Origin of the sequence: Microbacterium oxydans (assembly GCF_900095745.1) — a bacterium.
GTDB lineage: Bacteria > Actinomycetota > Actinomycetes > Actinomycetales > Microbacteriaceae > Microbacterium > Microbacterium oxydans_B.
Window position 1 is genome coordinate 1 of the sequence record NZ_FMIR01000008.1, and the last position, 112217, is coordinate 112217.

Annotated in this window: 112 protein-coding genes, 5 tRNA genes and 1 other RNA gene (1 of these 118 running past the window's edge); 71 read left to right on the forward strand and 47 right to left on the reverse strand. The window is 68.8% G+C overall.

What is annotated here, in order from left to right; all coding sequences use genetic code 11:
- Positions 1–31 precede the first annotated feature (31 nt).
- Genes mpaM through BQ2383_RS02255 form a run of 7 tightly spaced genes read left to right on the forward strand, consistent with a single transcriptional unit; the run spans position 32 to position 6514 of the window.
- On the forward strand, positions 32–820 hold the full coding sequence (mpaM, locus tag BQ2383_RS02225) for a daptide-type RiPP biosynthesis methyltransferase (protein ID WP_091028733.1): 789 nt from the start codon (positions 32–34) through the stop codon (positions 818–820).
- Positions 817–2517 carry a daptide biosynthesis intramembrane metalloprotease gene (mpaP, locus tag BQ2383_RS02230; protein ID WP_091028735.1) on the forward strand — a complete coding sequence of 567 codons (1701 nt, stop codon included), beginning with the start codon at positions 817–819 and terminating at the stop codon, positions 2515–2517. The genes mpaM and mpaP overlap by 4 nt, the downstream gene beginning before the upstream one ends.
- Entirely contained in the window at positions 2514–3392 is an 879-nt protein-coding gene (locus BQ2383_RS02235) for a phosphotransferase (protein ID WP_091028739.1), read from the forward strand. Before mpaP ends, BQ2383_RS02235 begins: the two co-directional genes overlap by 4 nt.
- Complete coding sequence (locus BQ2383_RS02240) at positions 3389–4117, forward strand: ABC transporter ATP-binding protein (RefSeq protein WP_091028743.1); 729 nt, start codon at positions 3389–3391, stop codon at positions 4115–4117. Before BQ2383_RS02235 ends, BQ2383_RS02240 begins: the two co-directional genes overlap by 4 nt.
- On the forward strand, positions 4110–4835 hold the full coding sequence (locus BQ2383_RS02245; protein WP_091028746.1) for a hypothetical protein: 726 nt from the start codon (positions 4110–4112) through the stop codon (positions 4833–4835). Before BQ2383_RS02240 ends, BQ2383_RS02245 begins: the two co-directional genes overlap by 8 nt.
- A complete protein-coding gene (locus tag BQ2383_RS02250) occupies positions 4832–5581 on the forward strand; it encodes a hypothetical protein (protein WP_091028751.1) in 750 nt (249 codons plus the stop codon). The genes BQ2383_RS02245 and BQ2383_RS02250 overlap by 4 nt, the downstream gene beginning before the upstream one ends.
- 42 nt (positions 5582–5623) lie before the next feature.
- Positions 5624–6514 carry a rhodanese-related sulfurtransferase gene (locus tag BQ2383_RS02255; RefSeq protein WP_091028754.1) on the forward strand — a complete coding sequence of 297 codons (891 nt, stop codon included), beginning with the start codon at positions 5624–5626 and terminating at the stop codon, positions 6512–6514.
- Between the two features lie 54 nt (positions 6515–6568).
- Here the strand turns inward: BQ2383_RS02255 and BQ2383_RS02260 are convergent, their stop codons facing one another.
- The 3 genes from BQ2383_RS02260 to BQ2383_RS02270 are packed head-to-tail and all read right to left on the reverse strand — an operon-like array spanning position 6569 to position 11014.
- A complete protein-coding gene (locus BQ2383_RS02260; RefSeq protein WP_244175865.1) occupies positions 6569–8866 on the reverse strand; it encodes a transglutaminaseTgpA domain-containing protein in 2298 nt (765 codons plus the stop codon).
- Positions 8823–10013, reverse strand: a complete 1191-nt coding sequence (locus tag BQ2383_RS02265; RefSeq protein ID WP_091028761.1) for a DUF58 domain-containing protein — start codon at positions 10011–10013, stop codon at positions 8823–8825. The genes BQ2383_RS02260 and BQ2383_RS02265 overlap by 44 nt, the downstream gene beginning before the upstream one ends.
- Before the next feature lie 11 nt (positions 10014–10024).
- Complete coding sequence (locus BQ2383_RS02270) at positions 10025–11014, reverse strand: AAA family ATPase (protein WP_091028764.1); 990 nt, start codon at positions 11012–11014, stop codon at positions 10025–10027.
- A 143-nt stretch (positions 11015–11157) separates the two neighbouring features.
- Between BQ2383_RS02270 and ffs the strand changes: the two genes are divergently transcribed.
- The 16 genes from ffs to BQ2383_RS02350 all read left to right on the forward strand — a co-directional run bounded on the left by ffs (position 11158) and on the right by BQ2383_RS02350 (position 30183).
- An RNA gene (gene ffs / locus BQ2383_RS02275) (signal recognition particle sRNA small type) lies at positions 11158–11254 on the forward strand.
- 64 nt (positions 11255–11318) lie between these two features.
- The gene (locus BQ2383_RS02280) at positions 11319–11930 is read left to right on the forward strand and encodes a rhomboid family intramembrane serine protease (protein ID WP_091028766.1); all 612 of its coding nucleotides are present in this window, start codon (positions 11319–11321) and stop codon (positions 11928–11930) included.
- Complete coding sequence (locus BQ2383_RS02285) at positions 11927–12625, forward strand: hypothetical protein (protein WP_167381519.1); 699 nt, start codon at positions 11927–11929, stop codon at positions 12623–12625. The genes BQ2383_RS02280 and BQ2383_RS02285 overlap by 4 nt, the downstream gene beginning before the upstream one ends.
- Before the next feature lie 65 nt (positions 12626–12690).
- Positions 12691–14808, forward strand: coding sequence for a phosphate acetyltransferase (gene pta, locus BQ2383_RS02290; RefSeq protein ID WP_091028770.1), 2118 nt, complete (start codon positions 12691–12693; stop codon positions 14806–14808).
- A complete protein-coding gene (locus BQ2383_RS02295; protein WP_091028773.1) occupies positions 14805–16025 on the forward strand; it encodes an acetate/propionate family kinase in 1221 nt (406 codons plus the stop codon). Before pta ends, BQ2383_RS02295 begins: the two co-directional genes overlap by 4 nt.
- Positions 16026–16125: 100 nt before the next feature.
- Positions 16126–16884, forward strand: a complete 759-nt coding sequence (locus BQ2383_RS02300; RefSeq protein WP_091028777.1) for an HAD family hydrolase — start codon at positions 16126–16128, stop codon at positions 16882–16884.
- On the forward strand, positions 16881–19388 hold the full coding sequence (locus tag BQ2383_RS02305) for a glycoside hydrolase family 65 protein (RefSeq protein ID WP_091028781.1): 2508 nt from the start codon (positions 16881–16883) through the stop codon (positions 19386–19388). The genes BQ2383_RS02300 and BQ2383_RS02305 overlap by 4 nt, the downstream gene beginning before the upstream one ends.
- Before the next feature lie 64 nt (positions 19389–19452).
- Positions 19453–21735 carry a DNA polymerase III subunit gamma and tau gene (locus tag BQ2383_RS02310; RefSeq protein WP_091028785.1) on the forward strand — a complete coding sequence of 761 codons (2283 nt, stop codon included), beginning with the start codon at positions 19453–19455 and terminating at the stop codon, positions 21733–21735.
- The gene (recR, locus tag BQ2383_RS02315; RefSeq protein WP_091028788.1) at positions 21735–22328 is read left to right on the forward strand and encodes a recombination mediator RecR; all 594 of its coding nucleotides are present in this window, start codon (positions 21735–21737) and stop codon (positions 22326–22328) included. The genes BQ2383_RS02310 and recR overlap by 1 nt, the downstream gene beginning before the upstream one ends.
- Positions 22325–23242, forward strand: a complete 918-nt coding sequence (locus BQ2383_RS02320) for a DMT family transporter (RefSeq protein WP_091028791.1) — start codon at positions 22325–22327, stop codon at positions 23240–23242. Before recR ends, BQ2383_RS02320 begins: the two co-directional genes overlap by 4 nt.
- A gap of 94 nt (positions 23243–23336) precedes the next feature.
- On the forward strand, positions 23337–24617 hold the full coding sequence (locus BQ2383_RS02325; protein ID WP_091029204.1) for an aspartate kinase: 1281 nt from the start codon (positions 23337–23339) through the stop codon (positions 24615–24617).
- A gap of 180 nt (positions 24618–24797) precedes the next feature.
- Positions 24798–25865: an aspartate-semialdehyde dehydrogenase gene (locus tag BQ2383_RS02330; protein WP_091028795.1), complete on the forward strand. Its 1068-nt coding sequence runs from the start codon at positions 24798–24800 to the stop codon at positions 25863–25865.
- 82 nt (positions 25866–25947) lie between these two features.
- Complete coding sequence (locus BQ2383_RS02335; RefSeq protein WP_091028798.1) at positions 25948–27420, forward strand: malate:quinone oxidoreductase; 1473 nt, start codon at positions 25948–25950, stop codon at positions 27418–27420.
- 9 nt (positions 27421–27429) lie between these two features.
- Complete coding sequence (locus BQ2383_RS02340) at positions 27430–28083, forward strand: thymidine kinase (RefSeq protein ID WP_091028802.1); 654 nt, start codon at positions 27430–27432, stop codon at positions 28081–28083.
- A 107-nt stretch (positions 28084–28190) separates the two neighbouring features.
- Positions 28191–28913 carry a FadR/GntR family transcriptional regulator gene (locus BQ2383_RS02345; RefSeq protein WP_091028805.1) on the forward strand — a complete coding sequence of 241 codons (723 nt, stop codon included), beginning with the start codon at positions 28191–28193 and terminating at the stop codon, positions 28911–28913.
- A gap of 10 nt (positions 28914–28923) precedes the next feature.
- Complete coding sequence (locus tag BQ2383_RS02350) at positions 28924–30183, forward strand: alpha-hydroxy acid oxidase (RefSeq protein ID WP_091028809.1); 1260 nt, start codon at positions 28924–28926, stop codon at positions 30181–30183.
- A gap of 30 nt (positions 30184–30213) precedes the next feature.
- On the opposite strand, the gene BQ2383_RS02355 is transcribed toward BQ2383_RS02350, so the two are convergent.
- The 6 genes from BQ2383_RS02355 to BQ2383_RS02380 form a co-directional block, all read right to left on the reverse strand.
- Positions 30214–31056, reverse strand: coding sequence for a DUF1295 domain-containing protein (locus BQ2383_RS02355; protein WP_091028814.1), 843 nt, complete (start codon positions 31054–31056; stop codon positions 30214–30216).
- Positions 31057–31108: 52 nt separating this feature from the next.
- The gene (locus tag BQ2383_RS02360; protein ID WP_029261046.1) at positions 31109–31864 is read right to left on the reverse strand and encodes an HAD-IIB family hydrolase; all 756 of its coding nucleotides are present in this window, start codon (positions 31862–31864) and stop codon (positions 31109–31111) included.
- Positions 31861–32337, reverse strand: a complete 477-nt coding sequence (locus BQ2383_RS02365) for a VanZ family protein (protein WP_091028818.1) — start codon at positions 32335–32337, stop codon at positions 31861–31863. The genes BQ2383_RS02360 and BQ2383_RS02365 overlap by 4 nt, the downstream gene beginning before the upstream one ends.
- A 74-nt stretch (positions 32338–32411) precedes the next feature.
- Positions 32412–32488: transfer RNA gene (locus BQ2383_RS02370), tRNA-Pro, on the reverse strand.
- A gap of 56 nt (positions 32489–32544) precedes the next feature.
- Positions 32545–33486 carry a metallophosphoesterase gene (locus tag BQ2383_RS02375; protein WP_091028822.1) on the reverse strand — a complete coding sequence of 314 codons (942 nt, stop codon included), beginning with the start codon at positions 33484–33486 and terminating at the stop codon, positions 32545–32547.
- On the reverse strand, positions 33477–36038 hold the full coding sequence (locus BQ2383_RS02380) for a penicillin-binding protein (RefSeq protein WP_091028826.1): 2562 nt from the start codon (positions 36036–36038) through the stop codon (positions 33477–33479). Before BQ2383_RS02380 ends, BQ2383_RS02375 begins: the two co-directional genes overlap by 10 nt.
- Before the next feature lie 88 nt (positions 36039–36126).
- Here BQ2383_RS02380 and BQ2383_RS02385 point away from each other — a divergent pair, with 88 nt between their 5' ends.
- Together BQ2383_RS02385 and BQ2383_RS02390 are read left to right on the forward strand one after the other, a co-directional pair.
- Positions 36127–36351: a hypothetical protein gene (locus BQ2383_RS02385; protein ID WP_029261050.1), complete on the forward strand. Its 225-nt coding sequence runs from the start codon at positions 36127–36129 to the stop codon at positions 36349–36351.
- Complete coding sequence (locus tag BQ2383_RS02390; protein WP_091028829.1) at positions 36348–36806, forward strand: RidA family protein; 459 nt, start codon at positions 36348–36350, stop codon at positions 36804–36806. Before BQ2383_RS02385 ends, BQ2383_RS02390 begins: the two co-directional genes overlap by 4 nt.
- An 83-nt stretch (positions 36807–36889) precedes the next feature.
- Here the strand turns inward: BQ2383_RS02390 and acs are convergent, their stop codons facing one another.
- Positions 36890–38857: an acetate--CoA ligase gene (acs, locus tag BQ2383_RS02395; protein WP_091028833.1), complete on the reverse strand. Its 1968-nt coding sequence runs from the start codon at positions 38855–38857 to the stop codon at positions 36890–36892.
- Positions 38858–39256: 399 nt separating this feature from the next.
- Between acs and BQ2383_RS02400 the strand changes: the two genes are divergently transcribed.
- The 13 genes from BQ2383_RS02400 to BQ2383_RS02460 all read left to right on the forward strand — a co-directional run bounded on the left by BQ2383_RS02400 (position 39257) and on the right by BQ2383_RS02460 (position 50414).
- The gene (locus BQ2383_RS02400; protein WP_091029208.1) at positions 39257–40264 is read left to right on the forward strand and encodes a TadA family conjugal transfer-associated ATPase; all 1008 of its coding nucleotides are present in this window, start codon (positions 39257–39259) and stop codon (positions 40262–40264) included.
- Positions 40258–41160, forward strand: coding sequence for a type II secretion system F family protein (locus BQ2383_RS02405; protein WP_208617604.1), 903 nt, complete (start codon positions 40258–40260; stop codon positions 41158–41160). Before BQ2383_RS02400 ends, BQ2383_RS02405 begins: the two co-directional genes overlap by 7 nt.
- Before the next feature lie 68 nt (positions 41161–41228).
- The gene (locus BQ2383_RS02410) at positions 41229–41426 is read left to right on the forward strand and encodes a DUF4244 domain-containing protein (protein WP_091028836.1); all 198 of its coding nucleotides are present in this window, start codon (positions 41229–41231) and stop codon (positions 41424–41426) included.
- On the forward strand, positions 41426–41791 hold the full coding sequence (locus BQ2383_RS02415) for a TadE family type IV pilus minor pilin (protein WP_091028839.1): 366 nt from the start codon (positions 41426–41428) through the stop codon (positions 41789–41791). The genes BQ2383_RS02410 and BQ2383_RS02415 overlap by 1 nt, the downstream gene beginning before the upstream one ends.
- Entirely contained in the window at positions 41791–42117 is a 327-nt protein-coding gene (locus BQ2383_RS02420; RefSeq protein ID WP_091028842.1) for a helicase, read from the forward strand. The genes BQ2383_RS02415 and BQ2383_RS02420 overlap by 1 nt, the downstream gene beginning before the upstream one ends.
- An 81-nt stretch (positions 42118–42198) precedes the next feature.
- Positions 42199–45072, forward strand: a complete 2874-nt coding sequence (gene topA / locus BQ2383_RS02425; RefSeq protein ID WP_091028846.1) for a type I DNA topoisomerase — start codon at positions 42199–42201, stop codon at positions 45070–45072.
- Positions 45069–45698, forward strand: a complete 630-nt coding sequence (tmk, locus tag BQ2383_RS02430; protein ID WP_091028849.1) for a dTMP kinase — start codon at positions 45069–45071, stop codon at positions 45696–45698. Before topA ends, tmk begins: the two co-directional genes overlap by 4 nt.
- A 56-nt stretch (positions 45699–45754) precedes the next feature.
- A complete protein-coding gene (locus BQ2383_RS02435) occupies positions 45755–46912 on the forward strand; it encodes a DNA polymerase III subunit delta' (protein WP_091028852.1) in 1158 nt (385 codons plus the stop codon).
- The gene (locus BQ2383_RS02440) at positions 46909–48465 is read left to right on the forward strand and encodes an alpha/beta hydrolase (RefSeq protein ID WP_091028856.1); all 1557 of its coding nucleotides are present in this window, start codon (positions 46909–46911) and stop codon (positions 48463–48465) included. Before BQ2383_RS02435 ends, BQ2383_RS02440 begins: the two co-directional genes overlap by 4 nt.
- Positions 48466–48534: 69 nt before the next feature.
- Positions 48535–48607 (forward strand) — tRNA-Thr (locus tag BQ2383_RS02445).
- A 66-nt stretch (positions 48608–48673) separates the two neighbouring features.
- Positions 48674–49255, forward strand: a complete 582-nt coding sequence (locus BQ2383_RS02450) for an isochorismatase family protein (protein ID WP_091028858.1) — start codon at positions 48674–48676, stop codon at positions 49253–49255.
- Complete coding sequence (locus BQ2383_RS02455; protein WP_091028862.1) at positions 49252–49785, forward strand: DUF1697 domain-containing protein; 534 nt, start codon at positions 49252–49254, stop codon at positions 49783–49785. Before BQ2383_RS02450 ends, BQ2383_RS02455 begins: the two co-directional genes overlap by 4 nt.
- Positions 49782–50414: a M23 family metallopeptidase gene (locus tag BQ2383_RS02460; protein ID WP_091028865.1), complete on the forward strand. Its 633-nt coding sequence runs from the start codon at positions 49782–49784 to the stop codon at positions 50412–50414. The genes BQ2383_RS02455 and BQ2383_RS02460 overlap by 4 nt, the downstream gene beginning before the upstream one ends.
- Before the next feature lie 3 nt (positions 50415–50417).
- Here the strand turns inward: BQ2383_RS02460 and BQ2383_RS02465 are convergent, their stop codons facing one another.
- Positions 50418–50633 carry a hypothetical protein gene (locus BQ2383_RS02465; RefSeq protein ID WP_091028868.1) on the reverse strand — a complete coding sequence of 72 codons (216 nt, stop codon included), beginning with the start codon at positions 50631–50633 and terminating at the stop codon, positions 50418–50420.
- Positions 50634–50658: 25 nt separating this feature from the next.
- Between BQ2383_RS02465 and BQ2383_RS02470 the strand changes: the two genes are divergently transcribed.
- Positions 50659–51174 carry a CGNR zinc finger domain-containing protein gene (locus BQ2383_RS02470; RefSeq protein WP_091028871.1) on the forward strand — a complete coding sequence of 172 codons (516 nt, stop codon included), beginning with the start codon at positions 50659–50661 and terminating at the stop codon, positions 51172–51174.
- 9 nt (positions 51175–51183) lie between these two features.
- On the opposite strand, the gene BQ2383_RS02475 is transcribed toward BQ2383_RS02470, so the two are convergent.
- Positions 51184–51729 carry a type 1 glutamine amidotransferase domain-containing protein gene (locus BQ2383_RS02475; protein ID WP_091028875.1) on the reverse strand — a complete coding sequence of 182 codons (546 nt, stop codon included), beginning with the start codon at positions 51727–51729 and terminating at the stop codon, positions 51184–51186.
- Between the two features lie 175 nt (positions 51730–51904).
- Between BQ2383_RS02475 and BQ2383_RS02480 the strand changes: the two genes are divergently transcribed.
- The gene (locus tag BQ2383_RS02480) at positions 51905–52369 is read left to right on the forward strand and encodes a hypothetical protein (RefSeq protein ID WP_091028878.1); all 465 of its coding nucleotides are present in this window, start codon (positions 51905–51907) and stop codon (positions 52367–52369) included.
- A gap of 28 nt (positions 52370–52397) precedes the next feature.
- On the opposite strand, the gene BQ2383_RS02485 is transcribed toward BQ2383_RS02480, so the two are convergent.
- Both BQ2383_RS02485 and BQ2383_RS02490 read right to left on the reverse strand, forming a co-directional pair.
- A tRNA-Lys gene (locus BQ2383_RS02485) sits at positions 52398–52470 on the reverse strand.
- 134 nt (positions 52471–52604) lie between these two features.
- Complete coding sequence (locus BQ2383_RS02490; protein ID WP_091029214.1) at positions 52605–53264, reverse strand: fasciclin domain-containing protein; 660 nt, start codon at positions 53262–53264, stop codon at positions 52605–52607.
- A 165-nt stretch (positions 53265–53429) separates the two neighbouring features.
- Between BQ2383_RS02490 and BQ2383_RS02495 the strand changes: the two genes are divergently transcribed.
- The 5 genes from BQ2383_RS02495 to BQ2383_RS02515 all read left to right on the forward strand — a co-directional run bounded on the left by BQ2383_RS02495 (position 53430) and on the right by BQ2383_RS02515 (position 58280).
- A complete protein-coding gene (locus BQ2383_RS02495; protein ID WP_091028881.1) occupies positions 53430–55142 on the forward strand; it encodes a cytochrome c biogenesis protein DipZ in 1713 nt (570 codons plus the stop codon).
- Positions 55143–55173: 31 nt separating this feature from the next.
- Positions 55174–55773, forward strand: coding sequence for an ECF RNA polymerase sigma factor SigK (gene sigK, locus BQ2383_RS02500; protein WP_205829315.1), 600 nt, complete (start codon positions 55174–55176; stop codon positions 55771–55773).
- Positions 55770–56549 carry an anti-sigma factor gene (locus BQ2383_RS02505; RefSeq protein WP_091028883.1) on the forward strand — a complete coding sequence of 260 codons (780 nt, stop codon included), beginning with the start codon at positions 55770–55772 and terminating at the stop codon, positions 56547–56549. The genes sigK and BQ2383_RS02505 overlap by 4 nt, the downstream gene beginning before the upstream one ends.
- Positions 56550–56578: 29 nt before the next feature.
- Complete coding sequence (locus BQ2383_RS02510; RefSeq protein ID WP_091028887.1) at positions 56579–57208, forward strand: DNA-directed RNA polymerase subunit beta; 630 nt, start codon at positions 56579–56581, stop codon at positions 57206–57208.
- A 187-nt stretch (positions 57209–57395) separates the two neighbouring features.
- Complete coding sequence (locus BQ2383_RS02515) at positions 57396–58280, forward strand: aminodeoxychorismate lyase (RefSeq protein ID WP_091028891.1); 885 nt, start codon at positions 57396–57398, stop codon at positions 58278–58280.
- A gap of 71 nt (positions 58281–58351) precedes the next feature.
- Here the strand turns inward: BQ2383_RS02515 and pstB are convergent, their stop codons facing one another.
- The 7 genes from pstB to BQ2383_RS02550 all read right to left on the reverse strand — a co-directional run bounded on the left by pstB (position 58352) and on the right by BQ2383_RS02550 (position 66473).
- Entirely contained in the window at positions 58352–59131 is a 780-nt protein-coding gene (gene pstB, locus BQ2383_RS02520; protein WP_091028894.1) for a phosphate ABC transporter ATP-binding protein PstB, read from the reverse strand.
- A 29-nt stretch (positions 59132–59160) separates the two neighbouring features.
- Entirely contained in the window at positions 59161–60264 is a 1104-nt protein-coding gene (pstA, locus tag BQ2383_RS02525) for a phosphate ABC transporter permease PstA (protein WP_091028898.1), read from the reverse strand.
- A gap of 1 nt (position 60265) precedes the next feature.
- Positions 60266–61216 carry a phosphate ABC transporter permease subunit PstC gene (pstC, locus tag BQ2383_RS02530; RefSeq protein WP_091028903.1) on the reverse strand — a complete coding sequence of 317 codons (951 nt, stop codon included), beginning with the start codon at positions 61214–61216 and terminating at the stop codon, positions 60266–60268.
- Between the two features lie 92 nt (positions 61217–61308).
- A complete protein-coding gene (gene pstS / locus BQ2383_RS02535) occupies positions 61309–62415 on the reverse strand; it encodes a phosphate ABC transporter substrate-binding protein PstS (RefSeq protein WP_091028908.1) in 1107 nt (368 codons plus the stop codon).
- Between the two features lie 171 nt (positions 62416–62586).
- Positions 62587–63576 (reverse strand): NUDIX hydrolase, encoded by a 990-nt coding sequence (locus BQ2383_RS02540; RefSeq protein ID WP_244175866.1) that lies wholly within the window; start codon positions 63574–63576, stop codon positions 62587–62589.
- On the reverse strand, positions 63573–65738 hold the full coding sequence (locus BQ2383_RS02545; RefSeq protein WP_091029225.1) for an RNA degradosome polyphosphate kinase: 2166 nt from the start codon (positions 65736–65738) through the stop codon (positions 63573–63575). Before BQ2383_RS02545 ends, BQ2383_RS02540 begins: the two co-directional genes overlap by 4 nt.
- Positions 65739–65789: 51 nt before the next feature.
- Positions 65790–66473 (reverse strand): winged helix-turn-helix transcriptional regulator, encoded by a 684-nt coding sequence (locus BQ2383_RS02550; RefSeq protein ID WP_091028911.1) that lies wholly within the window; start codon positions 66471–66473, stop codon positions 65790–65792.
- Positions 66474–66546: 73 nt separating this feature from the next.
- Between BQ2383_RS02550 and BQ2383_RS02555 the strand changes: the two genes are divergently transcribed.
- The 3 genes from BQ2383_RS02555 to BQ2383_RS02565 all read left to right on the forward strand — a co-directional run bounded on the left by BQ2383_RS02555 (position 66547) and on the right by BQ2383_RS02565 (position 68722).
- Positions 66547–66837: a hypothetical protein gene (locus BQ2383_RS02555; RefSeq protein WP_091029229.1), complete on the forward strand. Its 291-nt coding sequence runs from the start codon at positions 66547–66549 to the stop codon at positions 66835–66837.
- Positions 66838–66987: 150 nt separating this feature from the next.
- Positions 66988–67590 (forward strand): FABP family protein, encoded by a 603-nt coding sequence (locus BQ2383_RS02560; protein WP_091028915.1) that lies wholly within the window; start codon positions 66988–66990, stop codon positions 67588–67590.
- Between the two features lies 1 nt (position 67591).
- Positions 67592–68722 (forward strand): YgfZ/GcvT domain-containing protein, encoded by a 1131-nt coding sequence (locus tag BQ2383_RS02565; RefSeq protein ID WP_091028918.1) that lies wholly within the window; start codon positions 67592–67594, stop codon positions 68720–68722.
- A gap of 2 nt (positions 68723–68724) precedes the next feature.
- Here the strand turns inward: BQ2383_RS02565 and BQ2383_RS02570 are convergent, their stop codons facing one another.
- The gene (locus BQ2383_RS02570; protein WP_091028922.1) at positions 68725–69552 is read right to left on the reverse strand and encodes a class I SAM-dependent methyltransferase; all 828 of its coding nucleotides are present in this window, start codon (positions 69550–69552) and stop codon (positions 68725–68727) included.
- A 59-nt stretch (positions 69553–69611) separates the two neighbouring features.
- On the opposite strand from BQ2383_RS02570, the gene BQ2383_RS02575 reads away from it, so the two are divergent.
- A complete protein-coding gene (locus BQ2383_RS02575; protein ID WP_091028925.1) occupies positions 69612–70361 on the forward strand; it encodes a phosphoglyceromutase in 750 nt (249 codons plus the stop codon).
- Between the two features lie 93 nt (positions 70362–70454).
- On the opposite strand, the gene phoU is transcribed toward BQ2383_RS02575, so the two are convergent.
- Positions 70455–71165 carry a phosphate signaling complex protein PhoU gene (gene phoU, locus BQ2383_RS02580; RefSeq protein ID WP_091028928.1) on the reverse strand — a complete coding sequence of 237 codons (711 nt, stop codon included), beginning with the start codon at positions 71163–71165 and terminating at the stop codon, positions 70455–70457.
- Between the two features lie 216 nt (positions 71166–71381).
- Between phoU and BQ2383_RS02585 the strand changes: the two genes are divergently transcribed.
- Together BQ2383_RS02585 and BQ2383_RS02590 are read left to right on the forward strand one after the other, a co-directional pair.
- A complete protein-coding gene (locus tag BQ2383_RS02585) occupies positions 71382–72605 on the forward strand; it encodes a sensor histidine kinase (RefSeq protein ID WP_091029234.1) in 1224 nt (407 codons plus the stop codon).
- Entirely contained in the window at positions 72602–73285 is a 684-nt protein-coding gene (locus BQ2383_RS02590) for a response regulator transcription factor (RefSeq protein WP_029262768.1), read from the forward strand. The genes BQ2383_RS02585 and BQ2383_RS02590 overlap by 4 nt, the downstream gene beginning before the upstream one ends.
- Positions 73286–73344: 59 nt before the next feature.
- Here BQ2383_RS02590 and BQ2383_RS02595 read toward each other — a convergent pair whose 3' ends face one another.
- A complete protein-coding gene (locus BQ2383_RS02595) occupies positions 73345–73872 on the reverse strand; it encodes a DNA modification methylase (protein ID WP_091028931.1) in 528 nt (175 codons plus the stop codon).
- A 135-nt stretch (positions 73873–74007) separates the two neighbouring features.
- On the opposite strand from BQ2383_RS02595, the gene BQ2383_RS02600 reads away from it, so the two are divergent.
- From BQ2383_RS02600 to BQ2383_RS02620, 5 genes are all read left to right on the forward strand, one after another.
- Complete coding sequence (locus BQ2383_RS02600; RefSeq protein WP_017201416.1) at positions 74008–74490, forward strand: CarD family transcriptional regulator; 483 nt, start codon at positions 74008–74010, stop codon at positions 74488–74490.
- A 71-nt stretch (positions 74491–74561) separates the two neighbouring features.
- The gene (gene ispD / locus BQ2383_RS02605) at positions 74562–75785 is read left to right on the forward strand and encodes a 2-C-methyl-D-erythritol 4-phosphate cytidylyltransferase (RefSeq protein WP_091028936.1); all 1224 of its coding nucleotides are present in this window, start codon (positions 74562–74564) and stop codon (positions 75783–75785) included.
- A gap of 104 nt (positions 75786–75889) precedes the next feature.
- Positions 75890–77290 carry a cysteine--tRNA ligase gene (cysS, locus tag BQ2383_RS02610; RefSeq protein WP_091028939.1) on the forward strand — a complete coding sequence of 467 codons (1401 nt, stop codon included), beginning with the start codon at positions 75890–75892 and terminating at the stop codon, positions 77288–77290.
- The gene (gene rlmB, locus BQ2383_RS02615) at positions 77283–78290 is read left to right on the forward strand and encodes a 23S rRNA (guanosine(2251)-2'-O)-methyltransferase RlmB (RefSeq protein WP_091028941.1); all 1008 of its coding nucleotides are present in this window, start codon (positions 77283–77285) and stop codon (positions 78288–78290) included. The genes cysS and rlmB overlap by 8 nt, the downstream gene beginning before the upstream one ends.
- A 22-nt stretch (positions 78291–78312) precedes the next feature.
- Positions 78313–78954 (forward strand): NAD(P)-dependent oxidoreductase, encoded by a 642-nt coding sequence (locus BQ2383_RS02620; RefSeq protein ID WP_091028944.1) that lies wholly within the window; start codon positions 78313–78315, stop codon positions 78952–78954.
- 29 nt (positions 78955–78983) lie between these two features.
- On the opposite strand, the gene BQ2383_RS02625 is transcribed toward BQ2383_RS02620, so the two are convergent.
- The gene (locus tag BQ2383_RS02625) at positions 78984–80288 is read right to left on the reverse strand and encodes a DUF4032 domain-containing protein (RefSeq protein WP_091028949.1); all 1305 of its coding nucleotides are present in this window, start codon (positions 80286–80288) and stop codon (positions 78984–78986) included.
- Between the two features lie 82 nt (positions 80289–80370).
- Positions 80371–81474 carry an ABC transporter ATP-binding protein gene (locus tag BQ2383_RS02630; RefSeq protein ID WP_091028951.1) on the reverse strand — a complete coding sequence of 368 codons (1104 nt, stop codon included), beginning with the start codon at positions 81472–81474 and terminating at the stop codon, positions 80371–80373.
- A gap of 231 nt (positions 81475–81705) precedes the next feature.
- Here BQ2383_RS02630 and BQ2383_RS02635 point away from each other — a divergent pair, with 231 nt between their 5' ends.
- Together BQ2383_RS02635 and BQ2383_RS02640 are read left to right on the forward strand one after the other, a co-directional pair.
- Positions 81706–82638 carry a DsbA family protein gene (locus BQ2383_RS02635; RefSeq protein ID WP_091029019.1) on the forward strand — a complete coding sequence of 311 codons (933 nt, stop codon included), beginning with the start codon at positions 81706–81708 and terminating at the stop codon, positions 82636–82638.
- 41 nt (positions 82639–82679) lie between these two features.
- Positions 82680–82752, forward strand: a tRNA-Thr gene (locus BQ2383_RS02640).
- Between the two features lie 33 nt (positions 82753–82785).
- Here the strand turns inward: BQ2383_RS02640 and BQ2383_RS02645 are convergent.
- Complete coding sequence (locus BQ2383_RS02645; protein ID WP_091029024.1) at positions 82786–83109, reverse strand: hypothetical protein; 324 nt, start codon at positions 83107–83109, stop codon at positions 82786–82788.
- A 250-nt stretch (positions 83110–83359) separates the two neighbouring features.
- Here BQ2383_RS02645 and ppk2 point away from each other — a divergent pair, with 250 nt between their 5' ends.
- Positions 83360–84220 (forward strand): polyphosphate kinase 2, encoded by an 861-nt coding sequence (gene ppk2, locus BQ2383_RS02650; protein ID WP_205829317.1) that lies wholly within the window; start codon positions 83360–83362, stop codon positions 84218–84220.
- Between the two features lie 45 nt (positions 84221–84265).
- Positions 84266–85219, forward strand: a complete 954-nt coding sequence (locus tag BQ2383_RS02655) for an aldo/keto reductase (RefSeq protein WP_091029237.1) — start codon at positions 84266–84268, stop codon at positions 85217–85219.
- A gap of 4 nt (positions 85220–85223) precedes the next feature.
- Here BQ2383_RS02655 and BQ2383_RS02660 read toward each other — a convergent pair whose 3' ends face one another.
- The 5 genes from BQ2383_RS02660 to BQ2383_RS02680 all read right to left on the reverse strand — a co-directional run bounded on the left by BQ2383_RS02660 (position 85224) and on the right by BQ2383_RS02680 (position 89632).
- Complete coding sequence (locus tag BQ2383_RS02660; RefSeq protein WP_091029068.1) at positions 85224–85907, reverse strand: response regulator; 684 nt, start codon at positions 85905–85907, stop codon at positions 85224–85226.
- Entirely contained in the window at positions 85904–87178 is a 1275-nt protein-coding gene (locus tag BQ2383_RS02665) for a sensor histidine kinase (protein ID WP_091029072.1), read from the reverse strand. The genes BQ2383_RS02660 and BQ2383_RS02665 overlap by 4 nt, the downstream gene beginning before the upstream one ends.
- Positions 87179–87188: 10 nt before the next feature.
- A complete protein-coding gene (locus tag BQ2383_RS02670; protein WP_091029075.1) occupies positions 87189–88004 on the reverse strand; it encodes an ABC transporter permease in 816 nt (271 codons plus the stop codon).
- Positions 88001–88912, reverse strand: a complete 912-nt coding sequence (locus BQ2383_RS02675; RefSeq protein ID WP_091029079.1) for an ABC transporter ATP-binding protein — start codon at positions 88910–88912, stop codon at positions 88001–88003. Before BQ2383_RS02675 ends, BQ2383_RS02670 begins: the two co-directional genes overlap by 4 nt.
- Before the next feature lie 93 nt (positions 88913–89005).
- Positions 89006–89632, reverse strand: a complete 627-nt coding sequence (locus BQ2383_RS02680; protein ID WP_091029243.1) for an SOS response-associated peptidase family protein — start codon at positions 89630–89632, stop codon at positions 89006–89008.
- A 101-nt stretch (positions 89633–89733) separates the two neighbouring features.
- On the opposite strand from BQ2383_RS02680, the gene BQ2383_RS02685 reads away from it, so the two are divergent.
- Positions 89734–90645, forward strand: a complete 912-nt coding sequence (locus BQ2383_RS02685) for a DMT family transporter (protein ID WP_091029247.1) — start codon at positions 89734–89736, stop codon at positions 90643–90645.
- Between the two features lie 4 nt (positions 90646–90649).
- Here the strand turns inward: BQ2383_RS02685 and BQ2383_RS02690 are convergent, their stop codons facing one another.
- Positions 90650–91213, reverse strand: coding sequence for a nitroreductase family protein (locus BQ2383_RS02690; protein WP_091029082.1), 564 nt, complete (start codon positions 91211–91213; stop codon positions 90650–90652).
- Positions 91210–91614: a peptide-methionine (R)-S-oxide reductase MsrB gene (gene msrB, locus BQ2383_RS02695; RefSeq protein WP_029262749.1), complete on the reverse strand. Its 405-nt coding sequence runs from the start codon at positions 91612–91614 to the stop codon at positions 91210–91212. Before msrB ends, BQ2383_RS02690 begins: the two co-directional genes overlap by 4 nt.
- 71 nt (positions 91615–91685) lie before the next feature.
- On the opposite strand from msrB, the gene BQ2383_RS02700 reads away from it, so the two are divergent.
- From BQ2383_RS02700 to groL, 4 genes are all read left to right on the forward strand, one after another.
- Positions 91686–92678, forward strand: coding sequence for a DUF2332 domain-containing protein (locus BQ2383_RS02700; protein WP_091029085.1), 993 nt, complete (start codon positions 91686–91688; stop codon positions 92676–92678).
- A gap of 9 nt (positions 92679–92687) precedes the next feature.
- Positions 92688–92945: a DUF3263 domain-containing protein gene (locus tag BQ2383_RS02705; protein ID WP_091029088.1), complete on the forward strand. Its 258-nt coding sequence runs from the start codon at positions 92688–92690 to the stop codon at positions 92943–92945.
- Positions 92946–93031: 86 nt separating this feature from the next.
- Positions 93032–93610, forward strand: a complete 579-nt coding sequence (locus tag BQ2383_RS02710; protein ID WP_308162128.1) for a LytR C-terminal domain-containing protein — start codon at positions 93032–93034, stop codon at positions 93608–93610.
- Positions 93611–93734: 124 nt separating this feature from the next.
- On the forward strand, positions 93735–95354 hold the full coding sequence (gene groL, locus BQ2383_RS02715; protein ID WP_091029093.1) for a chaperonin GroEL: 1620 nt from the start codon (positions 93735–93737) through the stop codon (positions 95352–95354).
- A 68-nt stretch (positions 95355–95422) separates the two neighbouring features.
- Here groL and BQ2383_RS02720 read toward each other — a convergent pair whose 3' ends face one another.
- The 3 genes from BQ2383_RS02720 to BQ2383_RS02730 all read right to left on the reverse strand — a co-directional run bounded on the left by BQ2383_RS02720 (position 95423) and on the right by BQ2383_RS02730 (position 98284).
- Entirely contained in the window at positions 95423–95710 is a 288-nt protein-coding gene (locus tag BQ2383_RS02720; RefSeq protein ID WP_091029097.1) for a WXG100 family type VII secretion target, read from the reverse strand.
- A gap of 120 nt (positions 95711–95830) precedes the next feature.
- The gene (locus tag BQ2383_RS02725; protein ID WP_091029101.1) at positions 95831–97531 is read right to left on the reverse strand and encodes a sensor histidine kinase; all 1701 of its coding nucleotides are present in this window, start codon (positions 97529–97531) and stop codon (positions 95831–95833) included.
- 60 nt (positions 97532–97591) lie between these two features.
- A complete protein-coding gene (locus tag BQ2383_RS02730; protein WP_029262742.1) occupies positions 97592–98284 on the reverse strand; it encodes a response regulator transcription factor in 693 nt (230 codons plus the stop codon).
- Between the two features lie 94 nt (positions 98285–98378).
- Here BQ2383_RS02730 and BQ2383_RS02735 point away from each other — a divergent pair, with 94 nt between their 5' ends.
- Positions 98379–99395 (forward strand): CPBP family intramembrane glutamic endopeptidase, encoded by a 1017-nt coding sequence (locus BQ2383_RS02735; protein ID WP_091029104.1) that lies wholly within the window; start codon positions 98379–98381, stop codon positions 99393–99395.
- 24 nt (positions 99396–99419) lie between these two features.
- On the opposite strand, the gene BQ2383_RS02740 is transcribed toward BQ2383_RS02735, so the two are convergent.
- From BQ2383_RS02740 to BQ2383_RS02750, 3 genes are read right to left on the reverse strand one after another with little or no spacing between them, the layout of a single operon-like run.
- The gene (locus BQ2383_RS02740) at positions 99420–101060 is read right to left on the reverse strand and encodes a DNA repair helicase XPB (RefSeq protein ID WP_091029109.1); all 1641 of its coding nucleotides are present in this window, start codon (positions 101058–101060) and stop codon (positions 99420–99422) included.
- 36 nt (positions 101061–101096) lie between these two features.
- Positions 101097–102809 carry a helicase-associated domain-containing protein gene (locus BQ2383_RS02745; protein ID WP_091029113.1) on the reverse strand — a complete coding sequence of 571 codons (1713 nt, stop codon included), beginning with the start codon at positions 102807–102809 and terminating at the stop codon, positions 101097–101099.
- A 10-nt stretch (positions 102810–102819) separates the two neighbouring features.
- On the reverse strand, positions 102820–103095 hold the full coding sequence (locus tag BQ2383_RS02750) for a multidrug ABC transporter ATPase (RefSeq protein ID WP_091029117.1): 276 nt from the start codon (positions 103093–103095) through the stop codon (positions 102820–102822).
- 118 nt (positions 103096–103213) lie between these two features.
- Here BQ2383_RS02750 and BQ2383_RS02755 point away from each other — a divergent pair, with 118 nt between their 5' ends.
- Positions 103214–103594, forward strand: coding sequence for a cold-shock protein (locus BQ2383_RS02755; RefSeq protein WP_029262737.1), 381 nt, complete (start codon positions 103214–103216; stop codon positions 103592–103594).
- Positions 103578–104150, forward strand: coding sequence for a DUF3027 domain-containing protein (locus tag BQ2383_RS02760; protein WP_091029121.1), 573 nt, complete (start codon positions 103578–103580; stop codon positions 104148–104150). The genes BQ2383_RS02755 and BQ2383_RS02760 overlap by 17 nt, the downstream gene beginning before the upstream one ends.
- A gap of 10 nt (positions 104151–104160) precedes the next feature.
- Here BQ2383_RS02760 and serC read toward each other — a convergent pair whose 3' ends face one another.
- Entirely contained in the window at positions 104161–105273 is a 1113-nt protein-coding gene (gene serC, locus BQ2383_RS02765) for a phosphoserine transaminase (protein ID WP_091029124.1), read from the reverse strand.
- Positions 105274–105374: 101 nt separating this feature from the next.
- Between serC and BQ2383_RS02770 the strand changes: the two genes are divergently transcribed.
- The 3 genes from BQ2383_RS02770 (at position 105375) to BQ2383_RS02780 (ending at position 107992) form a co-directional block, all read left to right on the forward strand.
- Positions 105375–106076 carry a metal-dependent transcriptional regulator gene (locus tag BQ2383_RS02770; RefSeq protein ID WP_029262734.1) on the forward strand — a complete coding sequence of 234 codons (702 nt, stop codon included), beginning with the start codon at positions 105375–105377 and terminating at the stop codon, positions 106074–106076.
- Between the two features lie 284 nt (positions 106077–106360).
- Positions 106361–107185 carry a M23 family metallopeptidase gene (locus BQ2383_RS02775; protein WP_091029127.1) on the forward strand — a complete coding sequence of 275 codons (825 nt, stop codon included), beginning with the start codon at positions 106361–106363 and terminating at the stop codon, positions 107183–107185.
- Between the two features lie 309 nt (positions 107186–107494).
- Positions 107495–107992 (forward strand): HNH endonuclease, encoded by a 498-nt coding sequence (locus BQ2383_RS02780; protein WP_029262732.1) that lies wholly within the window; start codon positions 107495–107497, stop codon positions 107990–107992.
- A 166-nt stretch (positions 107993–108158) separates the two neighbouring features.
- On the opposite strand, the gene BQ2383_RS02785 is transcribed toward BQ2383_RS02780, so the two are convergent.
- From BQ2383_RS02785 to crtI, 6 genes are all read right to left on the reverse strand, one after another.
- Positions 108159–108231: transfer RNA gene (locus BQ2383_RS02785), tRNA-Arg, on the reverse strand.
- Positions 108232–108273: 42 nt separating this feature from the next.
- A complete protein-coding gene (locus BQ2383_RS02790) occupies positions 108274–110460 on the reverse strand; it encodes an MMPL family transporter (RefSeq protein ID WP_091029129.1) in 2187 nt (728 codons plus the stop codon).
- Positions 110461–110499: 39 nt separating this feature from the next.
- Positions 110500–111393: a prenyltransferase gene (locus BQ2383_RS02795; RefSeq protein ID WP_091029132.1), complete on the reverse strand. Its 894-nt coding sequence runs from the start codon at positions 111391–111393 to the stop codon at positions 110500–110502.
- Complete coding sequence (locus BQ2383_RS02800; RefSeq protein ID WP_091029136.1) at positions 111390–111734, reverse strand: lycopene cyclase domain-containing protein; 345 nt, start codon at positions 111732–111734, stop codon at positions 111390–111392. The genes BQ2383_RS02795 and BQ2383_RS02800 overlap by 4 nt, the downstream gene beginning before the upstream one ends.
- Positions 111731–112078, reverse strand: a complete 348-nt coding sequence (locus BQ2383_RS02805) for a lycopene cyclase domain-containing protein (RefSeq protein WP_091029138.1) — start codon at positions 112076–112078, stop codon at positions 111731–111733. The genes BQ2383_RS02800 and BQ2383_RS02805 overlap by 4 nt, the downstream gene beginning before the upstream one ends.
- Positions 112078–112217: the 3' portion of a phytoene desaturase family protein gene (gene crtI, locus BQ2383_RS02810; protein ID WP_091029141.1), read on the reverse strand. The gene runs 1462 nt beyond the window's last position; the window shows 140 of its 1602 coding nt (coding positions 1463–1602); its start codon lies beyond the right edge, outside the window; the stop codon is at positions 112078–112080. The genes BQ2383_RS02805 and crtI overlap by 1 nt, the downstream gene beginning before the upstream one ends.

Sequence of the window (112217 nt, forward strand, 5' to 3'; positions counted from 1 at the left end):
GCCCGCCTGCCCGCCCAGACAAGGAGTCCGCATGACCGATTCTCGCCTGACCTCGTCGATGGCGCGGCTGCTCGCCGTCCTCGAACCGCACGCCGTCGTCACCGACCTCTACAGCGAGCGAGGTTCGGAGGTGTACGACGCGATGACCCGTGGTGACGACAGCGAGGTGCGCGAGATACTCCGTATCGGCCGGCGCACCGAGGGGAGGATCCTCGAACTCGCGTGCGGCAGCGGTCGACTCACTGTCGCGCTCGGTCGCCTGGGACGTGAGACGGTCGCGCTCGACAGTTCGCCACGCATGCTCGAGCTGCTCGAGGGACGCGCCCAGCGCGCGGGTGGGAAGGTTCTTCCCGTGCTCGGAGACATGAGCGCGTTCGACGTCGATGGGTCGTTCGGACTCATCGTGCTGGCGGCGACCTCGATCACGTTGCTGCCTCCACCCCGGCGTCGGACGATGCTCGAGGCTGTGCGCGCGCACCTGGCGCCCGATGGTGTCTTCCTCGTCTCGGTCCACTCGACCGGCGCCTATACGGGCGGTGCCGAGACGCGGCTCGTGCCGCTGAACGCGGACCCTGCCGAGGTCGTGATCCTGGATGAGCAGGTCGACTCGACGGCCGGTCACCGAGATGTGAGTGTGCTGCACCTGCGTCGGCAGGCGGGCGTGCGCACGACGGAAGCGTTCGCCTCGCGGGTGAACCTTCTCGACGAGAAGCAGCTGCGTGCAGAACTGAGCACCGCGGGGTTGCGCGTGCGCGATGCCTTGCCGGTCCGTCTTGCAGACGGGTCGCAGAGCCTGTCCATGCTCGAGTGCGTCCGATGACGAGCGAGCTTCCGATGACGGTGTTCCCGGCTTCGGCTCGACCGGAGCTCGGGGTGCGCGTCTCCGTCGATGCGCCGGCAGACGCGGAGGGCGCCTGGATCATCGCGCGTGACCGAGTGCCCAAGGCCCGGATCTCCGAGTCGGTTGCCACCGTCGCACGGCACTTCACCGGGGTGCGGACGGTGTCGCAGATCGCTCAGGAGCTCGGCGAACCGTGGACGTCTGACGATGTCGGGGGAGTTGCGCGTCGCCTCGCCGACGCCGGTCTCCTGTGCACAGACGCGCAGCGGGGAGACCGCGACCGTCGGCTCGACCGAGGTTCCCGTTGGCGGTTCCAGCCCCCGCTCACCGTGCAGTTCAGCATCGGAGACCCGGCCCGTCTCTTCGCCGCGCTCCGCCCGATCACCCGAGTCGCCGTGGAGGCTCCTGGCGCGGTCGTGTTCCTGGCCATCGTGCTCGCAGGGTTCGTCGTCGGTCTCCTCAGCACCGATGACATCGTCGGGGTTCTCGATCATCCCGTGCCGCTGCCCGTCGTGATCGGGCTGAGCGTGGCGATCGTCCTCACCACGGTCGTGCACGAGCTCGGGCACGGTGCCGTCCTCAGCCATTTCGGCGGGTCGCCCCGGCGCATCGGAGCCATGCTGTTCTACCTCGCCCCCGCCTTCTTCTGCGACGTCACCGACGGCTGGCGGTTGGGACGGCGCGGACGGCGTGTGGCCGTCGCGCTCGCCGGGCCCGCGGTGCACCTGCTCTGCGCAGCGGCGAGCATCGTCCTCGCGCGCTTCTTGACAGATCCGATGCTGCACGCCGCGCTCGTGCTGTACGGGCTCTCGTGCCTCATGATCACCGTGCTCAACCTGCTGCCCTTCGTGCAGCTCGACGGCTATCTGGCGCTGATGTCGGCGCTGGACCATCCGCATCTGCGGCGCCATGCCATGCACGCGGCGGGAGAGACTCTCGGCGCGATGCTGTTCGGGACCATGAAGGCTGACCGGACGATGGCTGTCGGCGGGTCAGGTTCGACGCGGCGAGGCTGGCTGGTCGCGTACGGCGTCACCTGTCGGCTCTTCCCGGTTGTGCTGGTCGGACTGGTGCTCTACCGCTCCTCGTCGATGGTCGCCGGCCTCGGGGTCGTGCCCGCCATCGCCTATCTGCTCACCGTGGCAGTCGTGATCGCCGTGGCAGCCGCCGCGCTCATCCGGGGTGTCCGCGCGTTACACGGCCGTCGGCCGGATGCGCGGCGGACAGCCGTGTCCCTCGGTGCGATCATCGCGGTGGCAGGAGCGATCCTGTTCCTCGTCCCGATGCAGCCCGCTCATCAGGTCGGGTTCGCGGCCGATGGCGAGGGCGTCCGTCTGGTGGCGAGTACCTCAGCGGAACTGCCGGCGGTGGGCACGGCGGTGACGCTGGAGAGCAACGGCATCGTCCTGCGCCATCCACTGGGCAACGCGACCGTCGGCAGCGGATCCGCCGAGCATGACGACGGGGTCGACCTCGCCGCACTCGTGCCCGTGAGCGCCTCCGGCCTGACCACGCCCGCCTGGACGAGGGGCCTGACAGAAGTCGAAACGGCGGAGACCTTGCCCCCGTACGGGAGGGCGACGTTCTCTGACTCGCGTGCGACGAACATCGCCGTCTGGCTCTGGCAAGCCTTCCTGGCCCGACCGGTGGCCGCGCTCGGATCGGAGCACCGATGAATGCCGGTATCCCGCCGAGCGCACCGGAGAATGATGTGCGCCGGATGCTGCGCCAGGCACTGGCGCGCATGGCGACCGAGCTGGAGGTACGGGCGATCGGTGAACCCGTCCACGGTTGGCATGACCGTTCGATCGGCTCGGCGGTGCAACGCGGAGGCGATGTGCTCTGGCTCCGCATCGTGTGGGCGCGCGCCGAGTGGGCTCGAGGACCGTGGTGGACGGGGAACCAGGATGCCGGAGCGATCCACATCGGCGTCAAACCCCTGTTCCTGGATGTGCGAGAGCAGACCGAAGGAGCGCTCCTGCTTCGGGCGGAGCTGATGACTGCGGTGCCGGGCACCCCTGCTGCGGCGACGCCGGAACTGCGCGACGGCCCGGCTGTGGATGCGGGGTGGTGGTCTGATCTGGAGCAGGCACTGGCCGGAGTCGCCGCCACTCCGACGACGCGCATGTCCCTCGACCCCGTCGGCATCCGCCGACGCATCGCCGTCTTCTTCGGCTGTGAGATCGACACCGACCCGGGGCGTTGGGTGTCGTGTCACGGCGATCTCCACTGGAACAACATCCACACGGCCCCGCTCGCGATCGTGGACTGGGAAGCGTGGGGCCTGGCGCCGCGGGGATACGACGCCGCTTTCCTCCTGGCCCATTCGCTCGGAGTGCCCGCTGTCGCCGACGAGATCGCGCGACGGTTCCGCGACGACCTCGAGACCGACGACGGCGTCGTCGCACAGCTGTACGCGCTCACCAAGCTCCTCACCCGCGCCGACGGAGGCGCGCATCCCGAGCTGATCGCCCCCATCCACCGCCACGCGGATCGACTGATCGGTCGTGTCCCCGTCTCCCGTCCTCTCACGCAAGGAGTGAACCCATGACCGCAGTCGTGACCTTCGACGGCTTCACCAAGTCCTACGGCGGCGAAACCGTCGTGCAAGACCTGACCTTCACGGTGGAGGCCGGATCCGTGGTCGGACTGCTCGGCCCGAATGGGGCCGGGAAGAGCACCGCGATGCGGGGGCTGGTCGGACTGCTCCATCCCACAGCGGGGTCGGCGCGAGTGTTCGGGGAGCCCTTCGCGGCGCTGCCCAATCCCGCCAGGCGAGTCGGTGTGCACATGGACGGGCTGGGCTTCGAGACGGGGATCACCGCCGCGCGGCACCTCGACATCTACCGGCTCGCTCTGGGCGCGCCGCGTTCGAGGGTCGATGAGGTGCTGGAGCAGGTCGACCTCACGGCGCACGCCGGCAAACGGGTGAAGAAGTACTCGACCGGGATGCTCCAGCGACTGGGACTCGCGACTGCCCTGCTCGGCGATCCCGAGCTGCTGGTGCTCGACGAGCCGGCGAACGGCCTCGACCCCGGCGGGATCCGCTGGCTCCGTGGATTCCTCCGGAACTTCGCGGCGCGTGGAGGCAGCGTCCTCGTCTCCAGCCATCAGTTGGCCGAACTCGAGCAGAGCGTCGACGAGGTCGTCGTGATGCGTCGCACCGTGCTGTTCCGGGGGCCGCTGGACTCGTTGACCCGCGGAGGCGACTCCTCGCTCGAGGAGGGGTACTTCGATCTGATCGACGCCGCCGCAGGGGGTCGTCGCAATGCCTGACGTGCTCAGAAGCGAACTGCTCCGCAGCATCAGCGGCCTCGCGATGCTCGGCGTCGGCTCCTTCGTGATCCTCATCCCGGTCCTCCTGCTGACCATGGGGCCGTCGCTCGACGGAGTGCGCGCACTCGACGACGGCATGGCGACCAGGATGGTCTTCGGACTCATCGCCTCGATCGGGATCACCGCGATGTACCTCGGGAGCTACTCCGTCTCGCGGGAGTTCTACTACCGTTCGATGTCACGCACGATCGTGATCGGCTCGCTGCGTCGTGTCTTCCTCGCGAAGCTCCTGTCGAGCGTGGCCACGAGCATCGTCTTCTGCGTGGTCGGTACGGCGATCTGGGCCGGTGTCACGAGCCTCGCGCTCGCCGCATACGGTCGACACCTGCAGCTCGACAGCGCGTTCTGGGGCATCGTGGGCGGTTCGATCTTCGTGGCAGCCACCGGGGCCGTGATCGGGGGGTCGCTGGGGTGGATCCTCCGGAACTACTACGTCGTCTCCGCCGTGGTGCTGCTGCTGCCGACGATGATCGAGCTGCCGCTGCTGTTCACCGTGCCGGCGATCGAGAGGTTCCTCCCGGTCGGGGCGTTCGCGGGAGCGACGGGCGCCCCGATCGACGGTCTCCTGCCCACGGGCGCGAGCTGCGCCGTGCTGCTCGGGTGGGCAGCTGTCGTGACCGCACTCGCCGTGGTGGTCGTGCGAAGGCGTGCGCGATGACGTCGGTGCCGGCCGTGCCGACGGTCGGCCGCGGTCCGATCGTCCGCACGATCGCTGCGGAGCTCCGACGGGTGCGAGGCGACCCTCTGCCGTGGGCGTTCCTGCCCGTGATGCTCTTCCTCATCGTCTCCCTGCTCGCATCGCTTCCTGCCGAGCTGGGCATCGCGCCCGCGCCCGCCATCGCCGAGGTCGCCGTGGGACTGAGCGCGTCCGTGTTCAGCAGTCTCATCCTCGTCGTCGCCGTGCTCGGCGCGCTCGGAGTGACGCTCGCCGACAAGGCGGGTGTGCTGGCCAGGGCGCAGCTCTACGGCGGCCCCGTCGCCGTCTTCGGCGTCCGAGCCGCGACGACTCTGCTCACGAGCCTGCTGCTCGGCGGGGTCGGCACCGTCGCTCTCGAGACCGCCTTCCTGGTCGCATCGGGCCAAGAGCTGCTCCCTCCCGCGACGGCCGGGCGGACTCTGGCGGCGATCGGGGCTGCGGGGCTGTGGGGATACCTCGTCGGTGTGCTGATCCGCAGCCCGATTCTCGTGCTGTTCGTCGTCCCGGCGACGCTCGTGCCCGCCGCCCTTCTCGCCGACATCGCACCCTCCCTGGCCGACGTGCTGCCCCTGCAGGCGCTCCTGTCGTCAGCCGGTCTCGCGCGCGAGGGGCTCGGTGGCGCGGCGTCTGCGGCGATCGCGTGCGCGTGGCTCCTCGTGCTCGGCGCCGCCGCCGTGCTCGTCGTGCGTCGCAGGGACCGGCTCTGAGCGGGTTCCGCCCACTGCCCGCACCCGACGTAGGATTCCTGGGTGGCAACCCCCAAGATCGTCCTCTTCTACGCGTTCACGCCCCTCACCGATCCCGACGCCGTGCGCGTCTGGCAGCGCGACATCGGCGAGGCGCTCGGGCTGCGCGGACGACTGCTCATCTCGAAGGACGGGATCAACGGCACGCTCGGTGGTGACATCACGGCCCTGAAGAAATGGCTCCGTTCCTTTCGCTCGTATGCGCCGTTCGCCGACGCCGACATCAAATGGAGCGAGGGGACGGGGCTCGATGCCGAGGGCCGCAGCCTCGACTTCCCCAAGCTCAGCGTCAAGGTGCGTGACGAGATCGTGTCGTTCGGAGCCCCGGGGGAGCTGCGGGTCGACGAGCACGGCGTCGTCGGTGGTGGCACGCGGCTGAGCCCCGAAGAACTTCACGGCCTGATCGAGGAACGTGGCGACGACGTGGTGTTCTTCGACGGCCGGAACGCCCTCGAGGCGCAGATCGGGCGGTTCCGCGGCGCGGTCGTGCCCGACACCGAGACGACCCGGGATTTCGTGCAGCTTCTCGACTCCGGCGCCTACGACGACCTGAAGGGCAAGCCGGTCGTGACCTACTGCACCGGCGGGATCCGTTGCGAGGTGCTGTCGAGCCTGATGACGGCGCGCGGCTTCGGCGAGGTCTACCAGCTCGAGGGCGGTATCGTCCGCTACGGCGAGAAGTACGGCGATGATGGCCTCTGGGACGGCTCGCTGTACGTGTTCGACGGCCGTGGCTCCGTCGATTTCTCCGACCACGCGCGGGTCATCGGCGAGTGCGTCGGCTGCGGGACGCCCACCAAGCGCACCGCCAACTGCCCCGATCTCTCCTGCCGCTCGCAGTTCGTGGTGTGCGAGGTCTGCGTCGCCGTGCCCTGCGCCGTTCACGCCGCCTGAACGCGGGTTCGACCGACCCAGCCGACCCGAGCCGAGCGTCCCGGAGCCCTGCCGTCAGACCGCCGCTCCCGGCTCGGCGGCTCGCGGAGCGTACAGGGACCGCGGCAGCAGTGCGGCGCGCACCCGCGTCGGTCGGTCGACACTGCCGCGCAACTGCACCAAGACCTGGCGCAGCGGCTCGGAGAGATCTGCCGATGCCTCGCCGGACCGGGCGTAGTTGGACCGCTCGACGGCATCCGTGAGTAGACGCATCGCCTCCGGGTCCACCTGGCTCTCCCGCACCAGTCCCGCCGCACGCACGCGCGGGGTCTCGGCATCCGACACCTCCAACTGCAGGTCGATCAGCGTGTCGCGGAGCTCGGCCCAGGCCGCCGCGGGGTCCCCGCTTCGCGCCCGGTTCATACGGCCGCGGCGCTCGACGACGCGGATGAGCGCCGGCAACAGGAGCAGCACGACGACTCCGAGTGCGGTGAGCGCGACCGGCATCGGGTCGAGGGTGCGCCGTGCGCCGCCGTCCGCGGAGTCGCCCCCGTCGGGGTCACGGTCCACCTGCGGAGCCGAGGTCTCCTCGCTCTGCGGGGCCGTGGTGGGGACGGGGACGGCGGGGTCTCCGGGTCCACCGCCCTGCGTCACTCCTGCACGGAAGGCGGTCGGCACGCCCAGCGAGGCGGTCGGTTCGAACGGAACCCAGCCGACCCCGGGGAAGAGCACTTCCGGCCAGGAGTGCAGCTGGTCGCTGGTCACGGAGAAGACCGATTCCGTGCCGCGCTTCTCGTCGGTGAGCGAGCCGGGCAGGTACCCGACGACGATGCGCACCTGCATCCCCAGGCTCTCGGCCATCAGCGCGAAGGCACCGGCGAAGTGCACGCAGTACCCCTGACGCTCTTCGAGGAACTGGGCCACGGCCTCGGCTCCGGTGCCGTCGAAGCCTTCCTGCACCGGTGTCTCGAGGGAGTACGCGAACTGCGAGCGGAACCAGTTCTGCAGCGCCACGAGGCGGTCGTAGTCGGTGCTCGCGGCCGCGGTCACGTCGGTGGCCAGCTCGGCGATGATGCCCGGCAGCTCCACAGGCTCCGCCTCGGGATCGACGACGGGGGGTGCGGCGTCGATCGCGCGGATCTGCTCGAGCGTCGGGATGAGTCGTGACGAGGTGACGGTGTAGTCGTTGCCGACGGCATCGGCGCTGCGGGAGAAGAGCGTGCGATTGTCGGGGGAGACCCGCCACGATCCGCTGAGTCCCTGCACGTCGGTGGCCGGATACGGCACCGGAAGCCACGAGCTGGACATCCGCAGCACCCGGATGGAGGTGTTCTCCTCCTCCGTCGCGATGCCCTCACCCCACTCCGGGGCGCCGAAGCCGTCGTCCTGCGACTGCAGGTCGCCTCGGTCGGGCTGCCAGACGCGTCCGTCGAATCGGGACAGCGTCGTCAGCCGCAGGTAGGGGGCGGTCTCGCCGTCCGCCGCCACGGTCAGCACCTCGACCGGGTTCGGTTGGCGCAGGTCGTCACCGAGGCGCAGCGATGCGTCGACCGTGACGCCGACGCCGGTGCCGGCCATGCTCGTCGCGACGGGCAGCGCGGGGGCGATGGCCACGGTCGTGACCAGCGCGGCGGCCCCGAGCGCGACGGCGAGCGAGGTCGACGATCGGCGAGGCGATTCCGGATGCCGTCGCGCGGTGTAACGGAAGAGGAGCAGAGCCATCACGCCGTAGAGCACGAACCAGATCACGTTCGTCTCACCCAGGGTGACGATCATCGGCACCGCGCCGATGGCGCCGGTCAGCAGCGCGGCCAGCACGGCCGACCGGTGTGCCACGAGCTGATCGAGGAGGATCGCGACGACCGCGAAGCCGGCGCCCATCGAGGCGGCGAGCCCGGGCGAGGCATCGAGCGGCGCGGAACCGAAGGCGACCTCCTCGAAGGCCGCGGCCCCGAGGGCTCCGAACACCGCGAGGGTGGTCGTCGTCGGGACCACCCCGAAGAGCGCGGTGTCACCCGCGACCAGCAGCGTCACGGCGCCGATGGCCACGACGATCTGGGCGAGGAGGGTGCCGGTGTCCCGGACCCATGCCGCCCGTCGGCGCAGCAGGTGCCGCAGCAGCATGCCCGTCCCGGCCACGACGATGACCACGACGAGGACCGTGCCCGACCAGGTGCCCGGAGAGATGACCGACGTGTACGGCCACGTCGCCACCAGCGTCGCCGCAGCCGCCATCGCACCGGGGCCGACGACGCCGGTCGTCTCCTCACGGTCGCGATGCCACCGTGGCGCGGTCGGCGCGGGGGCGGCCGCGGTCGGGGGTGACTGCTCAGCGCGGAACATCGCCGACCCCGATCCGCGCCGAGACGGCATCCTCCCACGCCTCGGCGATGTCCTCGCCGATCTTCACCACCGTCCAGCCGTGCGGGGCGGAGGCCTCGGCGGCACCGGGCAGCAGCTCGGTGCTGAACAGCATCGGGGCGGTGGCTCCCGCCGGACGCAGCAGGGCGGCGTCCTCCTCATCGAGGCGCCCGGTGATGAAGACCAGCGGGCCGGGAGGCGTTCCGCCGATGAGTGACGCCAGGTCCCGGCTCTCGCCGCGGGGTGTCACCATCGCCAGCGCCACGAGCAGACCGTCGTGGTCGTCTTCGTGCCCGCGCAGGGCGCCGAGCAGAGTTCCCGCGCCGTCGATCACGTCGACGCTGTAGCCCTCGGACGCCAGATGGATGGCGGCGGATGCGCACAGGGAAACGGCGGTCTCGAAGGCCGGATCGGCGTGGACGCCCGGCGCATCCCAGTGGCGACTGCTGCGGTCGAGCACGACGACCGCGTCAGGGCTCGACTCCTCCTCTTCCTGACGCACCATGAGCTGCCCACGGTGTGCGGTCGCCCGCCAGTGGATGCGACGCATCGAGTCGCCGGGGATGTAGCCCCGCGGCGACAGGTTGTCGCTGCCCTGTCCCAGCCTCGTCGACGAGGTGTGGGCGGTTCCGCCGGCAGCTCCGACCCGCACGGCGAGCGGGGCGAGGGCGAAGACCTCGGGAACGACCGTGACGCTGCGGGTGTCGCCGAACGACTGCTCGCGCTGCGCCAACCCGAACGGATCCACGGTGCGCAGCATGAGCGGGCCGAGGGGCCAGACGCCGCGTCGGACGCCCGTGATCAGGTAGCTGAGCTGCCCGGTGTCGGGCGGGTACTCGCCGCCGGAGTCTCCGGTGACGGCATCGGGCAGCATGTCGTGCCACAGCCCTCGCGGCACGCGGAGGGCGCGCAACGTGAAGCGCACCGTGACCCTCGAGGTCTCCGACACGGTCAGCAGGTCGGTGGAGATCTGACGGGTGACCGTCCCGGAGCGGCGGGGGAGACGCACGGCGAGGAGCGAGAAGAGGGTGAGGGCGGCGAGCAGCACCCCGATGTAGAGCAGGATGCGGGCGCCGAGGACGTTGGCGGCGATCATGCAGCCCAGCGCGGCGATGAGCGCACCGGCGCCGCGGCTGGTGAGGGATCGGCGTCGTCGCATGAGGGTCTCGGTCAGGAGCGGGTCGCGACGGGAACGCGCACCCGCTCGACGATCTGGGTGAGTGCGGCTTCGACGGGCTGTGCGCCGGCACGGTGGGCGCCGCGCGCGGGAAGCAGCCGGTGCGCCAGCACGGGGATCAGCAGCGCGGTGATGTCGTCGGGGATGACGTAGTCGCGTCCGTCGAGGGCGGCCCACACCTTCGCCGCCCTGATCAGCTGCAGGGTGGCCCGGGGGCTCGCGCCGAGGTGGAGGTTCGGGTCGGAGCGGGTCGACTGCGCGAGGGCGACCGTGTACTCCTCCAGCGCGGGGGCCACATGGACGGAGCGCGCCCACGCGATGAGCTGCGAGATGGACGCCGCATCGGCGACGGGCGTCACCGCGGCGAGCGGGCTCACCACATCGCGCTGGCGGAGCATGAGAGCTTCGGCCGCGGCATCCGGGTATCCCATCGAGATGCGCATCATGAAGCGGTCGCGCTGCGCTTCGGGCAGGGCGTAGGTGCCCTCCATCTCGAGCGGGTTCTGGGTCGCGACGACCAGGAATGGCTTCGGCAGCATGTGCGTGGCGCCGTCGACCGTGACCTGTCCCTCTTCCATCGCCTCGAGCAGCGCCGACTGCGTCTTCGGGGAGGAGCGGTTGATCTCGTCGGCGATCACGATGTGGGCGAACACCGCGCCGCGCTTGAACTCGAACTCCCGGTCGACCGGGTTGTAGACCGAGACGCCGGTGACGTCGCCGGGAAGCAGGTCGGGGGTGAACTGGATGCGGCGCACCGTCGCGTCCACGCTCGCGGCCAGTGCCCGCGCGAGCATCGTCTTGCCGACGCCGGGTACATCTTCGATGAGCAGGTGCCCCTCGGCGAGGAGGCAGACGAGAGCGCTGCGCACGGCATCGGGCTTGCCGTCGATGACCTGGCCGATGGAGCCGAGGATCGCGGAGGTCTGCGCGGCGAACCGCTCGGCGTCGATCGTCACCGGGACCAGGGGGGCGTTCTCGTGCATGCGTTCCCTCTCACATCGGCGCTGCGGTGCGCGTTACTCGATCGTAACCCTGTGGAGGGGGTAACGCTCTGGCAGGTTCCCCTGAGCTCTCCGCCATCCGCGGTGACGGTTCGAACCACCCGGCGCATCGGGTTAGGATGGTTGACGGCTCTCCGCGTGGCGGCATCCAGGCCAATTCCCCCAGGGCGGAAACGCAGCAAGGGTAACCGGGCTCTGCTGGGTGCGCGGAGGGTCACTTTCTTTTTCTGCGGGTGATCCGCCGGATGCTCAGTCCTCTCCTGGCTGCACCTGCGACAATCATCCGGTGACCGTCACTCAGCCACCGAAGGCGCAGCATCCGCTCGGCCGTTTCGCCTCGCCGGTGCTCCTGCTCGTCGCGATGTGGGTCGTGCAGTTCGCCGATGCGATCTTGCCGGGATCGTTCACCGGTTTCGGACTGCGGTCGTGGGATGTGTCCGGTCTCGGTGGCATCGTGCTGGGTCCGCTCCTGCATGCGAACTGGCAGCATCTCATCGGCAACTCGGTGCCGTTCCTCGTGCTCGGCTGCCTCGTCGCGGTCGAAGGCACCCGCCGATTCTGGGCCGTCACGGCGATCGTCGCGGTCGTCGGCGGCATCGGCACGTGGCTCTTCAATGCTCCCGGCACGCTGACGGTCGGCGCCTCCGGGCTCGTGTTCGGCTACTTCGGCTACGTCGTGATGCGGGTGTTCGCGCCGGGCCGTGTCGCCCACCGGATCCTCTACGCCGTCATCGCGCTGATCGTGCTCGCCCTGTACGGCGCCACGATGCTGGCGGGAGTGCTCGGCGTCGCCGACGGGATCTCCTGGCAGGGGCACCTCTTCGGCGCGATCGGCGGCGGACTCGCCGCGCTCATCGGCCGTCGTCCGCGAACAGAGCGCGGAACCCTCGCGGCATGAGTCCCCGACGCGCGGCGTCGCCGGCGAAGCGCAGGCGAGCGACGACGAAGCCGAGATCGAAGCGGAAGAGCACGGCGCGGCGGCGCAAGCCCGGCACGCGACGGCAGGCGGCGATCCGGCTCCGCCGCCGGAAGATCCTGCAGCGGGTGCTCGTGTCGACCACGGCCGTCCTGGTGCTCGGCGGGCTGCTGGCGCTCATCCCGCTCGGGCTCGCGCACGACCCCGCGCCGATCTGCATCGACGAGCCGCAGACGTTCCCGGCGGCGGGCATCGAGGGGTGGAGCGGGGAGCAGCTCGAGAACGCGGCGACCATCGTGAAGACGGCGGCCGGGCTCGGCTTCCCGCGTGAGGGGCAGATCCTCGGGGTGATGACGGCGATGGGCGAGAGCAGCCTCCACAACATCGACTACGGCGACTGGGAGACCAGCGGGTTCACCAACCCCGACGGCTCGCGCACGACGAGCATCGGACTGTTCCAGCAGCAGGACTGGTGGGGGAGCGCCGAGCAGCGGATGGATCCGGCGACCGCCACGACCCTGTTCTTCGACCGCCTCGGCCGGCTTCCCGACTGGCAGAGCATGCAGCCGTCGCACGCGATCCACCGGGTGCAGATCAACATGGATCGCGACTACTACTCCCGATTCCAGGCGGATGCCACGGCGGTCGTCGATGCGCTGTCGGGGCACTGCGAGTGACGCCGGCGCAATAGTTCCGGTGGCATGCCCGGTGGGTTCACGGATGCCGCGCCTAAGCTGAAGCTGTGGCGCAGAGCATCTACATCACCTCGGCCGAAGGCCATACCGGAAAGTCGACGATCGCCCTCGGGGCGCTCGACGCGTTGATGCGCGTCTCGCCGCGGGTGGGGGTGTTCCGCCCGATCGCGCGGTCCGTCACCGAACGCGACGACATCCTCGAGCTGATGCTCGCGCACGACGGCGTGCAGCTCGACTACGAGGACTGCATCGGCGTCACCTACGACGACGTGCGCAGCGATCCGGAAGCGGCGCTGTCGACGATCGTCGCGCGGTTCAAGGCGGTCGAGGCGCAGTGCGACTCCGTCGTGATCATCGGCAGCGACTACACGGATGTCGCCAGCCCCGCAGAGCTTGGCTTCAACGCGCGGATCGCGGCCAACCTGGGGGCGCCGGTCATGCTCGTGCTCAGCGGCCGGGATCAGCAGCGCCAGGCGGAGCAGCTGGGCACCACGACCGCCCGCGCGGCGGCAGCCGTCGGACAGATCGCAGAACTGGCGCTGTCCGAGCTCGCCGCTGAACGGGCAGAGCTGTTCGCGGTCGCCGTGAACCGCGCAGACCCCGACGGCCTCGAAGCCATCATCGACGCCGTGCGCGGTGTGCTCCGCGACGAGCGCACACCGGTGTGGGCGATCCCCGAGGACCGCGCGCTGGTCGCTCCCTCGATCCGCGGCATCCTCGCCGCCGTCGACGGCACCCTGCTCAAGGGCGACGACGACCGACTGGCGGCAGAGGCACTGACGATCGTGGTCGCGGGGATGTCGATGGTCAATGTGCTGCCGCGGCTCACCGAAGAGGCGGTCGTGGTGATCCCCGCCGACCGCACCGAGGTCCTCCTCGCTGCGCTGCTGGCCGATTCTTCCGGCACGTTCCCGCGCATCGCCGGCATCATCCTGAACGGCCCGTTCCCCTTGCCGGAGCCGATCCTCCAGCTGCTCGACGGATTCGCCTCGACGGTTCCGATCATCACCACCGACCTCGGCACGTACGACACCGCGGTGCGGGTGATGGGCGCCCGTGGCCGGATCTCGGCCGATTCCCGCGGCCGGTACGACCGTGCGCTCGGCCTGTTCCAGGCGCATGTCGACATCGCCGAGCTGACCGAGAAGCTCGGGCTCGCGGAGTCGCGCGTCGTGACGCCGCTGATGTTCCAGTACGGGCTCATCGAACGTGCCAGGGCCGACCGACGCCGCATCGTGCTGCCCGAAGGGGAAGACGACCGCATCCTGCGCGCCGCCGCCACGCTGCTGGCCAGGGAGGTCGCCGACCTCACGATCCTCGGAGACGAGGCCGCGGTGCGGGCGCGTGCCGTCGAGCTGGGCGTCGACATCGCGGCGGCCCAGGTGCTCAGCCCCACCGACCCCGAACTGGTCGAGCGCTTCGCCACGGAATACGCGCGACTGCGCGCTCACAAGGGCATCACGCTCGCCCAGGCGGCCGACACCGTGACCGACGTGTCGTACTTCGGCACGATGATGGTGCACCTCGGCCTCGCCGACGGCATGGTCTCCGGCGCCGCGCACACGACGGCGCACACGATCCGTCCGTCGTTCGAGATCATCAAGACGAAGCCCGGCGTGAACGTCGTCTCCAGCGTGTTCCTGATGGCGCTCGCCGACCGTGTGCTCGTCTACGGCGACTGCGCCGTGATCCCCGACCCGACGAGTGAGCAGCTCGCCGACATCGCGATCTCGTCGGCGACGACCGCCCGCCAGTTCGGGATCGACCCGCGCGTCGCGATGCTGTCGTACTCGACCGGAGAATCCGGCACCGGCGCCGACGTCGACAAGGTGCGCGCGGCGACCGCCCTCGTGCGCGAGCGCGCGCCGGAGCTGCCGGTGGAGGGCCCCATCCAGTACGACGCAGCGGCGGATGCGGCGGTCGCCAAGGCCAAGCTCCCCGACTCCGCTGTTGCCGGGCGGGCGACGGTGTTCGTGTTCCCCGACCTCAACACCGGCAACAACACCTACAAGGCGGTGCAGCGCTCGGCCGGCGCCGTCGCCATCGGACCGGTGCTGCAGGGACTCAACAAGCCCATCAACGACCTGTCCCGCGGCGCGCTGGTCGACGACATCGTCAACACCGTCGCGATCACCGCGATCCAGGCACAGGGAGAGCAGGCGTGAGCGCGATCCTGGTCATCAACAGCGGCTCGTCGTCGCTGAAGTACAGTCTGATCGACATCGAGCAGGAGAACCTGCTCGCGAGCGGGCTCATCGAGCGCATCGGCCAGGACGCCAGCCCGGTCGCGCACACCGTGCGTCCCGAGACCGACGGCGGCGCCGTGCCGACGATGCTCGACGCGACGTATCGCGACGAGCGCCCGATCGCCGATCACGCCGCTGCCTTCGAGATCATGCGCGAGCAGTTCGCCGCGCATGGGCCGTCGCTCGAGAAGCATCGCCCGGTCGCCGTCGGGCACCGCGTGGTCCACGGCGGCGCCCGCTTCTACGCGCCGACGCTGATCGACGCCGATGTGGAGCGGCAGATCGATGAGCTGGCGGTGCTCGCACCGCTGCACAACCCCGCGAACCTGGCCGGCATCCGCGCCGCCCGCGCCGTGTTCGATCAGGTTCCGCACGTCGCCGTCTTCGACACGGCCTTCCACCAGACGCTCCCGCCCGCCGCATACACCTACGCGATCGACGCCGCGCTCGCCGCGGAGCATCGGGTGCGCCGCTACGGCTTCCACGGCACGAGCCACCAGTATGTGAGCGAGGCGGCGGCGACGTTCCTCGATCGCGACCTCGGCAGCCTCCGACAGCTCGTGTTCCACCTCGGCAACGGAGCGTCGGTGACGGCGATCGACGGCGGTCGCTCGGTCGAGACCTCGATGGGGCTCACCCCGCTCGAGGGCCTGGTCATGGGCACCCGCTCCGGTGACCTCGACCCCGCCGCGCTCGTGCACCTGTCGCGGCGTGCCGGCCTCTCGATCGACGACCTCGACTCGCTGCTCAATACCCGCAGCGGGCTCGCGGGGCTCGCCGGGCGCAGCGACATGCGCGACATCCTCGCCGGCGTGGAGGAGGGAGAGGATGCGGCGATGCTGGCGTTCGACGTGTACGTGCACCGCCTGCGCGCCTACGCCGGTGCGTACATCGCGCAACTCGGGGGAGTGGACGTCATCTCCTTCACCGCCGGCGTCGGCGAGAACGCGGCGGCGGTGCGGGCGGCGGCGATGGCGACTCTCGGATTCGCGGGTGTGGAGATCGATGCCGCCCGGAACGAGGCGAGGGAGCGCGGCATCCGTCGTATCTCCACGAACGCGTCGCCGGTGACGGTGCTCGTGGTGCCGACCGATGAGGAGCTGCAGATCGCCCGGCAGACGGCCGAACTGCTCTGATCCGCCCGCCGGGGTTACCTCCTGACGCGCCGCAGCATTACGCTTGCACAGTGGCACGGAGCGGTGCCGGCCCGACGATCGCCCTTCTCCTGGAGGCTCTGTGCCAGAAGCACTGCCCGACCTGTTCCACGCCGAAGGCGTACTGTTCGACCTCGACGGCGTGCTCACTCCGACCGCCGAGGTGCACATGCGGGCCTGGAAGGTCGTGTTCGACGACGTGTTCGCCCGCTGGGGCCTCACCCCGCCCTACACCGACGCCGACTACTACGACTACGTCGACGGCAAGAAGCGCTACGACGGAGTGTCGAGTCTGCTGCGCAGCCGCAACGTCGAGGTGCCCTGGGGAGACGTCGACGACGACCCCTCGGCCGAGACCATCTGCGGGATCGGCAATCGCAAGAACGCCGCCTTCGCGGAGTCGCTGCGCGGGCAGGGGATCGCACCGTACCCGGGCTCGCTCGCACTCGTCGAGGCTCTGCACGCCGCCGGCATCCCGCTCGGCGTGGTGTCGAGCTCCAAGAACGCCGAGGAGGTGCTGGGCGCCGCCGGCATCCGTTCCTTCTTCCGGATCGTGGTCGACGGCGTCGTCGCCGAGCGCGACGGTCTCGCGTCGAAGCCCGCCGCCGACATGTTCGCCGCGGGCGCGGTGGCACTCGGCGTCGACCCGGCCCGCTCGGTCGCCGTGGAGGATGCCACCTCCGGTGCCGCTTCCGCCGCCGCAGCCGGCTATGCGGATGTGATCGGCGTCGACCGCGGCGCCGGAGCCGACGCGCTCCGTGCCGCCGGCGCGACGGTCGTCGTCGACGACCTGGCCGTGTTCGTCCCCGCTCCCCGCACCGACATCCCGGAGACCGCATGATCGACCGCGACCGCTTCCCCGTCGACCCGTGGCGTCTGATCGACACGCACTACTCGGAGGAGGGCGTCGGCGAGACGCTGTTCTCCGTCGGCAACGGCTACCTGGGGCTGCGCGGCAACCACATCGAGGGTCGCGGCGCGCAGGAGCACGGCACGTTCATCAACGGGCTGCACGAGACCTGGCCCATCCGGCACGCCGAGCAGGCCTACGGCTTCGCAGAGGTCGGGCAGACGATCGTCAACGCTCCCGACGCCAAGGTCATGCGCGTCTACGTCGACGATGAGCCGATCTCGCTCGACGACGCCGACGTGCGCGAGTACCGCCGCACGCTCGACCTGCGCACCGGGGTGCTGGAGCGCCACGTGGTCTGGGAGACTCCGTCGGGCAAGAGGGTGCGCATGCGCGACGAGCGCATCGTGAGCTTCGAGGAACGGCACCTCGCGGTGCTGCGGCTCGAGGTCGTCGTCGAGAACGCCGACGCCCCGGTCACCATCAGCTGCCAACTGCTGAACCGTCAGGACGGCGCGGGCGTGTACGCCGGCACGCCGATCGGCACGAAGGCCGCCGCGTTCGATCCTCGCAAGGCCGAGAAGATCGCCGACCGCGTGCTGGAGCCCGCCGAGCACTGGCAGGACGGGATGCGCTCCGCGCTGTCGTACCGCGTCGCCGATTCGGGCATGACGGTCGCCGTCGTCGCCGACCACGTGGTCGAGACCGAGAACGAGTACAACGCCCGCACGCTCGTCGAGCCCGACATCGCGAAGAACGTGTTCCGCGTGCAGGCCAAAGCCGGCGTCCCCATCACGGTCACCAAGCTCGTCAGCTACCACACCTCGCGGGGGGTGCCGCCGCGTGAGCTCGTCGATCGCTGCCGTCGTTCGCTCGACCGGGCAGCGGATGAGGGCGTCGAGACGGTCTTCCAGCGTCAGCGGGCGTGGCTCGATGCGTTCTGGGAGCGCAGTGACGTGCAGATCGGCGGACGCGACGACCTGCAGCAGGCCACGCGCTGGTGCCTCTTCCAGCTGGCCCAAGCCTCCGCCCGCGCAGACGGCGCCGGCGTCCCCGCCAAGGGCGTCTCCGGTTCGGGCTACAGCGGACACTACTTCTGGGACACCGAGATCTACGTGCTCCCGTTCCTCACCTACACGTCGCCGCGGTGGGCGTACAACGCACTGCGCGCACGGGCGCGGATGCTCCCGGCTGCGCGTCGCCGGGCAGCCCAGCTCAACGAGGCGGGGGCGCTCTTCCCCTGGCGCACCATCAACGGCGAAGAGGCCTCCGCCTACTATGCCGCCGGCACCGCGCAGTACCACATCAACGCCGACATCAGCTTCGCGCTCGGCAAGTACGTGCGCGCGACCGGCGACGAGGAGTTCCTCCGGCGTGAGGGAGCGGACATCGCGATCGAGACCGCACGCCTGTGGGCGACCCTCGGCTTCTGGCGCGCCTCGCGGCTGGTGGAGGAGACGGATGCCGGCGACGGGATCGAGACCTTCCACATCCACGGCGTCACGGGGCCGGACGAGTACACGACGGTCGTCAACGACAACCTGTACACGAACGTCATGGCCCGCTACAACCTCCGCTACGCGGCGAAGATCGTGCGCGAGATCCAGGAGAACCACCCCGAGGACTATGTGAAGCTCGTCGACCGGACTGGGCTCGGTGTAGGCGAGGCCGAGGCGTGGGACCGCGCGGCGGAGGCGATGTACATCCCGTACAGCGAGGGCCTCGGCATCCATCCGCAGGACTCGCTGTTCCTCGAGCGCGAGGTCTGGGATCTCGCCAACACACCCGCCGAGCAGCGACCGCTGCTGCTGCACTTCCACCCGCTGGTGATCTACCGGTTCCAGGTGCTGAAGCAGGCGGATGTCGTGCTGGCGCTGTTCCTGCAGGGAAACCACTTCTCGCCCGAGGAGAAGAAGGCCGACTTCGACTACTACGACCCGCTGACCACGGGCGACTCGACGCTCTCGGCGGTCGTGCAGTCGATCCTCGCCGCTGAGGTGGGGTACCAGGACCTCGCGCAGAACTACTTCGAGCAGTCGCTGTTCGTCGACCTGCACGACCTGCACCACAACGCGTCCGACGGCGTTCACGTGGCGTCGGCCGGTGGGGTGTGGACGGCACTGGTGTGCGGTTTCGGGGGCATGCGCGACTACGCCGGCGACCTGAGCTTCGACCCGCGGCTTCCCGCCGACTGGCCGTCGCTGTCGTTCCCGCTGCAGTGGCAGGGATCCGCGCTGCACGTGACGGTCACCAAGGACGAGCTGCGCGTGCAGGTGCGCAGCGGCCCCCCGGTGCCGTTCAGCGTGCGGGACACCGCCTATTTCGCGACGGTCGAGGACGAGGTCGTCGTGCCGCTGGCGGATCAGGGTCCGCGGATCCCGGGGCGTCCGACGCTGCGGCAGTTCGCCGATGCCCGCCGCGACGACGGCACCCGGATGTCGGCGTCCGTCCCCGTCATCACTACGGCCATCCCGGTGATCGAGTCGACCGATTGATGCGTGGGGGTGCCGGGGAGTCGCCGACCAGCCGAAGGTCGGTGGCACGCCGTAGGCTGTTGAGGTGACCACAGCCCTCTACCGCCGCTACCGACCCGAGACGTTCGGCGAGATGATCGGGCAGTCCCAGGTGACCGATCCGCTCATGACGGCGCTGCGCGGCGATCGGGTCGGCCACGCGTACCTGTTCTCCGGCCCTCGCGGCTGCGGCAAGACCACCTCGGCGCGCATCCTGGCACGCTGCCTGAACTGCGCCGAAGGTCCGACCGACGTGCCCTGCGGTGTCTGCCCGAGCTGCGTCGAGCTGTCGCGCGCCGGCGGCGGATCGCTCGACGTCGTCGAGATCGACGCGGCCAGCCACAACGGCGTCGACGACGCTCGCGACCTGCGCGAGCGGGCGACGTTCGCGCCCAGCCGCGACCGGTACAAGATCTTCATCCTCGACGAGGCGCACATGGTCACCCCGCAGGGGTTCAACGCGCTGCTCAAGCTCGTCGAAGAGCCGCCGGAGCACGTCAAGTTCATCTTCGCGACGACCGAGCCCGAGAAGGTCCTCGGCACGATCCGCTCCCGCACGCACCACTACCCGTTCCGTCTCGTGCCGCCCGCGGCCATGCTCGAGTACGTCGAGAAGCTCTGCGCCGAAGAGGGCGTGATCGTCGAGCAGGGCGTGCTCCCGCTCGTCGTGCGCGCCGGCGGCGGTTCCCCGCGAGACACGCTCTCGCTGCTCGACCAGCTCATCGCCGGATCCGACGCACCCGCCGGCTCCGAGACCGTGACGGTCGGCTACGCGCGTGCCGTCTCTCTGCTCGGGTACACGCACGGTGCCCTCCTCGACGAGATCGTCGACGCGCTCGCCGCCGGCGATGCCGCTGCCGCGTTCCCCGCGATCGACCGCGTCGTGCAGACCGGTCAAGACCCGCGGCGCTTCGTCGACGACCTGCTCGAACGACTGCGCGACCTGATCGTCATCGCGGCCGTCGGTGCCGGCGCTTCGGCCGTCCTGCGCGGGATCGCCGAAGACGACCTGCAGCGCATGCGCGGCCAGGCCGAGACCTTCGGCGCCGCGCGTCTCTCGCGTACCGCCGACGTGGTGAGCGCGGCCCTTGACGACATGTCGGGGGCGACGTCGCCACGCCTGCATCTCGAGCTCATGGTGGCGCGGGTCCTCGCCAGTGCGGCGGATGCTGCCGCTGCGGCGCCGGCGGCTCCCGCTGCCGAGCGCGCCCCGGCGCCCACGCGGCCCGCTGCGGCCTCGGCGCCTGTTTCGGCGCCTGCCGCCTCGGCGCCCGCGGTCCCGACGCCCACTCCTGCTTCGCAGGCGTCGGACACGCCGCCTGCGGATTCGGAGGTTGCTGCCGCAGCGCCAGCAGCGCCTGCGCCTGCGCCGGAAGGGCCGAGTTCAGCCGATTCCGCAACGCCCGCTCCGGAGGCGAACGAGCCGGCCGCCGCCGAACCCGCCGCTCCTCGAGGACCGGTCACGTTCGACAGCATCCGCGCGTCCTGGCCCGCCGTCCTCACCCGGCTCGAGGGCATCAGTCGCACGTCCTGGCTGCTGGCCACGGCCGTGCAGCCGCTCGCCTACGTCACCGACACCGAGGTGCTGACGCTGGGCTTCACGAGCCAGCACGACGTCGCGAAGTTCAAGGGCACGACTCCGGGTTCGGGTCCGTCCGATCACCTGCGATCCGCGATCGAGCACGAGCTCGGGGTGCGGGTGAAGTACCTTCCCGCGCCGATGCCCGCCGGCGGTGCTCCGCGCCAGTCTGCGGCATCCGGTCCCTCGGCGCCCGCCGACTCTGCTCCCGCATCGGAGCCTGCGTCAGCGGGGTCTTCCCGCTCGCAGGTCCGTGGCGCGTCGGCATCCGCGGTGACCGAATGGGCGGTCGCACCGATCCCCACCGCGCACGAAGAGCCGGCGAGCGCCCCGCCCGTCCCGTCTTCGCCGCTCCCCGTCGACGAAGAGCCCGAAGAGGTCGAGGCCGCGGCATCCGCCCCTGTCCCGCCGTCCGACGGTGCGGTCGATCGCGATGAGCCTCCGCTTCCGGGCTACGACGAGGCTCCTGCCTTCGATGATGAGCCGCCCTACGATCCTTCGTACGAGCCGCCGGTCTCGCAGCAGTCTGCGCCACGGCAGGCGCCCCCTCAGCAGGCCGCCCCTCAGCAGCCTGCCCCGCTGCAGGCCGCCTCTCCGCAGCAGCGCGCGGCAGCAGCCCCACCGGTCGTCATCGAGCGCGCCCCCTCGGTCGGGGGAGTGCAGCGCTACGGTGAGGCCGTGATCCGCCAGGTGCTCGGCGCGACGTTCCTGCGCGAAGAGCCCTACGAGCCCCCGACGAGGTTCAACTGATGTATGACGGCATCGTTCAGGAGCTGATCGACGAGTTCGGTCGCCTGCCCGGCATCGGCCCGAAGTCCGCCCAGCGGATCACTTTCCACATCCTGCAGACACCGACGTTCGACGTCGCGCGTCTCGCCGAACTCCTCGGCGAGATCCGCACCCGAGTGCGGTTCTGCGAGATCTGCGGCAACGTCGCCGAGCAGGAGCGGTGCGCCATCTGCCGCGACCCGCGCCGCAGCCAGACACTGATCTGCGTGGTCGAAGACGCCAAAGACGTCGCGGCCATCGAGCGCACGCGCGAGTTCCGCGGCCTCTACCATGTGCTCGGCGGGGCGATCAGCCCCATCGCCGGCGTCGGGCCCGACGACCTCCGCATCACGCAGCTCATGACGCGTCTCGCCGACGGCACGGTGCAGGAGGTCATCCTCGCCACCAACCCCAACCTCGAGGGGGAGGCGACAGCGAGCTACCTGAGTCGGCTGCTCACGACGATGCAGATCACGGTGTCCCGGCTCGCCTCCGGGCTCCCGGTCGGCGGCGACCTCGAATACGCCGACGAGGTCACCCTCGGTCGCGCCTTCGAGGGCCGGCGTATCCTGTGACCCCGAACGCGGGTTTCTCGCGTCGCGGCTGGCTCCTCTTCGGGGCCATGGCTCTGCTGTGGGGTGTGCCGTACCTGTTCATCAGCGTCGCGGTCGAGTCGTTCTCCCCGCCCGCGATCGTCGCCGGGCGCACTCTCATCGCCGCACTGCTGCTCCTGCCGTTCGCCCTCCGCAGCGGAGCGCTCCGGGCGGCACTGAAGCACTGGCCGTGGGTGCTGGCGTTCGGAGCGGTCGAGATGGCCGGCCCCTTCCTGCTGCTCGGGCACGCCGAGATGACGCTGCCCTCCGGCATGACCGGCCTGCTGGTGGCGACCGTTCCGCTCTTCGCCGCGCTGATCGCGCTCGGCGGAGGCGACCGTGGGGTGCTGCGACCTGCGCGCGGCATCGGGCTGCTGGTCGGCTTCCTCGGCGTCGCGGTCGTGGTCGCCGGTCCCGGTCTCTTCGGCGGCGAGGTCAGTCTGCTGGCGGCCGGCGAGGTCCTGCTGGTGGCGGTGCTCTACGCGATCGCCCCGTTCATCGTGGCGCGCAAGCTCAACGATGTGCCGTCCTTGGGCACCATCACCCTGTCGCTGCTGATGATCGGCATCTTCTACCTTCCGATCGGTCTGCTCACGCAGCACGAGGTTCCCACACTGCCCTCGATCGCCGCGCTCCTCGCGCTGGCCGTGATCTGCACGGCGGTGGCGTTCCTCGCGTTCTTCGCCCTCATCCGCGAGGTGGGACCGGTGCGCGCCCCGCTGTTCACCTACGTGAATCCGGTGGTCGCGATCATCCTCGGGGCGATCGTCCTCGCCGAGCCGCTGACGCCCGGGCTGCTGCTCGGATTCCCGCTGATCATCATCGGCTGCTGGTTCGCCGCCACCGGTGGCCGTCTGCGTCCGGTCTCTCCGCAGGCGCTCCCTCCCGCCCTCTGACCCCCGCGCGCCCCGTGACACATGCGCAACGTGGCATACGCGCCGATCGTAGAATGAGCGTGGGCGGATCCGCCCGACATCCCAGGGAGTGATCGTGGCCCTCATCGTGCAGAAGTACGGCGGCTCGTCCGTCGCCGACGCAGAGAGCATCAAGCGCGTCGCCAAGCGCATCGTCGACACCCGTCGTGCCGGACACGACGTGGTCGTGGCGGTCAGCGCCATGGGCGACACCACCGACGAGCTGCTCGAGCTCGCCAACGAGGTCGCCCCCATCCCCGCACCGCGCGAACTCGACATGCTCCTCTCCAGCGGAGAGCGCATCTCGATGGCGCTGCTGGCGATGGCGATCCACTCGATGGGCTTCGAGGCGCGCTCCTTCACGGGCAGCCAGGCCGGCATGATCACTGACTCGCAGCACGGCGCCGCTCGTATCGTCGATGTCACGCCCGTGCGTCTGCGCGAAGCGCTCGACGAGGGCGCGATCGTCATCGTCGCCGGCTTCCAAGGGTTCAACCGCGACACCCGTGACATCACCACGCTCGGTCGCGGCGGCTCGGACACCACGGCCGTCGCCCTCGCCGCTGCTCTCGACGCCGATGTATGCGAGATCTACAGCGACGTGGACGGCATCTTCACCGCCGATCCGCGCGTGATCCCGAAGGCGCAGAAGCTCGATCATGTCTCGAGCGAAGAGATGCTCGAGCTCGCCGCCAACGGTGCCAAGGTGCTCTACATCCGCGCCGTCGAGTACGCACGCCGTCACGGCGTCCTCATTCACGCTCGGTCGACCTTCTCGTCGGCCGAGGGCACGTACGTTCTGGGCGAGGGCATGAAGAACCCTCGCGAAGCCGAGGGAGCAGTCATGGAAGAACCGATCGTCGCCGGGGTCGCCACCGACTTCAGCCAGGCCAAGATCACGGTCGCGGGCGTGCCCGACGTCCCGGGCAAGGCCGCCGAGATCTTCAAGATCGTCGCCAAGTCCGGCGCGAACGTCGACATGATCGTGCAGAACGTGTCGGCCACGGGGCGCACCGACATCTCCTTCACGGTTCCCAAGGCGGATGCGGCGGCAGCGCTCAAGGCGCTGGCGGGGGATCAGGCCGAGGTCGGCTTCCAGAACCTCATCCATGACGACCAGATCGGCAAGCTCTCGGTCGTGGGTGCGGGCATGCGCACGCACTCCGGCGTCTCCGCGACCCTGTTCGAGGCGCTCTCGGCCGGCGGCATCAACATCGAGATGATCTCGACGTCCGAGATCCGCATCTCGGTGGTCCTGCGCGACACCGACCTGACCGAGGCCGCGCGCACCGTGCACACGGCCTACGGGCTCGACGGGGACGCCGACGCCACTGTCCACGCGGGCACCGGACGCTGATCTCTGCCATCCGCCTTCGCTTTCCTGCCGACTGCGCGGGCGGGTGGAGCGCAGCATCCGCATCGCCCCGGACCGCGGTAGACTCACCGAAACCCTGACACCGGCGCCAGGCGCAGCATCCGCATCCCGACGCCGCGCCCGAAGCCTCGTACGCCGCACCGCACGACGCCAAGGAACATCATGACCCGCATCTCCGAATCAGGACTCTCCATCGCCATCGTCGGCGCCACCGGCCAGGTGGGCACCGTGATGCGCGAGATTCTCGCCGAGCGGTCGTTCCCGATCCGTGACCTGCGCCTGTTCTCCTCCGCACGTTCCGCCGGCACCGCGATCGAATTCGGTGGCGCGACCGTCATCGTCGAAGACGTCGAGACGGCGGATGCCGCGGGCATCGACATCGCCCTGTTCTCGGCCGGGGCCACGGCGAGCCGTGCCTACGCTCCGCGTTTCGCCGCTGCCGGTGCCGTGGTCGTCGACAACTCCAGCGCCTGGCGCATGGACCCCGAGGTTCCGCTCGTCGTCAGCGAAGTGAACCCGCACGCGATCGACGAACGCCCCAAGGGCATCATCGCGAACCCGAACTGCACCACGATGGCCGCGATGCCGGTGCTGAAGGCGCTGGACGCCGAGGCGGGCCTCGAGCGTCTGATCGTGTCGACCTACCAGGCGGTCTCCGGCTCCGGTCTCGCCGGTGCGCAGGAGCTGCTCGGCCAGGTCGAGGGCGTGCTCGCTCAGGGCGACACCCTGCGCCTGGTGCACGACGGCTCGGCGGTCGACTTCCCCGAGCCCGAGAAGTACGTCGCACCGATCGCGTTCGACGTGATCCCGTTCGCCGGCAACCTCGTCGACGACGGCGACAACGAGACCGACGAAGAGAAGAAGCTCCGCAACGAGAGCCGCAAGATCCTCGAACTCCCCGGCCTCCGTGTGGCGGGCACCTGCGTGCGCGTCCCGGTCTTCACCGGTCACTCGCTGTCGATCAACGTCGAGTTCGCCCGCGACATCACGCCCGAGCGTGCCCGCGAGGTCCTGAGCGCGGCTCCCGGCGTCGTACTCGACGAGGTTCCGACCCCGCTGCAGGCGGCGGGCAAGGACCCGAGCTTCGTCGGACGCATCCGTGCCGACCAGTCGGCAGCTGAGGGCAAGGGGCTCGTCCTCTTCATCAGCAACGACAACCTGCGAAAGGGCGCCGCGCTGAACGCCGTGCAGATCGCCGAGGTCCTCGCGGAGCGCCTGGTCATAGCCTGACGGTATCCCCGCCATGTGGAACCGGTCTGGCAAGGTCGGTCGCATGGTCTGCGACGGCGTGCCCGCGAACTAGACTGGTTCGGTGACAGAAAACGTCGATGTCGTCCTGATCGGCGGTGGCATCATGAGCGCCACCCTGGGTACTCTCCTGCATGAGCTGCAGCCGGAGTGGAAGATCGTCGCCTTCGAGCGACTCTCCGATGTGGCTCAGGAGAGCTCGAACCCATGGAACAACGCCGGCACGGGGCACGCCGCCCTGTGCGAGCTGAACTACATGCCGCAGCAGGGCGACGCTCCGCTCGACCCCGCCAAGGCCGTGTCGATCAACGAGCAGTTCCAGCAGAGCCGGCAGTTCTGGTCGTCGCTGGTCGAGAAGGGCGTGCTCGACGCGCCGTCGACCTTCATCAACGCGACTCCGCACATGACCTTCGTCCGCGGCGAGAAGGATGTCGCGTACCTCAAGGCCCGCTACGAGGTGCTCAAGGAGCAGCCGCTGTTCGCCGGCATCGAGTACAGCGAAGACTCCCGTGTCATCAACCAGTGGGCGCCGCTGCTCATGCAGCAGCGCCGCAAGGGTGAGCCGTTCGCCGCGACGCGCGTGCCGGCCGGCACCGACGTCGACTTCGGAGCCCTGACACACCAGCTCTTCGACCACCTGACCGAATCGGGTGTCACGCTGCGCACGAACCACGAGGTGCGCAGCCTCAAGAAGCAGAAGGACGGCGGCTGGCTGGTCAAGTACCGCACGACCATCGGTCGTACCCCGAACGAGGTCAAGGCACGCTTCGTGTTCGTCGGTGCGGGTGGCTGGGCGCTCAAGCTGCTGCAGAATTCCGGCATCCCCGAGATCAAGGGCTACGGCGTCTTCCCGATCGGCGGCCAGTTCCTCAAGACCACGAACCCGAAGGTCGTCGCCCAGCACAAGGCGAAGGTCTACTCGCAGGCATCCGTCGGCGCTCCGCCGATGTCAGTTCCGCACCTCGACACCCGCGTCGTCGGCGGCGAGTCGTCGCTCATGTTCGGACCCTTCGCGACGTTCAGCCCGAAGTTCCTCAAGAACGGATCGATGCTCGACATCGTCTCGCAGGTGCGTCCGCACAACCTGCTGCCGATGCTGCAGGTCGCCGTGAAGAACCCCGATCTGATCACGTACCTGGTCGGCGAGCTGCTGAAGAACCACGCCAAGAAGGTCGACAGCCTGCGCACCTTCATGCCGACCGCCAAGGACGAGGACTGGACCCTCATCGACGCCGGTCAGCGCGCTCAGGTGATGAAGAAAGACCCGAAGAAGGGCGGCATCCTGCAGTTCGGCACGGAGGTCGTCTCGTCGGCAGACGGCTCGATCGCCGGGCTCCTCGGTGCCTCTCCGGGAGCTTCGACAGCGGTTCCGATCATGCTCCAGCTGCTCAAGGCGTGCTTCCCGGACGAGTATCCGCACTGGGAGCCCGAACTTCGCGCCCTGATCCCCACCTTCGGCGAGAAGCTGAACACGGATGCGGCGCTCGCGGAGAAGTACACCGAGGCGACCGCCGCCACCCTCGGCATCAACGTCTGAGTCCGGACCGTGGCGAAGCTCTACTTCCGCTACGGCGCGATGAACTCGGGCAAGTCGACCTCGCTGCTCCAGGCTGCCTACAACTATGAGGAGCGCGGCCAGCATGTGCTGCTCGCGAAGCCGGCGATCGACACCAAGGGTGCATCCGAGATCGAGAGTCGGCTCGGCGTCACCCGTCAGGTCGACTTCCTGATCGGCCCCGACGACGACGCGCGAGTGCTCTTCGCCGAGCATCGCGCGCGGATGCAGCATTCGTCGGACGACGAGTTGCTCCCCGCGGGGCCGACCGACGTCGCGTGCCTCCTCATCGACGAGGCGCAGTTCCTCACACCGGCGCAGGTCGACGATCTCTTCCGCATCGCGGTGGAGGACGGTATCCCGGTCATGGCATACGGCATCCGCAACGACTTCCTCACGCATGCGTTTCCCGGTTCCGCGCGACTGCTCGCGATCGCGCACTCGCTGGAGGAGCTCAAGACGATCTGTCGGTGCGGGCGGAAGGCCGTGTTCAACGGCCGTGTCGTCGGCGGGCGCTTCGTGTTCGACGGTGACCAGGTCGCGATCGACGAGGGCGCTATCGGGTCGGCCTCGCCGGAGCTGACGACGTACGAGTCCCTGTGCGGCACCTGCTACCTCGAGGAGTCCGGCGGCCGCCTGGGCTGATCCCCGCGTGTCCCCACCCCGCAGTGCGCGCAGCGGGGTGATCGAGCGCGCCTGTTTGCGTGGTCAGACCACACGCGCTAATCTGTGGTCAGACCACAGGAGGATCGATGGGCGACCAACCGGCGCGCGCCTGGCAGCTCGTGCTCGAGCACATCGAGCGCGACCTGCTCGACGGTCGACTCGGCCCCGGCGATCGTCTGCCGTCGGAGCGCGATCTCGCGACCGAGCTGGGCGTCGGCAGGTCCAGTGTGCGCGAGGCGTTCCGCGTCCTCGAGGTGATGGGACTCATCCGCACCGCGACCGGTTCCGGCCCCCAGTCCGGTGCCATCGTCATCGCCACCCCGACCGGCGGCATGTCGGCGCTGCTGCGGCTGCAGGTGGCGGCTCAGGGGTTCCCGCTGGATGATGTCGTTCGCACCCGCCTCGTCCTCGAAGATGCGGTCGTCACGGCGATGGCCGCATCCCCCGATCGCGACACCGTGCGCGCTCACGAGCTGCTCGACGCGATGGATGCCGTCGGCCTCTCCGCCGGGGAGTTCCTCGCTCTCGATGCCCAGTTGCACCTCTCGCTCGCGGAAGCCAGCGGGAACACGGTCATCGCCGCGATGATGGCGGGCCTGCGTTCCTCGATCGAGTCGTACGTGCAGGCAGGTGTCGCCGCGATCCCGGACTGGGACTCGATGGCGACCAGGCTCCGCGCCGAGCACCACGCACTCGTCGCCGCGATCGATGCCGCAGATGTCGAGGCCGCTCGAACGCTCGTCCGCACGCACATCACCGGTTACTACACGTCCGCGGGGCTCACCCGCGACATCCACCCTCAGAACTGAGAGGCACATCATGGTGCAGCGCCAGCTCCCGAATCCCGTCGAACTCCTCGACCTCATGAAGTTCAAGAAGCCCGAGCTCGACGGCCGCAAGCGTCGCCTCGATGCCGCGCTGACCATCGACGATCTGCGTCTGATCGCCAAGCGGCGCACGCCCAAGGCTGCGTTCGACTACACCGACGGTGCGGCCGAGGGCGAGCTCTCGCTCACCCGAGCACGCCAGGCTTTCCAAGACGTCGAGTTCCACCCCGGCATCCTGCGTCCGGCACCCGATGTCGACACGAGCACCGAGATCCTCGGAGGCCCGTCGGCCCTGCCGTTCGGCATCGCGCCCACCGGGTTCACGCGTCTGATGCAGACCGAAGGGGAGGTCGCCGGAGCCGGTGCCGCGGCCGCCGCCGGCATCCCGTTCACGCTTTCCACACTCGGCACGACGTCGATCGAGGGCGTGAAGGCCGCGAATCCGCACGGCCGCAACTGGTTCCAGCTGTACGTGATGCGCGATCGCGAGATCTCCTACGAGCTCACCCGCCGCGCGGCCGCCGCCGGCTTCGACACGCTGCAGTTCACGGTCGACACCCCCGTCGCCGGTGCTCGTCTGCGCGACAAGCGCAACGGCTTCAGCATCCCTCCGCAGCTGACGCTCGGCACGATCATCAACGCGATCCCGCGTCCGTGGTGGTGGTTCGACTTCCTCACCACCCCCAAGCTCGAGTTCGCGTCGCTGAGCACCACCGGCGGCACGGTCGGCGAGCTGCTGGATGCGGCGATGGATCCGACGATCAGCTACGACGACCTCGCCGTCATCCGTGACATCTGGCCCGGCAAGATCGTGATCAAGGGCGTGCAGAACGTCGAGGACTCCGTGCGACTGCGGGATGCGGGTGTCGACGGCATCGTCCTGTCGAACCACGGTGGGCGCCAGCTCGACCGTGCGCCCATCCCGTTCCACCTGCTGCCCGAGGTCCGGCGGGCTGTCGGCGACGACTTCACCGTCATGATCGACACCGGCATCATGAACGGCGCCGACATCGTCGCGGCGGTCGCGCTCGGAGCCGACTTCACGCTCATCGGTCGCGCGTACCTCTACGGGCTCATGGCCGGTGGACGCCAGGGTGTCGACCGCACGATCGCCATCCTGCGCAGCGAGATCGAGCGCACGATGCGGTTGCTGGGGGTCTCGTCGCTGGCCGAGCTCGAGCCGGGCCACGTCACCCAGCTCACCCGTCTGGTGCCGGTCGCCCGCGCGAACGCCGAGGCGCGCACGCGCTGATCGCGTCCATCCCGCGGTGGCTCTGCCGTCTCAGGACTGCGGAGCCACCGCGCGAGCGCGCGGCGGCCAGGGAATGAGCATCGAGGTCGCGCGCCGGTACTCGGAGTAGGCCGGGTACTTGGATGCGGTGATCGACTCCGTGAAGATGGTCGACCCGATGAACAGCACGGTCAGCAAGGCGGGGCCGATGATGGTCGGGTTGAGCGCGCCGCCGGCGAAGCCCGCACCGCCGGCGACCGCCGCCGTCGCTCCGATGGCATAGAAGGCCCACCACTGCGCCTGCTCGAAGAAGAAGTTCGGGTGGCGGCTGAAGCGGAACAGCCCCGTCGTCAGGAATCCCGGGGCGAGCGTGCCGCCTGCCTGCTTCTTGCGCTGGTGGAAACGCCACTGCTGCTGGTCGGCCACGGTCTCGCCGATGAGGAACACGAGGAACGCGGCGACGAACAGTGCATCCCACCCGGTGAGTGCTGCGGGATGCTCTGCCGCGACCAGGGCGGGCAGCGTGATGAGCACGAGCAGCGTCATCTGGTAGCCGATGATGAACAGCACGTTGAAGACCTGGAACTGCCACGGGCGCATGCGTCCGCGCAGGATCGCCCACCGGTAGTCCTCCATGCCCGTGTAGCCGCCCTTGCGCGCGAAGTTGAAGGTCAAGCGTGCGCCCCAGGCGGTCGCCAGCACCCCCATGAGCACGATACGCGCGGAGCCGTCGCCGTTCGCGAAGGCGCCGGCCACGAAGATCCACACGTAGACGACGGGAACGATCGACCATGCCCGATCGACCCACGAGGTGTCGCGTGTGATCAGGGAGAGGATCCAGCACACGGCGCTGGCGGCCGCGGCGGTGATGATGACGATCAGCAGGGCATCCATGACGCCATGTTAGGACCAGGGCGCGACAGAGCGTCGCAGGACGCCTCCGAGGTCAGAGCGTCAGCAGGAGACCGTCGAGCTTCTCCGCCGTGTCTTCCCAGCCGTCGACGGCCACGGAGGGCACGCCGATGGCGAGGACCGGGTAGTCGTTCCCGCCCTCGTCGAGGCGGTCGCCGTAGAACAGCATCTCGGTGAGAGGGATGCCGGTGTGCTCGGCGAGCTGCCGCATCCCGAAGGCCTTGTCGATGCCGGCCTGCGTGATGTCGATGGACGTCGATCCGCCGGAGCGCACCTCGAGTCCGGGAAGGCGAGCGGCGACGGCGGCGCGCAGAGCCGCACGCTTGGTGCCCGCGGGATCCCAGTCGTGCTTCGCCTCGCGCGGTGCGCGCTGCCCCAATGCGGAGAACGTGATCTGAGAGCCACGGTCCTCGAGGATCTCTCCCCAGGGCTCGGCCTCCCACAGTCCCAGGCGTTCGGCCTCTTCGCGCAGCGCTGTCAACGCGGCCTGCTTGTCCTCGTCGCTGAGGTCGTGCGCGTACACGGGGGCGAAATCGGAGCCGTCGTACCGGAGGTAGCGGGTGCCGCAGGTCGGCAGCAGGTGCAGGCGGGCGAGGTCGGCGGCATCCGCATCGCCGAGGCGTGCGAGCACTTGACTGCGGAACTGCGCCTCGTTGCCGCCGGAGATGATGGCGACGTCGACGGAGCGCAGCAGGCTGCGCAGCAGCGCCGCGATTCGCGGGTCGATCAGGCCCTTGGAAGGGGCGAGCGTGTCATCGAGATCGAAGGCGACGAGTGTGGGCGCGGTCATGATGTCTCCAGCCTAGAAGGTGGCCGCTGGGAGGGTCGTGAAGCGAGCAGCAGGGTGCAGAGGACGGCGAACACGACGCCGACGAACGCGCCGGTCGAGTTGGCCACGATGTCGGTGACGGTGGCGGCGCGATGGGGGAGGGCCACACGCTGCGCGGTCTCGATCCCGAGCGACAGGAGCGGCCCGACCAGCAGAGCGAGAGGCCACACCCGACGGGGGAGCAGGACGAAGGCGAGGATGCCGACGGGCACGAACACCAGGATGTTCGCGATGATCTCGAGCCGGGTGAAGTCGAGGGATTCCCATCCGAGGCGGTGCGCCGTGCCGAGGACCAGGTCGAGCAGGTTGGGCATCGCCCGTTCGATCCGCGACGGTGTCAGGGTCAGAGCGGCAAGGCCCAGGAGGAACGGGATGCCGAGCGCGAGGGCCCACAGGCGGGTGAACCGGCGCGGTGGTGGAAGGAGCGACCCCATGCGTTCCCTTCCCCTTCGTGCACGTGCCCGATACAGAGAAGGCCGCCCCGGTGGGGGCGGCCTTCTCTTGTCACTGGTCGGGGTGACAGGATTTGAACCTGCGACCTCTTCGTCCCGAACGAAGCGCGCTACCAAGCTGCGCCACACCCCGTTTGCAACCCTCCGAGTCTACAGGGAAATGCTCCGTGCGCCGAATCGAGCCGGCGATCAGTCCCGCGCGGTGAGCGTGAGCAGCGTGGCCTCGGGGCGGCAGGCGAAGCGGACCGGCGCGTAGATCGAGTGTCCGCATCCGGCGCTGACGTTGAGCGGCACCGTGCGGCCGTCGTGCGTCCACGTACTCAGTCCCTTGGCCTGCTTGAGGGGGATGTCGCAGTTGGCTACGAGGGCACCGTAACCGGGGAGGCAGACCTGGCCGCCGTGGGTGTGACCGCCGAGGATCGCGTCCGCGCCGAGGCCGATGAATCCGTTGAGCACGCGCTGGTAGGGCGCGTGGGTGACGCCCAGTATCGGTGTACCGCCGTCGCGCGGACCGAGCGCGCCGATGGCGTCCGGCAGCACGTCGAGGCGGTCCCAGTCGCGGTGGGCGTCGTTCACGCCGAAGAGGTCGACCGGAGTGCCGGCGAGGGTGAGCCGCGCCGCGGCGTTGTTGAGGTCGGTCCACCCGAGCTCGTCGGTGAAATACCGATCCATTGCCGCGGTGTCGAGGTGCTCCGGCTCGGGCTGCTTCTTGGACGGACCGAGGAAGTAGCGCAAAGGATTGCGCGGAGACGGCGCGGTCACATCGTTCGACCCGTGCACGAACACTCCAGGGATGCCCGCGAGCGGGTCGAACGCGCGGCGGATGCCTTCCAGGCCGTTCGCGTGCCCGAGGTTGTCGCCCGTGTTCACGACGAGATCCGGCTTCAACTCGGCGAGCGACGCCAGCCAGTCCTGCTTGCGGTGCTGCCAGGGTGCCATGTGCGCGTCCGAGACGTGCAGGATGCGCAAGGGGGCCGAACCGGGCGGGAGCGCGGCTGCCGTCGCCTCGCGAACCGTGAACAGGTAGCGCTCGATGCCGATGCCCCAGACGGCTGCGGCGGCACCGACGGCCCCCACCGCGCCGAGCGCGATGAGGGCCGGGTGCGCGGCACCGCGAGCGTTTACTTGCACGTCACGCTGATGGCGGTGGACTTGCTGGTCGCCGTGCCGGGTGCCGGGTCCGTGGAGGACACCACCGCCGTCGGTGGGGTGCAGGAGTTGTCGAAGTCGAACGACGTGAAGCCCGCAGACTGTAGAGCGGTAGATGCCTGCGCTGGCGACATGCCGACGAGGTTGGCGGGAACCGTCGTGCCCTGGCCGTTGCTGGGCGAGATCGTGATGGTCGACCCGCCCGCCGTCTGCCCGGAGGGATCCTGCGCGACGACGATGTTCGTCGGCTTGTCGCTGTCGACAGCGGCACCGACGGCGACGCCGAAGCCCTTGCTCTTGAGAGTCGACTCTGCCTCCTCCATCGTCATGCCGACGACGTTCGGGACCTCCGCCATCACCCGACGGGTCAGATTGCCGTACTCACGCGGGAAGTCGCCTCCCTCGTACACCTCGTTGGCGGCGGCCTGCGCGGCCTTGGCCAACGGGTAGCGCATCGTGTTGAGCTGGTATCCAGCGGGTGTCCGCTTCTGGTAGATGTCCGACTGGCCCTTCCAACGGCCTGCCCAGACCGCCGTGGTGACCTTGGTGCTGGATTCGATCATCATGGTCGACCAGCGGTCGTGCGTCCCGGTCTTGCCGATCAACGGCGTGCCGTCGTACGGGTTCGCTTCGCGGCCTGTGCCGCCTGCCATCACGCCCTGGAGCGCGTAAGCAGCCGTCGCCGCGACCTCGGGAGAGATCACGCCGTCGGTGCACGAGGCCGCCGGGAGCTCGCGGTCCTTGCCATCGGGGCCGACCACGCGGTCGATCGCGCGCGGGGTGCAGTACTTGCCGCCGCTCGCGACTGTGGCATAGGCGTTCGCCATGGCGATGGGAGAGATGTTCTTCGGGCCGAGCACGTCGTACGGGACGTTCTCTTCGGTGACCTTCTTACCGCTGGCGAGCGTGACACCCATCCGATCGGCGACCTTGTTGATGTCGCAGATGTCGAGCTTCGAGGCCATCGCGAAGTAGCCGCTGTTCAGCGACTGCCGCGTGAAGTCCATGACGCTCCCGGTGGAGCCGCCGCCGCCGCCGAAGTTGCCGATCTCCTTGGTGTTCGTGCTCTGCGGGCTCTCGCAGACGGGGATCTTCAAGTTCGTCTGCACACGACCGTTGAGCACCTCGTTGACGGAGTGCCCCTTCTCGAGCCAGTCGATCAGCGTGAAGAGCTTGTACACCGAGCCGACCTGGAAGCCGCCGGAGTTGCCGTGCTTCTGGTCGCCGGCGAAGACGAGCGAGGTCTTGCCGAGATCATCGGTGGTGGTCTCGTCGAACCGCGTGTTCTGCGTGATCGACAGGATGCGACCGGTGCCGACCTCGATCGAGACGCCCGCAGCGCCGAAGTAGTCGTTGTCGTAGTTGGCCGGAACGATCTCGCTCATCGTCTGTGCCGCCGGGTTCTGAATGCGGTAGTCCAGCGAGGTGTAGATCTTCAGGCCGCCGCGACGGAGCAGGTCGGCGCGCTCCTGAGGAGTCTTACCGAAGGCTTCGTCGTCGAGCACGATCGATCGCACGTACTGGCAGAAGTACGCATTGAGACCGGCCGCCGCACAGCCCTGCGTGGGCTGCGTCAGCGTCGGTGTGATCTCGGAGCCATCCGCCTCGTCGTACTGCGCCTGGGTGATCTTGCCGTCGGCGAGCATGCGGCCCAGCACGTAGTGGCGACGGTCCTTCGTGAGCGAGTAGCCGCTCTCGGCGGTGTTCAGCGCCTCGCCGTCCTGGTTCGTCGTGGTTCCCTGCGGCATGTCGATGCGGTAGGTGTTGGGGTTCTGCACGATGCCGGCCAGCGTCGCTGCCTGCGCGACCGTGAGGTTCGCTGCGCTCGTGCTGAAGTAGTACTTCGATGCGGCCTCGATGCCGTACACGGTGCCGCCGAAGTTCGCGATGTTCAGGTATCCGAGCAGGATGTCGTTCTTCGAGAAGTCCTTCTCGACCTGGATCGCGTAGCGCATCTCCTGCAGCTTGCGTTCGATGCCCTCGTTGCCGCTGGCGTTGGTCGCGTCATCGAAGCACTTGCGGAGGTCGTCGGTGTAGGTCTCGGAGTTCCGGTCGACGTCCTGCTCGCACTCCTGGATCAGCACGTTCTTCACGTACTGCTGGCTGATCGTGGAAGCACCGCGGCTGGAGGTGCCTCGGACGTTGTCGATGAGTGCCTTCACGGTCGCGCCGAGGTTGACACCGCCGTGGCTGTAGAAGCTCTTGTCCTCACTGGAGAGGATGGCGTCGTACAGCGTGGGAGACACCTGCTCGTACGTGACCGGGATGCGGTTCTGCTCGTAGAACGAGGCGAGCGCGACCGGCTTGCCGTCGGGGTCGGTGGCGTAGATCGTCGACTGCTCCATCGGCGTACCCGGGTTGAGATTCTCGGGGAGCTGGTCGAAGAGAGTGAGTGCCTGGCTGCCGGCGAGACCGGTCATGGTGAGGACGGGCGTGACACTGGCAGCGACCAGGAGGCCGGCGACGGCGCTCAAGCCGACGAGCCCGACGAGACCGCCGAGCACGCCTCTCACCGTGCGATTCTTTTGGGGCATACGCTTGATCGTAGGGGAGTTCCCTGAATACCACCTTTGACGAGCCGGCCCGCAATCACGGTGTCGCGCCCCGATCGACAGGAGTGCCATGACCACGTGGGAGTACCTCACCACGCCGCTGCTGATCCACAACACGGCAGCCATCCTCAACAACTGGGGCAAGCAGGGCTGGGAGCTCGTGCAGGTCGTGCAGGGTCCCGAAGGCGGTCTCGTCGCCTACCTGAAGCGTCCGGTGAACGCGGATGCCTCCGCCAACGCCGGCCTCGCCGCCGCGGAGCAGGCCGCCCGTCAGTTCGAGGGAGGCCAGGCATGAGCGTCTCCGCGCGCCTGGCCGAACTCGGCATCGATCTGCCCGCGGTGGCCGCTCCCGTCGCGGCCTACGTCCCGGCGGTCGTGCACAGCGGTCTCGTCTACACCTCGGGCCAGCTCCCGTTCGTCTCCGGTGCGCTCCCCGCCGTCGGCAAGGTCGACGCCGAGGTCTCGGCGGAAGACGCGAAGGCGTACGCGCGCACCTGTGCGCTGAACGCCCTCGCCGCGGCGGCGGATGCCGCGGGCGGCGTCGACCGCATCGGCGGAGTGCTCCGCGTGGGCGGCTTCGTCGCCTCCGCCGCAGACTTCACGGGTCAGCCCGGCGTCATCAACGGTGCTAGCGAGGTACTCGGCGAGATCTTCGGCGAGGCAGGGCGTCACGCTCGTGCGGCCGTGGGCGTCGCGGAGCTTCCCCTCGGCAGCCCCGTCGAGGTCGAGGTCACCTTCATCCTCGCCTGAACGCTGTCCGGCGCATCCGTGCCGTAGACGAAGAACGCGCCTCCCCGGATCGGGAAGGCGCGTTCTTCGTCTGCGGGGGAGTCCTACTTGACCTGCGCCGAGATGATGCTCATCACCGCGGTGTCTGCCAGCGTCGTCGTGTCCCCGACCTCGCGGCCTTCGGCGACGTCGCGCAGCAGGCGCCGCATGATCTTGCCGGAGCGGGTCTTCGGCAGTTCGCCCACGATGTACACGTCGCGCGGGCGGGCGATCGCCCCGATCTGCTCTCCGACCCACAGGCGCAGCAGCTGCGCGAGACCTGCGGGCTCGTGCTCGGCGAGGTAGCTCTCCTTGATGATGACGAAGGCCACGACCGCCTGTCCGGTCGTCTCGTCCGACGCGCCGACCACGGCGGCTTCGGCGGTCGCTTCGTGCGCGACCAGCGACGACTCGATCTCCGCCGTCGAGAGACGGTGCCCCGAGACGTTCATGACGTCGTCGACGCGGCCGAGCAGCCACAGGTCGCCATCCTCGTCGAGGCGGGCCCCGTCGCCCGCGAAGTAGTAGCCCTGGTCCTCGAACTTCTCCCAGTACGTCTCGCGGTAGCGCTCCGGGTCGCCCCAGATGCCGCGCAGCATGCTCGGCCAGGGATCGGTGATCACGAGCAGCCCGCCGTTGCCGTTGCCGACCTCGACGCCCTGCTCATCGACGACATCGATCGAGATACCCGGGAGCGGAACCTGCGCAGATCCGGGCTTGGTCTCGGTCACGCCGGGGAGGGCCGAGACCATGATCGCTCCGGTCTCGGTCTGCCACCACGTGTCGACGATCGGCGTCTTGCCGGCGCCGATGACCTCGCGGTACCACATCCACGCCTCGGGGTTGATGGGCTCACCCACCGAACCGAGCAGGCGCAGCGACGACAGGTCGAACTTCTGCGGCACGCTGCGGCCGATCTTCATGAACGAGCGGATCGCCGTCGGCGCGGTGTAGAAGATCGAGACCTTGTACTTCTCGATGATCTCCCACCAGCGGCCGGGGTGCGGAGCATCCGGCGTGCCTTCGTAGAGCACCTGGGTCGCGCCGTTCGCGAGCGGACCGTAGGTGACGTAGCTGTGTCCGGTGATCCACCCGATGTCGGCCGTGCACCAGAAGACGTCCGTCTCCGGATGCAGGTCGAAGACGTACTTGTGCGAGTAGGCGACCTGGGTGAGGTAGCCGCCGGAGGTGTGCAGGATGCCCTTGGGCTTCCCGGTGGTTCCCGAGGTGTAGAGGATGAACAGCGGGTTCTCCGCGGGGAAGGCCTGGGCCGTGTGCTCGGAGGACGCCGCCGGAACCACGTCGTGCCACCACAGGTCGCGCCCCTCGACCCAGTCCACCTCGTTCTCTCCACGACGGACCACCAGGACGTGTTCGACGGTCTGCTGCTCGCCCTCGCCGCGGTCGGTCAGCGCCTGATCCACGGCGGGCTTCAGGGCGGAGACCCGGCCCTTGCGGTAGCCGCCGTCAGCGGTGATGACGAGCTTCGCTCCGGCGTCGTCGATGCGTGAGCGGAGGCTGTCGGCGCTGAATCCGCCGAACACCACGGAGTGGATCGCACCGACGCGGGCGACGGCGAGCATCGAGGCGATCGCCTCGGGGATCATGGGCAGGTAGATCGCGACGCGGTCGCCCTGCCCGATGCCGAGTCCTTCGAGGACGTTGGCGACCCGCTTGACCTCTGCGGTCAGCTCGGCGTAGGTGATGCGCCGGGAATCCCCGGGCTCACCCTCCCAGTGCAGAGCGACCCGGTCGCCGTTCCCCGCTTCGACGTGACGGTCGAGGCAGTTGTACGCCACGTTCAGCTCGCCGTCGTCGAACCACTTGGCGAATGGCGGGTTCGTCCAGTCGAGAACCTGCGTGAACGGCTTGTGCCAGTGCACCAGCTCGCGGGACTGCTCGCCCCAGAACGCCTCGCGATCGGCCGCGGCGCGTTCGTAGAGTTCGGGCGATGAGATGGTCTGGGCGACGAATTCCTCCGACGGTGCGAACCGCCGGGTCTCGTCGAGAAGGTGGTCGATCTGGCTGCTCATCGGCAGGCGCTCCTTTGCGGCATTCGGGTCGTTCGAGCAGGGCCGTGGGGGTGGACGGCCCGGTCAGGGCGAATCTATCCGCGCGGCCACGCATCGCATACTGCCGAAAGTCGGTAGTCGTACGGGTTTTGTCAGGACGGTTGCCTTGCGTACACTCGACGACAGCCGAAATCTCATTCCGGCCTTGGCGTGCCCGTTTCCCCCAACCGGGTATCGCCGTGGGCGGCATCTCATTCCCCCCGTGAGATGCCGCCCATTCCGTTGGGAGCGCTCCCGGTTTCGGCGGCGGGGCCTGTCCGTCTCCTGCACCGGCCGGCGACCGTGGGGCTTGTGCACAGCGCCTGAGCCTCGGTGGCGTATCCGATCACCCGGGCCGTTCGTGCCGCCTACCTTCGCGGTATGCCCGATTCCTTCGTCATTCAGCCCCGCGGCGCGGCACCTGTCAGCGGTGCGACGGATGCCGCTGGCGAGCCGCTGCGCCTCGACCCCGCCTTCGGTCCGCTCCTCGCGCACGTCGACGACGCTGTGACCGATGTCTTCGTCAACGGCCCGGCGGGTCTGTTCGTCGACCGGGGCAGCGGTGCCGATCCGGTGAGCGGATGGCGGGCATCGGAGCGGGAGGTCCGCGACCTCGCCGTCGCCCTCGTCGGCCTGGGCGGGCGCCATCTCGACGACCAGGCTCCGTGCGTCGACGTCCGTCTCGATTCCGGTATCCGGGTGCATGCCGTCCTCGCTCCGGTCGCGACGACGGGCACCGCGCTCTCCATCCGCATCCCGCGAGTGCGGGCGGCCGACCTCGAGGCGCTTGCCGCGCTCGGATCCTTCGGCGCACGCCAGCAGGCCTGGCTCCTCGGCCTGGTGGCCGAGCGGGCCAACATCCTCATCACCGGTGGCACCGGAACGGGCAAGACGACGCTCCTGTCCGCGCTGCTCTCCGAGGTCCCGGCGACCGAGCGCATCGTCACGATCGAAGATGTCGCAGAGCTCCGTCCGCGCCACCCGCATCACGTCGCACTCGAGGCGCGTCAGGCGAATGTCGAGGGGGCGGGAGGGATCACGCTCGCTCGGTTGGTGCGCGAGTCGCTGCGGATGCGGCCGGACCGTCTGGTGGTGGGCGAATGCCGCGGGGAAGAGGTCCGAGAGCTGCTCACCGCGCTCAACACCGGGCACGACGGCGGCGCCGGCACGATGCACGCCAGCGGGCTCCGCGACGTGCCGGCCCGGCTCGAGGCCCTCGGCGCGCTGGCGGGAATGGACGCGGTCGCCCTCGCGCGGCAGGCGGTGAGCGCGTTCACCGTGGTGCTGCATCTCGACCGCGCGCCCGGGGGCATCCGTCGGATCCGCCAGGCCGGCCGGCTCGTGATGATGGGCGACCGGTTGGACATCGAGGAGGTGACGCCGTGGTGATCCGGCGTCGTCCTGCGCCCCCTGCGAGTGGGGCGGGGGCGAGCGATGCCGCGACCTCGGTGCAGACCCTGGCCGTCCTGCTGCAGGCGGGAGCTGTGCCGGTCGTCGCCTGGCGGCACCTCGCCGACATCGGTGATCCGCATGCGCTGGCCGTGACCGAACGGGTCGAAGGAGGCGTTCCCCTCCTCGACGCCATCGAGGCCGAGGGCGGGGCCTGGGTAGACCTCGCGGCTGCGTGGGAGATCGCCACCACCGTCGGCGCACCGCTTGCGGAGGTGCTCAGGATCATCGCCGAATCTCTGCGCGACGCCGCGTCCGCCGCCGACGACGTGCGCATCGCACTCGCAGAGCCCGCGGGAACGGCGCGTCTGCTGCTGTGGATGCCGCTCGCCGGACTCCTTCTCGGCTTCGCGCTCGGCTTCGACACCATCGGCGTCATCGTCGGCAATCCGCTCGGTGCCGCCTGCGTGGTCGCGGGTCTGCTGCTCGTGCTCGCGGCGCGACTGTGGACGCGGCGGCTGCTTCGTCGCGCCGCGCCTGCGCCGGGCACGCCGGGCATGCGGGCGGAACTCGTGGCCGTCGCACTCTCCGGGGGCGCTTCGATCGACCGCGCACTCCGCCTCGTCGCCGAGAGCTCGGCCGGCGGAGGGACCGAAGAGAGCATCCGGTCCGTGCTGGAGCTGTCCCGTGCAGCCGGCGTGCCCGCTGCGGAGCTCCTTCGAGCCTCCGCAGCGCAGGATCGGCATGCCGCGCGCGTGAACGGCCGCTTGCGCGCGGCGAAGCTCTCGACGCGACTGCTCATCCCCCTCGGCGTGTGCACCCTGCCCGCATTCCTCCTGCTCGGCGTGGCGCCGATGCTGCTCAGCGTCCTGGCCTCGACACCGCTGCCCCTGTGAGCGAGTGCCCAGCGACCTGCGGAGACCGACCAACCGATGCGAAGGCATCACAGAGAAAGAGGTACACCATGATCCAGATCCCCCGACTCGACCGGCGCCGTGCGGCTGCGCTGTTCGGCGATGACACCGGCGCGGCCACGGCCGAATACGCGATCACCACGATGGCTGCCGTGGCGTTCGCAGGGCTCCTGGTCGTCATCATGCGATCCGACGAGGTTCGCGGCATCCTGACGGATCTCGTCCGACGAGCCCTCACCGTGTCGTGATGCGCGTCCGCAGGAGCGGCGCCGGTCGCGCCGGGGTGGGGGAGCGAGGCTCCGTCGCCGCAGAACTCGCTCTCGGGCTGCCCGCCGTGGTGCTGGCGCTCCTGCTCGGTGCCGGCGCGCTCGGCGCAGCGTCACGTCAGGTGGCGCTGCAGGACGCCTCGGCAGATGCGGCCCGTCTCCTCGGCCGCGGCGAGGGGGCGGACGCCGCGCAGCGCGTGGTGGGCGGGGCCGTCCCCGGCGCAGGGATCTCGTCTTCGCACTCGGGTGACCTCGTGTGCGTCACGGCAACGTTCGAGGCCTCGATCGGCTCGCTGGTGCGGCTGCCCCTGCGGGCGTCGAGCTGCGCGCTCGACGGAGGCCGCTGATGGCGGGCACGGCGGTTGCGGCGGGGGTCCTGGTGGTCGCGGCCGCGCTGTCGCTCGGGCTCGCCGCGGTCGGCGGAGCGTCGGTGACGGCACAGCGCGCGGCCGGTGCCGCTGATGCCGCGGCACTCGCCGCAGCCGATGCTGCGAGCGGGGCCGTGCCGACCGCAGCGGAGCCGTGCGCGCTCGCCGGGCGGGTCGCTGAGGCGGCGGGCGCGGTGCTCACGGGCTGCGCTCTCGACGGCTTCGTGGCGACCGTGGAGGTGCAGGCGGCGTACGCTGGACTCGCAGCCGTCTCCCGAGCCCGTGCCGGGCCACCCGAGGGATAGTGACGGCAGCGCGACCTCGCTCACTGTGAACGACCCCAACACAGTGGTGTGTATGGTGTGCTTCGAAGAAAGGACGCACCCTTGGCTGAAGGCAAGAAGCTCGTCATCGTCGAGTCCCCGACGAAGATGCGGTCTATTCAGGGATACCTCGGCGACGGCTATGAGGTACTCAGCTCCGTCGGCCACATCCGCGACCTCGCTGACAAGAAGGACATCCCGGCTGCCGATAAGCAGGCCTACGGGAAGTACTCCATCGACATCGACAACGGGTTCGACCCGTACTACGTCGTCTCCGATCGGAAGACCAAGACGGTCGCCGAACTCAAGCGCGCGCTGAAGAGCGCCGACGAGCTCCTGCTCGCCACTGATGAGGACCGCGAAGGCGAGGCGATCGCCTGGCACCTGCTCGAGACGCTCAAGCCCAAGGTCCCCGTCAAGCGCATGGTTTTCCACGAGATCACCAAGGACGCGATCCAGGCGGCCGTCGGCAACACGCGTGAGCTCGACCACGACCTCGTCGACGCGCAGGAGACCCGCCGCATCCTCGACCGTCTGTACGGCTGGGACGTCTCGCCTGTCCTCTGGTACAAGGTCAAGACCGGCATCTCGGCCGGACGCGTGCAGTCGGCCGCGACCCGCCTCATCGTCGACCGTGAGCGTGAGCGCATGGCGTTCACCTCGGCCGAGTACTGGGACGTCGATGCTCAGGCCGCCGCGACCGGCACGTCGTTCAAGATCCGCCTCGTGCGCGTCGACGGCGGCCAGCTCGCCCGCGGCACGGACTTCGACGACAGCGGAAAGCTCAAGAAGGCCGTCGTCATCCTCGATGAGGCCACCGCCGCCGCGCTCGCCGAGGCGGTCGACGCCGTCGGCGCCGGCAGCGTCACCAAGGTCGAAGCCAAGCCGGGCACACGCAGCCCGTATGCGCCGTTCACCACCTCGACGATGCAGCAGGAGGCGGGGCGCAAGCTCTCGATGGGCGCCAAGCAGGCGATGGGTGTGGCCCAGCGGCTGTACGAAAAGGGCTACATCACATATATGCGTACCGACTCCACGTCGCTGAGCACCCAGGCGGTGCAGGCGGCGCGGAGCCAGGCGGTGGCCCTCTACGGCGACGCCGCGGTGCCGCTGAAGCCGCGCGTGTACAAGTCCAAGAGCAAGAACGCGCAGGAGGCCCACGAGGCGATCCGTCCCTCGGGCGACACCTTCCGCACGCCCGCCTCTCTCTCGTCCGAGCTCGACCGCGACGAGCAGCGCCTCTACGACCTCATCTGGAAGCGCACGGTCGCCAGCCAGATGTCCGACGCGAAGTACGAGACCACCACGGTCACGATCGCCGTCGACGCCGCGGGCAAGAAGGCCGAGTTCACGGCCTCCGGAACCGTCTACACCTTCAAGGGCTTCCTGGAGGCGTACGAAGAGGGTCGCGACGAGAAGCGCGGTGACGCGGATGCCGCCGAGAATCAGTCGCTGCCTGCCGTCGCTGTCGGAGATCAGCTCGCGGTGTCGGATGCCGAGGCCAAGGGGCACCGGACCACGCCGAAGCCGCGCTACACCGAAGCCTCGCTCGTGAAGGTGCTCGAAGAGAAGGGCATCGGCCGTCCATCGACGTTCGCGTCGATCCCCGAGACCATCCTCGACCGCGGCTACGCGGTCAAGCGCGGACAGGCGCTCGTGCCGACCTGGCTCGCGTTCAGCGTGGTCCGGCTGCTCGAGGAGCACTTCGCCGAGCTGGTCGACTACGACTTCACCGCGGCGCTCGAGGACGACCTCGACACGATCGCCCGCGGCGAGCAGAACCGCGTGGAATGGCTCAAGTCGTTCTACTTCGGCTCCGATTCGCACGTGGGCCTCCGCCAGGTCGTCGACAACCTCGGCGAGATCGACGCGCGGGCCCTCAACTCCACCCCCATCACCGACATCGCCACGCTGCGCTTCGGCAAGTACGGTCCGTACCTCGAGGTCGCCGACCCGGAGAACCCCGACGCCAAGCCGCGCATCGTCAACGTGCCGGAAGACCTCGCACCCGACGAGCTGACCGCCGAGAAGGCGCAGGAGCTCATCGACGCTCCCGTCGCGGGCGACCGCGTGCTCGGGGAGAACCCGGAGAACGGCAAGATCGTCGTCGTCAAGGACGGCCGGTTCGGTCCGTACGTGCAGGAGAACGACCCGGTGTCCGAGGACGCGGCGGTCGACGAGACGACCGGCGAGGTCGTCGAGGCCCCGAAGCCGAAGCGTGGAGCGAAGAAGGAGACGGCCCCGAAGCCGCGCACCGCATCGCTGTTCCGCTCGATGTCGGTCGACACGATCGAGCTCGATACCGCTCTGCAGCTCCTGAGCCTGCCGCGTGTGGTGGGCGTCGACCCCGAATCGGGCGACGAGATCACGGCGCAGAACGGCCGCTTCGGTCCGTACTTGAAGAAGGGCACCGACTCGCGGTCGCTCGAGAGCGAGTCGCAGATCTTCGACGTCACGCTCGAGCAGGCGCTGGAGATCTACTCCCAGCCGAAGTACGGTGCCGGTCGTCGTGCATCCAGCGCACTCGCCGAGTTCGAGGCCGACCCCGTCAGCGGCAAGCCGATCCGCATTCGCGACGGCCGCTTCGGCGCCTACGTGACCGACGGTGAGACGAACGTCACGATTCCGCGCGGGCAGACCGTCGAAGACATCACGTTCGAGATCGCCGTGCAGATGCTCGCCGACAAGCGTGCGAAGGGCCCGGCTCCCAAACGCGGAGCGGCCAAGAAGGCCCCGGCCAAGAAGGCACCCGCCAAGAAGCCCGCCGCCAAGAAGCCCGCCGCGAAGACCGCGGCGAAGTCGACGGCCGCGAAGAAGGCCCCGGCGAAGAAGGCGACGGCGGCGACGTCGGCCGCACGGTCGGCTGCGGCGAAGAAGGCTGCGGCCACTCGTGCCGCGAACGCCGCCGCGAAGGCCGCGGAGAAGGCGGACTCGTGACCTCAGGTCACGGGGCGTGGATCACGCTCGAAGGCGGAGACGGCTCCGGCAAGACCACGCAGTCGAATCTGCTCGCGGAGTGGCTCGAGGGTACCGGGCGAGCGGTCGTGCGTACGCGCGAACCCGGTGGCTCCGAGGTCGGGCAGCTCATCCGCGACATCGTGCTGCATCATCGAGGTGACATCGCGCCGCGCGCCGAGGCGCTGCTGTATGCGGCCGACCGCGCGCACCACGTCGCGACCGTCGTGCGACCCTCGCTCGACCGTGGTGAGGTGGTGCTGCAGGATCGCTACCTCGACTCGTCCGTGGCGTACCAGGGCGCCGGCCGTGTGCTCGATGCGACCGAGATCCGCGACCTCTCGCTGTGGGCGGCCGAAGGCGCACTGCCCGACCTGACGGTGCTGCTCGACCTCGACCCTGCAGCGGCGCGCACCCGCCTCGACTCCGCCGACAAGCCGTTCGACCGCCTGGAAGCGGAACAGGCGGAGTTCCACGGGCGCGTCCGCGACGCGTACCTCGCCCTCGCGGCGGCCGAGCCGGACAGGTTCCTCGTGCTCGACGCCGCCGCAGCACCGACGGCGATCGCCGAGCAGATCCGTGCGCGGGTCGGCGCACTGCTCGGCTGACCTGCGCGAGCGACGCCCATGCCGTCGGCGTCGGTGGTCGCGATTAGGCTGAGTGCATGCCCCGCACCGATCCTGCTCCTTTCCCGTGGGCGGATGTGTGGGGGCAGGATGCTGCCGTCGACACTCTGCGTGCGGCTGCATCCGATCCGGCTGCTCTCTCGCACGCCTGGCTGATCACCGGCCCGCCCGGATCCGGCCGCTCGACTCTCGCGTACGCGTTCGCGGCCGCGCTGGTCGCCGACCACCCCGAAGATGAGGCCGTGATGCGGCAGGTCTTCGCGGGCACCCACCCCGATGTCACGGCGCTCCGGACCGACAAGGTGATCATCACGATCGCCGAGGCCCGCGCTCTCGTGGAGCGCTCGTACTTCGCACCCTCCGCCGGTCGGTATCGCGTGATCGTCGTCGAAGACGCCGATCGCATGGTCGAACGCACCTCCAATGTGCTGCTGAAAGCACTCGAGGAGCCGCCCGAGCAGACGGTGTGGATCCTGTGCGCGCCCAGCGAGGCCGACCTGTTGCCGACGATCCGCTCCCGGGTCCGCTCGCTGCGACTGCGTGAGCCGGATGTGGCTGACGTGGCCCGGCTCATCACCCTGCGCACGGGGGCCGATGAGGCTGTCGCCGAGCAGGCCGCGCGGCATGCGCAGCGCCACATCGGCATGGCGCAGCGTCTCGCCACCGACGACGCGGCTCGGCGTCGGCGCGACGAGACCCTCCGGTCGGTCATCGGGGTCCGCGGCGTCGGCGACGCGGTCGATGTGGCGGGGCGGGTCATCCAGGCCGCGACCGAAGACGCGAAGGCCCTCACAGCGGAGCGCGACGCGCAGGAGCGGGCTTCGCTCCTGCGCACGATCGGAATCGCCGAGGGGCAGGCCGTGCCGCCGGCTTTGCGCACGCAGCTCTCGGCCCTCGAAGACGATCAGAAGAAGCGTGCCACGCGCAGCCTGCGTGACGGCATCGATCGCGTGCTCACCGACCTGCAGTCGCTGTTCCGCGACGTGATCATGCTGCAGTTCGGCCGCGGCGACGATCTCATCAACAGCGAGCTGCGCCCCGAGCTGGAAGGCCTCGCCGCGGCCTGGTCCGAGGCCCGTACCCTTGTCGTACTTGACCACCTTGCCGAGACGCGGCAGTCGTTGGAGCGCAACGTCGCTCCGCTGCTCGCATTGGAGAGCTTGCTCGTGACGATCACGAGCGGGAGGAAACCGTGAACAACAGATCGACTTCCCGCTTCCGTCGTGCCGCCGCGGTCATCGCCGGCCTCGCCGCGGCATCCGTCGCGCTCTCGGGCTGTCTCTACGCGATGATCCCCGAGCAGTCCTCGCGCCCGGCGACGACCATCGTCCCCGACACCGACGGGGTCGCCGAAGATCTGCTGCCGTTCTATTCGCAGGAGCTGGAGTGGACGGACTGCGGCCCGGGCTTCGACTGCACCGATGTGACGGCGCCCCTCGACTGGGAGAACCCGGGAGCCGGTGACATCAGTCTGTCGGTGATCCGGCATCGCGCGCAGGGGACCCCCGTCGGCTCCCTGCTGACGAACCCGGGCGGTCCCGGCTCGAGCGGTGTGGAGCTCGTCCAGAGCAGCCTCGACTTCGCCGTCGGGCCCGATCTCATCGAGAACTACGACGTGATCGGCTTCGATCCGCGCGGAGTCGGGGGCTCGACCGCGGTGACCTGCTACGACGCGCCGCAGATGGACGACTACCTCTACGGTATCCCGTCCGCTGCCCGTGGCACCGCGGAGTGGGAGGCCGAGCTGCTCGACGCGCACAAGTCGTTTGCCGAAGCATGCGAGGCGAACAGCGATGGCATCCTGCCGCACGTCACGACGGTCAACTCCGCCCGCGACATGGACCTGATCCGCGCCGTGCTGGGCGACAAGCAGCTCAACTATCTCGGGTACTCGTACGGCACGTTCCTCGGGGCGACCTACGCCAAGCTCTACCCCGAGAAGGCCGGACGATTGGTGCTCGACGGTGCCATCGATCCCGCCGTTCCGGGGCTCGAGGTGGGCGCGACTCAGGCTCTGGGCTTCGAGTCGGCGCTGCGCGCGTACATGCAGAACTGCCTCGACTCGGGAAACTGTCCCTTCAACGGCACCGTGGATGAGGCGATGGCCGACCTCGGGGCGCTGCTGGCGAGCGTCGACCGCACGCCGCTCGAGAACGGCGACGGACGCATGATGGGTGCGGACTCGCTACTGACGGCGATCATCGCCGCGCTGTACTCGCAGGACAGCTGGGACATCCTCACCCAGGCGCTCGAGGAGGCGCTGCAGGGCGACCCGACCACGGCCTTCCTGCTCGCCGACTACTACAACAAGCGCGGCGATGACGGGGTCTACACCGACAACTCCACCGAGGCCTTCCGGGCATACAACTGCATGGACTATCCGGTCGAAGACGATCCGGCCGCCGAAGCCGCGATCGAGGCCAAGATCGCGGAGGGGGCGCCGACGATCGCCCCCTATTGGACCGGACCCGATTCCTGCGAGGTCTGGCCCTACCCGCCCACCGGCACGCGCGGCGAGATCACGGCCGAGGGTGCGGGCCCCATCCTCGTGATCGGCACGACGAACGATCCGGCGACGCCGTACGAGTGGTCCGAGTCGCTCGCCGACCAGCTCGAAGAAGGCGTCCTCATCACCCGCGTCGGCGAGGGCCACACCGGTTACAACAAGGGCAACATCTGCGTGGACGACGCCGTCGAGGCGTTCCTGCTCGACGATGTGGTGCCCGAAGACGGCCTGCGCTGCGAGTGAGGCGGGCTCGATTCGCGAGCGAGCACGAGACAGGGTAATATCGGTGATCGTGCCGCTCACGCGTCGCACGCCGCCTTAGCTCAGTCGGCAGAGCATCTCACTCGTAATGAGAAGGTCGTCAGTTCGATTCTGACAGGCGGCTCCGAAGGCCCCGTGATGTGAAAACATCGCGGGGCCTTTCCCGTTCCCTGCGGCGTACCCTCGAATCATGAGCAGAGCGCTTCTCATCGTCGATGTGCAGAACGATTTCACGGAGGGTGGTGCGCTGGCCGTTGCGGGCGGCGATGCGGTGGCCGCCGCCGTCACGAGCTTCCTTGCCGCGCACTCTTCGGACTATGGGGTGATCATCGCGTCGCGGGACTGGCATGACGCGGAGGGCGACAACGGCGGACACTTCGCGGAGACGCCCGACTACGTCGACTCGTGGCCGGTGCACTGCGTCGCGGGTACCGACGGTGCGGAGTACGATCCGCTCCTGGTGACGGATGCCGTGACGCACCACGTCCGCAAGGGGCAGGGCAAGCCGGCCTACTCGATGTTCGAGGGGGAGACGGAGGCGGGTGAGACCGTCGGCGCGCTCCTCACTGCTGCGGGTGTGCTCAGCGCCGACGTGATCGGCATCGCGACCGATCACTGCGTGCGAGCGTCCGCGCTCGACGCGATCGCCCACGGCGTCCACGTCCGCATCCTGACCGACCTCATCGCCGGGGTGGCATCGGAGCCGAGCGAAGCGGCCCTCGCAGAACTCGTGCATGCGGGGGCGGAACTGGTCGAGAGCACCGACGCGTGAGCCGCAGCGTCCTGCTGCTCCGGGCTGTGAACGTCAGCGGGCGCAACAGCGTGCCGATGGCACGGTTGCGAGAGGTGCTGGCGACCGAGACCGATCTCGCCGACGTGTCGACCTACATCGCGAGCGGCAACATCGTCTGCGCGACGCCGAAGAACCCGGATGCCGCATGCTCCGCCGTGCGCGTCGCGATCCACGAGGAGTTCGGGGTCGACACCCCGGTCATCCACCGGACACACACGCAGCTGGTCGCGTCGGAGTCCGCTCAGCCGTTCCCCGAGGGTGACGTGAAGTTCGTGCACGTGATGTTCCTCGAGGGATCGCCCTCGGCAGGGGCGATCGAGGCGCTGGAGGAGCGACGTCTGCCGGAGGAGCGTATCGCGCTGATCGGCAACGACCTGTGGATCGACTACGGGAGTGGCGGCGTGCACTCCACGAAACTCACGAAGGCGGTGTTGGACCGTGCGCTGGGAGTGGCCGGGACCGCGCGCAACCTCCGGACGACGCGCACACTCATCGAGCTGACGGCGTGACCCCGCCGGATGCCGTCGAGCTGGCCCTGCCGTTCACCGGACGGTGGCTGGTTCAGAACAGTCCGGCATCCCGCATTCCCAGCCACGGCACCGACCTGTTCGGCACGTCGCACGCGATCGACTTCGTGCCCGTCGGGCCGGACGGGCGCAGCGCCCCGCGCACCGTCGCGAGTCTGATCGGCACGGAGGACCCGGACACCTTCGCCGGGTTCGGCCGCCCGATCCTCAGCCCCGCGGCGGGCGAGGTCGTGGCCGTCCACGACGGCGAGAGCGACCACGTCGCGCGACGGTCACCGCTGTCGCTGATCGCGTACGCGCTCACTCAGCCATCGCGCATTCGCGGGGGTGCTCCGGCGATCGCGGGAAATCACGTGGCGGTTCGCGTGGGCGACGCCCTTGTGCTTCTCGCACATCTGCGGAAGGGGAGCGTCCGGGTGCACAGAGGTCAGAGCGTCGCGATCGGCGAACAGCTGGGGGAGTGCGGCAACTCGGGCAACAGCACGGAACCGCACCTGCATGTTCAGGTGTCCGACTCGCTCGCTCGCGAGGCCCGTGGCATCCCGATCGCCTTCGGCCGACGCGATGGCGCCTGGTGGATTCCGCGGAACGGCGAGATCGTCGAGGCCTGAGACTCAGCCCTGGACCCCGCCGGTCTCCGTGCTCAGCGCGGTCGGCGGCGTGTGCGGGTGCGACTGCAGGTCGACGCGGCGGGTGCCGCAGCCCCCGCACCGTACGTAGAGGACGACGCCCTCACTGGTCGGATGCCGGGATTCGACGAGCCACGCGTGCTCGTGGGTCTCTATCTCGGGCCGGATGCGGGGGATCGGGAGGGTGTTCTGCGAGGTCATGCATCCAGCGTGGTGTAATGGTCTTATGCATCTCAACCCTTACGGAGAATATGCGGTGCTCCTGGCCGCCTCCCTCGCCAACGACTGGCCGTCCGACCGTGCCGGGATCGCGGAGCGCACCCTCGAGTTGGGCATGACGCAGACCTTCCCGCCGGCTGCCGACGACCACGAGAAGATCAGGGCGGTCATCGACGACTGGCTCACGATCGTCGACGAGTCCGACCCCGACGCCCGTGCTCTGCTGCTGAACGCGCAGCTCGCGGCCGCCGCCGCCTACCCGCGGCTCACGAACCACGACGGGGAGGGCTGGCACCTGCACTACCGCGACGACGTGCCGTCACTGCCGTACGTGCTGCGGGCGATCATCAGCCTCGGCACCTCGCTGCACCTCGTGACCCGCGGGATGAGCAGGCTGGGGAGGTGTCAGGCCGCGCCGTGCACGAACGTCGTCGCGGATGTGACTCGCAACGGCCGCCAGCGCTTCTGCTCCGTGCGCTGTGCGAACCGCGCGGCCGTCCGACGGCACCGGGCGCGGGCCTGACACCACCGCTCAGGCGGTCTGCCCGGAGTGCTTGCCCTCGCCGATCTCCTCGACGAGCTTCGCGTTGAAGGCGGGCAGGTCGTCGGGCGTGCGGCTGGAGACGAGGCCCTCGTCCACGACGACCTCCTCGTCGACCCAGGTCGCCCCGGCGTTGCGGAGGTCGGTCGTCAGGCTCGGGTAGCTGGTGAGCGTCCGCCCGTCCACGACACCGGCCTCGATGAGGATCCAGGCGCCGTGGCAGATCACGCCCACCGGCTTGTGCTGCTCGAAGAAGGCCCGCGCCAGGGCGATCGACGGCTTGTCGAGGCGCAGGTGGTCGGCGTTCACGACGCCGCCGGGGAGCACGAGAGCGTCGAACTGGTCGGCCGAGGCGTCGGAGGCGAGGAGATCCACGGCCTGCTCGTGACCGTTCTTCCCGGTGATCGCGGCGCCGTCCGGGGCGATCAGCGTCGCGCTCGCGCCCTCGGCGGTCACCGCATCCCAGGGACTGGTGAGCTCGCTGTCCTCGAATCCGTCCGTCGCCAGGAATGCCACTCGGTTGCCGGTGAGAGTCATGGTTCGTCGTCCTTTCGTGGAGGGTCGTCCGCGGGGAGCGGACGAGTAGACCCTCTCCTGGGATGACCGGATGTGTGAAGGGGGTGGCCACTGCGATGTGCCGGTGATACAGGAGAAGCCGTCGTCTCCGGAGCGCTCCCCTCGGATTCCGCTGCGGCGGCAGTAGCATCCAGACATGCGCGTTCGTCCTGCTCTCGTCCTTCTGCCGGTGCTCATTCTGCTCGCGGGCTGCGCCCCCGAGCCGGCTCCGAGCCCGTCGCCGTCGACGTCGTCGACCTCTGCGCCCACGTCGCCCACTCCCACACCGTCTGAGACCTCCGCGCCGACCCCGGACCCGACGGAGGCCGCCTCGGAATTCTCCGGTCCCCAGCTCGTGAAGCTCTGCACCGAGAAGACACGCAGCCTGGCACCGGACGCGACCTACTACGCCGACATGGCGACCACCGAGTGGCTTGCGGAGAAGTCCCTCTGGTTCGTCGTCATCCCCAAGACGCTGGACGGCCAGGACAGCGTCGCGGTGTGCGCGATCGGCGGTACCCCGAAAGCCCCGACGTTCGAACTCGAAGGCGAGACGCTGCCCAGTGGCGTGGCCGACATCCGCGCGGAACTGCTGGCGGGCGAGCACGACGGCGAATCCTGAGACAGATGCCGCCGCGCTCACCCTGCGGTGGGCCCCGTGGGGCTCGAACCCACGACCCGCGGATTAAAAGTCCGATGCTCTGCCAACTGAGCTAGAGGCCCCTCCTCAAAGTCTAGTGCGCACGACGAGGGGCCGTCGGCGATGCAACATCGCCGACGGCCCCGTCTCCTTCTCGGGTGGCTCCCCCTACTCCGAGAAGGCCGCGTGCCGGGTCCTCCTCCCGGCCATCCCGTGCTTAGGAAGCCGGGGGCATCAGGACCGTGTCGATCAGGTACACGGTCGCGTTCGCGGTCTGCACTCCACCACAGACGATCTTGGCGTCGTTGACCATCCAGTCATCGCCGCTGCCGGTGACCTCGAGGTCGGCACCCTGGACCGTCTTGTGCATGCCCTCGATGTCGGCCGGCTCGATCTGGCCGGGGACCACGTGGTACGTCAGGATCGAGCTCAGTGTCGCGCTGTCGGTCTTGAGAGCCTCGATGGTGGCCGGGTCGATCTTCGCGAAGGCGTCATCCACCGGTGCGAACACGGTGAACTCGTCTCCGTTGAGCGTGTCGACGAGGTTCACGTCGGGGTTGAGCTGTCCACTCACCGCTGCGACCAGCGTGGTCAGCATCGGGTTGTTGGATGCGGCGACAGCGACCGGGTCCTGGGACATGCCCTGGATCGATCCTGCGCCCTCCGGCACGGCTTCGGCGTAGGCGGCGCAACCGGGGCCCACGAGGTTCGCGGCCGGGTCCATCTCCATCGGCGTCGACTCCGACGTCTCGGGAGCCTTGGGCTCGGTGGACTCCTCCGTGGTGCTGCCGCTGCCCATCGAACAGGCGGAGAGCAGGAACGCGCTCGCCAGGCCGAGGGTGATGGCTGCGGTGACCTTCTTCTTGGTGCTGAACATGTCGAGCTCCTTCAAGAACTGAGCCACGGCCTCTCCGTGGCGTCGAGGGCTGTTCGGAGCACCTTCGAGATCGGATGGGAGAAATCTCAGAAATCTCTCAGATCGATCGAATCCAATCCGTTGTCGCCCCCGGAGCGAACAGCTCCCGACAGAAGTGGGGACCTCATGGACCTGATCATCATCGGCCTGCTCGGCGGGCTCATCACCGGCATCTCGCCGTGCATCCTGCCCGTGCTGCCCGTGATCTTCCTCACCGGGGGTGCGCAGTCGGCACGGTACGAAGACGAGGTGGTGCCCGCCAGGCGCAGCCGTCCCTACTTCGTGATCGCGGGGCTGGTGCTGAGCTTCACACTCGTCACGCTCGGCGGCTCACTGCTGCTCGGACTGCTGAATCTGCCGCAGGACATCATCCGCTGGGTCGGCATCGCGGTGTTGATCATCATCGGCGTCGGGCTCATCGTGCCGCGGTTCCAGCACATCCTCGAGCGGCCGTTCCAGCGGTTCGGACAGCGCGAGGTGAAGAACCGGGGGAGCGGCTTCGGCGTCGGCCTTGCGCTCGGTGCCGTGTTCGTGCCCTGTGCCGGCCCCGTGCTGGCCGCCATCATCGTCGCGGGCTCCACCGGTCAGATCGGCATCGGAACCGTGCTGCTCACCGTGTCGTTCTCGATCGGGGTGGCGGTGCCGCTGCTGATCTTCGCCCTCGCCGGTCGCAGCGTCGTCGAGCGCATCCGCTCTTTCCGCTCGAAGGAGCGCGGGTTGCGCATCGCCGCCGGCATCGCGATGATCGCGCTCGCCGTCGGACTCGTGTTCAACGTGCCGCAGGCTCTGCAGCGTCTGCTGCCCGACTACACCGCTCCGCTGCAGGAGCAGATCGCCGACTCCGATCAGGTGAAGGACGCCCTCGACCTCGGCGGACTCGTCAATGAGGAGAACAAAGACCTCGACAAGTGCACCAACGGTGCGGAGGAACTCGAGTCGTGCGGAACGGCGCCGTCGATCAAGGGCATCCAGGAATGGCTCAACACGCCGGATGGTGAGGCCCTCGACCTGAAGGACCTGCGCGGCCAGGTGGTGCTGATCGACTTCTGGGCGTACTCGTGCATCAACTGCCAGCGTTCGCTGCCGCATGTGGTCGCCTGGGATGAGGCGTACCGCGATGCGGGGCTCCAGGTGATCGGCATCCACTCTCCCGAGTACGCGTTCGAGAAGGACCCGGGCAATGTGGCGGCCGGTGCGCGGGACTTCGGCATCGAGTACCCGGTCGCCCTCGACAACAACCTGTCGACGTGGACGAACTACCGCAACCGCTACTGGCCCGCGCACTACCTGATCGATGCGGAGGGAACCGTGCGCCACATCTCGTTCGGCGAGGGAAACTATGCCGCGACCGAGTCGATGATCCGTGAGCTGCTGAAGGACGCGGATCCGTCCGTCGACCTTCCTGGCGCGACCGACGTCGAGGATGACACACCCGATGTGGGGTCGACCACGAGGGAGACGTTCCTGGGCTCGTCGAAGGACGTGAACTACGGCGGCGGCGGCGACTACCGCTCCGGCACGAACGCGTACACGATCCCGAAGGATCAGCCGGCGGACAGCTTCGCGCTCGACGGCGACTGGACGATCGAGACGCAGTTCGCGACTCCCGAGAGCGACGACGGCCGGATCAGTCTCGAGTATCACGCCGCCGAAGTGCGGGTCGTGGTCGCCGGGACGGGAGACATCGAGCTCCGCCGCGACGACGGATCGACGGAGACCATCGCGATCGACGGCACTCCGCGCTCGTACGAGCTGCTCAAGCAGGCCGATATCGCCGAAGGCACCCTCACGCTCGACGTGCCGCCGGGGATCCAGGTCTATTCCTTCACATTCGGGTGACGTCTGCGCGGGTAGGGAGAGGAGATACGGCATGCTTGTGGAGATGGTCATCGACGGAATGGACGTCCCGGAGGACGGCGCGACGCAGGATGCTGTCGGCGACCTCCTCGTGCGCGTCGCCGACGGTGACCAGGCTGCCTTCGCGGCCCTCTACGACGCCCTCTCCTCCCGCGCCTTCGGGCTGATCCTCCGTGTCCTGGTGAACCGGGCGCAGAGCGAGGAGGTCCTGCAGGAGGTCTTCCTGGAGATCTGGCAATCCGCTTCCCGCTTCGCTCCGAACAGAGGTCAGGGACGAGCGTGGGTCATGACGATCGCACATCGTCGGGCCGTCGACCGGGTGCGGGCATCGCAGTCGAGCGCCGACCGCGATGTGCGGGCCGGGTTCAAGGACATCGGTGTGGCACACGACAGCGTCGCAGAACAGGTGGAGTTGGGAATCGAAGGCGAGAAGGTCGTCGACGCTCTCTCGGGGCTTCCTGAGGTGCAGCGCGAGGCACTCGTCCTCGCCTATTACGGCGGTTACAGTCAGAACGAGATCGCGGCCCTGGTGGGCGCGCCGCTGGGAACGATCAAGACACGAATGCGAGACGGGCTGACCCGACTGCGCACGGCGATGGGGGTGACGGCATGAACGAGAAGGAGTTCGCAGAGCTCGCGGCAGGTGCCGCCCTGCACGCTCTGTCGGCAGAAGATGAGCGCCGCTTCCACGACGCGCTCGCCGCACACCCGGAATGGCAGACCATCGTCGAAGCGGATGCCGGTGCAGCCGGGATGCTCGCCGAGACGGCCGCGACGGTGGATCCGCCCGCGAGCATCCGATCCGCTCTGCTCGCGCAGATCGCCGTGACGCCGCAGTGGCGCGCGTCGGACGGAGACGAGCCGCGTGCGGCCGCTCCCGAACCGGTAAGCCGCGCCGCGGAGGAGCCCGCCGTCGAGTCCCCGCAGCCGCGCCGCTGGACTCGCACGGTGTTCGCGTTGGCCGCGTGCCTCGCCCTCCTCGTCGGTGTCGGCATCGGCGCAGTGGCCTTGAATCAGCAGCTGAACCGCCCCGCGAGCGTGGTCGCCCTGCAGGAGATCGAAGCGGCAGGAGACGCCGAGCAGGCGACGGTCGCGCTCGATGACGGCGGAACGGCCACGGCGCACTGGTCGGGCTCGGTCGGCAAGGCCGTGCTGGTGGCGGACGGGCTCCCGAATCCGGGGGAGGGCGAGACCTACGAACTCTGGTTCGTGCGCGGTGATGCCCCGGTCTCGGCGGGCGTGTTCGATGTCGACGGCGGTGATGCGACCGCCCTGCTCGATGGCGACATGCAGGCGGGCGATGCGATCGCGGTCACCGTCGAGCAGGCGGGCGGGTCGCCGACGGGGCAGCCGACGACCGACCCGGTGATCGTCATCCCCACGGCCTGAGCGTCGCCGATCGCGCGTACCCTGGATGGATGCCTGAGCAGCACCACCGCCCCGTGCGCCGACCGACCTCGTCCTTCGACAACATCGTCGGCGCGCACGATCCCGCCGAAGAGACGCGGGTCGCACACGCCACGGCATCCGCTCTGCTGACCCGCGTCCGCGCAGACGAGAGTGGAGCCAGCGCGGAGCGGCTCGTGGCGTTCACCTCCGAGCACGGCATCGACGAGATCGCGGAGCTGTGGTCCAAGGCTCCGTCCCGCACGCTTCCCGGAGCTCTGTGGCGCCTGTACGTGCTGCAGCTCGCGATCCACGCCGACGCCCGCACGGCCGCGCTGCTCTACGACCGCGGTCGGGTGGAGCTGGCTTCGGCAGACGTCGTGATCGCCGGTGCTCCCGTGCCGGCGAGTCCCGATGAGCTAGTCGCGCTGGTCGACACGATCCTGCGCGGGGCATTCCGCGGCGACTTCGCCGTGGCCCTCGACCGCGCTGCCGCGTTCTGCCGGGTGCAGGCTTCGGGTGCGACGCACACGGCGGACGACTACGAGCCGACCGAGCCCTCGCGAGCGAGTGAGTTGACCACCCGAGCGCTGCGCCTGAGCAGCTATGCGCAGGATCTGGCGGCCGCCGCGGTGCTGTGGCGCACGGGGGCTCTCAGCTGACGGACACGTTCCGACGGGCCGAGAGGCCCTGGGAATGCGCCGGACAAAGAAAAGACCGGGCCGCAAGAACGCCTCTCGGCGGAAGGCCGCTCGTAGCGGCGAAAAATGGAGCCCGGGGTTATGCGGCCCGGCCACTCAATTGTAACGCGATGCGGCCACGCCTATTCCCGCCCTCTAGGCTCGGATCATGACCGGGCGTTTCGCACTCATGATCGATCCCGTGGCCGCCGAGGAGCAGCGCTCCGAGTACGCCGACACGTTCACGCAGGTGGACGCCGCGGCTCCGGCGCTCAGCGTGGGGGAGCTGAGCACGCAGCGCGGTGACGGCGTGTTCGAGTCGATCGGCGTGGTCGACGGGCATGCGCAAGAGGTCGTCCCGCACCTCGAGCGGCTCGCGCATTCGGCACGCCTGTGCGATCTTCCCGTGCCGAACCTCGCGCAGTGGCGCCAGGCCATCGACCGGGCGGCCGCCCAGCTGGGTGCGGGCGAATCCGTGATCAAGCTCATCCTCAGCCGCGGCGTCGAGCACGGGCCCACGCCGACCGCGTGGGTGACGGCCGCGCCGGCATCCGACTTCTCCGCCGTACGGGAGACGGGCGTGCGCGTCGTCACCCTCGATCGCGGATACGACCTGGGTGCGGCCGAGCGAGCGCCGTGGCTGCTGCTGGGCGCGAAGACGCTCTCGTACGCGGTGAACATGGCGGCGCTCCGCGAGGCGCACCGGCGCGGGGCGGACGATGCGATCTTCCTGTCGAGCGACGGCTTCGTGCTGGAGGCGCCGACGGCTTCGCTCATCCTCCGCTTCGGCGACCGCTTCGTCACGCCGGCCCCGAACGGCGGCATCCTGCACGGCACGACGCAGCTCAGTGTGTACGAGCACCTCGCTGCGCAGGGATTCGAGGTCGGCTACGACCGCATCCCGGCGACGGATCTCTTGCAGGCGGATGCCGCGTGGCTCGTGTCGAGCGTCCGCCTCGCTGCGGCCATCACCGCCGTCGACGACGTCACCCTCCCGGTCGACCAGGCCCTGACCGCCGACCTGAACCGCTACCTGCTCTCCCCGCGCGACTGAGCGTCCGCGGGTGCGCACAGAAGAGGGCCCAGGAGTAGATACTCCTGGACCCTCTTCGCGGAAGCCTCAGCTCACCCGAAGCGGCCGGAGACGTAGTCCTCGGTGGCCTGTACGGACGGCGTGGTGAAGATGCTCGTCGTGTCGTCGTACTCGATGAGCTTGCCCGGCTTGCCCGTGCCGGCGATGTTGAAGAATGCCGTCTTGTCGGACACGCGGGATGCCTGCTGCATGTTGTGCGTGACGATGACGATCGTGAACTCGTTCTTGAGCTCGCCGATCAGCTCCTCGATCGCATAGGTCGAGATCGGGTCGAGGGCCGAGCACGGCTCGTCCATCAGCAGCACCTGCGGCGACACGGCGATCGCGCGGGCGATGCACAGACGCTGCTGCTGTCCGCCGGAAAGGCCCGACCCCGGCTTGTCGAGGCGGTCCTTGACCTCGTTCCAGAGGTTCGCTCCGACCAGGGACTTCTCCACGAGGGCGTCCTGATCGCTCTTCGACATGCGGCTGTTGTTGAGCTTCACGCCCGCGAGGACGTTCTCCTTGATCGACATCGTGGGGAACGGGTTCGGGCGCTGGAACACCATGCCCACCTGGCGGCGCACGAGCACCGGGTCGATGCCGGGGCCGTAGAGGTCCTTGCCGTCGAGCAGCACCTCTCCCTCGACGCGGGCGCCGGGGATGACCTCGTGCATGCGGTTGAGCGTGCGCAGGAACGTGGACTTCCCGCAGCCCGACGGGCCGATGAAGGCCGTGACGCTGCGTGGCTGGATGTCGAGGGAGACCCCTTCCACGGCGAGGAAGTCGCTGTAGTAGACGTTCAGGTCGTTGACTTCGATGCTCTTGGACACTGCTGTTCCTTGCTTGTCGGGTCGAGGGCTCAGCGGCCGGTCTTGGGGGCGAAGATCTTCGCCACGAGGCGGGCGATCAGGTTGAGCAGCATGACGATGATGATGAGCGTCAGGGCGGCTGCCCAAGCCCGTTCGACGTATGCCTCCGCAGGGATGCCCTGGTACGCGTACTGGGAGTACGTGAACACGGGGAGAGTCTGCATGCGGCCGCTGAACAGGTTGTAATTCATGGCGTCGGTGAATCCGGCCGTGAGGAGCAGCGGCGCCGTCTCGCCGATCACGCGGGAGATGGCGAGCATCACACCGGTCGTGATTCCGGCGATCGAGGTGGGGAGGACCACCTTGACGATCGTGAGCCACTTCGGCACCCCGAGCGCGTAAGCCGCTTCGCGCAGCTCGTTCGGTACGAGCCGCAGCATCTCCTCGGTGGAGCGCACGACGACCGGGATCATGAGCACGGCCAGGGCGACCGAGCCGGCGATGCCCATGCGCACGCCGGGTCCGAAGATCAGGGCGAAGACCGCGTAGGCGAACAGGCCGGCGACGATCGAGGGGATACCCGTCATGACGTCGACCAGGAAGGTGATGGTGCGGGCCATGCGCCCGCCCTTGCCGTACTCGACCAGGTATACGGCCGTCATCAGGCCGATCGGGATCGAGATGACCGCGGCGGCGAGGGTGACGAGGAGCGTGCCGATGATGGCGTGGAGGGCGCCGCCGCCCTCGCCGAGGACACCGCGCATCGACGAGGAGAAGAACAGTCCGTCGAAGCGGGCGACCCCGTTGGCGACCACCGTGATGGCGACGGAGACCAGCGGCACCATCGCGATCGCGAACGCCGAGGTGACGACGCCGGTGATCAGACGGTCGAGCGCCTTCCGGGGGCTCTCGATGATGCGTGACATCACGTAGATGAGCACCAGGTAGATGAGGGCCCCGAAGACGACGGAGCCGGCGATGTTGAGGTCGGATCCGCTGGCGAGCGCCGTGATGGCGAACGGCGTGAACCCGATCAGGAGGGAGAGGCCGAGAAGAGCCCAGGGCGACCAGCGAGGGAGGTGTCCCGAGCTGAGCGCGAGCGGGGACGGGGCCGCGCTCGCGGCGAGCGATGTTTCGGGGGCGGTAACGGTCATGTCAGTTCGCTCCCGAGAATTCCTTGCGGCGGTTCACGAACCAGCGTGCGATCGCGTTCACCGCGAAGGTCACGACGAACAGGATCAGACCGGTCGCGATGAGGATGTTGATGTTGACCTGGTACGCCTCGGGGAACGTCAGCGCGATGTTGGCTGCGATCGTGGAGGGGTTCGTGGAGGTGAGCAGTTCGAACGTGACGGCCTTGCTCACCGAGAGCACCATCGCGACGGCCATGGTCTCACCGAGCGCCCGGCCGAGGCCGAGCATCGAGGCGGAGACGATTCCGGATCGGCCGAAGGGCAGAACAGCCATCCGGACCATCTCCCAGCGGGTGGCGCCGAGGGCGAGGGCGGCCTCCTCGTGGAGGCGAGGGGTCTGCAGGAAGATCTCGCGGCAGATGGCCGTGATGATCGGGACGACCATGACCGCGAGCACCATGGCGGCGGTGAGGATCGTGCGGCCCGTGGGGGAGACGACGCCACCGAAGAACGGGATCCAGGAGGCGTTCGTGTTCAGCCAGACGTAGATGGGCTGCACCGCGGGTGCGAGGACCAGGATGCCCCAGAGGCCGAAGACGACCGAAGGGACGGCGGCGAGCAGGTCGACCACGTAGCCCAGACCCTGAGCGAGTCGTCGCGGGGCGTAGTGGGTGATGAAGAGCGCCACGCCGAGCGAGAGGGGGACGGCGAGGAGGAGGGCCAGGAAGGCCGCCCAGACGGTGCCGAAGAGGAGCGGACCGACGTAGTCCCAGAAGTTGGTCTTGAGGAGGGAGGCCTCTTCGGCGGTCGCGGTGAAGGCCGGGATCGACTGAACGATGAGGAAGATCGCGACCGCGGCCAGCGTGATCATGATCATGGACCCGGCGGCGACCGCCGTTCCGGAGAACCAGAGGTCACCGGCGCGCTTCTTCGCGACGATGCGCGTAGACGCCGGCGAGGTCGTGGCTGTCATGGGAGCTGCTTCCTGCTCAGTGGAGATCGGGTGTCTGACGCGAGCAGACGGTCTCCGGGACGCCGTATGGCATCCCGGAGACCGTCATCGACTCACTTGATGAGGTCGATCGCAGCCTGTGCCTGCGTGCGCAGGTCGTCCGAGATCGGGGCGCTGCCGGCGTTCGTCGCGGCGACGTCCTGGCCCTCGGCGCTGATCGCCGTGGTGAAGAACGCCTTGGTCAGTGCGGCGACGTTCTCGTCCTCGTACTCGGCGCAGCCGATGAGGTAGCTGACGAGGAGCACGGGGTACGCGCCATCAGCGGTCGTGGTGCGGTCGATCGCGAAGGCGAGGTCGCCGTCGGTGCGGCCTTCCTCGATCTTCGACGCGTCGAGCGTGGCAGCGGCGCCCTCGGCTGAGTGCGGCACGAACTTGTCGCCGACCTTGACGTTGACGGCCGAGAAGTCGGCAGCCTGCGACGAGTCGATGTAGCCGATGAGGCCCTGTCCGCCCTTGACGGCGTTGGCGACACCCGAGGTCTTCTCGGCGGACTCGCCGGCGAGGTCGGCCGGCCACTCCTCGACGCTGCCCGCGGTCCACACGTCGCCCGCGGTCTGCGCGAGGTAGTCGGTGAAGTTGCCCGTGGTGCCCGACTTGTCGGAGCGGTGCACCGGCGTGATGGCGAGGTCGGGGAGCTCAGCGTCGGGGTTGTCCGCGGCGATGGCCGGGTCGTTCCACTTGGCGATCTTGCCGGCGAAGATCGACGCGATGGTCTCGGGGGCGAGGTTCAGCTCGTCCACGCCGTCGAGCGAGAAGACGATGGCGATCGGGGAGACGTAGGCCGGGATCTCGATGAGGTCGGAGCCGTCGACGCACGCGCCGAAGCCACCGGCCGAGATCTCGTCGGTCTTGAACGCGCGGTCGGAACCGGCGAAGTTGACCGCACCCTGCTGGAAGGACTCGCGGCCGCCGCCCGAGCCCTGCGGGTCGTACTCGACCTGGGCGTCGGGGTTGGTCTTCTGGAACTCGGCGGTCCACGCCTGGATGGCGACCTGCTGCGAGGATGCGCCGGCGCCGACGAGCGAGCCGCTGACGGCCGCGACGTCGGAGGTGGGAGCTTCGGTGGAACCGGTGCCGCCTTCGTTCGCGGCACAGCCGGCGAGGGCGAGAGCGGCGACGGCGCCGATGGCGCCGATTCGTGCGATTCGGGAGATCTTCACTGTGGATCCTTCGATCTTTGATGGGTGGGGCCCGGTGCAGGGCACACAGTGACGCTATGGGCGACGGTTAACGAGACTCTCCCGAGCAGGTGAACGGCAGGTGAACGACGGGCGACTCTCTGGGGTGCTCCCGCGAGATTGCGGCCCTGGGGCGCGGAGCCCGTCGACGCATCAGACCTTCGGGATGTGGGTCTCGATCGCGATGATCCCGGATCCGGGATTCGTGGAGGAGAGGTGGACGACCGAGAACGCGGCCGGCTCGAGGTCTGCGGCGCTGCTGAGATACGAGCCCTGGATGGTGCCGGTTGCCAGCGCGATCTCCGAGAGCAGGCCGGGCAGCACCGGGCCGTGGCTGCACAGCACGGCCGGCTTGCCGGCGCGGATACGGCGTCCGACGACCGCGCGCAGATCGGACTCGCCGTCTTCCCAGGCGTCCTGGCTCATCTTGTCGGTCTTCACGGGTTTGCGATCGAGCGCACGGGCGAGAGGGGTGATCGTCTCGACGCAGCGCACCGCGTCACTGGTCACGATCCGGCGCACGCCGAAGGCACGCAGCGGTCCCACGATCGACTTCGCCTGCTTGCGTCCGCGCTCGGTGAGCGGACGGGAGGCATCCGACCCGTCCCACTCCGAACGGGGCGTGGCCTTCGCATGCCGCAGCGCGATCACGGGGAAGGTGCGCAGCACGCCGTCGTCGACGAGGTTGGAGAAGAAGTCGAGGATCTCGAGGTCGACGGGGTAGCTCAGGCGCGCACGCGCCTTTTTCACGCTGACCCACTCCAACGCGGCGATCTCCCGGTTGGGCACGAACGTCGACTCCCGGATGGCGGCGTCCGTCGCTTCCGCCGCCCAGTAGTGCACGACCTTCTGCTTCTGGGATGCCAGGTGGTACCGGCTCACACCGACCGATACGCCGAGCGAGACGCGGATGCCGGTTTCCTCGTGCACCTCCCGCACGGCGGTCTCGGCGAGCATCTCTCCGGGGTCGACCTTGCCCTTGGGCAGGGTGACGTCGCGGTACTTCGTGCGGTGGATCAGGAGGATCCGCAGCTTGCCCTCGACGAGCCGCCAGACCACAGCTCCCGCCGCATACACGGCCTTGTCCGCCCACTTCGACCCGGTCGCCGTGTCGGGCGGGAGCTGCAGCTGCCGAGTGTTCATCGAACCGCCCGTGCGCGGCGACGCCGTTGGATCAACCCCATGGTCTTATCCTGCAGGTCGATCAGGGGCTTGCCGTCCGCGTCCACGGCGTGGCGCTCCCAGACGCCGCCGGCGCCCAGGTGCCACGAGGTCGTCCCGGCATCCATCGCCAGGTCGAAGAACGTCTGCAGCTCCTTCAGGTGGGCGGGATCGGTGACCCGCACCAGTGCTTCCACGCGACGATCGAGGTTGCGGTGCATCATGTCGGCGCTGCCGATGTACACCTGCGGGTCACCGCCGTTCTCGAACGCGAAGATCCGCGAGTGCTCCAGATAGCGGCCGAGGATGCTGCGCACCGTGATGTTGTCGCTGATGCCGTCGAGATCCGTGCGCAGGCTGCAGATGCCGCGCACCCAGACGTCGACCTTCACTCCCGCGGCGCTCGCGCGGTACAGCGCGTCGATGATCTCCTCGTCGACCATCGAGTTGACCTTGATGCGGATGTGCGCGGGCACGCCGGCCTCGGCGTTCTTGCGTTCGGCGTCGATCTGGCGGACGAGACCCTTGCGCAGGTGCAACGGGGCGACGAGGAGCCGCTTGAACTTCTTCTCGATGGCATAACCGCTCAGCTCGTTGAAGAGTCGGGTCAGATCCTTGCCGACCTGCGCATCTGCGGTGAAGAGGCCGAAGTCCTCGTAGATGCGGCTGGTCTTCGGGTTGTAGTTGCCGGTGCCGACGTGGGAGTAGTGCTGGAGCTTGCCGTCTTCTTCGCGGATCACGAGGGCGAGCTTGCAGTGCGTCTTCAGCCCGACGAGTCCGTAGACCACGTGCACGCCGGCCTTCTCGAGCTTGCGCGCCCAGACGATGTTGTTGGCCTCGTCGAATCGCGCCTTCACCTCGACGAGTGCCAGAACCTGCTTGCCGGCCTCGGCCGCGTCGATGAGCGCCTGCACGATGGGGCTGTCGCCGGAGGTGCGGTACAGCGTCTGCTTGATGGCGAGCACGTGCGGGTCGCGGGCAGCCTGCTCGAGGAACGCCTGCACGCTGGTGGTGAACGACTCGTACGGGTGGTGAACCAGCACGTCCGACTTGCGGATCGCCTTGAAGATGTCGGCGCGGTTGCTCGATCCCGCGGGCTGGAAGGCCACGGCCGTGGTGGGCAGGTGCGGCGGGTAGCGCAGGTCGGGGCGGTCGATGCGGGACAGATCGAACAGGCCGCGCAGATCGAGCGGGCCGGGGAGGCGGTAGATCTCGAGGTCGGTGATGTCGAGTTCACGGACCAGCAGGTCCATGGTGACGTCATCCATGTCGTCGGTGATCTCCAGGCGGATCGGCGGGCCGAACCGACGACGGAGCAACTCAGCCTCGAGCGCCTGGATGAGGTTCTCGCTCTCGTCCTCCTCGATCTCCACGTCTTCGTTGCGCGTCAGCCGGAACGCGTGGTGATCGAGCACCTCCATGCCGGGGAACAGATCGCCAAGGTGGTTCGCGATGAGCTCTTCCAGACGCAGGAAGCGCTTGATCTCGCCACCACCGGGCACCTCGACGAAGCGGGGGAGCATGGGCGGCACCTTGAGGCGCGCGAACTCCTGCCGACCGGTCCGCGCGTTGCGGATGCGGATGGCGAGGTTCAGCGAGAGGCCCGAGATGTACGGGAACGGGTGCGCCGGGTCGACGGCCAGCGGCATCAGCACCGGGAAGACCTGGGCCTGGAAGTACTCGGACAGGGCGGAGCGCTCGCCATCGGTGAGTTCGGACCAGTCGGTGATCTCCACGCCGGACTCGGCGAGAGCGGGTCGCACCATCGAGATCCATGCATCCGCGTGACGCAGCTGCAAGGCGTGCGCCTCGCGGGAGATGTCCGCAAGGGCGTCCACGGGGGAGCGGCCGATGTTGGTCGGCACCGCGAGTCCGGTCATGATGCGCCGCTTGAGGCCCGCGACGCGCACCATGAAGAACTCGTCGAGGTTGCTGGCGAAGATCGCCAGGAAGTTGGCCCGTTCGAGTTCGGGCAGCGACGGATCCTCGGCGAGCTCCAGCACGCGCTGGTTGAACGCGAGCCAGCTGAGCTCGCGATCAAGGTAGCGGTGGTCCGGGAGCTGGGAGTCGGGCGACTCGATGGCGTCGAAGTCATCGTCTTCGGCGTCTCCGAGGCCGGCATCGGCGAGTGCGGGATCGATCATGGGGTACATCTAAGCACCGCCGGGTGACGCTCGTGTGAACAGCGTCCGTCCTCACCCGGCAGCGGCGACGCTCTCGTCCTCGTTGACGTTGAAGCGATAGCCGACGTTGCGCACCGTGCCGATGATCTGCTCCTGGTCGCCGAGCTTCGCCCTGAGCCGCCGCACATGAACGTCGACGGTACGGGTGCCGCCGAAATAGTCGTAGCCCCAGACCTCGCTGAGCAGCTGCTCCCTGGTGAAGACGCGTGACGGGTGTGTGGCAAGGAAGTGGAGCAGCTGGAACTCCTTGTAGGTGAGGTCCAGCGGTCTGCCGCGCAGCTTCGCCGAGTACGACTGCTCATCGATCGTGACGCCGGAGGCCTGCACCCGCGAGGGTTCGGCGACGTCATCGCGCCGCGCCAGTGCGAGACGCAGCCGTGCGTCGATCTCGGCAGGGCCGGCGGTGACGAGCAGGACATCGTCGATGCCCCAATCGCCGGAGAGCGCGCTCATCCCGCCCTCGGTGACCACGAGGAGCAAGGGGGCGCCCTGTCCGGTGGCGCGCAGCAGGCGGCACAGCGACTTCGCCGCCACCAGGTCATGACGACCGTCGACGATCACGACGTCGTACTCCGGGGCGTTGACCAGCTGCGCGGGCTCCGCTGGAATCTGGCGCGCTTTATGGCTCAGCAACTCGAGAGCGGGCAGGACCTGCTCCGAGAGCGGAGCGTTGGTCAGAACCAGGACCAGGGCCACGCGCACTCCTCACCGACGGGGGATCGACGCCGTGCCGCCATGATACCGGGACGCGATGCGCAACAATGGTGTCATGACGGATCCAGCACTCGCACCGCGCAACGCGTTCGTCGGTGTGATCGTCGTGTGGGCGACGGCGTTCGTCGCCACGGTGGCGATCGGCATCTTCGTGCCGGAGGAATGGCGCGTGCCCTGGATGCTGGTCGGCTTCGGCGGCGTCGTGCTGCTGTCGTTCGCCGTGCAGCTCTGGTACGGGCGCACGCAGGGCTTCATCTTCCGGGTGGCGAGCAGCGTCACGGGCGCCCTGCTGCTGATGGGCCTCATCTCGATCGGTTTCGGCCTGGCTGCGTTGATCCCGTCCTGACGCCGGCGCGGCGCGGTAAGGTGGAGCACATGGACCTCATGGCGCTCGAAATCTTCTTCATCGGCCTGCTGGGCCTCGCGAGCCTCGCTATCGTCTTCGTCTCGGCAGTGGTGCTGCGCAACCTCTTCCGCGGCCAGCGCTGACGCGATCGTGATCGAACTCCCCACCGACCTTCCCGCCGACCTCGCCCCGCTCGCGTGGTTGATCGGCGTGTGGGAGGGCACGGGCGTCATCGACTATCCGGTGGGTGACGAACGTCTGCAGGGCGAGTTCACACACCGGGTCAGCTTCAGCCACGACGGCGGCCCGTTCCTCAACTATTCGGGTACCGCGACGTTCCTCTCGGAAGACGGCGCACCGGCCACCGCGCTCCTCGCCGAGACCGGCTTCTGGCGGCTCGCCCGCCCGGCCGCACCGGCGGATCCGGGGCCCGCACTGCTCCCGCCCCTGGCTCCCGCCGTCACGCGCACCGTCGACGACGTCGAGGAACTGCGCGCTCCCAGCGGCGGATTCCCGATCGAGGTGTCGGTCGCGCACTCCGACGGCGCGCTCGAGCTCTACATCGGTGAGATCAACGGACCGCGCGTCGACATCGGCACGGATGCCGTCGTCCGCAGCGCCGGCGCGAAGGTGCACACCGCCTCGTCCCGCATGTACGGCCTGGTCGACGGCCACCTGCTGTGGGCATGGGATGTCGCAGCGCTCGGCACCCCGCTCCGCTCGCACGCCTCGGCGCGACTGGCCAAGGTCTGAGATGCCGGGCTTCGGCGAGCTCGACGGCGTCGTGTCCGACGGTGACCGGATCATGCACTTCGGTGATGCCTTCCGCGAGCAGCGGCGACTCGCCGACGGTGCGGCCCTTGCTCCTCTCGGCGACCGTACGGTCATCGAGGTCTCGGGGCCCGAGCGGCTGACCTGGCTCGACTCGATCACCTCGCAGTCGGTGGGCCATCTGGCCCCCGGCGAGAGCACGGAGCTGCTGGTGCTCGACCCGCAGGGGCGCGTCGAGCACGCGGCCGGTGTCCTCGACGACGGCACATCCACCTGGCTTCTCGCCGATGCCGGTGACGCCGAGGCGCTCGCCGGCTGGCTGACCCGCATGAAGTTCCGCACGCAGGCAACGGTCGATGTGCGGCCCGACCTCACGCTGATCGGCTACATCGACGGGGGCGCGGTGGCGCCGACGGCATCCGCGGCAGCGTTCGCGCCGAACGGCAGCCCTCTGATCTGGGCGGATCCGTGGCAGCGGATCAGCAGCGGAGGGCATCAGTACGCCGAGGTCGCCGAGCATCCCGCGGCGGACTACGCGTGGCGCGTCGCGATCCTGAGCGCCGACGCAGCGGACGCGCTCGCCACGTCGATCGACCGCGATGCCCTCGCGGGACTCCTTGCCTCCGAGGCGCTGCGCATCGCCGCCTGGCGTCCGCGGTGGAGCGCCGAGGTCGACGAGCGCTCGCTGCCGCACGAGTCCGACTGGATCCGCAGCGCCGTGCACCTGAACAAGGGCTGCTACCGCGGGCAGGAGACGGTCGCCAAGGTGCACAACCTCGGACACCCTCCGCGCCGTCTGGCAGCGCTCCACCTCGACGGCAGCGACGCCGTGCTGCCGGAGCCCGGGGCAACGGTGTTCGCGGGGGACGAAGAGGTCGGGCACATCACGTCGGTGGCCCGGCACCACGAAGACGGGCCGATCGCGCTCGCCATCCTCTCCCGTCGCGCACCGGTCGGCGATCTCGTGGTGCGTGCTGACGGCATCGACATCGCAGCGTCCCAACAGGTGATCGTGCCGGCGGATGCCGGTGCCATGGCAGACATCCCGCGCCTCACGCGGCTGTCTCGTCGTCCGTCTGCGCCCGACCCGCGCAGCACCGGCGTCGGCAGCTGACCTCAGTCCGCGAGGGGAGCGACGGCCGCCCAAGGCAGCGTGAGCTCGCCCAGCCGCCAGCGCGTCCGGCCGCCGAGCACCGGCCACCCCTGCGCGCGAAGAGCGCTCACCGCGGCGAGGAAACGCTGCGTGGCGCCGAACGTCGACAGGGGCGCCGCCCGCTCCCACTCGCGGTCGAGATCGACCAGCAGCGCGTGGATCCGTTCCCCCGGGACGTTGCGGTGGATGAGCGCCTTCGGCAGGCGTTCCGCGACGATGCTCGGCCACTCGAGATCGGCGAGGCGCAGGGAGATCGTGAAGCGCAGCGGCACGGCGTGCGCGTCGACGTCGATCCAGCTCGAGACGCGGCCGATCTCATCGCAGGTCCCCTCGAACAGCAGGCCGTCCGGCGCCAGGCGTGAGGCCATGCGGGCCCACGCGTCCGGGACATCCTGCTCGTCGTACTGCCGCAGCACGTTCATGGCGCGGATCACCGCGGCTCGCCGTCCGCCGGGGAGCGGGACCTCGAAACCGCCTCGCGCGAACGAGACGGGCAGATCGGACGCGAAGGGCGTCCGTCCGGCTCGGACCTCGGCGAGCTGAGCATCGGCGGTGGCGACGCGCGCGGGGTCGATCTCGAGGCCGCGCACCTCGACGTCGTCGCGCACCCGGATCAGGCGCGTCGCGAGCTCGAGTGCCGTGACGCCGCTGGCGCCGTAACCCAGATCGATGACCAGTGGGTCGGATGCCCGGCGCAGGGCATCGCTCGCGGCGATCCAGCGGTCGTTGCGCCGCAGCCGGTTCGTCCCCGTGGTGCCACGGGTCGGCCGACCGAGGGGAGATGACGCCATGTCTCCATCCTCCCAGCATCCGAATCGAGCGCCGGCCCGCGCCCGGATAAACTGGCGACATGACTGCGACGCGCACCCTCATCCTGCTCCGCCACGGCCGGAGTGAATGGAACGAACTGAATCTGTTCACCGGTTGGGTGGACGTCCGCCTCAACGAGCAGGGCCAGAAGGAGGCGCGTCGAGGCGGAGAACTCCTCGCCGAGACCGGCATCCTCCCCGACGTGCTGCACACGTCCCTGCTGAGCCGTGCCATCCAGACGGCGAACATCGCGCTCGATGCCGCCGACCGTCTGTGGATCCCGGTGACGCGCTCCTGGCGGCTCAACGAGCGCCACTACGGTGCGCTGCAGGGCAAGGACAAGGCGCAGACGCTCGAGGAGTTCGGTCCCGAGCAGTTCCAGCTCTGGCGCCGCTCGTTCGACGTGCCGCCGCCCGTGCTCGACGATGAGAGCGAGTTCAGCCAGGTGAACGACGTCCGCTACGCGGGCATCGACGGCGAGGTGCCGCGCACCGAGTCGCTCAAGCTCGTCATCGACCGTCTGCTGCCGTACTGGGAGAGCGCGATCGTCCCCGACCTCGAGGCCGGTAAGACGGTGCTCGTCACGGCGCACGGCAACTCGCTGCGAGGTCTCGTGAAGCACCTCGAGGGCATCAGCGACGACGACATCGCCGAGCTGAACATCCCGACCGGCATCCCGCTGGTCTACGAGCTGGACGAGAACAACGTGCCCACCGGCCCGGGTCGCTACCTCGACCCGGAGGCCGCTGCCGCCGGTGCCGCAGCCGTCGCGGCCCAGGGCAAGAAGTAAGAGCCCGAAACCCCCGGGAACACGACGAAACCCCGTGCTGCAGATGTCTGCAGCACGGGGTTTCGTCGTGAAAACGGGGTCTCGCGCGGCGGGTCAGGCGTGCCCGAGCTCCTGCTGCCCGAGTTCCTGCTGTTCGACGGCGAGGCGGATGTCCTCCTCCTCGACGGCCCAGTCGCCGGTCGCGAGATAGACCATCTTCTTGGCGACGGCGACCGCGTGGTCGGCGAAGCGCTCGTGGTAGCGGCTGGCGAGGGTGGCGTCGACGGTCGCGGTCGCCTCACCCTTCCAGTTGTCGCTGAGCACCTTCTCGAAGACGTTGGCGTGCAGCTCGTCGACGTCGTCGTCCGCATTGCGGATGGTGTCGGCGAAGCGCAGGTCGCCGGTGCGCAGAAGTTCCGACAGGGTGCGGGAGATCTCGACGTCCAGCTCGCCCATCTTCACGAAGGTGCCCTTGAGACCCTTCGGGATGGCGCGCTCGGGGAAGCGGAGTCGGGCGAGCTGGGCGATGTGCTCGGACATGTCGCCCATGCGCTCGAGCGAGGCGCTCACGCGCAGTGCCGTGACGACGATGCGCAGGTCGCGGGCGACCGGCTGCTGGCGGGCGAGGATCTCGATGGCCTGCTCGTCGAGGGCGACGGCCAGCTCGTCGATCTTCGCGTCGTCGGCGATGACCTCTTCGGCCAGGGCCACGTCGCTGGTGGCGAAAGCCCTGGTGGCCTTGTCGATCGAGACCGTGACGAGGTCGGCGATCTCGACGAGGCGGTTCTGGAGGTCCTCGAGGGACTGGTGGAAGACTTCGCGCATGTTGGGGCGCAACCTTTCATTCGGATCTCGGCTGGGTCAGCGCGAGAAGGCGGGTCGTCCGCACAGGAGCAGGTCTGTGCTCCCGCACAAGCCCGAAGCGATTGTCTGCTTCGAAGGTTAACGAACGGTGCCCAGCACGTGAATAGTACTTCTCCTCTTCCCGCCAGCGCGCGGAAACCCGCCGGACGGACGGTGAACGCACTCTACGCTTATGACATGACCTTGCCGCAGCTCGCGCTGTCTTCGCTCGCCATCGGGCTGGTGATCGGCGTGGGCCTCTCCCTGCTCGTGGTGTGGGCCTATCGGGCGCGGGCCCGGGTTCAGGAGGAGACGTCGCTGGCGATTCCTTCCGGGATCACCGACGTGCTGCACAGCATGGACGACGCGGCCGGAGTGGTCGACACGTCCGGGCTGGTGCTCGCGGCATCGGACGCCGCGAGCCGGTTCGGGATCGAGGTCGGCTCGACGCTCGACAACCCGGAGCTGCGTCAGCTGGTGCGCGGGATCAGGACGGCCGGCGGCACGGCCACCGAGTCGATGCGCATCACGCGAGGCGGACTGAGCCTCGATCCGCGACTCGTCTCTGCTCGTGCCAGTGCGATCGGCAGCCGCCTGGTCCTGTTGATCATCCGCGACGTCACGGAGCAGGAACGGCTCGATCAGATGCGTCGGGACTTCGTCGCGAACACGAGCCACGAGCTGAAGACACCGGTGGGCGCGGTGAGCCTTCTCGCCGAAGCGATCGAGTCCGCAGCCGATGACCCGGCGCAGGTGCGCATCTTCGCCGCTCGGATCTCGGCAGAGGCAGGACGGCTCGGCCAGCTCACGGGACGCATCATGAGCCTCTCCCGGCTCCAGGCAGAAGACGGTCTGACCAAGGTGGGCCCCGTCGCGATCGACGAGGTCATCGCCGCCTCCATCGAGGCTCATGTCGTTCAGGCCGACTCCGCGGGCGTGGAGCTCGCCAGGGGAGGCGACCGCGGCGTATGGGTGCGTGGTGACGCGCAGATCCTGATCGAGGCCGTCGGCAATCTGATCGCGAACGCCATCGTGTACTCACCCCGCGGATCGCGCGTGGGGGTCGGCGTCCGGGCGGAGGACGGCGTGGTCGAGATCGCCGTCTCCGACCAGGGCATCGGCATCGCCGAGGCCGATCGGGAGCGCATCTTCGAGCGTTTCTACCGGGCTGATGAGGCCCGCTCCCGCCGCACGGGCGGCACCGGACTCGGGCTCTCCATCGTCAAGCACGCCACGCAGCGCCACGGCGGAGAGGTGCGGCTGTGGTCGCGCCCCGGACGAGGGTCCACCTTCACGATCCGACTTCCTCGGATCGATGCCCCCGACCACGCCGACACGGGCAAGAAGAGCAAGAAGAAGCGTGCGCGCAAAGCGGCCAAGGCTGCGGCATCCGCGCGCGTTCGAAACGGAGAGAGAGCATGACCCGAATCCTTCTCGTCGAAGACGAGCCCGACCTCGCCGACCCGCTCGCGTACCTGCTGCGACGTGAGGGGTACGAGGTGGAGATCGCGGAGGACGGCCCCGGCGCGCTCGCGGCTTTCCGGGAGCGGGGCGCCGACATCGTGCTGCTCGACCTGATGCTGCCCGGGATGCCCGGCACCGAGGTATGCCGGCAGATCCGCTCGACCTCGGCGGTGCCGATCATCATGCTGACGGCCAAGGACTCCGAGGTCGACATCGTGGTGGGACTCGAGCTCGGGGCGGACGACTACATCACGAAGCCCTACTCGTCCCGCGAGCTGCTCGCCCGCATGCGCGCCGTGTTGCGGCGGGTGGTGCAGGCCGACAGCGAACTCGACGAGCGGGTGCTCGATGGGGGCAGGGTCTCGCTCGACATCGACCGGCACACTGTCTCGGTCGCCGGCGAGCAGATCAACATGCCGCTGAAGGAGTTCGAGCTGCTCGAGGTCCTGATGCGCAACTCGGGACGAGTGCTCACGCGCGGTCAGTTGATCGATCGGGTGTGGGGGAGCGACTACTTCGGTGACACGAAGACGCTCGACGTGCACATCAAGCGCATCCGCTCCCGCATCGAGGAGAACCCGAGCGAGCCCGTGATGCTCGTCACCGTGCGGGGTCTCGGATACCGCTTCGAGGGCTGAACGCCGAAGAGGCCGGCGCCCCGTGGGGGTGCCGGCCTCTTGCGTGTTCCCTGCGGGGATCAGTCCGCGGGCGCCGGAGCTGCCGTGTCGGTCGGCATCGGGGTCGGAGTGGGTACCGACTCTGAGGGGACCAGATCTGCGTAGTAGGGGAGCGAGCCGTCGAGCACCGGGACCTCGGCCTTGACGCCCGTGGAATCGCCCGACTGGAAGTGGATCTCGACGGTCGCACCGGGCATGGTGTCGAGGCCGACGATGCGCAGCGGCTCCTCGTCGGCGCCGAGGCTCACCGTGCCACCCGCCGGAACGGTGACGGTGAACGGCTCGCTGTCCGCGAGCGCGATGGTGAGCGTGGCGCTCTCATCGGTCGGGTTGACGATGCCGGCGATGAAGTTGCCGACCGAGCCGTCGTCGGTGGCGATGACGAGGGCGTTGCGCACATCGATCGGGCCGTCGGCGTCGGAGATGTTCACTCCGTCGGACGCCGCGTACTCGGTCTTGGTGGACTGAGGAGTGATGAATGTGCACCCGGTGGCGCCGAACAGAACGAGAGCGCTGAGCGCAGCAGACGCAACAAGGCGCGATTTCACGGGTCCTCCTGAGGTCCGGCGGGATGTCCGCATCCATTCTATGGGTAAGTCGCGACGGCCCCGGGGCCCAGGGGGCGCGAACCTTAGCGCATCTCCCCTGTGGTATCCTTGAGGTTGCCGAAAGGACACGTTTTTATGCTTTTTGAGGTTGGCGAAACCGTCGTCTATCCCCACCATGGCGCTGCGACCATCATCGAGGTCAAGGAGCGCATCATCAAGGGTGAGGCGAAGAAATATCTGAAGCTCAACGTCACCCAGGGCGATCTCATCATCGAGGTCCCTGCGGAGAATGTCGACCTGGTCGGCGTTCGTGACGTGATCGGAAAAGAAGGTCTCGATCATGTCTTCGAGGTGCTGCGCGCACCCTTCACCGAAGAGCCCACCAACTGGTCTCGTCGGTACAAGGCGAACCTCGAGAAGCTCGCCTCGGGCGACGTCATCAAGGTGAGCGAGGTCGTCCGCGACCTGTGGCGCCGCGACCAGGACCGCGGCCTGTCCGCGGGGGAGAAGCGGATGCTGGCGAAGGCTCGTCAGATCCTCATCTCCGAGCTCGCGCTCGCGGAGAAGACCGACGAGGACAAGGCGGGCGCACTGCTCGACGAGGTCCTCGCCTCCTGAGTTCTCTGCGAAGGGGCGGATGCTTCGGCATCCGCCCCTTCGTCGTTCCTGCCACGCGGTAGCGTGAGACGGTGACTCTGCTTCCCGTACCCGACACCGCGATCATCGTCGTCGCCGCCGGTTCCGGCACCCGACTGGATGCGGGGGCGCCGAAGGCCCTCGTCGGAATCGACGCGCACTCGATCCTCCGCCACGCGCTCGACGGCGTCTTCGCCGCAGCACCTGCTCAGGTCGTCGTCGTCGCCCCGGCCGGACACGAGGGGGATGCGCTGGCGGAGCTGGACGCGGCGGCAGGGGACCGGCGCGACCTCGGACGTGTCGTGCCCGGTGGCGCGACCAGACAGCAGTCCGTCGCTGCCGGTCTCGCCGCGCTCTGGGGCGATGTGAAGACGGTTCTCGTGCACGACGCGGCTCGCGCCCTGACTCCTCCGGCGCAGATTGATGCGGTCGCTCGGGCTGTCGTGCCGGGGGAAGGCGTGATCCCCGTGCTGCCCGTGGTCGACACCCTCAAGAAGGTGGCGGAGGGCGCCGTGGTCTCGGCCGTGGACCGTTCCGAGCTGGCTGCCGCGCAGACGCCCCAGGGCTTCCCGCGCGCAGAGCTCGAAGCGGCCTACGAAGCCGCGCGGGCCGACGGGATCGAATACACCGACGATGCGGCCCTGTTCGCGGCCGCCGGATACCGGGTGCGGCACATCGACGGGTCCGCCCGCGCGTTCAAGATCACGACTCCGGGCGACCTGGAACGGGCGCGGCACCTGCTGGAAGCATCGGCTCCGGTGGCGCGCCCGGACTCCTCGGTGGACATCCCCGGCATTCCTCGCGTCGGAATCGGCACCGACGTCCATGCCTTCGGTGGCGACGGGAGCCTCTGGCTCGCCGGCCTCGAGTGGCCGGGAGAGCGGCCGCTCTCCGGGCATTCGGACGGCGATGCGGTCGCCCACGCGATCGTCGACGCGCTCCTGGGGGCGGCGGGCCTCGGCGACATCGGCGAACACTTCGGCACTTCCCACCCCGAGTACGCCGGCGCACACGCCGACGTCTTCCTCGCTCGCACGCGTGCGCTGCTCGCCGAGGCCGGTTTCGTGATCGGCAACGTGTCCGTGCAGTTGCAGGGGAACCGGCCGCGTTTCAGCCCTCGTCGGCACGAAGCGGAGGCGGTGCTGTCCGCGATCCTGGGTGCCCCCGTGTCGGTCACGGCCACGACGACCGACGGGCTCGGTTTCTCCGGACGCGGCGAGGGCATCGCTGTCACCGCCATCGCGGCGGTCGTGCCCGACGTTCCGCGGAGCATGTGACGATCGTCGGAGAAGATACCCCTGATCCGTCGGCAGAACGTCACAACCTCGGTGAATCGTCGGCACGGGGCGGGCGCTCAGCAGTCGCCGAGTAGGCTTGACCGGTGACCCTCCGCCTCTACGACACCCGCGCACAGTTGCTGCGCGACTTCGTGCCTCTCGACCCCGAGAACATCACGATGTACGTGTGCGGACCCACGGTGCAGTCCGGGCCCCACATCGGCCACGTCAGAGCGGCTCTGAGCTTCGATCTCCTGCGTCGCTGGCTCGAGCATCGGTACGGTCGGGTCACATTCGTGCGCAACGTCACCGACATCGACGACAAGGTGCTCGCCAACGCGACGGATGCCGAGCCGTGGTGGGCGCTCGCATACCGGATGGAGAGGGAGTTCACCGCGGCGTATGCCGGCATCGGCATCCTCCCCCCGACGTACGAGCCGCGAGCCACGGCGTCCGTTCCTCAGATGCAGGAGCTGATCGCGCTGCTCATCGAGCGCGGACATGCCTACCCCGCCCCCGACGGCTCGGGGGACGTGTACTTCGACGTGCGGTCGTGGTCCGACTACGGCTCACTGACGCATCAGTCCCTCGACGCCATGGAGGCGGCCGAGGATGCTGACCCCCGAGGCAAGCGGAACCCGCAGGACTTCGCCCTCTGGAAGGGCACGAAGCCGGACGAGCCGGCAGACGCGACGTGGGCGTCGCCGTGGGGCGCGGGCCGACCGGGGTGGCACATCGAGTGCTCGGCGATGTCGAAGCGGTACCTCGGTGCCGAATTCGACATCCACGGCGGTGGGCTGGACCTCCGCTTCCCGCACCATGAGAACGAACTGGCGCAGTCGACGGCCGCGGGCGACGGCTTCGCCCGGTACTGGGTGCACAACGGGCTCGTGACCGTCGACGGGCAGAAGATGTCCAAGTCGCTCGGCAACTTCACGCTGGCAGCAGATGTCCTGGCCGCGCATGACGCGCTGGTGGTGCGCTACGCACTCGCTGCAGCGCACTACCGTTCGAGCCTCGACCTCGGTGAGTCATCCTGGACCGAGGCCGAAGCGGCGCTGAGCCGGATCGAGTCGTTCCTGCAGCGCGCGTTTCGTGCTGAGGACGGGGGACGGGGAAGGTCCTACTCGCAGAGCCTCCCCGAGGCATTCGCGGCCGCGATGGACGACGACCTCGGCGTGCCGCAGGCGCTCGCCGTCCTGCATGAGACGGTGCGTGCGGGAAACTCTTCGCTCGATGCCGGCGACACCGACGCGGCGCTGGATTCGGCTTTTGCCGTCTTGGCGATGACGTCGGTCCTCGGACTGACCCCGACGCCATCCACGAAGGGCGGCGCGTCGACATCCGCTCTGGATGCACTCGTCCAGACGATGATCACCCAGCGCGCTCAGGCGCGCGCTGACAAGGACTGGGCGGCGGCGGATCGTATCCGAGATGCGATCGCCGCCGCAGGAATCACGCTGGAGGACACTCCGGCCGGAACTCATTGGAGTATCGATGGTTAAGCCACAGCGCCCCGGCGCGAACAAGGGAAACAAGAAGGGCCCGACCAAGGGCACCGGCGGACTCGGGCGCAAGGCGCTCGAGGGTCGCGGACCGACCCCGAAGGCGGAGGATCGCGCCTGGCACCCCGCAGGCAAGCGCAAGGCCGCAGCCGAGCGCTACGCCGCATCCGGTGGCAAGGGGCGCCCGGGCGGCAGTCGTCCGGGATCCGGTGGCGGCTCGAACCGTGCGCCGAAGGCCAAGGCAGGAGACGACACCGAGAACGTCACCGGTCGCAACTCCGTCCTCGAGGCACTGCGCGCCAAGATCCCGGCGACGGCGTTCTACATCGCGCAGCGCGTCGAGATGGACGACCGTGTCAAGGAGATGCTGGCGATCGCCACGAATCGCGGGATCCCCGTGATGGAGGTCACTCGTCCGGAGCTCGACCGCATGGCCGGCTTCGACGGTGTGCACCAGGGCGTCGCGATCAAGGTGCCGCCGTACGACTACGCACACCCGCAGGATCTGCTCGAGCAGGTCATCGACAAGGGCGAGGTCCCGCTGTTCGTGGCGCTGGACGGCATCACCGACCCCCGGAACCTGGGCGCGATCATCCGCTCCACCGCGGCGTTCGGCGGCCACGGCATCATCCTCCCGCAGCGCCGCTCGGCCGGCGTGAACTCGGCGGCGTGGAAGACGAGTGCGGGAGCCGTCGCACGGACCCCCGTGGCGTTGGCGACCAACCTCACCACGCAGCTCAAGGAATTCAAGAAGCAAGGCGTGTTCGTGCTCGGCCTCGACGGCGACGGCGATGTGTCGCTCCCGGACCTCCAGCTGGCCGATCGACCTGTCGTGATCGTGGTCGGCTCGGAGGGTAAGGGCCTGTCGCGACTGGTCTCCGAGACCTGCGATCAGATCGTCTCGATTCCGATCTCCGCGGCCACCGAGTCGCTGAACGCCGGCATCGCGACATCGGTCGCGCTCTACCAGGTCGCGTCGCTCCGCGCCGCGAAGAACTAGACCGTCCGAGGGAAGGCAGATCATGGCTCGCATCATCGTGCTCGGAGGGACCGGCTACGCCGGTCGTCACATCGTCGCGGAGGCGGTGAGTCGCGGCCACGCGGTGATCGCGATCTCCCGCTCCGAGCCCACTGACCCGGTGGCGGGAGCCGCGTATCTGCAGGGCTCCGCCCTCGACCTCGGTCCTCTCGCGGAAGCGTTCGTCGGCGCCGACGCCGTCGTATCGGCCCTCTCGCCTCGCGGCGACATGGAGGACCGTGCGCTCGACGCGCTGTCGAACGTCGTCGACCGGCTCGCAGGCACGGAGACGCGTCTCGGTGTCGTCGGCGGTGCAGGTGGCAGCCTGGTGGCCCCCGGCGGGCCGCGTCTGTTCGACCAGGACTTCCCCGAGGAGTACAAACACGAGGCGCAGGTCGGCATCGACTCCCTCGCCCTCCTGGAGGCGACGGATGCCGGCCTCGACTGGTTCTTCATCCATCCCGCCGAGGTGTTCGGTCCGTGGGCCGAAGGCGAGCGCACAGGGCACTACCGCGACGGTGGCGACGTGCTCGTCCGTGACGCCGACGGCAAGTCCTTCATCTCGGGCGCGGACTTCGCGGTCGCCGTGGTGGACGAGGTCGAGCAGGGCAATCACCACCGCGAGCGGTTCACCGTCGGCTACTGACGCCACGATGCTCGGCGCCCGTCCGGGCATCAGACCAGGTCGCGCCAGTCGATGTCCTCGTCGTCATCGGCCACCGGCGTCACGCCGGTGACGACAGGCAGGCTCATCGTCTCGGTCGGCGGACCCATGATGGTCGCCTCGTCGCGCCGGTGTCGCAGCACCTCGTTGATGTAGCTGGTCAGCACCTCGGCGAGCGGCACCGAGCGCCCCTGCGCCTGCGAGAGGTACCAGCGATGCTCGAGCACCTGGTGGAAGACCTCGGCGGGTTCGAGCTTGGCTCGTAGCTCGTACGGGATCGCGCGCACCACCGGTTCGAAGACGCGGGTGAGCCACTCGTGCGCGTACATCTCCTCGTCGACCCACTGCTTCGTCGAACGGGCTCGGAACTCGTCGAGGTCGTTCAGCAGTCGCCGCGCCTGGTTCTCCTCGACGTCCAGACCGGTCAGGCGGATCAGGCGGCGCTGATGGTGACCGGCATCCACCACCTTCGGCTGGATCTCGACGACGGTGCCGTCCGCGGTCGTCGACATGGACATCTCGTCGATGTCGAACCCCAGGGCGTTGAGACGCTCGACCCGCTCCGTGATGCGCCAGGTCTCCGCCGCCGAGAAGGACTCCTGGGCGGTGAGCTCGGCCCACAGCGATCGATACGACGAGACGATGCCGTCGGCGATCGCCACCGCGTCCACACCGTGTTCGAGGCGACCGCCCGCGGCGAGGTCCATGATCTCGCCGGCGATGTTCGTGCGGGCCAGGTCGAGATCGTAGGCGCGCTGCCCGTCGGTCAGCCCCTCCTCGTGCAGCTCGCCCGTCTCCGCGTCGACCAGGTACGCGGCGAACGCTCCCGCATCGCGGCGGAAGAGCGTGTTCGACAGGGAGACGTCGCCCCAGTAGAAGCCGACGTTGTGCAGTCGCACCAGGAGCAGGGCCAGGGCATCGACGAGTCGGTTTGCGGTGTCGGGGCGCAGAACCCGAGTGAACAGGGCGCGATAGGGCATCGAGAAGCGCAGGTGAGAGGTGACCAGGGCGGCTGGGAGGGCCTCCCCGTCGGCATCCGTGCGGCCGGCGATCACTGCGACCCGGTCGACGCAGGGCACGTCGAGGCGGGCGAGGTTTCCGAGCATGTCGTACTCGCGCTGGGCCATCTCCGCCGTGGTCTCCTTCACGGCGATGACCCGGCCGGAGAGGTCCGCGAAACGCACGAGGTGGCGGGAGAGGCCCTTCGGAAGCGACACGATGTGCTCCGAGGGCCACTTCGCCAGAGTGGTGGACCAGGGGAGGGCCAGCAGCCCCGGATCGATCTTGCTGGCGGTGATCCGCAGCGAATCCTGCATGACGCTCCCTGGTCGAGGGTGAGACAGAAAGAGACGCGGCGCAGGCGACCGAAGTCAGCCTGCGCCGCGTCTGTGGATCCGATCAGGCGGAGACGACCGGCTTGTCGTTCAGGCGCTCGCCGGACTCGATGTCGAACGCGTGCACGTGGCCCGGGTTCGCAGCAAGCGTGACCGTCTCGCCGGCGTTCGGGTGGCTGCGACCGTCGACGCGGGCGACGATGTCGCTGCGCTTGCCGTTGATCTCGGTGTGGCCGTAGAGGTAGCCGTCGGCGCCGAGCTCCTCGACGAGGTCGACGACGACCGGAAGGCCCCTGCCGTCGGCCGGTCCGACCGTGATGTCCTCGGGGCGCACGCCGACCGTGACCTGGCTGCCGTTCGCACGGCCGACCGTGTCGCGGTCGAGCGGGACCGTCTCGGACCCGAACTGAACGCCGCCGTCGGTGAGGTCGGCTGCGAACAGGTTCATCGCGGGCGAGCCGATGAAGCCGGCTACGAACACGTTGTTCGGCTTCTCGTACAGGTCACGCGGCGAACCGACCTGCTGGAGCAGACCGTCCTTGAGAACCGCGATGCGGTCGCCCATGGTCAGAGCTTCGGTCTGGTCGTGGGTGACGTAGACGGTGGTGACACCGAGGCGACGCTGCAGCGAAGCGATCTGCGTACGGGTCTGCACGCGGAGCTTGGCGTCGAGGTTCGACAGCGGCTCGTCCATGAGGAACACCTGCGGCTGACGCACGATCGCGCGCCCCATGGCGACACGCTGACGCTGACCACCCGAGAGGGCCTTCGGCTTGCGGGTCAGGTAGGGCTCGAGGTCGAGCAGCTTGGCGGCCTCGAGCACACGGGATGCGCGCTCTTCCTTGCCGACGCCGGCGATCTTGAGGGCGAAGCCCATGTTCTCGGCGACGGTCATGTGCGGGTACAGCGCGTAGTTCTGGAAGACCATCGCGATGTCGCGGTCCTTCGGCGGGACGTCGGTCACATCGCGGTCGCCGATGAGGATGCGGCCGGCGTTGACCTCTTCGAGGCCGGCCAACATGCGGAGGGACGTGGACTTGCCGCAGCCGGAGGGACCGACGAGGACGAGGAATTCGCCGTCACCGACCTCGAGGTTCAGCTTGTCGACGGCCGGACGGGTTCCGCCGGGGTACAGGCGGGTGGCCTCGTCGAAAGTCACAGATGCCATTGTCTTTTCTCCTTCACCGGCAGGTACGTGCCGGACGATCCGTAGTGATGAAGCGGCGGGTGACCCCGCCGTAACCCGTCATTGGGTCGGGATCAGTATGACACGAACGGCGGTACCTGGGTATTTCTCAGCCTCACTGACTACCATCGAACTCGGCCGCGCGCAGCGGCGATCGTCGCTGAGCGGCGGTCGGGGCCAACCCGGACCCCCGTTGAGACTCACAGAGGAACGATGTCGAGCGACGAAACGCCGAACGTCCCGACGCCTCGCAATTCCCGCGAGGTCGTACGGGAGAAGGCACAGAGAGTGCACGCCCAGCAGTCCAGGGCGCGTCTCATGCGACGGATCATCATCGGCGCGGTGGCGCTCGTCGCGGTGGGTGCGATCGGCACAGCGGTGACTCTCGCGGTGTCCTCCCAGGTGACCAAGCCGCGGCTCACGCCGACCGGCATGGAGTCGGACGGCGTCGTCGTCACCGACCTCGAGTCGTTCGCGGGAACCGGCGCGGTGCCGGAGACCCCGTCTCCCGATGCGACCGACGCCGGCGAATCGGCCAGCCCGACGCCGGAACCGACGGCATCCGGAAAGGTCGACATCCATGTGTACGTCGACTACTTGTCGCCCGACGCCGGGGAGTTCGAGCGCGCCAACGCCCGCCAGCTCGCCGGTTGGATCGGCGAGGACGCGGTCACGGTCAGCTATCACCCGGTCGCGCTGCTCACTGCCAGCTCCAACGGCACCAAGTACTCGCTCCGCTCGGCTGCCGCTGCGGCGTGCGTCGCCACGCACTCGCCAGCACAGTTCTACGCGTTCAACCATGACCTGCTCGACGACCAGCCAGAGGTCGGCAGCGACGGCCTCTCCGACGAGGACCTCGCGAACCTCGCCGGTGCTGTCGGCGTCGACAACGCCAAGGCCGTGCGCTCGTGCATCGAAGACGGCGACTTCGTCGGCTGGGCGAAGGAGGCGACGACCAGGGCCCTGGACGGACCGCTCGCCGGCTCCGACGACCTGGTGCTGACAGCAGCGCCGATGATCGTCGCCAATGGCGAGGCCTACGTCGGGGCGCTGGACGACCCGGCCGAGTTCTCGCAGTTCGTGCTCAGCGTCGCGAGCGATGCCTCGCGTGCGACGTCGACGCCTTCGCCCACCACGACCCCGTAGGTCGAAGCCGGGTCGATGCCATCGCTAAGCTGGTGGCATCCGCCGACTTGGCGCAATTGGTAGCGCACCGTACTTGTAATACGGGGGTTACGGGTTCGAGTCCCGTAGTCGGCTCTTCATCCCTCACGAGAGTGGGGATCCGCGGATTCAGGCCTCAGCGGCGGTCTCGGGTGCGTCCAGCACCTCGTCGATGAGGCTGATGCCGCCCGTGGAACTCGCGGACTGCATCAGGTCCTGTATCCACTGGGGGTTCAACTGCGGCGCCTCTGGTTCGTCGAAGGTGAAGCGGAGCGGTATCGACGGGTGCAGCCAGATCGTCGATCGTCCCACCTGCTGCCCTTCGGGGTGCCGCCAGGACAGAGTGAAGCTCTCATTGCGTCGGAGCTTCGTAGCGATGACGACCTTCAGATGCGCGAGTGCGCGGTCTTCGATGTAGATCTCGTCACCGTTGCCGTACTGGATCGTGCCCATGCGAGAACGATAGTCGCCGCATGCTGACAGACCGAATCTCCGTGCCCATGCTGCTGCCAGGGCGCCGACGCTGAAAGCGCATTCCGATGTATCGCCTCAGCCAATGATATGTTACACATCAGGCAGGTTTCCTGGCGGGCTTTAGGTCGTGCCAGGTAGAAGACGCGCAGGTGGCCGCCTCCCCGCTCCGGCCACCTGCGCTTGCCTGCGTGGTTTCGGGGATCCGCACAGCAACTGAGAGGGCGAGATCTTGAGCAGCGCACCCGATACGGCGACGGTCACGCCGGAGTGGCAGCACGACTACCCGTACACGAAGAAGCTTTCCACCGCGGAGTATGAACGAGAGAAGCGGCTGCTGCAGATCGAGCTCCTGAAGCTCCAGTCCCACATCAAGCACTCTTCCGAGCGGTTGCTCATCCTGTTCGAAGGGCGGGATGCGGCGGGAAAGGGCGGGGCGATCAAGCGCTTCATGGAGCACCTGAACCCTCGTGGCGCCCGGGTCGTCGCTCTCGACAAGCCGACTGATGCCGAGCGGACGCAGTGGTACTTCCAGCGCTACATCGAACACCTGCCTTCGGGCGGCGAGATCGTGATGATGGATCGCTCCTGGTACAACCGTGCCGGCGTCGAACGCGTCATGGGGTACTGCTCGTCAGCCGAGTACGAGGAATTCATGCAGACCGCTCCGCAGTTCGAGCGGATGATCGTGGGTTCGGGCATCCGCCTCATCAAGCTGTGGTTCTCGGTGGGAGAGGCCGAGCAGCGGCGCCGGTTCCGGCGCCGCGGCGAGGATCCCGTCAAGCAGTGGAAGCTGAGCCCCACCGATGTCGCCAGCATCGACCGCTGGGCGGACTACACAGCGGCGAAGGAAGCGATGTTCTTTCACACGGACACGCCAACCGAGCCCTGGATCGTCATCAAGTCGAACGACAAGAAACGAGCTCGGCTCGAGGCGATGAGGTGCGTCCTCGCCCGATTCGACTATCCCGGCAAAGATCCGCTGGTCGCTCACGCCCCGGACACGCGGCTCGTCGGGCGCCCCTCCCAGATCTACGACGAGGGCGAGACGCCGAAGAGCGAGCATTCCGCCCGGCCCGATCACGAAAAATGACGTCATCCGGGAATGCGCGAAGCCCGATCAGCGGTTGTCTTCGTCATGACTCGTATCGGCACCAGTGATCTTGACGTCCTCCCGCTCGCACTCGGCGGCAACGTGTTCGGCTGGACAGCCGATCGCGATGCGTCGTTCGCCGTGCTCGATGCATTCGTCGACGGGGGTGGCGACTTCATCGACACGGCCGATTCGTACAGCTCCTGGGTGCCGGGGAACGAGGGTGGCGAGAGTGAGACGATCATCGGCGAGTGGCTCGCATCCCGCAAGCCGTCGGGCGTCGTCGTCGCGACGAAGGTGAGCCAGCACCCGCAGTTCCGAGGCCTCTCCGGAACGAATGTGCGAAAGGCAGCCGAGGCCTCGCTCCGGCGTCTCGGGGCCGATGAGATCGACCTGTACTACGCGCACTTCGACGATGAGACGATTCCGCTGGAAGAGACCGTCGCCGCGTTCGGACAGCTCGTCGAGGATGGCCTGGTGCGTCACGTGGCGGTGTCGAACTACTCCGCCGAACGCATCAGAGAGTGGATCGAGATCGCGCGTCGCACGGGTGTCGCTGCGCCGGTCGCCGTTCAGCCGCACTACAACCTCGTTCATCGCAACGAGGTCGAGGACACCATCATCCCGGTCGCCGAGGAGTTCGAACTCGGGCTCGTGCCTTACTACGCCCTGGCGAGTGGATTCCTGACCGGCAAGTACCGCTCGACCGATGTCGCGGGGCAGGACTCCCCGCGTGCACAGGGTGCCGCGAAGTACGCGACCGAGGCGGGCCTGCGCGTCATCGATGCGCTCGACCAGATCGCCGACGCCCACGGCGCGTCGATCGCCGCGACGTCACTCGCCTGGTTGCGGGCGCAGCCGACGGTGGTTGCGCCGATCGCGAGTGCTCGGACGGTCGCGCAGGTGCCCGACCTTCTGGCGGGTGCTCGCCTCGAACTCTCCGCCGACGAGGTGGGACTGCTCGATCGGGTCTCGGAATGGACCCCCGCCGGCGCCTGATACCTCAGGTCTCGTTTCCGACGAGGCCGAGTCTGTGCGCCAGGATCACGGCGTGGATGCGGTCGCGTGCGTGGAGCTTCGCCAGCACCCGGCCGACGTGGGTCTTCACGGTGGATTCGCCGACGTAGAGGGTGCGGGCGATCTCGGCGTTGGTCAGTCCGCGCCCGATCGCGAGGAACACGTCTCTCTCTCGATCGGTGAGCGAGTCCAGCGCCGCGCTCTCCGCGGCATCCGGTGTCGGGGAGGGCGAGGCGCTGAGCTGCGGGGTCACGTGCTCGAGAAGCATCCGCGTGATCCGAGGAGAGAGCGCGGCGTCGCCACGGTGTACGGCGCGAACGGCAGAGGTCATCTCGTGACGCTGAGCGTCTTTCAGGAGGAACCCGCTCGCACCGGCACGGATGGCGCCGAAGGCGTATTCGTCGAGGTCGAACGTGGTCAGCACGAGCACCTTCGTCTGGGGGCGATCCCGCACGATGGTCTCGGTGGCGGCGATTCCGTCCAGCTCCGGCATCCGGATGTCCATGAGCACGAGGTCGGGGGCGAGTGCAGCGCTCTGCGCGATCGCCGCCCGCCCATCGCCGGCCTCGCCGACCACGACGATGTCGCTCTCCGCTTCGAGCACCATCCGGAACCCGACGCGGATCAGCTCCTGGTCGTCTACCAGGAGCACCCTGATCGCATCCGTCATCCGTCGTCCTCCGTCGATATGTGCTGTGCGGTGGGGGCCGTCGCGTTCGTCGGCAGCACAGCGTGCAGAACCCATCGTCCCCCCTCGGACGGCGCGGACTCGACGCTTCCCTGCACGTGAGCAGCGCGCTCGGCGAGTCCGCGCAATCCGAAGCCTTCCGTTCCGATGCCGTCGGAAACTCCGTCGTTGACGATGTCGATCGTCACGGAATCGGGTGCGTAGTCCAGCCGCACCCTGATCGCCGACGCGGTCGGGGCATGACGCATCGCGTTCGTGACGCCCTCCTGCACGATCCGTCCGATCGCATGGGCGACGGCGGGGGAGACCTCGGCGCGCCCCGCGACCGTGAGCGTCGCAGGGTACCCGGCGCGCTGCGCCGCCTCGACCGTGTCACGCGGCGGCGCAGGCTTCATGGGTGCCAGGGGCAGCGGAGAATCGTCATCCCGCAGCACACCGAGCATCGATCGCATCTCGGTCAGGGCCGCACGAGCGGTGTCCGCCGTGTGGACCGCCGCTCTGCGCGCCTGCTCGCGGTCGGGCGTCGCCGCGGCGCCCTCGGAAAGCGCCACGATCACCGTCAGTGAATGGGACACGATGTCGTGCATCTCTCGAGCGATGCGCGCCCGCTCGGATGCGGCGGCGAGCTGCGCCTGCTGGTCCCGCTCGACGAGCAGCTGTCGCGAGCGATCGATGACGGCCGACAGATAGCGTTTGCGGCCGCCGACGTTGACGCCGATGAGTGTGCCGATCAGACCCAGCACGATATAGCTGAGTGCGGTGTCGAGTCCGTTCTGCAGCACGACCACACCGGTGAGCATCAGGATCCCGCTGAGCAGGAGGAACCACACCGCACCGATTCCGTAGCAGGTCCAGGCCGCGCGCGACGACCGGTAGACCGCGAGACCGTAACAGGCGACGAGCAGCAGGATGATGCCGCTGGACAGCCCGGTGAACAGACCGACCGTTCCCAGGATCACCGCCGCGGCGAAGGGGGCGAGAGGCGCCCGGCGCCGCCACAGGAGAGTGCTGCACGCGATGACGACCATCACCAGCGTGGCGATGCTGATCGCGATGTAGGTGGATTCGGGGACGGACTCGTCGACGAGACGGCCCGCCGGGGCGATGGAGAGGAGCAGGCAGAGCAGTGTCAGCAGGACGTCAGCGAACAACGGATGACGTGCCCAGAACCGCCGGAAGAGTCCCGGCGCACGCGGAAGCCGCAGCTCCTCGTCCTCTCGGATCGAGTCGCTGCGGCTTCGCGTTCTGCTCACAGGGCCGACTTTACGCGTCGCGGGTGCGCAGCACGCCCCACGCGACGAGGGCGCCGCCGGCGACCCAGCAGGCCAGCGTCAGGAATGCGACCGGGGCATCGAGTGCCGCGCCGTCGCTCGGCAGGATCGCGCTCTGGGCAGCGGACACAGGCAAGTAGGCGGACGCCTCGATGACCCATGCCCACGCCTCGCCGGCGAACGAGAAGAAGTTCGCCACGATCGGCAGGACGAACAGGACGCCGACGGTCGCCGCGATCGCTCCGGCCCCCGAACGCAGGATGAACCCGAAGGCGACTCCGATCAGGGCAAACACCGCCATGGCGAGGGAGGAGACGACGATCGGCAGGAACGACGCAGCCGGGTCCGACCACTCGATGCTCTGGTCGCGCGGCGCCACGATCAGCGAGACCGCGACGGCAGCGAGACCGAAGATCACCAGGGACGACAGGAACATGAAGACCGCGAGCACGGTCGACTTGGCCGCCAACACCGACCCGCGGATCGGGTTCGCCGTGAGTGTCGAGCGGATCATTCCGGTCGAGTACTCGCCCGTCACGGAGATCGCGCCGATGATGCCGGCGAGCAGCATCGTGAACTGGATCGGCATGACGACGGCCTGGATCGGCTCGAACCCCGGCATGTCGACCGCCTGTGCGATCAGCACGGAGATCCCGATGGTGAGGGCCGCGGCGATCCCGATGGACCACCACGTCGAGCGCAGAGTGGCGAGCTTGATCCACTCGCCGCGCAGGGCGCGGACGAAGGTCAGCCGTCGACCGGTGTCGACGCGCGGCCGCGCGGGCGCGGGTGCCTGTGTCGTGGTCATGAGATCTCCTTGGTGCGGTACTCGACGGAATCGCCGGTGAGGGCGAGGTAGGCATCCTCGAGCGATCCGGTGGTCGGGGTGAGTTCGTGCAGCGGGATGCCGCGGTCCGCGGCGAGGTCGCCGATGCGGGCGGCAGGGAGACCCACGATGTCGAGGAGGTCCGGAGCCGAACTCACGATCTCCACGCCCGGGCCGCTGACGACCGCGGCGAGATCGGTGGGTCGCGGGGTGCGCACACGTACCGTGTTCTGCGTCCAGGAGCGCACGAGTTCGGCCAGCGGAGCATCCGCCAGCACCCGGCCGCGACCCATCACGATGACATGGTCGGCGGTCTGCGCCATCTCGCTCATCAGGTGGCTCGACAGGAGCACGGTGCGTCCTTCGGATGCCGCGTGCCGGACGAACTGACGCACCCAGCGGACTCCTTCGGGATCGAGGCCGTTGACAGGCTCGTCGAGGATGAGCGTGTGCGGATCGCCGAGCAGCGCCGAGGCGATGCCGAGACGCTGTCCCATTCCGAGCGAGAACTTCCCGGCTCGCTTGCGAGCCACCGAACCGATGCCCGCGAGATCGATGACCTCGTCGACGCGGGAGGAGGGGATCCCATGGGTGGCTGCCATCGCCCGAAGGTGATTGCGCGCCGTCCGCCCGGTGTGCACGGCTTTCGCGTCGAGCAGCACGCCGACCTCGGTGAGCGGCGCGCGAAGCTTGCGGTACTCGCGACCGGCGATCTCGGCGCGTCCGGACGTCGGCCGGTCGAGGCCCACGATCATGCGCATCGTGGTCGACTTGCCGGCACCGTTCGGGCCGAGGAAGCCGGTGACGCTGCCCGGCTTGACGGTGAACGACACGTCATCGACGGCCGTCTTGTCTCCGAACCTCTTCGTGAGGCCTTCTGCTGTGATCATGAGGACAACGCTACGGAGCGTCGGGCCGCCGCGCGTCCTCCCCAGGTACCGTCCTCGAGAGGGGAGTGTCATCCCCGCGGCGGATGGACCGGTTCAGGAACGGGGACGGGCCTGGACGCGTGCGGCCATCTCATCGGAAGCGAGGATCGCCTCGTCGATGATCTCGCGCGACGGCGGCGCCGTCAGCCAATCGTGACTCAGCGAGGCCGGGACGAGCAGCGGCATGCGATCGTGCAGATCGACGAGGTGGTCGGGAGCGGGGCGCATCACGATCGAATAGCACGTGTACCACTCGCCGTCGGCGGCGCGACCCCGCTGCGTGACCGCGGCCATGCCGAAGAGCGTGCCGTCGTCGATGATGAACTCGTTCCATTGCCGCGACGGCTTCTGCATCTCGTACCAGCTGGTCGCCGGGACGATGGCCCGCGACTTCGCTCCGCCGGGGCGCTCCTGCAGGCGCTCCGATCGCGTGTTGATCGATGGGAACTTCGCAGGCTCCCCGTTCACGAGGAAGCCCCACCATGCCGGTTCCAGAGTCGGAGCGGCGTCGGGCTGCACGATCAGCGGGTTGAGGTTGCGGAGATTCTTCCCGGTCGGGCGGATGGTCTCGCCCGCATTTCCCTCCGCCCAGGCGCGCAGTCCCTCGAGCACCGCATCGTCGGCGGCGGCGAGGACTTCCGCATCGGTGAACCGGGGATCGAGACCATAGCTCGCGCACATGCCGTCAGCGTAGCCCCGGCCGCCGACATCCGTCACGCCCCGGTGAGTCACGGCTCCGATAGGGTCGACTGGTGCCAGAAACCCGTCGACTTCCCGCGCCCCTGGCGCTCGGCGGGGCTGTCGCCATCGGCGTCATGACGGCGATCCAGGCCCGGATCAACGGTGTTCTCGGGGTGCGCGTGGATGACGGCATCGTGGCGGGCCTCCTCTCGTTCTCGGTAGGCCTGCTCGCACTGGTCGCCGTGATCTGCTGCATCCCCTCCGCCCGGCGCGGCGTAGGACGCCTCTGGAGCGGCATCCGACACCACAAGATCCCGTTCTGGATGCTGCTGGGCGGGGCGTGCGGAGCCCTCACCGTTTCCACTCAAGGGGTGACCGCAGGGGTCCTCGGCGTCTCGCTGTTCAGCGTCGGGGTCGTCGCGGGACAGACCCTGCACGGACTCGTGCTCGATCGGATCGGGTTCGGTCCGGCGGGCGTCGTCGCGGTCACCCCCGGCCGGGTCGCCGGCGGCGTTCTCGCGCTCGCCGCGGTCGGCATCTCGTTGTCGGGCGACGTGCTCGCCACCGCCCCGCTGTGGATGCTGCTGCTGCCGTTCGCCGCCGGAGTCGGAATCGCGTGGCAGGCGGCCACGAACGGTCGCCTTTCGCAGCGTGTGCAATCACCGCTCGCCGCGACTCTGATGAGCTTCATCACCGGCACCGTCATCCTGCTGCTCGCGGCCGGGACGAGCATCGCCTTCCGTGGGATACCCGACGCCCTTCCGGTCGAGCCGTGGCTGTACCTGGGCGGGTTCCTCGGAGCGGCCTACATTCTGCTCGGCGCGTTCATCGTCGCGCATACCGGTGTGCTCCTGATGGGGCTGGGCTCCGTGCTCGGACAGCTTGTGACGTCGGTCGTGATCGACCTGATCTGGCCTCCGGCAGCAGGGCCCGCGCTCTGGCAGGTCGTCGCCATGGTCGTCGTCGCGGTGGCGTCCGTGATCGTCGCCCTTCCGCGCAGACGTCGTCGCTGACGCGCTACTTCTTCTTCGCCTTCTTCGCCCCGGCCTTCGGCATCCGCGTGATCAGCTTGCGGGCATCCACGGCCTTGCGGCGGCCCGGCTTTTTCCCTTCAGGCTTGCCGCCCACATACAGCCAGCCGAGAAGTTCCTCGTTCTTGTCGAGGCCATGGGCCTTGGCGACGGCCTTCGCACGTGTGTAATGGCCCGTGCGCCAGATGACGCCCCAGCCGGCTTCATCGAGGAGCAGGCTCAGCGTGTGCGCGACTCCGGAGGCGACGGCCTCCTGCTCCCACCGCGGAACCTTCTCGCTCTTGCGGTAGCTGGCGACGACCGCGATCAGCAGCGGCGCGCGCAGAGGTTTCGACGACGGGTCTGCGTCTCCCTGTGCCTTGGCGATGGCAGCGCCGAGCGCCTCGCGGTCGGCTCCGCGCAGTTCGATGAGCCGCCATGGGCGGAGCGAGGAGTGATCCGCGACGCGACCGGCTGCGGCGACGAACGTGAGCAGTTCTTCGCGGCTCGGCGCCGTTTCCTCGACCTTCGACCAGGACTGACGCGCGCGGACCGCGTCGAGAGCGCTCACGAGGCGTCGGGGGTGAAGTTCATCGCGATCGAGTTCATGCAGTAGCGATCTCCCGTCGGCGTGCCGAACCCGTCGGGGAACACGTGGCCGAGGTGCGAGCCGCAGTTGGCGCAGCGCACCTCCGTTCGCACCATGCCCAGGCTGTCGTCCTCGATGAGTTCGACCGCATCGGGGCGGATCGACTCGTAGAAGCTCGGCCAGCCGCACCCGGAGTCGAACTTGGTGCCGCTCTTGAAGAGCTCCGCGTTGCACGCCCCGCAGGTGTAGAGGCCTGCGCGCTCCTCATCGAGCAGCTCACCCGTCCAGGCGCGTTCGGTCGCGGCCTGACGCAGCACGGCGTACTGCTCATCGCCGAGCTCGCGGCGCCATTCGTCTTCGGTCTTGTCCACGCTGTACGACATGTGTCCTCCTCAGTCGACTCCATTCTCTCTCGTCGGACGAGGCCTCGGGCGCTGCGCGTCAGAATGGACGGATGACGGATGCCGTGCAGGAGCGCTACGCGCGATTCGCCCGTGACGAGGCTCCGGGGCGGAGCGCGCTCTATGCCGAGTGGGCCGCCGGGGTCGCCGGGGATGAGGAGGTGCGACGGATCCTGCTCCGGATTCCGGAGACGAGGCGCCAGCCGCCGCTGGTGTTCGCCGTCACCCGGCTGCTCGGCGTCCCGCTCGAGTCCTACGCGCGGTGGCGTGCTTTCGTGCTCCGGAATGCGGATGAGGTCGTCGTCGAGTGTGAGCGGAGAACGCTGCAGACGAACGAGCCGCTCCGTCTCGCGGCGCTTCTGCCGGTGCTCTCCGAGATCGAGGGGCCGATCGCGCTTCTCGAGATCGGGGCGTCGGCGGGACTCTGCCTCTACCCCGATCGGTACTCGTATCGCTTCACGGGTGAGGCCGGGGAACTCCGCGCCGCGTTCGACCCGGTCGACGGTGTCTCGACGGTCGTGCTCGAGAGCCGGGTGGCCGGTCCGCTCCCCGCGCTCCGGATGCCGGAGGTGGTGTGGCGCGCCGGGATCGACCTGGCACCGCTCGATGCCGCCGACGAACGCGACCGGCGGTGGCTGCGCGGGCTGGTGTGGCCGGGGGAGTCGGGGCGCGAGGACCGCATCGAGGCTGCTCTCGACATCGCGGCAGGCGCCCCTCCTCTCCTGGTGGAGGGGGACGCCGGCGCGCATCTCGACGCGCTGGCGTCGGCGGCACCGCCGCAGGCGACCCTCGTCATCACCACTCCCGGGGTGTTGGTGCACATCCCCCGGGCGGAGCGGACGGCGCTGATCGCGAGGATCTCGCGCATGGACGCCCGCTGGATCACCATCGATCCGCCTGCGGTGACCGACGCATGGGAGCCGCCGGTCGATGCGGATCGGTGGCCGGGGTTCGTGGTCGCACTCGACGGACGGGTGCGCGCGGCCGCGGATCCGCTCGGGCGATGGTGGGAGTGGCGACCCGGACCACCGGCGGTTGCGTCCTAACCTGGAGCCATGCTCGGAGATCTCACGGAGCGCGATCGCGCGATCCTCGCCCTGGAAGCGGCATGGCCGCGCCACAGCGGGGCGAAGGAAGAGATCATCCGCGCTCAGCTCGGGATGAGCGCGGCACGCTACTACCAGCTGCTCGGACGACTGATCGAGTCCGAAGCCGCTCTCGAATACGATCCGATGCTGGTACGCCGCCTTCGCCGCATCCGCGATTCGCGTGCGAACCGGCGCACGGCACGGCTGCCCGGCTTCGTCGGCTGAGCCTTTTCGGGGCCGCTCTCCGGCGGCGCGCACCTCCAACCCCGCGGCGACACGGATTGACAGGAAGGTGCCGCTAGCATCGAGGGGTGTCAAAGCCCACCCGCGATCGCTTCGATGATGCTCCCCGTACGTCCGGACGGGTGGGAGCACACCGTGCCGAAGCGCCGGGGATGAACGGCTGGGTCGTGCTGCTCTGGTCGTTCGTGGCTGCACTCGTCCTCATCATCGCCGGCATCTTCGGCTCGCTGGTGGTCATGGGCCGTGTCTCGCTGTTCCCTGACGCGGCGCCGAGCGCTGTTCCGACGCCGGAGGAGACGGGGATCGTCGACCCCAGCATCTCGGTGATGATCCTGAACGGCACGCCCGACGAGGGCGCCGACACGCGCATGCGCGACACGCTCATCAACAACGGCTGGGCGGCCGACAACGTCTTCGCGGGCGACAGCTCCAGTCAGGATTTCGCCAACACGACCGTGTTCTACGTCGAAGAGGCGGACGAGCTCGCAGCCGTCGGCCTGGCGGATCTCCTCGGCGGTGCGGCCGTGCAGCAGAGCGACTACTACTCCGGTCAGACGGAGGACGGACAGAAGCAGTTCACGGTCGTGATCGGTCTCGATCGGTCGACCTCGGCGCCCGAGACGCCCGAAGAGACTCCAGCCTCCTGACGTCGGGATACGCCCCACCTCCGGCGGCTTGCACTCGAAGGTGTCGAGTGCCAGAATGGCGTTAGCACTCTCACACTCTGAGTGCTAAACCCAACGTCTACGTCCAGGAGGGACGAAAAAACTCATGGCAAAGATCATTGCTTTCGATGAGGAGGCCCGCCGCGGCCTCGAGCGCGGCCTCAACATCCTCGCCGACGCGGTCAAGGTGACCCTCGGCCCGCGCGGTCGCAACGTCGTCCTCGAGAAGAAGTGGGGCGCTCCCACGATCACGAACGACGGTGTCTCCATCGCCAAGGAGATCGAGCTGGACGACCCGTACGAGAAGATCGGCGCGGAGCTCGTCAAGGAGGTCGCGAAGAAGACCGACGACGTCGCGGGTGACGGCACCACCACCGCCACGGTCCTCGCACAGGCTCTGGTCCGCGAGGGCCTGCGCAACGTCGCAGCCGGCGCCGACCCCATCTCGCTCAAGCGCGGCATCGAGAAGGCCGTCGCCGCGATCACCGAGGAGCTCCTGTCGAGCGCCAAGGAGATCGACTCCAAGGAGCAGATCGCCGCCACGGCGTCCATCTCCGCTGCAGACCCGGCGATCGGCGAGCTCATCGCCGAGGCGATCGACAAGGTCGGCAAGGAAGGCGTCGTCACCGTCGAGGAGTCGCAGACGTTCGGCACCGAGCTCGAGCTCACCGAGGGCATGCGTTTCGACAAGGGCTACCTGAACCCGTACTTCGTCACGGACCCGGAGCGCCAGGAAGCCGTCTTCGAGGACGCCTACATCCTCATCGCGAACCAGAAGATCTCCAGCATCAAGGACCTTCTGCCCATCGTCGACAAGGTGATCCAGGACGGCAAGGAGCTCGTCATCATCGCCGAGGACGTCGAGGGCGAGGCTCTCGCGACGCTCGTGCTGAACAAGCTCAAGGGCATCTTCAAGTCGGTTGCCGTCAAGGCTCCCGGCTTCGGCGACCGCCGCAAGGCGCAGCTGCAGGACATCGCGATCCTCACCGGTGGTCAGGTCATCACCGAAGAGGTCGGCCTCAAGCTCGAGAACGCCACGCTCGACCTGCTCGGCCGTGCGCGCAAGGTCATCGTCACCAAGGACGAGACCACGATCGTCGAGGGTGCTGGCGAGGCGGAGCAGATCGAGGGTCGCGTCACGCAGATCCGTCGCGAGATCGAGAACACCGACAGCGACTACGACCGCGAGAAGCTGCAGGAGCGTCTGGCGAAGCTCGCTGGTGGCGTCGCCGTCATCAAGGCGGGCGCGGCCACCGAGGTCGAGCTCAAGGAGCGCAAGCACCGCATCGAGGACGCCGTCCGCAACGCGAAGGCAGCTGTCGAAGAGGGCATCGTCCCCGGCGGTGGCGTCGCGCTGATCCAGTCCGGCACCAAGGCGCTCGACAGCCTGACGCTGACGGGTGACGAGGCGACCGGTGCGAACATCGTCCGCGTGGCGATCGAGGCTCCGCTCAAGCAGATCGCGCTGAACGCCGGCCTCGAGCCGGGTGTCGTCGCGAACAAGGTCTCCGAGCTCCCCGCGGGCCAGGGCCTCAACGCGGCTACCGGTGAGTACGTCGACATGTTCGCTGCAGGAATCATCGACCCGGCCAAGGTGACCCGCTCTGCGCTGCAGAACGCAGCCTCGATCGCGGCTCTCTTCCTCACCACCGAGGTCGTCGTGGCTGACAAGCCCGAGAAGGCCGCTGCTCCGATGGGTGACCCGTCGGGCGGCATGGACTTCTGATCCAGCCCTCATGACAGAACGCCCCCGGCTCCGGCCGGGGGCGTTCTGCGTTTTGTATCAGGCGGGGCTCAGCGAAACAGGCTCGCCGAGTACTGGTCGGCATCCGCGTACTGCGAGGCTGCCGATCCGAGTGAGGTGCCGATCGAATCGAGCACCTGTTCGACATGGAGCTGAGCGCCCTGCCACTGCTCCGCGCAGCCCTGGAAGGCAGTGGAGGCGCTGCCGACCCACGAGGACTGCAGCTGCCGCAACTGCGACATGAGCGTGGCCGACTCGGCCTGCAGCCGTTCGATGGTGGCTCTGGTCGCCCCGTGCGCGGCGTGGACGGCTTCGGTGTCGACGGTGAAGACGGACATGAGAACTCCTTCTGTTGGAGTTCCGACGCTAAGCGGACCACCCCCGCATCCTCCGTCCCGTAGCGACCTGCACACGGCGGGTGTGCAGAACCGCGCCCCACGGCGGGTCGTGCAGAGCCGTCAGGGCAGATCGAGCCGTTCCAGGGGCTGGGTGTCCTCGAGAAGGTGCTCGGGCGTCGCGCGGGCGGGCGCGAGGGGAAGCGTGACCGTGAACGTCGCTCCACCGCCCGGAGTCTCCGAGACGTCGACGCCGCCGTGCAGCGCCTTCATGATCGACGCGACGATCGCGAGCCCGAGGCCGGAACCGCCGGTCTCCCGTGCGCGGGAGGTGTCGGCGCGCCAGAAGCGCTCGAAGATCTGCTCCCTGATCTGCGGGGGGATGCCCTCGCCGTGGTCCACGATCGAGATGCTGCCGGTGCCGTGTACCCGGTCCGAATCGACGACGATCTCGATCGGGCCGTCCTCGGGGGAGAAGCGACGGGCGTTGCCCAGCAGGTTCGTCACGACCTGGCGCACCTTGTTCTCTTCGCCGAGAACGATCGGCGGGGTTCGCACGGGGATGTCGGGGATCTCGGTGAAGTCGATCGCGGGTGCCGGATCCGGCTGCCGCGGACGACGACGCAGGCGTGAAAGCGCGGTGCGGGAGAGTCCTCGTGCGGGCGGCGCGGTCGGCTGATCCGGTTGCGGAGCAGCCGAGTCCTGCAGGCGGATGGGCGACATCGCCTCGACCGTGCGATCGATCACCGTCACGGTCCGGCCCGGTGCTGCGGCGCGCAGATCGAGTGCGGCGTCCCGGGCGATCGGGCGCAGGTCGAGCGCGACGATCTCGGGCTCACGCTCCTCGTCCAGACGTGCGAGCGCGAGGAGGTCTTCGACCAGGACGCCCATGCGGATGGCCTCTTTCTCGATGCGCTCCATGGCCCTGGCGGTGTCTTCCTCGCCCTTGATCGCCCCCATGCGATAGAGCTCGGCATAGCCGCGCACGCTCACCAACGGCGTGCGCAGCTCATGGCTCGCGTCCCCGATGAATCGCCGCATGTGCTGGACGCTGCGGTCGCGCTGCGCGAGTGAGCCGTCCACGCGATCCAGCATCGTGTTGATCGCCGTGTTCAGACGCCCGACCTCGGTGGTCGGTTCGAGGTCGGTCAACCGCTGCCGGAAGTCGCCTGCCGCGATGGACATGGCCGTCGCCTCCACCTGCCCGAGCCGGCGGAACGTGAGCGTGACGAGCCCCCTGGTGAGGAGCGCCGCGATGAGGATCGTGATCAGCGCGATCGTGATGTAGATGCCGAAGTACTGGCTGATGATGCGGTCGGCGGGTGCAAGCGGCAACGCGACCAGTTGGATGCGCAGGGCACCGCCCTCCGACCCCACCACCGCGACTGCCCCGTGGAAGACGCTGCCGTCGGCGCCGGGGATCTCGATCGGAATCTGATCGGTATCGGCGGTCGCCTTGGCGAGTGAGTATTCGGAGGGGAAGAGCGGGGCCTGGCCCGATGTGCCTCGCGCAGTGGCACGGAGAACCCCTGTCGCGTCGTAGATCGCGAAGGAGAAGTCCCGCGGCTGCTCCTCACGCGGGGCGTAGCTCGTGACGCCGTCGACCGTCGTGGCGTCGAAGTACCGCTCGACCAGATCGCTGGTGACCAGTGCGGGCAGTTGTGCATCGATGTTGGCGACGAGCGCGTTGCGCAGGATCGGAACGGTTCCGAGTCCCGCGACGAGAAGACCGAGAGCGAGCACCGCCACCGTGACGCCGGTGACCTTCGCGCGCAGGCTGATGCGACGCCACCAGGCGGTGACCGCGTCGGGCTTGTGCGCCATGCGGTCCTCCTCAGGCGTTCACAGCGCCGCAAGGCGGCGCCGATGGTCGGTGGCCGGTCGTCAGACCGACTTGCCGACCTTGAGCATGTATCCGAACCCGCGCTTGGTCTGGATGAGCGACTCCTCGGTGTGCGGGTCGATCTTGCGACGCAGGTACGAGATGTAACTCTCGACGATGCCGGCATCGCCGTTGAAGTCGTACTCCCAGACATGGTCGAGGATCTGCGCCTTCGACAGCACGCGATTCGGATTGAGCATCAGGTAGCGCAGCAGCTTGAATTCGGTCGGGCTGAGCTCGATCGGCTCCTTGCCCACGTGGACATCGTGCGTGTCCTGATCCATCGACAGCTCACCGGCGCGGATGATCGACTCCTCGTCGGCCTGCATCGTGCGCCGCAGGATCGCCTGCGCCCTCGCGACGATCTCGTCGAGGCTGAACGGCTTGGTGACGTAGTCGTCGCCGCCGGCGTTGAGGCCCTCGATCTTGTCTTCGGTGCCGTCCTTCGCCGTGAGGAACAGGATCGGAGCGGTGAACCCGGCGCCGCGGAGACGCTTGGTGACGCTGAACCCGTTCATGTCGGGGAGCATGACGTCGAGGATGATCAGGTCCGGCTCCTCTTCGAGGACGGCCGAGATCGTGGCGGCGCCGTTGGCCACCGTCTTCACCTGGAATCCGGCGAAGCTGAGACCCGTCGAGAGCAGGTCACGGATGTTGGGTTCGTCGTCGACGACCAGGATGCGCGGAGCAGTCATGTCCCCATTATGGTGACTTCGGCCATGCAGATGCTGACTATTGTCCGGAACGGCGCGGAGTCGCGCACCTCCGCATCGTTGAGAGGATGGGAGCATGAGCTCGAACGAGGACGCCTCCGCCGCCCCCGCATCCGCCATCGCTCAGGCCGCGCCGCCGCGCGGCGAGGAGATCCCGTACCACCGGCTGGCACGCCTGCGACCGAGGTATCGCTGGTGGCGGATGCTCGTGACCGGAATCGTCGGAGTGGCGCTCTACGTGGCGATCCTGTTCCTCCTGATCGTGCCGCTCGTCGTCGCCTCGCTGCTCGTACCGGGGTGGGGAGCCGAGATGCAGGTTCTGCTCACGACGGTGCAGTACTTCGACCTCGACCGCCCGTGGCTCTTCCTCGCACTGGTGCTGCCGCTGATCCTGATGATCCCCGCGCTCCTGCTCGCGTCGCGCATCGTCGAGGGCCGCGGCGTCGGCCTGCTTTCCTCTGTCACCGGGAGGCTGCGGATGGGGTGGCTCGGCCGGAGCCTGCTACTGGCACTCGGGGTGTTCGTCGTCTACTTCGCGGTCGTGCTCGGCGGGGCGGCCGCTACGGGCGAGTCGATCGTCGTCGACTTCTCGCACCCGTCGCTGTGGGTCATGGTGCTCCTCGTGCTGCTACTCATCCCGTTGCAGGCCGCCGCGGAGGAGTACGTGTTCCGCGGCTATCTGATGCAGCTCGTCGGTGGGTGGTTGCGGCATCCGGCCTTCGCCATCCTGCTTCCGGTCCCGCTGTTCGTGCTCGGGCACGGCTACGACATCTGGGGTGCCGCGAGCGTGGGCATGTTCGCGATCGTCGCCGCGTGGCTGACCTGGCGCACGGGCGGTCTGGAAGCGGCGATCTCCCTGCACATCGTGAACAACGCGCTCATCTTCCTGCTCGGCACCGTCAGCCTCGTCGATGCCAACGCCACCACGGGAACGCCCGTCGATCTGCTCGCGTCGACGGTCGCGATGGTCGTCTATGCGCTGCTCGCCGACCGGTGGGCGGGCAGGCTCGGTATCGCCCGTACCGCGAGCAGGGCGACGGGCGCCGGCGTCGGAAGCGGAACCCATCGCCTGGACCCGATGCTGCACGGCTGAGCGGTACAGCCTCCGGAGGGCGGCTCAGGCCGCGATCGCGTCCGAATCCATGATCGTGTAGCTGTATCCCTGCTCGGCCAGGAAGCGCTGGCGGTTCTGCGCATAGTCCTGGTCGATGGTGTCGCGCGCGACGAGCGTGTAGAAGCTCGCGGTGTGTCCGGACTGCTTGGGGCGCAGCAGTCGACCGAGTCGCTGCGCCTCCTCCTGGCGGGATCCGAACGAGCCGGACACCTGGATGGCGACCGAGGCCTCCGGCAGGTCGATGGAGAAGTTCGCGACCTTCGACACGACGAGGAGCGAGATCTCGCCCTCGCGGAAGGCGCGGTAGAGCTCCTCTCGCTCGTCGATCGGGGTCGCACCCGTGATCTGGGGAGCGTCCAATGCCGTCGACAGGGACTCGAGCTGGTCGAGGTACTGTCCGATCACGAGGATGCGCTCGCCCTCATGCTTCGCGATCAGCTCTCGCACCGCCTTGACCTTGGCCGGAGCGGATGCGGCGAGTCGGTACCGTTCGTCGTCGGTCGCCGCAGCGTATTCGAGCCGGTCGCTCGGCGGAAGGTCGACGCGCACCTCGTAGCAGGCGGCAGGGGAGATGAAGCCCTGTGCCTCGATCTGCTTCCACGGTGCGTCGAAGCGCTTGGGTCCGATCAGGCTGAACACGTCGCCCTCGCGGCCGTCCTCGCGAACGAGGGTCGCGGTGAGTCCGATGCGGCGGCGGGCCTGGAGGTCGGCCGTGAGCTTGAACACCGGCGCCGGCAGCAGGTGGACCTCGTCGTAGACGATGAGACCCCAGTCGAGCGCGTCCAGCAGGGCGAGGTGAGCGTACTCGCCCTTCCGCTTGGCGGTGAGGATCTGGTAGGTCGCGATCGTGACGGGCTTGACCTCTTTGGCCTGGCCCGAGTATTCGCCGATCTCTTCGGGAGTGAGGCTCGTGCGCTTCAGCAGCTCGTCGCGCCACTGCCGTGCGGAGACGGTGTTGGTGACGAGGATCAGCGTGGTGGTCTTGGTGGCCGCCATCGCGCCGGCGCCGACGATCGTCTTGCCCGCGCCGCAGGGCAGCACCACGACGCCTGACCCGTCCTTCGAGAAGGCGTCGACAGCATCCTGCTGGTACGGACGGATGTGCCAGCCGTCCTCGGCGAGATCGATCTCGTGCGGAGTGCCTGGCGTGTAACCGGCGAGATCCTCGGCCGGCCAGCCGATCTTGAGCAGTTCCTGCTTGATCTGCCCGCGCGCCCAGGCATCCACCACGAAGACCTCGGGAGTCGGATGCCCGATCAGGAGGGGCTGAATGCGCTTGTTGTTCGCGACCTGAGCCAGCACGGCGGGGTCGGAAGAGCGCAGGATGAGGGTTCCCTCGTCGTCGCGCTCGATGACCAGTCGGCCGTAGCGGTTCACGGTCTCGCGCAGGTCGACGGAAACCGACGGCGGAACAGGGAAGCGCGACCAGCGATCGAGCGTCTCCAGCATGTCCTCCGCGGTGTGCCCGGCGGCGCGCGCGTTCCACAGTCCGAGGCGGGTGATCCGGTAGGTGTGGATGTGCTCGGGGGCTCGTTCCAACTCGGCGAAGATCGCGAGTTCGTGGCGGGCGCTCTCGGCGTCGGCGTGGGCGACTTCGAGCAGCACGGTGCGATCGCTCTGGACGATCAGGGGGCCATCAGACATAGCTGTCCAGTTTACCGGTCGCGAGAGGCACTCGGCCTACGGCGCGACGATCGTCGCTGCGAGGATGCTCTTCACCGGGAGCGTGCGCTCGACGTCGGCTGCACGGTCGCGGCCGCGAAGACGGCCACCACCCATTCCCGTGGCCTCGAGGAGGAGTTCTCGTGTCGAGCCGTCCGGCATCCCGACGGTGACTTGGAGGACGGACTTCGCGCGCACCGCCGCCTCGAGCTCTCGGTCGAGCCAGGCGGCGTCGGCATCCGGTCCCTGATGGGAACGCAGGCGCGTGATGAGCGGGGTCAGGTCCAGGGCGTCCAGGTCGGGCAGCGCCGCCGGGGCTGCGGGGTGGCGTTCGCGCACGAGGAGAGCGCCATCGGCACCGACCAGCGTCGCCGGATACCTCGCGTCGGTGAGCGCCCAGTACACCGTCTCGCGGCCGACGCGGGTGGTGAGCGACCCGACATGCAGGGCGAGTGCGAGCGGTCGCAGGGACTGGTCGACGGCCATCGCCTGGATGAGGTGCGAATCCGTGCTCTCGATCCGCGTGCGGCCGGTCTCCTCGTCCGTGAACACGCGGACCAGGCCATGCCGTTGCGCGGTCTGCGCGATCAGGTAGCCGAGCGGCTGCGGGATGCCGGTGAGGGAGAGGGAGCCGAGGAAGTCGAGGATCGATTGCTCGGTCTCGCCGGCGACGAACGCGTGCGCCACCGATTCTGCGGTGAACCGGTACGACGAGGCCTGGGCCGCTGACTCGCGGGCGGCGATCGTGCGCAGGCGCACGTCGAGTGCGGGCTCCAACGGACCGGGCGCAATCGCCGTGAGGTCGTTCTGCAGGAAGATCCGGTTCACTTCGGCCGGCAGCAGCCGCACGAGGGTCCGCGGGTCGGCGGCACCTCCGCTGCGCAGTCCGACCGCCCACTCCGGTTCGCTGCCGTCTTCAGCGATCAGCCCGAGCAGTCGCGCCGCCTCGTGAAGGACGCGGGCGCGGTCGGGCCACGCCGGATCCCACGGATGCGCGCCGCTCCATGACTGTGGCGGAATCCACCCGCCGCCGGGAGAACGGATACCGCGCGGCAGGGCATCGCGGAACGCCGTGGCCAGCACGCTCCAGCGCTCGACCGCCGAGGAGCGCAGCCAGGCCTCCGCAGATCGACTCGATCGCAGTCGGCGGTCCGCCGCGACCGCGAGCCCGGATTCGAGCGCGATCGACACCAGCGTGTCGACGATCTCCACCGGGACGCCGGCTTCGCCGAGCTGGCGCTTCTCGCCGGCGTTCACGCCGCCGCCGGTGAGCAGCGAGAACGGATTCTCCCTCGCGACGAGAAGCAGGTCTGCGAGCACGGCGACCGTCGTGAACGCACGCTCCGCGGCGTGGGCCGATGCCGTCTCGGAGGAGGGGCCGGCGATCGGCTGATCTGTCGGGACGTCCGGAACCGGGCGCCCCGCGAGCGCAGCGGCCACGGGGGGATACGGGGTGCCGTCCGCACGAAGCAGGGCGAGCGCCGTCAGGCTCTCTTGCTGGATCCCGGCGCCCACGCCCGATGCCGCGTCCATCAGTGCCTTCGCCTCGGCGGCGGTCAGCGAGGGGAGGACCTTCGACAGAGAGGCAGGGTCGAGGAGGGCCTCGGCGGCGTCGAAGAAATCCTGCCAGCCGACGTCCGGTCGCACCCGGCGCGCCGCGAACAGTCGTCGGAGGTCATCGTCGCTCGCCTCCGACAGCCAATCCGCCAGCGGTCGCGCGTGAGTGCTCATGGCCGATGCCTCACGAACGCGAAGACGCGCGGCCCTTCCGGATGAAGCTCATCGTGAGGAGCGTGATGATCATCACGAAGGCGAGAGGCAGACCCCAGTAGGGGATCGCTGCGATGAGAGGCCACGCACCATGGCCGAAAGCCTCTTGATCCATGCCCATCCAGGTGCCGATGATGATGGCGAAGAAGCACGCCACCGCGGCCGCGGCGATTCCGAGCGCGCCGAAGGCCAGGAAGCGATCCACCCGACGGATGGTGACCTCCGGCTCGGAATTCTGCGTGCTCATCCGTCCCAGCCTACTCGTACTGCGCCCATCGGATCCGCGGGCCCCGCGACCGGTAGGCTGGGTGGACGCGCACGAGCGCGCCCACTGTTCTGCATATCGATCTCAGCGAGGTTCTCCCATGCCCACCGGCAAGGTCAGGTTCTACGACGAAGACAAGGGTTTCGGCTTCATCGCCAGCGATGACGGCCAAGACGTCTTCCTGCACGCCTCAGCGATGCCTACCGGCACCGCTGTGAAGGCGGGTGCGCGCGTGGAGTTCGGCGTCGCCGATGGCAAGCGCGGTCTCCAGGCGCTGTCGGTGCGTGTGCTCGAAGCGCCGCCCAGCCTGTCGAAGGCCAAGCGGAAGCCGGCCGATGACATGGCGATCATCGTCGAAGACCTCGTCAAGCTGCTCGACGGCATCGGCGGAGACCTGCGCCGCGGGCGCTACCCCGCTTCCGGACACGGCCGCAAGATCGCTGCCGTCCTGCGCAAGGTCGCTGATGACCTCGAAGCCTGACGCCGACGCGCGTCTCCTCGGCGCCCACGATCTCGCCCTCGCAGCCCTGGGCGAGATCACTCCCGCGTCCTCGGTCGGTCCCGCAGCCGGGTACCTCATCGAAGAAGACGGCTCGGTGTCGCTGCGGTTCGAGAACCGCTTGGCCGGCTACCCCGGCTGGTACTGGACCGTGACCGTCGCGCAGGTCGACGACGAGGATCCCACGGTCCTCGAGCTCGAGCTTCTGCCCGGCGACGGTGCCCTGCTGGCACCGGATTGGGTGCCCTGGGCCGAACGCCTGGCCGAGTACCGTGCGCATCAGGTGGAACTCGCGGAGGCTGCGGCCGCCGCGGGTGACGAGAGCGCCGACGATGCCGACGATCTCGATGATGACGATGCTCTCGACGACGACGTCCTCGACGACGAGCTCGACGACGATGACGATGACGGTGCCGCGGACATCCTGCACGCGGGCGACCTCGACGGGGTCGACATCGACGAGCTCGACGAATCCTCGGACGACGACGACGACGACGCCCTGGATGCGGACGCCGACGAGGTCGACGAGGAGGAGTGAACCCGGGCGCTCAGGCGCCCAGGTTCTCCAGCACGAAGTCGATCGAACGAGTGAGCTGACGCACGTCATCCGGGTCGATCGACACGAAGGTCGCGACGCGCAGCTGGTTGCGGCCAAGCTTGCGGTACGGCTCCGTGTCGACGATGCCGTTCGCCCGGAGGGTCTTCGCGATCGCCGCCGCGTCGATGGTGTCGTCGAAGTCGATCGTGGCGACCACCGGCGAGCGGTGTGCGGCGTCCGTCACGAAGGGTGTGGCGACCGACGACGCCTCGGCCCAGTCGTACAGCACCGACGACGACTCGGATGTCCGGGCCGCCGCCCAGGCGAGCCCCCCGTTGTCGAGGATCCAGCGCAGCTGGCTGTCGAGCAGGTGCAGCGTGGTAAGCGCCGGAGTGTTGAGCGTCTGGTTGAGCCGGGAGTTGTCCACGGCGTTCTTCAGGCTCAGGAACTCGGGGATGTAGCGACCGGATGCGGCGATGCGCTCGATGCGCTCGATCGCAGCCGGTGAGACGGCCGCAAACCACAGGCCGCCGTCCGAGCCGAGGTTCTTCTGCGGCGCGAAGTAGTAGACGTCGGCCTGGGCGGCGTCGAAGTCGATGCCGCCGGCGGCGCTCGTCGCGTCGATGACGGTCAACGCGCCGTCGGCGTCGATGCGCCGGACGGGAGCGGCGACGCCGGTCGAGGTCTCGTTGTGGGGCCAGGCGTAGACGTCGACACCCGGCACGGTCTCGGCGACGGTCAGGGACCCGGGCTCGGCCTTGCGCACGTCGGGCGCCTCGAGCCAGGGGGCACCGGCCGCGGCGGCGAACTTGCCGCCGAACTCGCCGAAGACGAGGTTCTGGCTGCGACGCTCGATGAGGCCGAAGGCCGCGGCGTCCCAGAAGGCGGTCGAGCCGCCGTTGCCCACGAGGATCTCGTAGCCCTCGGGAATGCGGAACAGAGCGGCGAGCTGTTCGCGCACGCTGCCGACGAGGTTCTTCACGGGCGCCTGGCGGTGCGAGGTGCCGAGGATCGACGCCCCCGACGCGACCAGCGCCTCGAGCTGCGCGGGGCGCACCTTCGAGGGGCCGCAGCCGAAGCGGCCGTCAGCGGGCAGGAGGTCACGGGGAATCTCGATCGCCATGGGTCGATTCTAGAGGGCGCCCGGCGGGACGCCGGACCGGCTTCGGATCCGATGTCGGTCCGGGAATGTAGGCTTGCCTAAGAACCTCGGAGGGCCTGCACATGACCGATCTGATCGACACCACGGAGATGTATCTCCGCACCATCCTCGAACTCGAGGAGGAGAATATCGTGCCGCTGCGCGCGCGCATCTCCGAGCGCCTCGGTCACTCCGGCCCGACGGTCTCGCAGACCGTGGGCCGCATGGAGCGCGATGGCCTCGTCATCGTCTCGGAGGACCGCACGCTCGAGCTCACCGACGCCGGTCGCCGCAAGGCCGTCGACGTGATGCGCAAGCACCGTCTCGCCGAGCGTCTGCTGTCGGATGTCATCGGACTCGACTGGGCGTACGTGCACGAAGAGGCGTGCCGGTGGGAGCACGTGATGAGCGAGCAGGTCGAGCGTCGCCTCGTGGAGCTGCTCGGACACCCGACCGAATCGCCCTACGGCAACCCGATCCCCGGACTCGACCAGCTCGGCGACCTGCCGGCCCGCACCTTCGACGAGGGCGTCATCGGCCTCGTCCAACGCCTCAACGCCGCGGGCGAGCCCGTCGAGGGGACTGTTCGTCGCCTCGCCGAGCCCGCGCAGGTCGACCCCGAGCTGCTGGAGCAGCTGCGCGATGCCGGTGTGGTTCCCGGCGCACACGGTGACTTCCGCTTCAGCGAGGGCTACGTCCTCATCCAGATGGACGGCAAGGAAGACGGTCTCGAACTCCCCGTGGAGCTGGCCTCGCACATCTTCCTCGTGGGCGAACCCGCCTGATCCGGCACGAATTCCGTCCCTCGCAGCGAGAGGCGGAGTGGTCCTGGCGCGGCCTCTGCGACGATTGTCAGGTTCCCGGGGTGACATGATCGTTATCTTCCGGTAACCTCGGTCGAGTCGCCAGCGAAGAAGCCCGCTGGAGATGGACCGCGAAGATACGCCTTTCAGGCTCGTCGTCTTCACGGCAGGAACGCACAAGTACCCGAGATACGTTCGTGCCACGAGAGCAGAGTGCCGACGAGCCAGCGCTACCCGAAAGCGCTAGGCCCCAGGAGGACCACGTTTTGGCCGCAGACATCGAACAGCCCGCGAAGAAGACATCTGAAGACCGAGTGATCGCCCGACGCGCAGGTGCGCGTGCGACCGCTCGCAAGGCCGTCAAGCCACTCCGATCCATCGCCATCTTCGGGGCCGTCGGCGCACTCGTCGCCGGCATCGCACTTCCTGCCTTCGCGCAGTCGAAGCCGAGCGAAGCCGCCCCGACGACCCTGCAGCAGCTCGCCGCGGTCGACGCGCAGTCTCTGGTGGTGGCCTCGCAGGCCACCGCTGCTCCCTTGAGCCGAGGCTCCTTCAGCGCGACGACTCCGGAGGAGATCGCGAAGAAGAAGGCAGAAGAGGCCGCCGCTGCTCGCGCGGCCGCTGCCGCAAAGGCATCGACGGCGTCCTCGTCATCGTCGTACAACACGGCCGGCTACGCGTTGACCTCCCCGGGCTCGGGCGAAGTCCGCTACCCGCTCCCGATGGGCTCCTGGAACGTCAGCCGTACGATCGGCGGCGGCCACAACGGCGCCGACATGCTCGCTCCCGCGGGCACTCCGATCTATGCTGCCGCTGCCGGCGTCGTCCGCGCCTCCGCCGAGAGCATCGGCGGATACGGCGTCTGCGTCATGCTCGACAGCGTCATCGGTGGTCAGCGCGTGCAGACCACCTACGGTCACATGCTCTACAACTCCCGCCAGGTGCAGGTCGGCCAGACGGTCGCGGCAGGGCAGCTGATCGGCTACGTCGGCAGCACCGGGCGCTCGACCGCGAACCACCTGCACTTCGAGACCTGGATCAACGGCGGACTCGTCGAGCCCATGTCGTGGCTCTCGGTCAACGCCGGCTGATTTCCGGACACGCCTCGCTCCATTCACCCGCCGTTTCGCCCCGCATACAGCCGGATGGGTTAGCCTGATCCCGTTGTCGTACAGGTGGGAGAGGCTGATGGAGCGAATACCGACCATCCGAACCATGGATGCCCTCGGTCGTCACGTCCTTCTGCATAGCCCGCGGGGAAGCCACGGCGTTGCCGTGCGCGAAAGGCGCTGTCTTTAGACGGCGCCTTTTTTCGTCCCCACGATCGCTCTGCCATCTGCGCGACCTCGTGTGATTCGAGAGTGCCGGGAAGCCGTCCCGGCGGATCGAGAGGATGACGAATGCGCACACTGGTCCTGAATGCCGGATACGAGCCGCTTGCGATCGTATCGTTCAAGCGAGCCCTGGTGCTCGTGATGAACGACAAGGCGACCGTGATCGAACGCGTCGAAGATGACCCCGTCTGGGGCACCCACGGCGTCTATGAACGTCCGGCGGTCATCATCCTCGCCCGGTACGTCCGGGTGCCGACGAGCAGACGCGTGCCGGTCACTCGCCGCGGTGTGCTGCGTCGCGACAATCACCGCTGCGGCTACTGCGGGAAAGCGGCTTCGACCATCGACCACGTGCTGCCGCGTTCGCGCGGGGGAGCGGACTCCTGGGAGAACCTGGTGGCCTGCTGTCTACGCTGCAACAACGTCAAGAGCGATCGCACACCGCAGGAGATGCGCTGGCAGCTGCGATTCACTCCCCGGCCTCCGCACGGTACCGCCTGGACGGTGCGCGGAACCGAGCGCAGTGACCCGCGGTGGGAACCGTACCTGGCACTGGCGGCGTGACGGCCTCGTGCCCTCGACCGGCCCCTCCACGCGCCGCGAGATGGTGAGGCGCGGAACGGTGGGAGCAGGGGGCGGCGCGTGGAGCCTCCTGGCCGGCGGGGCCCGCTGACGGGGGCCTGTGACGTCGAAGAGGGGCCACCCTCCGGGCGGCCCCTCTTCGACGTCGTGCCCTCGACAGGATTCGAACCTGCGACCTGCCCTTTAGGAGAGGGCTGCTCTATCCCCTGAGCTACGAGGGCGTGCGTCCAGTCTAGGCGACCGTCCGCACGCCCCCACGCGCATCAGTCCTCGCCGCGGCGCCACAGCTTGGAGGGCCACCAGATCGCCTTGCCGATGTCGTACGTCAGCGCGGGGACGAGCAGCGAACGGACGACGAACGTGTCCAGCAGCACCCCGAATGCGACGATGAACGCCAATTGCACCAGGAACAGGATGGGGATCACCGACAGCGCGGCGAAGGTCGCTGCGAGCACGAGACCCGCTGACGTGATCACCCCGCCCGTGATCGACAGGCCCCGCAGGATCCCCTCTCGGGTACCGTGCTGCTTCGACTCCTCGCGGACCCGCGTCATCAGGAAGATGTTGTAGTCGATGCCGAGCGCAACCAGGAACACGAACCCGAAGAGCGGAACGGCGGGGTCCGCACCGGGGAAGTCGAAGATCCCGTTGAACACGAGCGCGGAGACACCCATCGCGGTTCCGAACGACAGGACCGTCGTGAGGATCAACAGCACCGGTGCGAGGACCGACCGCAGCAGCAACATCAGGATCAACATGATCACGAGGAGGATCACGGGGATGATCAGGTTGCGGTCATGGATGGACGCATCGTTCGTGTCGATCGAGGTCGCGGTGACGCCGCCCACGAGTGCCTTCGTGTCTCCCAGGTCGGAGCGCAGCTCTCGCACGGTGGCGGCAGCGGCTTCCGAGTCGGCCGCGTCGGTCAGCGTGCCCTGCAGCAGCACCTGCCCGTCGACCGTCGTGGGGTCGGGTGCAGGGGTGCCTGGAGGGCCGACAGCGGTGAGGCCGTCTTCGGTCACGGAGGCGGTGCCGCTGGGGGAGTCCGCGGCGGTGACGGAGACGGCGTCGATCCCGTCGTTCGCGAGGAGGACATCCGCGGCATCCTGCAGCCGGTCCTCGTCGACGACCACGTACACCGGGCTGCCGGACCCGCCGGGGAAGTGTTCGCCCAGCGCCACCTGACCGTCGCGGGCCTCCGACGCCCCGAGAACCAGGTCGGACTGCGGTACGCCGTTCGCATCGAGTTGCGTGACACCCGCCGCTCCGGCGACGAGGACGAGGGTCGTCACGATCCAGATGACCCGCGGTCGCCGCTTGATGAGCCCCGCCAGTCGCGCCCACAGTCCCGTCGTGCGCATGCCGTGCTCTGCGGCGACGACATCCGGTTCGAACCGCGGGCGTCGTGGCCAGAACACGGCGCGACCGAAGAGCAGTAGCAGCGAGGGGAGCAGGGTGAGGGCAGAGAGCATGGCGAACACGATGCCGATCGCCGCCACGGGGCCTAGTGTGCTGTTCGACTTCAGGTCGCTGAGCAGCAGGCAGAGAAGACCGGCTATCACGGTGCCGCCCGACGCCGCGATCGGTTCGACGGAGCCTTTCCACGCTGCCAGGAGCGCGACGCCCTTGTCCTGCGCGACCCGCAGCTCCTCGCGGAAGCGTGCGACGAGGAGCAGGGCGTAGTCGGTTGCGGCGCCGATCACGAGGATGAAGAGGATTCCCTGCGTCTGGCCGCTGAGTAGAAGCACCTCGAACTTGGCCAGCCACCACACCACGAGGAGTGCCACGCAGAGCGCGAACAGGCTCGTCGAGAGCACGACCAGCGGCAGGAGGAACGAGCGGTAGACGAGGACCAGGATGACCAGCACGGCCAGGAGCGCGACCCCGAGGAGCAGCCCGTCGATCCCGGCGAAGCCCGCGACCAGGTCAGCGCTGAACCCGGCGGGACCCGTGATGTATACGGTGATGCCATCGGGGACGGCGTCGCGCAGCTCGTCGCCCAGCGCCGCCGTCGTATCGGCCAGCTCGGCGTCGCTGTCGATCGGGATGAACGCCTGTACGGCCTGCCCGTCATCGGAGGGAAGTGCCGGAGACACGTCCTCGCCGACGCCCTCCACGGTCGATGCGCCGGCCACCGCGTCCGAGATAGCGTCGAGTTCGGTCTGCGTGAGCTCATCCTCGGACGTGAACACGGCGATCGCGGGGATCGAGTCGCTGTCGTTGAACTCGCCGAGCAGCTGCTGCACCTCGGTGGCCTGCGCGGACTCCGGGAGGTATGTCGTCTGCTCGTTGGAGGAGACCTCGTCGACCTTGCCGAACAGGGGACCGCCCAGCGAGGCGCCCACCAGCCACACGAGGATCAGAGCCACGGGGATGAACACGCGCGCCCAGGAGTGCTGTCGCGAGCGCTCCCTGAGGGGCGGAGTCGGTGAGGAGTCGGGGCGGGACATCAGATGCCTTTCGGGGAGACGGTCGTTCAGGAGCAGGAGTCAGGAGATCCAGGCGAGGATGAGGATCATCGTCGCGAGGAAGCCGGCGAAGTAGTTGAGGGCGATGAACCGGCGCCAGGCGCGATTCGTCGACGCGGAGGTGCTGTCGTCGACGTTCCACCACGGGGCCGCGTTGACCACGTACGGCAGGGCGAGGACGGCGGCGAGCGGGCCGGGCCAGGGGGTGAACAGCATCGCCACTCCGGCCACCACCCAAAGACCGAGGGCGAGCCGTACCGTCGCCCGCGCCCCGATGACCGTGGCGGTCGAGGAGATCCCGCCCTCGCGATCAGGGCCGATGTCCTGTACGGCACCGAAGGCGTGGGCTGCCATGCCCCACAGGAAGAAGGCGGCGAGCGTGATGATCGTGCCGGCCGTGACCGGTGCGCCGACCAGAGCGAGAGCGACGATCGCCGGACTGACGAAGTGCGTGCTCGAGGTGATCGAGTCGAGGAACGGTCGCTCCTTGAACCGCAGCACGGGTGCCGAGTAGGCGATCACGGCGAAAACGCTGACGGCGAGCCAGAACCAGGACGCCGGGTTCCCGACGACCACGAGGTAGATGAGGAACGGGATATTCGTGGCGGCCGCCGCCCAGAGCGTCGCGCGATGGATGCGAGGCGCCAGAAGTGCGCCCTCGATGCCGCCCTTGCGGGGGTTCGCCAGATCGGAGGCGTAGTCGAAGACGTCGTTGATCCCGTACATCGCGAGGTTGTACGGGACGAGGAAGTAAAGGGTGCCGATCACGAAGGTCGCATCGAGCTCTCGCGTGGCGAGGAGATAGGCCGCCGCGAAGGGGAACGCGGTGTTGATCCAGCTGATCGGCCGTGAGGAGAGCACGATCTGCGCGAGATCCCGTCCGAAGGTGCGCTCGGGTGCGGTTCCGGCGTTCATCCGCGGGCCTCGTCATCCTCGGCGGACGCTGCGCGCGCGCGCCGCCGTGCGCGCAGTGCCGTCCACACGGCGGGAAGGAGCAGCGCGCCCGCGAGCGGATACGCGAAGTCCTCGACGGGGGCGAGTCCGATGTGCAGACCGAGCAGCGGATCCTGTGCGTAGTGGAACAGCCCGCTCGCGATCATCACGGTGTCGAACACGGCCGTGAGGACGAACAGCACGAGCACCGTCAGCAGGACGGCCGCGGGCACGGGGCCGCGTCGACGCGAGGCCAGGGCCAGGAGGACGCCACCGCCGGCAGCGAGGAGGAGGAAGCAGGCGGCGACGTGGACGTAACTCATGCCCCGTCGCCCTTCGTGCGGAGCTTGTCGCGCCTGCGGGCGAGCAGGCGGGCTGAGCCGGTGTAGATGACCATCGTGCACACGACGAGGAAGAGCAGGAACACCGGTTCCTCCACGGGCAGCTCCGGTGCGAGCACCAGTCCCGTCGCGATCACCGCGTCGCCGCGGAGGAAGATGCCGTTCACGATGCCCGCCGCATCCCACAGGAGGAAGAAGACGAGGCCGACCAGCGTGACGACGGCGGCCGAGAGCGTATCCCGCCAGAAGAACAGCCGGAACCGCCAGTCCAGGAGCAGCATGCAGCCCAGCGAGACCAACAGCGCGGTCAGGTACAGCGCGCCCATCAGGAGCCCGCCGTCCCGATCGCGGAGGGATCCGGTTCCGGGAGCGGCCCGGGGGAGTGATCGCCGCGGAGACGCTTCAGGACGATCTCGGCGCTGATCAGGCACATCGGCACCCCGACGCCGGGCGCGGTCGTGGCCC

Excerpts from the sequence above, each read along its gene's own strand:
- mpaM (WP_091028733.1), top strand. The coding sequence starts at position 32 with ATGACCGATTCTCGCCTGACCTCGTCGATGGCGCGGCTGCTCGCCGTC.
- mpaP (WP_091028735.1), top strand. The coding sequence starts at position 817 with ATGACGAGCGAGCTTCCGATGACGGTGTTCCCGGCTTCGGCTCGACCG.
- BQ2383_RS02235 (WP_091028739.1), top strand. The coding sequence starts at position 2,514 with ATGAATGCCGGTATCCCGCCGAGCGCACCGGAGAATGATGTGCGCCGG.
- BQ2383_RS02240 (WP_091028743.1), top strand. The coding sequence starts at position 3,389 with ATGACCGCAGTCGTGACCTTCGACGGCTTCACCAAGTCCTACGGCGGC.
- BQ2383_RS02245 (WP_091028746.1), top strand. The coding sequence starts at position 4,110 with ATGCCTGACGTGCTCAGAAGCGAACTGCTCCGCAGCATCAGCGGCCTC.
- BQ2383_RS02250 (WP_091028751.1), top strand. The coding sequence starts at position 4,832 with ATGACGTCGGTGCCGGCCGTGCCGACGGTCGGCCGCGGTCCGATCGTC.
- BQ2383_RS02260 (WP_244175865.1), bottom strand. The coding sequence starts at position 8,866 with ATGCCGTCTCGGCGCGGATCGGGGTCGGCGATGTTCCGCGCTGAGCAG.
- BQ2383_RS02265 (WP_091028761.1), bottom strand. The coding sequence starts at position 10,013 with ATGCGACGACGCCGATCCCTCACCAGCCGCGGCGCCGGTGCGCTCATC.
- BQ2383_RS02270 (WP_091028764.1), bottom strand. The coding sequence starts at position 11,014 with ATGCACGAGAACGCCCCCCTGGTCCCGGTGACGATCGACGCCGAGCGG.
- BQ2383_RS02285 (WP_167381519.1), top strand. The coding sequence starts at position 11,927 with ATGAGTCCCCGACGCGCGGCGTCGCCGGCGAAGCGCAGGCGAGCGACG.
- BQ2383_RS02305 (WP_091028781.1), top strand. The coding sequence starts at position 16,881 with ATGATCGACCGCGACCGCTTCCCCGTCGACCCGTGGCGTCTGATCGAC.
- recR (WP_091028788.1), top strand. The coding sequence starts at position 21,735 with ATGTATGACGGCATCGTTCAGGAGCTGATCGACGAGTTCGGTCGCCTG.
- BQ2383_RS02330 (WP_091028795.1), top strand. The coding sequence starts at position 24,798 with ATGACCCGCATCTCCGAATCAGGACTCTCCATCGCCATCGTCGGCGCC.
- BQ2383_RS02345 (WP_091028805.1), top strand. The coding sequence starts at position 28,191 with ATGGGCGACCAACCGGCGCGCGCCTGGCAGCTCGTGCTCGAGCACATC.
- BQ2383_RS02350 (WP_091028809.1), top strand. The coding sequence starts at position 28,924 with ATGGTGCAGCGCCAGCTCCCGAATCCCGTCGAACTCCTCGACCTCATG.
- BQ2383_RS02355 (WP_091028814.1), bottom strand. The coding sequence starts at position 31,056 with ATGGATGCCCTGCTGATCGTCATCATCACCGCCGCGGCCGCCAGCGCC.
- BQ2383_RS02360 (WP_029261046.1), bottom strand. The coding sequence starts at position 31,864 with ATGACCGCGCCCACACTCGTCGCCTTCGATCTCGATGACACGCTCGCC.
- BQ2383_RS02365 (WP_091028818.1), bottom strand. The coding sequence starts at position 32,337 with ATGGGGTCGCTCCTTCCACCACCGCGCCGGTTCACCCGCCTGTGGGCC.
- BQ2383_RS02380 (WP_091028826.1), bottom strand. The coding sequence starts at position 36,038 with ATGCCCCAAAAGAATCGCACGGTGAGAGGCGTGCTCGGCGGTCTCGTC.
- BQ2383_RS02385 (WP_029261050.1), top strand. The coding sequence starts at position 36,127 with ATGACCACGTGGGAGTACCTCACCACGCCGCTGCTGATCCACAACACG.
- BQ2383_RS02390 (WP_091028829.1), top strand. The coding sequence starts at position 36,348 with ATGAGCGTCTCCGCGCGCCTGGCCGAACTCGGCATCGATCTGCCCGCG.
- acs (WP_091028833.1), bottom strand. The coding sequence starts at position 38,857 with ATGAGCAGCCAGATCGACCACCTTCTCGACGAGACCCGGCGGTTCGCA.
- BQ2383_RS02400 (WP_091029208.1), top strand. The coding sequence starts at position 39,257 with ATGCCCGATTCCTTCGTCATTCAGCCCCGCGGCGCGGCACCTGTCAGC.
- BQ2383_RS02410 (WP_091028836.1), top strand. The coding sequence starts at position 41,229 with ATGATCCAGATCCCCCGACTCGACCGGCGCCGTGCGGCTGCGCTGTTC.
- BQ2383_RS02415 (WP_091028839.1), top strand. The coding sequence starts at position 41,426 with ATGCGCGTCCGCAGGAGCGGCGCCGGTCGCGCCGGGGTGGGGGAGCGA.
- BQ2383_RS02420 (WP_091028842.1), top strand. The coding sequence starts at position 41,791 with ATGGCGGGCACGGCGGTTGCGGCGGGGGTCCTGGTGGTCGCGGCCGCG.
- BQ2383_RS02435 (WP_091028852.1), top strand. The coding sequence starts at position 45,755 with ATGCCCCGCACCGATCCTGCTCCTTTCCCGTGGGCGGATGTGTGGGGG.
- BQ2383_RS02450 (WP_091028858.1), top strand. The coding sequence starts at position 48,674 with ATGAGCAGAGCGCTTCTCATCGTCGATGTGCAGAACGATTTCACGGAG.
- BQ2383_RS02465 (WP_091028868.1), bottom strand. The coding sequence starts at position 50,633 with ATGACCTCGCAGAACACCCTCCCGATCCCCCGCATCCGGCCCGAGATA.
- BQ2383_RS02470 (WP_091028871.1), top strand. The coding sequence starts at position 50,659 with ATGCATCTCAACCCTTACGGAGAATATGCGGTGCTCCTGGCCGCCTCC.
- BQ2383_RS02475 (WP_091028875.1), bottom strand. The coding sequence starts at position 51,729 with ATGACTCTCACCGGCAACCGAGTGGCATTCCTGGCGACGGACGGATTC.
- BQ2383_RS02480 (WP_091028878.1), top strand. The coding sequence starts at position 51,905 with ATGCGCGTTCGTCCTGCTCTCGTCCTTCTGCCGGTGCTCATTCTGCTC.
- BQ2383_RS02490 (WP_091029214.1), bottom strand. The coding sequence starts at position 53,264 with ATGTTCAGCACCAAGAAGAAGGTCACCGCAGCCATCACCCTCGGCCTG.
- BQ2383_RS02495 (WP_091028881.1), top strand. The coding sequence starts at position 53,430 with ATGGACCTGATCATCATCGGCCTGCTCGGCGGGCTCATCACCGGCATC.
- sigK (WP_205829315.1), top strand. The coding sequence starts at position 55,174 with ATGCTTGTGGAGATGGTCATCGACGGAATGGACGTCCCGGAGGACGGC.
- BQ2383_RS02505 (WP_091028883.1), top strand. The coding sequence starts at position 55,770 with ATGAACGAGAAGGAGTTCGCAGAGCTCGCGGCAGGTGCCGCCCTGCAC.
- BQ2383_RS02510 (WP_091028887.1), top strand. The coding sequence starts at position 56,579 with ATGCCTGAGCAGCACCACCGCCCCGTGCGCCGACCGACCTCGTCCTTC.
- BQ2383_RS02515 (WP_091028891.1), top strand. The coding sequence starts at position 57,396 with ATGACCGGGCGTTTCGCACTCATGATCGATCCCGTGGCCGCCGAGGAG.
- pstA (WP_091028898.1), bottom strand. The coding sequence starts at position 60,264 with ATGACCGTTACCGCCCCCGAAACATCGCTCGCCGCGAGCGCGGCCCCG.
- pstC (WP_091028903.1), bottom strand. The coding sequence starts at position 61,216 with ATGACAGCCACGACCTCGCCGGCGTCTACGCGCATCGTCGCGAAGAAG.
- BQ2383_RS02540 (WP_244175866.1), bottom strand. The coding sequence starts at position 63,576 with ATGAACACTCGGCAGCTGCAGCTCCCGCCCGACACGGCGACCGGGTCG.
- BQ2383_RS02545 (WP_091029225.1), bottom strand. The coding sequence starts at position 65,738 with ATGATCGATCCCGCACTCGCCGATGCCGGCCTCGGAGACGCCGAAGAC.
- BQ2383_RS02555 (WP_091029229.1), top strand. The coding sequence starts at position 66,547 with ATGACGGATCCAGCACTCGCACCGCGCAACGCGTTCGTCGGTGTGATC.
- BQ2383_RS02565 (WP_091028918.1), top strand. The coding sequence starts at position 67,592 with ATGCCGGGCTTCGGCGAGCTCGACGGCGTCGTGTCCGACGGTGACCGG.
- BQ2383_RS02570 (WP_091028922.1), bottom strand. The coding sequence starts at position 69,552 with ATGGCGTCATCTCCCCTCGGTCGGCCGACCCGTGGCACCACGGGGACG.
- BQ2383_RS02575 (WP_091028925.1), top strand. The coding sequence starts at position 69,612 with ATGACTGCGACGCGCACCCTCATCCTGCTCCGCCACGGCCGGAGTGAA.
- phoU (WP_091028928.1), bottom strand. The coding sequence starts at position 71,165 with ATGCGCGAAGTCTTCCACCAGTCCCTCGAGGACCTCCAGAACCGCCTC.
- BQ2383_RS02585 (WP_091029234.1), top strand. The coding sequence starts at position 71,382 with ATGACCTTGCCGCAGCTCGCGCTGTCTTCGCTCGCCATCGGGCTGGTG.
- BQ2383_RS02590 (WP_029262768.1), top strand. The coding sequence starts at position 72,602 with ATGACCCGAATCCTTCTCGTCGAAGACGAGCCCGACCTCGCCGACCCG.
- BQ2383_RS02600 (WP_017201416.1), top strand. The coding sequence starts at position 74,008 with ATGCTTTTTGAGGTTGGCGAAACCGTCGTCTATCCCCACCATGGCGCT.
- rlmB (WP_091028941.1), top strand. The coding sequence starts at position 77,283 with ATGGTTAAGCCACAGCGCCCCGGCGCGAACAAGGGAAACAAGAAGGGC.
- BQ2383_RS02620 (WP_091028944.1), top strand. The coding sequence starts at position 78,313 with ATGGCTCGCATCATCGTGCTCGGAGGGACCGGCTACGCCGGTCGTCAC.
- BQ2383_RS02625 (WP_091028949.1), bottom strand. The coding sequence starts at position 80,288 with ATGCAGGATTCGCTGCGGATCACCGCCAGCAAGATCGATCCGGGGCTG.
- BQ2383_RS02630 (WP_091028951.1), bottom strand. The coding sequence starts at position 81,474 with ATGGCATCTGTGACTTTCGACGAGGCCACCCGCCTGTACCCCGGCGGA.
- BQ2383_RS02635 (WP_091029019.1), top strand. The coding sequence starts at position 81,706 with ATGTCGAGCGACGAAACGCCGAACGTCCCGACGCCTCGCAATTCCCGC.
- BQ2383_RS02645 (WP_091029024.1), bottom strand. The coding sequence starts at position 83,109 with ATGGGCACGATCCAGTACGGCAACGGTGACGAGATCTACATCGAAGAC.
- BQ2383_RS02655 (WP_091029237.1), top strand. The coding sequence starts at position 84,266 with ATGACTCGTATCGGCACCAGTGATCTTGACGTCCTCCCGCTCGCACTC.
- BQ2383_RS02660 (WP_091029068.1), bottom strand. The coding sequence starts at position 85,907 with ATGACGGATGCGATCAGGGTGCTCCTGGTAGACGACCAGGAGCTGATC.
- BQ2383_RS02670 (WP_091029075.1), bottom strand. The coding sequence starts at position 88,004 with ATGACCACGACACAGGCACCCGCGCCCGCGCGGCCGCGCGTCGACACC.
- BQ2383_RS02675 (WP_091029079.1), bottom strand. The coding sequence starts at position 88,912 with ATGATCACAGCAGAAGGCCTCACGAAGAGGTTCGGAGACAAGACGGCC.
- BQ2383_RS02680 (WP_091029243.1), bottom strand. The coding sequence starts at position 89,632 with ATGTGCGCGAGCTATGGTCTCGATCCCCGGTTCACCGATGCGGAAGTC.
- msrB (WP_029262749.1), bottom strand. The coding sequence starts at position 91,614 with ATGTCGTACAGCGTGGACAAGACCGAAGACGAATGGCGCCGCGAGCTC.
- BQ2383_RS02700 (WP_091029085.1), top strand. The coding sequence starts at position 91,686 with ATGACGGATGCCGTGCAGGAGCGCTACGCGCGATTCGCCCGTGACGAG.
- BQ2383_RS02705 (WP_091029088.1), top strand. The coding sequence starts at position 92,688 with ATGCTCGGAGATCTCACGGAGCGCGATCGCGCGATCCTCGCCCTGGAA.
- groL (WP_091029093.1), top strand. The coding sequence starts at position 93,735 with ATGGCAAAGATCATTGCTTTCGATGAGGAGGCCCGCCGCGGCCTCGAG.
- BQ2383_RS02720 (WP_091029097.1), bottom strand. The coding sequence starts at position 95,710 with ATGTCCGTCTTCACCGTCGACACCGAAGCCGTCCACGCCGCGCACGGG.
- BQ2383_RS02725 (WP_091029101.1), bottom strand. The coding sequence starts at position 97,531 with ATGGCGCACAAGCCCGACGCGGTCACCGCCTGGTGGCGTCGCATCAGC.
- BQ2383_RS02730 (WP_029262742.1), bottom strand. The coding sequence starts at position 98,284 with ATGACTGCTCCGCGCATCCTGGTCGTCGACGACGAACCCAACATCCGT.
- BQ2383_RS02735 (WP_091029104.1), top strand. The coding sequence starts at position 98,379 with ATGAGCTCGAACGAGGACGCCTCCGCCGCCCCCGCATCCGCCATCGCT.
- BQ2383_RS02740 (WP_091029109.1), bottom strand. The coding sequence starts at position 101,060 with ATGTCTGATGGCCCCCTGATCGTCCAGAGCGATCGCACCGTGCTGCTC.
- BQ2383_RS02745 (WP_091029113.1), bottom strand. The coding sequence starts at position 102,809 with ATGAGCACTCACGCGCGACCGCTGGCGGATTGGCTGTCGGAGGCGAGC.
- BQ2383_RS02750 (WP_091029117.1), bottom strand. The coding sequence starts at position 103,095 with ATGAGCACGCAGAATTCCGAGCCGGAGGTCACCATCCGTCGGGTGGAT.
- BQ2383_RS02755 (WP_029262737.1), top strand. The coding sequence starts at position 103,214 with ATGCCCACCGGCAAGGTCAGGTTCTACGACGAAGACAAGGGTTTCGGC.
- BQ2383_RS02760 (WP_091029121.1), top strand. The coding sequence starts at position 103,578 with ATGACCTCGAAGCCTGACGCCGACGCGCGTCTCCTCGGCGCCCACGAT.
- serC (WP_091029124.1), bottom strand. The coding sequence starts at position 105,273 with ATGGCGATCGAGATTCCCCGTGACCTCCTGCCCGCTGACGGCCGCTTC.
- BQ2383_RS02770 (WP_029262734.1), top strand. The coding sequence starts at position 105,375 with ATGACCGATCTGATCGACACCACGGAGATGTATCTCCGCACCATCCTC.
- BQ2383_RS02780 (WP_029262732.1), top strand. The coding sequence starts at position 107,495 with ATGCGCACACTGGTCCTGAATGCCGGATACGAGCCGCTTGCGATCGTA.
- BQ2383_RS02790 (WP_091029129.1), bottom strand. The coding sequence starts at position 110,460 with ATGTCCCGCCCCGACTCCTCACCGACTCCGCCCCTCAGGGAGCGCTCG.
- BQ2383_RS02795 (WP_091029132.1), bottom strand. The coding sequence starts at position 111,393 with ATGAACGCCGGAACCGCACCCGAGCGCACCTTCGGACGGGATCTCGCG.
- BQ2383_RS02800 (WP_091029136.1), bottom strand. The coding sequence starts at position 111,734 with ATGAGTTACGTCCACGTCGCCGCCTGCTTCCTCCTCCTCGCTGCCGGC.
- BQ2383_RS02805 (WP_091029138.1), bottom strand. The coding sequence starts at position 112,078 with ATGGGCGCGCTGTACCTGACCGCGCTGTTGGTCTCGCTGGGCTGCATG.